We start from the raw sequence: 113,701 nt of genomic DNA, 5'->3' as shown, positions 1-113,701 counted from the left end.
CAATGTATATTGCCCACCCAACACTGCTGACTACCTGGCTGAAGGAGCCCCGGCATGACTGAATCCATACTGGTCACCGGCTCAAGCCGTGGCATCGGCCGCGCCATCGCCCTGCGCCTGGCTCGGGCCGGGTACGACCTGATCCTGCACTGCCGCACGGGCCGCAGCGAAGCCGAAGCGGTACAGGCCGAGATCATTGCGCTGGGTCGCCAGGCCCGCGTCCTGCAATTCGACGTGTCGGACCGTGCCGCCTGTAAGGAAATTCTTGAGCAGGATGTGGAAAACCACGGTGCCTATTACGGCGTGGTGCTCAATGCAGGGCTGACCCGCGATGGTGCTTTTCCGGCGCTCAGCGACGACGACTGGGATCAGGTGTTGCGCACCAACCTGGATGGCTTTTACAACGTGTTGCATCCGCTGACCATGCCGATGATCCGTCGCCGCTCGGCAGGACGCATCGTGTGCATCACCTCGGTGTCCGGCCTGATCGGCAATCGCGGGCAGGTCAATTACAGCGCTTCCAAGGCAGGGTTGATCGGTGCGGCCAAGGCGTTGGCCATCGAACTGGGCAAACGCAAAATCACGGTCAACTGCGTTGCGCCGGGCCTGATCGACACCGCCATGCTCGACGAGAACGTGCCGGTGGATGAGTTGATGAAGATGATCCCGGCCCAGCGCATGGGCACACCTGAAGAAGTGGCGGGTGCGGTGAATTTTCTGATGTCGGCCGAAGCCGCTTACATCACGCGTCAAGTGCTGGCCGTCAATGGAGGCCTGTGTTGATGAAACGCGTGGTGGTCACCGGCATGTCCGGCATTACGTCGATCGGCAGCGACTGGGCAAGCGTCCAGGCGAATTTCACGGCCAATCGCAGCGGTATCCGGCGCATGGACGAATGGAACCGGTTCACGGAACTGAACACTCGGCTGGCCGGACCTATCGATGATTTCGCCGTGCCCGCACACTGGACGCGCAAGCAGTTGCGCAGCATGGGTCGCGTGTCGCGCTTTGCGGTGGGCGCATCGGAGCAGGCGCTGATTGACGCCGGGCTGCTGAACGACCCGATCATTCGCGACGGCCGCATGGGCACGGCTTGCGGTTCGTCCACAGGCAGCACCGACGAGATCAAGGCCTTCGGCGCCATGCTGATCAACTCGGTGGCTGTCGGTCTGAACGCCAACTCCTATGTGCGGATGATGCCGCACACCACGGCTGCCAATATCAGCATTTTTTTCGGTTTGACCGGGCGTCTGATCCCGACCTCGAGCGCCTGCACCAGCGGCAGCCAGGGCATCGGCTACGCCTATGAGGCGATCAAATTCGGGCGCCTGCCGCTGATGCTGGCCGGTGGCGCGGAAGAACTGTGCCCGACCGAAGCGATGGTGTTCGACGCGCTGTATGCCACCAGCCTCAAGAACGATGCACCTCACACCACACCACGCCCTTACGATACCGGCCGCGACGGGCTGGTGATCGGCGAAGGTGGCGGCATGCTGGTGCTGGAGGAACTGGAGCACGCCAAGGCACGGGGCGCGCATATCTACGCAGAGATCGTCGGTTTCGGCAGCAACGCTGACGGTGCGCACAGCACCCGGCCGGAGCAGATCACCATGCGCCGCGCCATGGAGCTGGCGCTGGAAGACGCCAACCTGCCGCCCGAGGCCATCGGCTACGTGAACGGCCACGGCACAGCGACGGAACAGGGCGACATCGCAGAAACGCTGGCCACCAGCAGCCTGTTCGGCTCGCGCATGCCACTCAGCTCGCAGAAAAGTTTCCTCGGCCACACCCTGGGTGCCTGCGGTGCGCTGGAGTCGTGGTTCACCATCGAAATGCTCAACAGTGATCGCTACATCCACACGCTGAACCTTGATGTGATTGATCCAGAATGTGGCGATCTTGACTACATCGTTGGCGAACCCCGACAAATAAGCAACGAATACGTGATGAATAACAACTTCGCGTTCGGCGGCGTCAATACGTCGCTGATCTTCAAGCGCTGGGCGTAATCGCAAGGCTGGAGGATCGTGCCCGCGCGCAGCGATGGGCACGACCGGTGTCGGGGGATGCCTGCTCCGGCGCCCTACCCCTTCGTTGCCAGTTCGAAAAACGCTCTGGCCATGGCTGACTGTTCATCCTTGCGTTTCACCAGCCAGACCGGGCTGGTGGCGCCGGGGTCGAGCAGGTTGCGGTAGACCACGCCATCGATGCGCATCCGGCGATACGGCGCGGGCAGCACCGTGACACCCAGCCCTGCTGCCACAAGACCGATCATGGTCATGGGCTCGCCCGCTTCCTGCGTGATCAACGGGTTGAAACCTGCCGCGCGGGCCAGGCTGAGGATCTGGCCGTAGATCCCGCTGCCGTAGGTCCTTGGAAAGAACACGAATGGCTCGGCCGCCAGCGCCGCCATATAGATCCCGTCTTCGCTGCCTTGCGCCAACGGATGATCGGCCCGCATGATCGCGATCAGGGGTTCGTTCAACAGCTCGAACACCTCCAGAGAATCAGGCAGTTCCAGCGGCCGCATGATGCCCACCTGAATGCTCTTGTCCTCCAGCCCTGCCGCGACCTGCTGGCTGGTCATTTCCGTCAGGTCCAGATGCACCTGCGGGTACGCCTGGCGAAAGGCAAAGATCGCCTCGGGAATATTCGATGTCAGCGGCGCGGAAGACGTGAAGCCGACCTTTAGCTCTCCTAACTGCCCCAGTTGCGCACGCCGGGCCACATCGGCGGCCTTGTCGACCTGCGCCAGCACCAGACGCGCTTCGTCGAGAAACAGTCGGCCGGACTCGCTCAATTCGACACGCCGATTGGTTCGGTCGAACAAACGCGTACCCAGCTCCTGCTCCAACGCCTGAATCTGCTGGCTCAACGGCGGCTGGGAAATGCCCAGCACCTGAGCAGCACGGCCAAAGTGCAGCTCTTCGGCAACGGCGATGAAGTAACGCAGATGGCGCAGTTCCATACGGCCTCAATCAAGTCGTTTTACGTATCAAACAGGTCGAATAATATATTGGATTGAATCATTAGCCAGCTATATGATTTTTTCATTGCCTGCCCGAACCGTGCTCCGAGGTTGACCGTGAACCCTGCCGCCGCTCCATCCGCCATCAAGTCAAACACCGTGTCTGCCGAGGCATCTGTCCCGCTGGGTGACAGCTATATCGAGAAAAACACGCCGCTGTTCAAGCGCACCGCGCTGGCCTTGTTCGCCGGCGGATTTTCGACCTTCACCCTGTTGTACTGTGTGCAACCGATGATGCCGATGCTCTCGCAAGAGTTTTCCATCACCGCAGCCCAGAGCAGCCTGATCCTCTCGGTCGCTACGGCCATGCTCGCCATCGGCCTGTTGATCACCGGTCCGGTTTCCGACCGGCTGGGGCGCAAGTCGGTGATGGTCATGGCGCTGTTCTGCGCCTCGCTGTTCACCATCGCCAGTGCGCTGATGCCGAGTTGGGAAGGCGTGCTCGTCACACGGGCGCTGGTCGGGCTGTCGCTCAGCGGTCTCGCAGCCGTGGCCATGACCTACCTCAGCGAAGAAATACACCCCACGCACCTGGGACTGGCGATGGGGCTTTACATCGGCGGCAGCGCGGTCGGCGGCATGAGCGGGCGGTTGATCGTCGGGGTAATGATCGACTACGTGAGCTGGCATGCCGCGATGCTGGTGGTCGGCGGTCTGGCGCTGATTGCTGCGGCCGTGTTCTGGAGAATCCTGCCCGAATCACGCAACTTCCGCGCCCGCTCGCTGCACCCGCGCAGCCTGCTGGATGGCTTTGTCGTGCAGTTCCGCGACAAGGGCCTGCCACTGCTGTTTCTGACCGGTTTTCTGCTGATGGGCGCGTTCGTCACGTTGTTCAACTACATCGCCTATCGGTTGCTGAGCGAGCCTTACAACCTGAGTCAGGCCGTGGTGGGTGTGTTCTCGGTGGTGTACCTGTCCGGAATCTACAGTTCGGCAAAGATTGGCTCACTGGCTGACCGATTGGGCCGTCGCCGCGTGCTGTGGGCCGTGATCGTCATGATGCTGTTCGGCCTGAGCCTGACCCTGTTCACGCCATTGGCGGTGGTCATCACGGGCGTGCTGATCTTCACCTTCGGCTTCTTCGGCGCGCACTCGGTGGCCAGCAGTTGGGTCGGCCGCAGGGCTACCGTGGCCAGAGGCCAGGCGACCTCGCTCTATTTGTTCTGCTACTACGCAGGCTCGAGCGTAGCCGGTACCGGCGGCGGCGTGTTCTGGCACTACGCGGGCTGGAACGGCATCGGGCTGTTCATTGGCGTATTGCTGCTGATAGCGCTGGGCGTAGCGTGGCGGCTGGCAAAATTGCAGCCGTTGGCGGGCCGGGGTTGAGCGTTGCAAACACCTGCCGTTCAGTGAACTGTGACGCAACCGGGCCAGGTCGAAGACGTGACGGTTGCATCTCACACAGGTGTTGCGTCGATTCAAGGCTTCATTGACTAGCCCAGCAATGCGCTCAGCACCTGCGCAAACGCTTGTGCACTCTGCTCTTCATCAGCATGCCGTCCTTCGCGAATCACCCAGCGTCCGGCAACAGCGACGTCGCGAATCTGCCGATCACCGCCCGCGAACAGCCAGCGGTTCAGAATGGCGTCGCCCGTCGCGGTCGCGATGTACGGGTCTTTACCGTCCAGCACCAGCCAGTCCGCACGCTTGCCGATTTCTAGCGCGCCGATTTCCTGACCCAGCGCCTGGGCGCCCCCCGCGAGCGCGGCGTCCATCAAGGTTCGGCCCACCATCGGCTGATCGCTGCGGTACAAACGGTTACGGCGCTGGTCGCGCAGCCGCTGGCCGTACTCCAGCCAGCGCAGTTCTTCGACGACGCTGAGCGACACATGGCTGTCCGAGCCAATACCCCAGCGTCCGCCCTGGGCGATGTAATCCACAGCGGGGAAAATGCCATCTCCCAGATTCGCCTCGGTGGTCAGGCACAAACCGGCCACCGCGCCGCTGTTCGCCATGAGCGTCACTTCGTCAGGCTCGGCGTGGGTCGCATGCACCAGACACCAGCGGTTATCCACAGGCGTATTTTCATACAGCCACTGCAAAGGTCGCCGACCGCTCCAGCTCAGGCAGTCGTCGACTTCCTTCTGTTGCTCTGCAATGTGGATATGCACCGGGCAATCCGAGTCGCTGGCGGCCAGTACTGCGCTGATCTGCTCAGGCGTCACGGCGCGTAGCGAGTGAAAGCACAGGCCCAGTCGCTGTGCCGTCTGGCTCGCCACGATCGGCTGCAAACGCGCCTGCAGGTCCAGGTAGCTGTCGGTGCTGTGGATAAATCGACGCTGCCCCTCGTTGGGTGCCTGCCCGCCAAAACCTGAATGGCTGTAGAGCACCGGCAGCAAGGTAAGGCCGATACCGGCGGAACTCGCCGCCTGACTGATCTGCAACGCCAGCTCGGCGGGGTCGGCGTAAGGCTTGCCGGTCGCGTCCTGATGCACGTAATGAAATTCAGCGACCGAGGTGTAGCCGCCCTTGAGCATTTCGATATACAGCTGGCGAGCAATAACGCCCAGTTGCTGCGGCGTGATACGCCCGACCAGACGGTACATGAGGTCGCGCCAGGTCCAGAAGCTGTCGTTCGGGTTGCCCGCCACTTCCGCAAGCCCGGCCATGGCACGCTGGAACGCATGCGAGTGCAGGTTCGGCATGCCGGGCAGCATCGGGCCGCTGACCACTTCAGCACCCTGCCGATCGGCATTGATCTGAATCCGCGTCAATATTCCCTCAGGGCTTACTTCCAGACGGACATCGCTGGCCCAGCCGTCAGGGAGTAACGCGCGCTCGGCAAAGAAGGCTGACATTGACTTCATACCCCATCACTGTAATTTGTATATACATATACAGACGTTTGGCAATCCGGTAAACCGTCGGCAAACTTGCCGTACCACCGCTTAATGGTTAGCTTGAGCGCCTGAATCATCTCGACAACAAGGACACACACGTGCCGACGCCGCCCGCCTCTTCATTATTGGCAGCCCAGATGGGCGAAAGTCCCGCACCCTTGTACGCCCGCGTCAAACACATGATCGCCCTGCAGATCCAGAACGGTACCTGGCCGCCTCATCATCGCGTGCCGTCGGAAAGCGAGCTGGTGACGCAACTGGGGTTCAGCCGCATGACCATCAACCGCGCCCTTCGCGAACTGACGGCCGAAGGCCTGCTGGTGCGCATGCAGGGTGTCGGCACTTTCGTAGCCGAACCCAAGAGTCAGTCGGCGCTGTTCGAAGTCCACAATATCGCTGACGAGATCGCCGCACGAGGCCATCGTCATTCCTGCAAGGTCATCGTTCTCAAGGAAGAAGCGGCAGGCTCCGAGCGTGCGCTGGCGCTGGACATGCGCGAGGGCCAGCGGGTGTTCCATTCGCTGATCGTGCACTACGAAAACGACATTGCCGTGCAGATCGAAGACCGTTTCGTGAACGCCTTGGTCGCGCCGGATTACCTCAAGCAGGATTTCACTCAACAGACGCCCTACGCCTATCTGTCGCAAGTTGCGCCATTGACCGAGGGTGAACACGTGGTCGAGGCTATTCTGGCCGAGCCCGACGAGTGCAAGCTGTTGCAGATCGACGCAGGCGAACCCTGCCTGCTGATTCGACGCCGCACCTGGTCGGGCCGCCAGCCGGTGACCGCTGCACGCCTGATCCATCCCGGCTCCCGTCATCGCCTTGAAGGACGTTTCACCAAATGACCCTGACCCGCATCCTGCGCGCCGTCGATTACCCACGCATGCCGTGGAAGAACGGCGGCGGCAGCACCGAAGAAATTGCCCGTGACGCCGGTCAGGATCTGGACGGTTTCGGTTGGCGCCTGTCGATTGCAGACATCGAGAACTCGGGTGGTTTTTCAGTGTTTGCCGGTTATCAGCGGATTATCACGGTTCTGCAGGGCGCGGGCATGACGTTGTCGGTGGATGGCACCACCAGCCGCCCATTGCTGCCCTCCGACCCGTTCGCATTCAGCGGCGACAGTCAGGTCGAGTGCACGCTGCTCGACGGGCCGATCCGGGATTTCAATCTGATCTACGCTGCACATCGGTACAACGCTCGCTTGCAGTGGATCGACGTGCGCCAGCCGCAAAGGCTGTTCAGTTCGGCCAGCACCTTTGTGCTGTTCAGCATGGCCGAGCAGATTGCGCTGAGCGTCAGTGGTCAGCCCTGGGAAATCCTTGGCAAGCACGACTGCGCGCTGGTGGACAATAACGGCGGACTCATGGAGATCGAGCTGCAATCCTCAGGCGCCAGCCGTTGCTGCCTGATTGAGCTGAACGCCCTTGGCAATGAAGGTATGCTGGGCGCCCTATAAGAATCAGCTTCTCGTTCAAGGACGACCATGACTCAATTCCCGACCAAGGAAACACCCCGAGCCGTCGCCATCCTCGCCAGCTTTCTCGCCTCCGAATCGGCAGGCGGCATTGTATTGATGCTCGCAGCGCTGGCGGCTCTGATCGTCGCCAACTCGCCGCTCTCCGCCGGTTACTTTTCGGTTTTGCACAGCGTGTGGCTGGGCCTGTCGGTCGAGCTGTGGATCAACGATGGCCTGATGGCGATCTTCTTTCTGATGGTCGGCCTGGAGATCAAGCGCGAAGTGCTGGCAGGCGGACTCTCGACCTGGGGGCAACGGGCCCTGCCCGGCTTTGCCGCGGCAGGCGGAATGCTGGTGCCGGCGTTGATCTACATCGCCATCAACTGGGGCAACCCGCAAACGATGAGCGGCTGGGCGATTCCTGCGGCCACCGACATCGCTTTCGCTCTGGGTGTGCTGTCGCTGCTGGGCAACCGGGTGCCGACCTCGCTGAAGGTGTTTCTCGCCGCACTGGCCATTCTCGATGACCTGGGCGCGGTCACCATCATTGCGTTCTTCTACAGTTCCGGCCTGAACCTGCCGATGCTGGTCGCCGCTTTCGCCACACTGGCGGTGCTGATCGTGATGAACCGTCTCAAGGTCCGTCGCCTGCTGCCTTACCTGTTGTTGGGCGCGCTGCTGTGGTTCTTCGTGTTGCAGTCAGGCGTCCATGCCACCCTGGCAGGCGTCGCGCTGGCGCTGTGCATTCCAATGGGCAAGCCTGAAGAGGAAGCCCGCTCGCCGTTGCTGTTCCTTGAAGAGAAGATGCATTACTGGGTCGCGTTTGCCGTGGTGCCGATCTTCGGTTTTGCCAACGCGGGGGTTTCGCTGTCCGGTATCTCGATGGAAAACCTCGTCGATCCGGTGCCGCTCGGTGTTGCGCTGGGGCTGTTCGTCGGCAAGCAGATCGGCGTCTTTCTCGCCGCCGTGCTGGCGATTCGTTCAGGGCTCGCGGTGTTGCCGGAAGGCAGCAACTGGGTGCAACTGTATGGCGTGGCGATCCTGTGCGGCATCGGTTTCACCATGAGCCTGTTCATCGGCAATCTGGCGTTCCCGGGTCAGCAACACCTGATCGACGAAGTGAAAGTCGGCGTACTGCTGGGCTCCGGTGTCGCAGCAATCACCGGAATCATCCTGCTGCGCAGCCGCTTCAGCCGGTCCTGAAAAAATATTTTCAAATCACTGCATCCAGATTGTTTCTTCGCGGGTAGTACATACAGCAGCCACTTCGAGTTGCTGAGCGCGGTTAAACCATCTGGAGATTTCTGCATGAACGCAAAACGCTTGCTCTGCCTTGCAGGTAGTACCCTGGCTTTCACTTGCCTGTCGTCCGTCGCCCTGGCCCAGACCGATCTGCCCGAAAGCGTTCGGGTTCCGGCCGGCCACAAGATCAGCATGCAAACCACCGGGGTTGGCGAAATCACCTACGAGTGCCGCGCAAAAGCCAACATGCCCAACGAAATGGAATGGGCGTTCGTCGGTCCCAAGGCCGTGCTCAATGACAAGAGCGGCAAACAGGTCGGCACCTATTACGGTCCACCTGCCACCTGGGAAGCCAAAGACGGCTCGAAAGTGACCGGCACTCAGGTCGCCGTTGCACCTTCGAGCGCAGGCAACCTGCCGTACCAGTTGGTCAAGGCCAACCCGGCAGAAGGCAAAGGCGCCATGACCGGTGTTGCCTACATCCAGCGTACCGCGCTGAAAGGCGGCGTGGCACCGACCACTGCCTGTGCAGCCAGCAACAAAGGCGCCAAGGAAGTGGTCAAGTATCAGGCTGACTACCTGTTCTGGGCTGCCAACTGATACAGCCAGGCAATCGGGCACCGCGCAGTCAGTGAGCTATGCTGCTGCGCGGGTCCTCGTGATATCAACGAGGCATTAGTCCATCGATGGCGGATTACCTTGTCCTCACACGAATCCCTCTTTGATTACGAAGGCACGTTGCACGCCTGCGCTCGCGGTGAGCGACAGGCTCTGCAGCGTCTTTATGAACAGGAAAGCGCTCGGCTGCTCGGCGTGGTCGTGCGACTGGTTCGCGACCGGGCACTGGCCGAGGACATCGTGCATGATGCGTTCCTGAAAATCTGGACCCGTGCGGCCAGTTTCGACGCATCACGCGGTTCGGCACGCGGCTGGATATTCAGCGTGACCCGGCATCTGGCGCTCAACAACCTGCGCAATACGGCGCGGGAAGTCCGGGAGGACGATGACGGCAGCGAAGATCATCATGAGCAGGCGACGCTGGAAGGCTGGCAGGAAACCGGCGATGCCTTCGACTGGCGCGTCAATCCGGGACGCATTACCTCGTGCCTGGAGCAGCTTGAGCCCGTGCGGCGCAACTGTGTGTTTCATGCTTATGTAGACGGTTATTCGCATCAGGAAATCGCGCAGAAAATCGGCGCGCCACTGGGTACGGTCAAAGCCTGGATCAAGCGCAGCCTGACGGCTTTGCGGGAGTGCATGGGATGACCCGACCTTCGGACGAAAACATTCACGAGCTGGCAGGCGAGTACGTACTCGGCACCCTGTCCGCCGAACAAAGGCTCGACGTCCAGCGTCGCCTGCCCCACGAACCGGATCTGCAGGCCGCGATAGACGCCTGGGATCAACGGCTGTTGCCGTTGACCGAACTGGCGGATCCCGTCAAGCCATCACCCGGCCTGTGGGAGCGGATCGAACGCAATCTGGTGGATCGGGCCGCCCCCAGGGCGCAGCCTGAACAGCGCGTGCGCTGGTGGGACAATCTGGCGATCTGGCGCGGGTTGGCCGGTGCGGGCCTTGCCGCCTCGATGGTGCTGGGCATGACGCTGCTGACCCGCGATCCGGCCCCACCTTCCTATCTGGTGGTACTCGTCGGACCTCAGGACAAGTCCCCCGGCTGGGTCGTGCAAGCCAGCAATCGGCAGGAAATTCAGCTTATCCCGCTGGGCGCGTTCGAAGTACCGGCCGACAAGGCGCTGGAGTTCTGGACCAAGGGGGACGACTGGCAAGGTCCGGTATCGCTGGGGCTGGTCAAACCAGGGCAAAGCCTGAACATCCCGCTTGATAAACTGCCGCCGCTGCAGCCCAACCAGTTGTTTGAGCTGACGCTGGAAAAGTCCACCGGTTCGCCAATCGGCAAACCAACCGGACCGATTCAGTTCATAGGGCGGGCCGTGAAAGTCATTTGAGGCTGGTTTTGTCAGACAATCTATTGATAGTTACCAATAATGAAATAGACCCTCTTTCCTGATGCAACAATACAGCGCTGTTACACATCACATGAATATAAACAGCGCTGTGTGACACTCAAAAGACAACACGGCCTTCGGTCGAAAGCAAACCTGACTGAACATCATCTAAACCGTGTATTCCATACACGCCTTGACCACCTGTTCCCTGATCCAGGAGTTGGAAGGGTCTTGATCGGCGCTCTCACTCCAGACCATATCCAGCGTAAATGTCGGCAAGCCTGCCGGAGCATCCGTGGAAAAATGAATATCATTATTAACGATTAATCGCGCCACACGCCTGGGCAGGGTCACCACCACATCGGAACCCGCAATCATGTGCAGGGCAGCGCCGTAGCTGTTGGCCTTGGCCACGATCTGGCGACTGCACCCCTGCTTGCTCAGCCAGCCGTCTACCATGTTGGTTTCAGACGTCCAGGGCGTCGGGTAGACGTGCCTGCGCGCCACAAAGGTTTCAAGTTCAAAGCCTGTTTCGGGCGGTATGAAGTTACGATCCACCACACAGATTAAATCATCGTCCAACAGTATCTGGGATTTCAGTCCGCTGCCCCCACGGTGGTAATTGGGACCGAAACAAATAACCAGATCCAGCGTGCCACCGTTCAACTCTTTAACGGGAATGTCACGGTGGATCTTTTGAACATTCAACGTGACCGGAACATCATGGGTCGAAAACAACTTCAACAAACCCGGCAAAATCAAAAGTTCGAAATACTCGGGCGCACAGATAGTGTAAATCACATCTTTCTGTGGCGGCGACAAGAGTGCAGAGCCGGCATAACAAACGTTGATACTTTCCACGATTTTCAAAACATGGCTGTACATGGTCGTGGCTTTATACGTGGGTCGCATTCCACTGCGCGTGTTGATAAACAACTCGTCTTCAAAGCTGTTACGCAGCTTCTTCAGGCAGTAGCTGACGGTGGATTGGCTAACAAAAAGGGACTCGGAGACCTCGGTGACGCTTGAGCTTTCGTAAACCGAAATGAAAATCAACAAGTCCTGCATATCCAACTTTCTGAGCATATTGCTTTTAAGCATATCCATATATTCCAGAAGTCCAATGTGCTCGTGGAGTACCCAGCTATTTAGATATTAACAGACCGTTTTTGTTTTTTAAATGGTGTGTAGGAATTTTCCCAAATACATTCGCAGCACGTTTCAGGATCATCACGAACAATGGAGATGCCATCATGCTTATACGCGTGACCGACTGTGAATCACCGCTGTGGAAGCAGGCTGTCGAAATAGTTAAGAGTAAATTTCAGTCATCATATAAAGCGAACATAGAACCCAATCCACAGTATTTCGCCCTCACTCAGGACGAAGATGAAAGAATCATGTCATGCGCCGGAATTACCTTTGGCAATCACCGCACACTGTTTTCCGAACAGTACCTGCCCCGCCCCATTCATGAAATTCTGTCCGAGCGTCACGGGCAGCAGATCGAACGTGCCTCGATTGCCGAAATCGGCAGCCTGATCTCGCACCACGTCACGGCCGGCGTGATCATGGTCAACATGATCCCACTGCTGGCCTGGTGCATGGGCGCGCAGTACCTGCTGTGCACCGTGACCCCGCGCGTGCGCGAAATGATGGAAAGCTGCCAGATCGTCTTCGAACCCCTGCTGACCGCCGACCCCACGCGCCTCTCCGAAGACGGTGGCAAGAACTGGGGTTCCTACTACGCAAAGCGTCCGATCACCGGGTTCATCAAGGTCGACCCGCAACGCTCGCGCTTCGCGGCCATGACACTCGGCACGCTGTTCAATCACCTTCCTGTCCAAACGAGGGTGACGCAATGAGCGCGAATCTGATTGCCCAATTGCGCTCCGCACTGCAGGTTCACGGCGAGAAAGTCTGCGCGGTGGACCACGGAGATACCACCAAATCCCTCACTTACCGCGAGCTGCGCCAACAGGCGTTTGCACTGGCTGCTGAATTGCAGCATCGATTCCAACCCAGGGTGCCAAACGATCCGGTGGTGATCGGCATCGTCACGCGCAATACCAGTCAGTGGTTGATCGCCGACCTGGCCTGTCTGTTCGCTGGCATAACTTCTTTGCCGCTGCCTCTGGCATTCAGTCAGGTCCAGGCAGAAAACCTGGCCGCGCACTGTGACGGTTTTCTCGTTGACTCGGCCGGTCAGAAAACGCTCACCGAGCGCTGGCTTCTGGACCTTCCTGCCAGCAAGGTCCGCCATCTGGATTTACCGGCCATTCCTCAGCCACTGGCCCAGACGGCGGTGGAGCACGACTGGATCTGCAAGATCATTCACACCTCAGGCACGACCAGTAACCCCAAAGGCGTCCGGCTGTCCTGCGCCGCGATTGGCCAGGTGCTGAATTCGCTGCGGTTCAGGATGCCGGCCAATGCCCACCTCCGTTACCTGTCGCTGGTGCCTTTGAGCCTGCTGCTGGAACAGGTCACTGCGTCCTATCTGCCGCTTCTGGCAGGCGGCACGATTCACTTTCTGCCGCAGAGCGAGCCGTTGCTGGGCGAGCCGGGCGCATCGCCTGCGCGCCTGACCGATTGGATTCAACGGGTGAAACCCACCGCGCTCACCGTGCCGCCGGTCATGCTCAACGAATTTCTGCGCAGGCTCCAGGGTAACCGAGAAGCTGCCCAAAGCCTGGCCACGTACCTCACAGAACAGGTGCACATCACCTGCGGCGGTGCGGCAGTGGATATCGACATCCTGCGCGCCCTTGAAGCCGAAGGCGTGTCGGTCTTCCAGGGTTACGGGCTGTCTGAAAACGCCTCGGTGGTGAGCGTCAATACTGCCGAACAGCAGCGCCTGGGCAGCGTCGGCAAGCCGCTGCCGCACGTTCAGGTTCGCATCGGCCTCGACAAGACCATCGAAGTCAAAAGCACGTCGCTGTTCAGCGGTTATTCCGGCACGGACCCGAGCGCCTGCGCCATGAGCGCCGATGGCTGGATGGACACCGGCGACCTGGGCGCACTGGACAGCGACGGTTACCTGTATGTCCACGGTCGCAAGAAGAACGTGATCTGCCTGGCCAACGGCCGAAACGTGAGCCCGGAGCAGGTCGAACTGGAATACCGCAAATACGACGGCGTTCGCGATGCGGCGGTCTTTCTGGACGAAGACCATGGCCTGATCGCCCTGCTGTGCGTCGAGTCGCAGCCGGATCGCCACGACCTGGCGCAGTGGTCGACCAAACGTTTCTCCGACGTGGAGCGCCCCAGCAAGCTCTGGCTGCTGGACCTCGCCAATCCCCTGCTTGAACAGCTGTACACCGTGACCGGTCGCCCCAAGCGGGCCGAGATTGCCGAAGCGTTCGCACACCGTTTTTCACCATCCATGCAAAGGACTTCTGCCGATGAACATGCCTGCCTCTCGCTCTGACAACCCCGAATTCGCGGTGATCGAACCCGCGCAATTCGCCACGCTGACAACCCAGGCGCTCTATGAGTTGCTGGGGACCTATGGCGTGGTACTCATGCGTGACTGTATTCATGAAGCCGAAACCTTCAGCCGGTTCGTGAAGAACAACAGTTCGCGTCTGAGCCTGGACCCGGCCCGCACAATGGTCGGCGGCGCCGCGCAATTGGTCGATGCCGGCACCCAGGAAATCGGTCTGCACTGCGAGAACGGCAACTCTCCGTTCTGGCCGGACATCACCTGGTTCTACTGTCAGGAAGCGCCCCGCCAGGGTTCGCAGACCACGCTCTGCGACGGTGAAGCCGTGCTACGCGCATTGTCGGCCGACTGCCGGACCTTCTTCGAGAACAACCCGATTCGCTACAGCCGCACGGTCAGCGCGGACAAATGGCGTCGTCTGGTCTGCCACTACTCGGCCGACAAGAATGATCCGAGCCTCGTCACGCCGGATGACCTGATGCAGATCGTCGGCAACGACCCGCAGACGCGCATCACCTTCAACACCAGCGACGACTCCATTCACTACGCCTTTTCCACTCCGGCCATTCCGGTTTCGCCGATCAGCCAGCGGCCTGCGTTCGCCAACAGCATCCTCGGTCCGTCGTTCAACTACGAGAAGCCGATCATCGACACCGTCTCGGGCGACGCCATTCCCGAGCAGTTTCTGAACGAGATCGAAGAGGTTTCAACCGCCCTGACCTACCCGGTCGGCTGGCGTGACAACGACATGGTGATGATCGATAACCGCCGGGTCATGCACGGACGCCAGGCCATCGTCGACGACCGCCGTCGCATCTTCAACGCCTTGAGCTATCGCTGAGAGCCCCTATGAAAAACACTAATAAAACCATTGTGGCCGGACTCTACGAGACCTACTCGGACGCACAAGGCCAGGAAATCATCGACCTGTCGGGCGGTTTCGGCTTTCAGGTGCCGGAAGTCATCGACGCCGTCAAAGCCCAGGCCGAGATCATGGGCCTGTCCAACCGGGTATTGATGTCCGAACCCTTGATCGCTCTGTGCCGCCGACTCGCCGGGTTGCTGCCGGATCCTCTGGTCAGCTCCTACGTCTGCAGTTCGGGTGACGAAGCCTTCGAAGGCGCGTTGAAACTGTGCAAGGGGCTGAACCCGCGTCGCAACACACTGGTGTTCATCAAGGGCGGCGACTACGGCTCACTGACCTATGGTCGCAGCCTGACTCAGCCTGACCGCTACAGCGAAATCCAGCGACTGCTGGGCTTCAGGCGCGTTGCCGTCAGTCATGCCGACGATCTGGCCAAAATCGACTGGAACGACTGCTTCGCGGTCTGTTACACCAGCGTCATCACCGACGAAAAGGGCGTTCTGCGCCTGATCGAGCAGCCCTTGCTCGACCGTTTGTATGCCGCAGCCGGTGACGCAAAGGCACCGGTCATCGCCATGGACGTAGCCACCTGCCTGGGCAGCCTGGGCACCCTGTTCGGCTTCCAGCAGTACACCAACACTCCGGACATTGCGGTGCTGGGCGGTCCGTTGGGAGGCAGCGCAGTCCCCATCGGCACCTACACCTGCAGCGAAGAAATGGCCTATACGGTCTATGGCCGCAGTACGCCCGCCAAACATGGCAGCACCACGGCCGGCAACCCGATGGCCTGCGTCGCGGCCCTGACCACGCTTGATTACCTGCACACCCATAATTCGCCTCAGCGCTGTACGCACAACGGCCAGTTGCTGGCCAGCGTACTGACAGACCTGGGCGCTACCGCACTGGGCGGCTGGGTCAGCGTACCGTTGCCCGGTCGCAACGAGGCACAACTGCGCGAAGCCCTTTACCAGAACGGTGTGTATGCAAGCCCGGCGCGCGGCAATGCGCTGGTGCTGCGCTGCCCTCTTACCGCCAGATCCCTGCCTGTCGAACGCGCCGGCCAACGTATCAAGGAGACTTTCAGACATGTCCTCAACCATGCCGCGTGAACAACTGCTGGACGACTGCGAACAGTTCTGGAGCGCTTCGGCCGCCAAGCTCTATCGCATCGGCAAGACCTCGGTGGAAAAAAGCACCGACGGCATTTATGTCACAGACCACACCGGCAAGAAATTCATTGACTGCGCGTGCAGCTACGGTGTGTTCATCGTCGGCCATCGCAACCCGACAGTGCGCGAGCGAGTGCAGGCGCAACTGAGCGAGCTGGCGTGGGTGCCGGAAGGTCGTGAACACCCGACGCAGGCCGTATTGTCCGAACGCCTGCGCCACCTGATTCCCGGCGACTGGGGCGAGGTGCGTTACATGGTGTCGGGCGCCGAGGCCATCGAGCAGACCATGCGCTACGTGCTGCAGGTTCAGAAGCATCGGCGCGGCATCGTCGTGATGACCGATTCCTATCACGGCAAAACCCTGGCAGCCATGAGCATTCTGGGCCAGCAGCAACACCACAGCAGCTACGGCACCTATTCGGAAGAAGTCACCTACGTGCCGTATGGCGATTTCGCGGCGCTGCAAAAGGCCGTGGGCGACGGTGTCTGCGCCATCTATGTCGAACCGATTCTGGGCGGCGCGCACTTGCAGGTTCCGCCCGTCGGCTATATGGCCAATATTCGCGCGCTGTGCGATGCGACCCAGACCCTGCTTATCGCCGACGAAATCCAGACCGGGTTCGGACGCTGCGGCAAGTGGTTCGCGGTTCAGTACGATGACGTAGTGCCGGACATCATGATTCTGTCCAAAGGTCTGACGGGCGGCTACACCTCGTTCGCCTGTGCCGTTTACAGCCAGGCCCTGACCAACCGTTTCCCGCTCGACGAAATCGAACCGGACAACCGCACCACTGGCGGCCATCCACTGGCCTGCTCTGCGGCACTGGCCGCCATCGATTACATCCAGCAGCACAATCTGGTGGAGCTATCGCGGATCAACGGCGGCCTGCTGCGCAATGGCCTGCAACGGCTGGCTTCCCGCTTCCCGCAAATCATTGAAGATGTGCCGGGCGTCGGCCTGATGACCGGCCTGCGCCTGCGAGGTTCGGTGTACGAAGCCTTGATGAGCATGGAACTGGGTAAACGTGGCGTACACGCCGGGCACTCGATGAACGAAAAGGCCGCGCATCCGGTGCTCAGGTTTTACCCGCCGCTGAACATCACACCCGAGGCGCTGGACCACGTCCTCAAGATGATCGAGGAATCACTGGAGGTGATTGCCGCCAAGCCGAAGCTGTTCGTGAAAGTGTTTTCGCTGGTGGTGCGCAACATGTACCAGATTCCGAACAAGTGGCTCGGCAGCAAGAAAGGACTCAAGCATGCTTAAACCGGACGAGTTGACGCTCGAAGAAATGGCCAGCCTGATCCGGCGCAGCGTGTTGACCAGCGTTTCGCTGGTCGACTTCTACCTGCGGCGTATCGAGGAACGCAATCCACACATCAACGCAATCATCCTGCAGGAGCAGCGCGAGAGCCTGTTTCAACAGGCCGAGGAGGCTGACGCCCAGGCACGCAAAGGGCAGTTCAGCGGGCCGTTGCATGGCATTCCGATCACCATCAAGGACGTGTGCCACGTAAAGGGCTTTCGCATGTCCCGTGGCGTGGAACAGTGGCGCAACGAACCCAGCGCCGTTGACGCCACCGCCGTGGCCCGCTTGAGAAAAGCCGGAGCGATCATTCTCGGCATCACCAACGTGCCAGAACTGTGCATGGCCTTCGAAACCGAGAACCTGCTGTACGGCCGTACGCTCAACCCGCACGACTCAAGTCGTACCGCAGGCGGCAGCAGTGGCGGTGAAGCGGCGGCCATCGCTGCAGGTCTTTCACCGGCAGGTCTGGCCTCCGACGCCTGCGGCAGCGTGCGTATTCCGGCCCATTTCAACGGTATCTGTGGTCTGAAGCTGACCCAGGGCCGCGTCCCGCTGAGCGGGCAATACCCCAACGAACGCTCGGGCCTGTTCCACATCACTTCGGCCTTCGGCGTCATGGGCCGGTATGTCGACGACCTGCGAGTGCTGGGCAAACTCATCAGCGGTGCCGATCAGAAAGACCCGGACACCGTGGACGTACCCTTTGCACCCGGCAAGCCTTTGCAGGACCTGCGAATCGCGGTATCGGGCAAATCGTCCGTCGCCCGTGTGACCCCGGCCGTCCAGAGTGTGCTGGATGCAGTCGCCATACGCTTGAACGATGTGGTCAGCGCAGTAGAGGACGCACGGCCGCCCCTGCTCGAAGAAGCGTGCGACGTGTTGTGGCGGGTCTTCATCACCGGTGGCGACGGCGGCAAGGGATGGGAAGCGCTGTTCGCTGCCATCGGCAAGCACCAGTTCACCAAAGCAACCGCGCAACTGCTGGAAATGAGCCGTGGCGTCGAGCTGAGCACCGAAGAGCTGAAGCGTGACTGGGTCATGATCGACACATTCCGCCACCAGCTTGCGCGGTTCTTCACCGACTACGACCTGTTCATTTCCCCGGTGTATGGCGATGTCGCGTTTGCCCACGGAGCATCCCTTGAGGACCGGGGCCGCTACGCATTCGTCTTCCCCTTCAGTCTGTCGGGGTCACCGGCGGCGGTTATCAGGTGCGGCCACGATCCGGAAAACGGCATGCCGATCGGCATTCAGATCGTCGCGCCCCACTGGCAGGAAGAACAACTGCTAAGAGTGGCTTCCTACCTTGAGAACGAGTTCGAAGGCTGGCAGCCAGCCTTCGTCGAGGCGGGCTGACGTCAGGCTGTGGCAAGCTTGCGCTGGCGGCTCTTGAGCACCAGCGCAACCATGCCGAGCAGGACCAGCAAAGCGCCAGTAACCCCCATCGATACCGGCTGCTCCCCGAGAAACCAGCGAGACAGGGTGACGAACAGCGTGCTCAGGTAGACGTAGGAAATCACTGTCGAAGACCCGATGACCCCGATGGCGCGGTGCAACAGCCAGAACGTCCCGAGTGTGCCGAACAGCGCCAGGTAAAACAGCCAGAAAACGTCGATCGCCACCAGCTCCGCCCCGGTCCGCCAGCCTCCGGTCACAGCGGCAATCAGCAGCAGAAAGAGTGCGCCAAACAACATGTTCCAGAACGTCATCGCGACCGGGCTGGTGTCGCTCAGCGCCTTGAGCTTATAGCGCTGACTCAGTGGGGAATAAAGCGCCATCGCCAGACAGCCCACACCGTAGACCACCAACGCGTACAGCGAAGGCGTGGCATCCGCATGCGACCCTGCGACGATCAGCAACACAGCGCCCACGGCAGCGGTCAGCATCGGAAATACCCGGCCTTTGAGAATCATCCCGTGCATCAGCGCCACCTCGAAGCACAGCGTCATCAGCGGCACCAGGGTGTAAAGCGTTGCGGTGTGCACCGCCGAGGTGTAGCGCAGGGCTTCGAACAGCGAGCCGAAATAGACCGCCAGCAGCAACCCCAGCACACAGTGACAACGCAGTCGGCTCATGCTCATCGACAGGTTGCCCTTCACCAACAGAATCGGCAGGAACAACAGCGCCGAGAACAGCAGACGCAGCCCGGTCAGCAGCACAGGATCAACCGCCTGGCTCACATAGCCGGCGGCAAAAAACGATGAGGCAATCAAGGCTGCCCAAATAACCATTCCGCCATGGGCGGTTGAAAAACCAGCGTCTTTCATCATGCGCTCCGAAAACAGGATCAATACGCATGATGGGTAAACAGCACGGAGTACGGGTGCTAGTTTTTAAATAAGTACGCCCAGTTATTCACTTACAGTTATTCGTCAGGCGGCCGGGCGGGCGGCATTGCAGGCAATCTCGAACAGACGCCCGACCTCCGCCGATGTGGGCCGGACGCCAAACTGGCCTTGCAGACAGTTGTCGAACGCCGAGCGTGAATCCAGTAACACCGTCTCCTGCGCTTCATTCACGTAACGCAGATTCAACAGACGTCTGCGCCCCCCGCGGGCATAGCGGGTCAACACCAGGTTGTGGCAGAAAATGGAGTCGGGCGAGGTGGCCGAATAGTGGTTGGCCGTGTCGATGTGTTCCTGCCGCGAAGGCTCATCGCCCAGTCGGTATAACTCGTCCCACTGGCCCTGCTCGCTGATCCACAATCCTCGGCCGCTGCCGGATGAACGCACCTGAAACGCCAGCGTGTTCTGCGGCCGCGCGCTGGCGGTGTCCAGCTCGATGGGCCAGAGCAGACCGTTACCAAAACCGGTATCGCACAGCAGCACCCGGCCTGCGACCTGTGTCAGAAGGTAAAGGTGCGAAGGTGGCAGAACACGGTCACCTGTGCGGTAGACCACCCGCGCCAGATAAGGCGTCGCCTCGATACCCTGGCGCTCCAGATGCGCCTTGAAAGCCGAGTTCAGCTCATGGCAATAACCGCCCCGATACCGCGCCAGCGAGCGCAGCAGTGTGTCGGGCGAAAGATCGGGAGGCCCGTTCAGCAAAGCGTTGAGGTTGTTGAAAACGTAGCGTTGCGTCCAGGTGCGATGAAGACCGAACACTTGATACATCTGTGGCGAGTGAGCTTGTGCGGCCATGAACACATCCTTTTGCCAGCGTCTGGCGGTTTCGTTGCGCCGTCTCTGTCACGCAGCCTGATGCCCTCATCAAACTGGGCAGATTAAGCCGCTTCGCCAACCCCTCCACAAACGAAAATCTACCGCTCAGCTATCGAGAAATCAGGTTTAACGGACGCGCCCTCCTGCTGTGCATCATTCTGTTACCTGCCGCCCCAAAACAGCGCAGGAAACGTATCAGGTAACAGATTCAGGACGGGTCAGGAAAACACCCCGTGATCCATGCCTTCTCCAGACTCCCTTTAAACCGGGCATCTGCGCGGCGGCATACGTCGTCATTTCAAGTTGGCCTTCGGATTGCATATGCTTGTATATACGAGTAGAGACAAGTTGGCCGACTGGTTCTGCCAGACGGATGCAGGCGCCCTTCACGGGCTGGTTTGGAATGATCGCCGAGGATTTTTTTGTGACCGAGAATAATCAAGACCTGAAGCAGGACTGGACCCGTCACCGCGAAGGCGAGGTGCGTGCTGCACGTGGTACGCAACTGACGGCAAAAAGCTGGCTGACCGAAGCGCCCTTGCGCATGCTGATGAACAACCTGGACCCGGAAGTGGCCGAAAACCCCAATGAACTGGTGGTGTACGGCGGCATCGGGCGGGCGGCGCGCAACTGGGAGTGCTACGACCAGATCGTCGAGAGCCTCACCCAGCTGAATGACGACGAGACGTTGCTGGTGCAATCCGGCAAGCCGGTCGGCGTGTTCAAGACTCACAGCAACGCCCCGCGCGTGCTGATCGCCAACTCCAACCTGGTGCCGCACTGGGCGAGCTGGGAGCACTTTAACGAACTGGATGCCAAGGGGCTGGCGATGTATGGCCAGATGACCGCTGGCAGCTGGATCTACATCGGCAGCCAGGGCATCGTGCAAGGCACCTACGAAACCTTCGTCGAAGCCGGTCGTCAGCATTACGACGGCAACCTCAAAGGCCGCTGGGTACTGACCGCAGGCCTGGGCGGCATGGGCGGCGCGCAACCGTTGGCCGCGACACTGGCCGGTGCCTGCTCGCTGAACATCGAATGCCAGCAGAGCCGTATCGATTTCCGCATCAAGACTCGCTACGTCGATGAACAGGCCGTCGATCTGGATGACGCGCTGGCCCGCATCGCCAGATACACCGCCGAAGGCAAGGCCATCTCCATCGCCCTGTGCGGCAACGCGGCCGAAATCCTGCCGGAAATGGTGCGCCGTGGCGTGCGCCCGGACATGGTGACCGACCAGACCAGCGCCCACGACCCGCTCAACGGCTACCTGCCAAAAGGCTGGAGCTGGGACGAGTACCGCGCGCGCTCGGTGAGCGAGCCGGCCAATGTGGTCAAGGCCGCCAAGCAATCGATGGCCGAACATGTCGAAGCCATGCTGGCTTTCCAGAAAGCCGGTATTCCGACCTTCGACTACGGCAACAACATCCGCCAGATGGCCAAGGAAGTCGGCGTCAAGGACGCTTTCGATTTCCCCGGCTTCGTTCCGGCCTATATCCGTCCGCTGTTCTGCCGTGGCATCGGCCCGTTCCGCTGGGCCGCGCTGTCGGGTGACCCGCAGGACATCTACAAGACCGACGCCAAGGTCAAGGAACTGATCCCGGACGACGAACACCTGCACAACTGGCTGGACATGGCCCGCGAGCGCATCAGTTTCCAGGGTCTGCCTGCCCGTATCTGCTGGGTCGGTCTGGGCCAGCGCGCCAAGCTCGGCCTGGCGTTCAACGAGATGGTACGCAGCGGCGAGCTGTCGGCACCGGTCGTGATCGGGCGTGACCACCTGGACTCCGGTTCGGTCGCCAGCCCCAACCGCGAAACCGAAGCCATGCGCGACGGCTCCGACGCCGTGTCCGACTGGCCGTTGCTCAACGCCCTGCTCAACACCGCCAGTGGCGCAACCTGGGTGTCTCTGCACCATGGCGGCGGCGTCGGCATGGGGTTCTCGCAGCACTCGGGCATGGTGATCGTCTGCGACGGCACCGACGAAGCCGCTGCGCGAATCGCCCGTGTGCTGCACAACGACCCGGCCACCGGCGTCATGCGCCACGCCGACGCGGGGTATGACATCGCTATCGAATGTGCCAAAGAGCAGGGCTTGAACCTGCCGATGATCGGACGTTAAGGAACCTGTCGGTCATCACCGACAGCCCTCGGGAACGGGCGTGAAAACGCCCGAAGGCCGGATGCCTGTTTTGAAGCTGCCACCATCCCTTTCAGGCGTAGGAGCATCGACAATGAATATGAAAAAGGCCCTGTTGACCACTCTGGTATCCGCTGGCTTGCTCGCCAGCGCCGGAGCGAGTCAGGCCGCCAACTGGTGTGAATCAGGCAAGCCGGTGAAATTCGCGGGCCTGAACTGGGAAAGCGCCATGCTGTTGACCGACATCCTGCAGATTGTGATGGATAAGGGTTACGGCTGCACCGTGGACGCCCTGCCCGGCAACTCCATCGCCATGGAAAACGCCCTGAGCACCAACGACATCCAGATTTTCGCTGAAGAATGGGTAGGTCGCAGCGAAGTGTGGAACAAGGCCGCGGCGGCCGGAAAAGTGGTCGGTGTCGGCGCGCCTATCGTCGGTGCAGTCGAAGGCTGGTACGTGCCGCGTTACGTGATCGAAGGCGATGCCAAGCGCAAGCTGGAAGCCAAGGCGCCGAACCTCAAGTCGATCAGCGATCTGGCGCAGTACTCGGCGGTGTTCAAGGATCAGGAAGAACCCGGCAAGGGCCGTTTCTACAACTGCCCGGCCGGCTGGACCTGCGAACTGGAAAACAGCGAGATGCTCAAGAGCTACGGTCTGGAGAACAAGTACACCAACTTCCGGCCGGGCACCGGCCCGGCGCTGGACGCGGCTATCCTGTCCAGCTACAAGCGTGGCGAACCGATCCTGACGTATTACTGGTCGCCGACGCCGCTGATGGGCCAGGTGGATCTGGTACGCCTGGAAGAAAAAGCCGGGGTGAACAAGACGATCGATATCAAGGTCGGCGTGTCCAAAGTGTTCCATGATGAAGCGCCTGAACTGGTTGCGATGCTGGAGAAGGTCAATCTGCCGATCGACCTGCTCAACCAGAACCTGGGACGCATGGCCAAGGACCGCATCGAATCGCCGAAGCTTGCCCGGATCTTTCTGAAAGAACATCCGGAAGTCTGGCACCAGTGGGTCAGTGAAGACGCCGCGAAAAAGGTGGACGCCTCGCTGTAAACGACTGGGCAGCCGGGCTGAGAGTACCGGTCCGGTTGCCCGTTCGTGAGTCCGATACACCTTACTTGAGAGCCGCTTATGTTCCCTGAAAGCTTCACTTTCTCGATCGCCAACTGGGTCAATGACGGCGTCGACTCGCTGGTGACCCAATACGGCGACGTGTTCCGCCACATCTCAGACACGCTGCTGTGGGCCATCGTCAATCTGGAAGGCCTGCTGCGCATGGCGCCGTGGTGGCTCATGCTGCTCATCGTCGGCGGCATCGCCTGGCACGCCACGCGCAAGGTCGTTACCACGGTGGTGATCGTCGGCCTGCTGTTTCTGGTCGGCGCGGTCGGGTTGTGGGACAAACTGATGCAAACCCTGGCGCTGATGCTGGTCGCCACGATCATTGCCGTACTAATCGGCATTCCGCTGGGCATCCTCTCGGCGCGCAGCAACCGCTTGCGTTCGGTGCTGATGCCACTGCTGGACATCATGCAGACCATGCCCAGCTTCGTTTACCTGATTCCGGTGCTGATGCTGTTCGGTCTGGGCAAGGTTCCGGCGATCTTCGCCACCGTGATCTATGCCGCACCGCCGCTGATTCGCCTGACTGATCTGGGGATCCGTCAGGTCGATGGCGAAGTCATGGAAGCCATCAACGCGTTCGGTGCCAATCGCTGGCAGCAACTGTTCGGCGTGCAACTGCCACTGGCGATGCCCAGCATCATGGCCGGGATCAACCAGACCACCATGATGGCGCTGTCGATGGTGGTGATCGCCTCGATGATCGGCGCTCGCGGGCTGGGCGAGGACGTACTGGTCGGCATCCAGACCCTGAACGTCGGACGCGGACTGGAAGCGGGACTGGCCATCGTCATTCTGGCGGTCGTGATCGACCGCATTACGCAGGCCTACGGCCGCCCACGGCATGAGGCGCAGAAATGATGAGTGCGGAACAGAACAAGATAGTCGTACGCAACGTGTTCAAGATTTTCGGCGGTCGCGAAAAGGAAGCGCTGGCGATGGTCCAGCAGAATCAGAGCAAGGATCAGGTGCTGGCCAAAACCGGCTGCGTCGTCGGCGTGAACGATTTGTCGCTGTCGATTGCCAGTGGCGAGATCTTCGTGATCATGGGCCTGTCCGGCTCGGGCAAATCCACGCTGGTGCGACACTTCAATCGGCTGATCGACCCTACCAGCGGCGAGATTTTGGTCGATGGCGAAGACATCCTGCGCTACGACATGGAAGCACTGCGCCAGTTTCGCCGACACAAGATCAGCATGGTGTTCCAGAGCTTCGGCCTGCTGCCGCACAAGACTGTGCTCGCCAACGTGGCCTACGGTCTGAAAGTGCGCGGTGAGACCAAGGCGCTGTGCGATGAACGCGCGCGTCACTGGATCACCACGGTCGGCCTGAGCGGCTACGAAAACAAGTACCCGCACCAGCTTTCTGGCGGCATGCGCCAGCGTGTCGGGCTGGCGCGTGCATTGGCGGCCGACACCGACATCATCCTGATGGACGAAGCGTTCAGCGCCCTCGACCCGCTGATCCGCGCCGAAATGCAGGACCAGTTGCTGGAACTGCAGGCCACGCTGCACAAGACCATCGTATTCATTACCCACGATCTGGATGAAGCGGTACGCATCGGTAACCGGATCGCAATTCTCAAGGACGGGCGGCTGATTCAGGTCGGCACGCCCAAAGAAATCCTTCACTCGCCCGCCGACGATTACGTGGATCGTTTCGTTCAGCGCCGGGTGGCCACTCTTTAAGGACCGTCGCAGATGTCGCGAGCAGAACAGATCGTCATTGGCGACGCTCCGGCGCGCTGGCAGGACGTGGTGGCCGTCGCCCGGCATGGCGCGCAACTGAGGCTGTCCGACGCCGCATGGGCGAGGATCGACAACGCCCAGGCCATCGTCCGGCAGATCGTGGCCAGCGGCGAGCGCGCCTACGGTGTGAACACCGGCCTGGGTGCGCTGTGCAACGTCTCGCTGGAAGGCGAGCAGCTCAGCCGCCTGTCGCGCAACACCCTGCTCAGCCATGCCTGTGGCGTCGGTGCAGCGCTGACCGACGAACAGACCCGCGCAATCATCTGCGCCGCCCTGCTCAATTATAGTCAGGGCAAATCCGGCATACATCGGCAAGTGGTCGAAGCGTTGCTGGCCCTGCTCAATCGCGGCATCACGCCTCAGGTCCCGGCGCAGGGTTCGGTGGGTTATCTGACCCACATGGCCCACGTCGGCGTCGCCTTGCTGGGCGTCGGTCAGGTCAGCTATCGCGGGCAGATCGTCTCTGCACAGCAGGCGCTGGATGAGGAGGGTCTCAAACCCGTCCTGCTCGGCGCGAAAGACGGATTGTGTCTGGTCAACGGTACGCCTTGCATGACCGGACTGAGCTGTCTGGCCATCGCCGATGCCGAACGCCTGACCCAATGGGCCGACGTAATCGGTGCCATGACCTTCGAAGCCCTGCGCGGTCAACTGGACGCGTTCGATGAAAGCATTCTTGCGCTCAAGCCGCATCCGGGCATGCAGGTCGTCGGCAACAACCTGCGCAGCCTGTTGGCAGGCAGCGAAGTGCTCGCCGGCAGTCAGGGCATTCGGACTCAGGATGCCCTGAGCATTCGTTCGATTCCGCAGGTGCACGGCGCAACCCGCGATCAACTGGCACATGCCATCCGCCAGATCGAGACCGAACTGAATTCGGTCACCGACAACCCGCTGCTGCTCGGCACACCCGACGCCTTCCGCGTGGTGTCCCAAGCCAATCCGCACGGCCAGTCGGTGGCGATGGCGGCGGACCTTTTGTGCATGGCCGTCGCCGAACTGGGCTCGATTGCCGAGCGTCGTCTGGACCGCCTGATCAATCCGATGGTCAGCGGCCTGCCGGCTTTTCTGGTCAGCCAGCCGGGCGTCAATTCGGGAATGATGATCGTCCAGTACGTCGCCGCCTCGCTGTGCGCAGAAAACCGCCAGATGGCGCAACCGGCGGTTGTGGATAACTACGTCACGTCCGGCCTGCAGGAAGATCACTTGAGCCTGGGCACCAGCGCTGCGCTGAAACTGCACAAGGTGCTGGGCAACGCGACGCAAATCCTCGCCATTGAATACCTGCTGGCGGCGCAGGCCTTCGAGTTTCTCAAGGCCCAGCGCTTTGGCGTCGGGACGAACATCGCCTGGCAGCTATTGCGCGAGCGGGTTCCAGCCTACGACGAAGACCGTTGGCTGGCGCCGGACATCGCCAGCAGCGCGGCACTGATCAACGAACAACAGACGCTGGAAAGGGTTTTCCAGCGCTGCCGCGAACACACGGCAATCCAATAAAAAGCGGTCAAGGCCCGGTGTTATCCACGCTGGACCGACGGCGGCGCGTTCAAGAAGCGTGCACGCCCGACATCAATCAAGGAGTAGCTGCATCGTGACCACCCCATCTGCCCACGCCTTCAACCTGATTCCCGGCCAACTGACCCTGGCGCAATTGCGCGCCATTTATCAGCAGCCCGTGACCCTGACACTCGACGCCAGCGCAGACCAGCAGATCGACGACAGCGTGGCGTGCGTCGAGCGCATCCTGGCCGAAAACCGCACGGCGTACGGCATCAACACCGGTTTCGGCCTGCTGGCCTCGACGCGCATTGCCAGTGAAGACCTGGAGAACCTGCAGCGTTCGCTGGTGTTGTCCCATGCCGCCGGTGTCGGTCAGCCGATCAGCGACGAACTGGTGCGGGTGATCATGGTGCTCAAGGTCAACAGCCTGAGCCGGGGCTTTTCGGGGATTCGTCGGGTGGTCATCGACGCGCTGATTGCGTTGATCAATGCCGAGGTTTATCCGCACATTCCGCTCAAGGGTTCGGTGGGCGCCTCCGGCGACCTCGCGCCGCTGGCGCACATGTCGCTGGTGCTGCTGGGTGAAGGCAAGGCGCGCTACAAGGGCGAATGGCTCACTGCAGTCGATGCCCTGAAAGTCGCAGGACTGACGCCGCTGACCCTCGCCGCCAAGGAAGGTCTGGCGCTGCTCAACGGCACGCAGGTCTCGACCGCTTATGCGCTGCGCGGCCTGTTCGAAGGCGAGGACCTGTTCGCCGCCGCACTGACCTGCGGCTCGCTCACGGTCGAAGCGGTGCTGGGGTCGCGCTCGCCGTTCGACGCACGTATTCATGCCGCACGCGGCCAGCGCGGTCAGATCGATTCGGCTGCCTGCTACCGCGACCTGCTGGGGGAAAGCAGTGAAGTGTCCGAGTCGCACCGCAACTGCGACAAGGTTCAGGACCCCTACTCGCTGCGCTGCCAGCCACAAGTCATGGGCGCCTGCCTGACCCAGTTGCGTCAGGCTGCCGAAGTGCTGGAAATCGAAGCCAACGCCGTGTCTGACAACCCGCTGGTGTTCGCCGCCGAAAACGACGTGATCTCCGGCGGCAACTTCCACGCCGAGCCAGTCGCCATGGCAGCGGACAACCTGGCGCTGGCCATTGCCGAAATCGGCTCGCTCAGCGAGCGGCGCATTTCGCTGATGATGGACAAGCACATGTCGCAACTGCCGCCGTTTCTGGTGGCCAATGGCGGGGTCAATTCCGGCTTCATGATCGCCCAGGTCACTGCCGCCGCACTGGCCAGTGAAAACAAGGCGCTGGCCCACCCGCATAGCGTCGACAGCCTGCCGACATCGGCCAATCAGGAAGACCATGTGTCGATGGCGCCAGCCGCCGGCAAGCGGTTATGGGAAATGGCAGAAAACGTTCGCGGGATTCTTGCCGTAGAATGGCTGGCTGCGTGTCAGGGTCTGGACCTGCGCAATGGCCTGAAAACCTCTCCGAAACTGGAGCAGGCCCGAGCCCTGTTGCGCAGCAAGGTCCCGTCCTACGACAAAGACCGCTTTTTCGCACCGGACATTGAAGCTGCCAGCCAGCTGTTGTCCTCAACTTGCCTGAACCCATTGGTTCCTGCACGTCTGCTACCGAGTCTGTGATGCACCGCGAGCCTGGCAGGGCTCGCCATGGTCTGTCGCTGCGGGAAGCCGGATGCAGGCGTTCTCGCAGCTATAGCCATACCAGTAATGAAATGGACCTGAAATGACGTCACGAGATGGTTTGAAACGCGGGTTATCCGCCCGCCACATTCGCTTCATGGCCCTGGGCTCTGCCATCGGCACAGGGTTGTTCTACGGCTCCGCCTCGGCGATTCAACAGGCAGGGCCTGCGGTATTGCTGGCCTACCTGATCGGCGGTGCCGCCGTGTTCATGGTCATGCGTGCGCTGGGCGAAATGGCCGTGCATCACCCGGTGGCCGGTTCGTTCAGCCACTACGCCACGCGCTATCTCGGCCCGCTGGCAGGCTTCGTACTGGGCTGGACCTACGCGTTCGAGATGATCATCGTCTGCCTCGCCGACGTCACCGCGTTCGGGATCTACATGGGCTTCTGGTTCCCGGAAGTGCCGCGCTGGATCTGGGTGCTGGGCATCGTGTTCCTGATTGCCGCGCTGAACCTGTGCAACGTGAAAGTCTTTGGCGAAACCGAGTTCTGGCTGTCGCTGCTCAAGGTCGGCGCGATCATCGCAATGATTCTGGCGGGCTTCGGCATCATGCTGTTCGGCATCGGCAGCTCGACCACGGGCACGGAGATCGGTATCAGTAACCTGTGGGCGCATGGCGGCTTCATGCCCAATGGCGTCGCGGGTCTGATCGCATCGTTTGCCGTGGTGATGTTTGCCTTTGGCGGTATCGAGGTCATCGGTATTACCGCCGGTGAAGCCAAGGATCCGCAACGCTCGCTGCCCAGTGCGATCAACGCCGTGCCGCTGCGCATCCTGTTGTTCTACGTGCTGACGCTGTTCGTGCTGATGTCCATTTATCCGTGGCCGCAGATCGGCACACAGGGCAGCCCGTTCGTGCAGATTTTCGACAATCTGGGCATCGCGTCGGCCGCTACCATTCTCAACATCGTGGTGATTTCCGCCGCCGTGTCGGCCATCAACAGCGACATCTTCGGCGCAGGCCGCATGATGTACGGACTGGCTCGCGACGGTCAGGCGCCAGCCAGCTTTGCACGCCTGTCGCGTCAGGGCGTGCCGTGGATGACCGTGTTGATCATGGGCGTGACGCTGCTGGGCGGCGTGGTGCTCAACTACCTGATCCCCAAAGACGTGTTCCTGCTGATCGCCTCGCTGGCCACCTTCGCCACCGTCTGGGTCTGGCTGATGATCCTGCTGACTCAGGTCGCGATGCGCCGCGCCATGAGCGCTGAAGAAGTCGCCGAGCTGAAATTCCCGGTGCCGTTCTGGCCGTATGCACCTGCCGCCGCCATCGTCTTCATGCTGTTTATCTTCGGCGTGCTGGGCTATTTCCCGGACAACCGCGCCGCGCTGATCGTCGGCGCGGTCTGGATCGTGTTGCTGGTCATCGCCTACCGTCTATGGGTCAAACCCAAATCGCTGACACCTGTCCCCTAGCCTGAGGAGGCCCCGGATGAAAACGCTCTGGAAGAACTGTCACATCGCAACCATGGCACACGGTAACTACTCGATCATCGAGGATGCCGCCATCGTGACTTCCGGAGCGTACATCGAATGGATCGGGCCTCTGGATCAACTGGCAGAACAGGACGCCGAGAGTTGCGTCGATCTGGGCGGGGCGTGGGTCACGCCGGGTCTGATCGACTGTCACACGCACACCGTGTTCGGCGGCAACCGCAGCGGCGAATTCGAGCAGCGGCTGCAAGGTGTGAGCTACGCCGACATCGCAGCCGCTGGCGGCGGCATCGCCAGCACCGTGCGAGCTACACGTGCCGCGAGCGAAGACGAGCTGTACATCAGCGCTGAGCGCCGATTGCGGCATCTGCTCAAGGATGGCGTGACCACCGTCGAGATGAAGTCCGGTTACGGGCTGGATCTGGAGAACGAGCGCAAGTTGTTGCGGGTGATCCGGCGTCTCGGCAACACCCAGCCGGTCACCGTCCGCAGCACCTGTCTGGCCGCGCATGCGCTGCCGCCTGAATACGCCAATCGCGCCGACGATTACATTCATCACATCTGCAACGAAATGCTCCCGGCGCTGGCCGCCGAAGGGCTGGTGGATGCCGTGGACGCGTTCTGTGAATACCTGGCATTTTCCCCGGCGCAGGTCGAGCAGGTGTTCATCACCGCGGGTCAGCTCGGGCTGCCGGTAAAATTGCACGCCGAACAGCTTTCATCGCTGGGCGGTTCAAGTCTGGCCGCGCGTTACAAGGCCCTGTCAGCGGACCATCTTGAGTTCATGACCGAAGACGACGTCATCGCCATGGCGGCGTCGGGCGCCGTCGCAGTCCTGTTGCCGGGCGCCTACTACTTCCTGCGCGAGACGCAACTGCCGCCCATGGATGCGCTGCGCAAACACGGCGTGCCTATCGCGATTTCCACCGACATGAACCCCGGCACCTCACCCGGCCTGTCGCTGCGCCTGATGCTCAACATGGCCTGCACGCTGTTTCGCATGACGCCTGAAGAAGCACTGGCAGGCGTCACGCTCAACGCCGCAAAGGCGCTGGGCATGGGCGACACACACGGTTCGCTGGAAGTCGGCAAGACGGCGGATTTCGTCGCCTGGGACATCGAACGACCGGCTGACCTGGCGTACTGGCTGGGCGGCGATCTGGACAAACGCATCGTGCGTCATGGCATGGAATCACTGGTTTAAAGGAGAAGATTGTGGACAACGTTCTGACATTCACCCGCGGCCGTATTCCGCTGCTGATCAGCATGCCCCACGCGGGCCTCAAGCTCACGCCCGCCGTGGAAGCCGGGCTCGTGGACGAAGCGCTGAGCCTGCCCGACACCGACTGGCACATTCCGCGTCTGTACGACTTCGCTGCAGAACTGGGCGCCAGCACCCTGGCGGCCGAATATTCGCGTTTTGTGATTGACCTGAATCGCCCTGCTGACGACAAACCGATGTATGCCGGTGCGACCACGGGGCTGTTTCCGTCGATCCTGTTCGACGGCGTGCCACTGTTCAAGGAAGGCCTGGCACCGGGAGATGAAGAGCGTGCGCAGTATCTGGAGCAGATCTGGACGCCGTATCACCAGACACTCGAACAGGAACTGCAACGGCTGCGCGACGAGTTCGGCTACGCGCTGCTGTTCGACGCGCACTCGATTCGCGGCCACGTTCCGCACCTGTTCGACGGCCGCCTGCCGGACTTCAACCTCGGCACCTTTAACGGCGCCAGTTGCGATGCGGAACTGGCCAGCAGACTGGAACAGGTCTGCGCGGCAGCCAAGGATTACAGCCATGTGCTGAACGGCCGCTTCAAGGGCGGCCACATCACCCGCCATTACGGCGACCCGGCAAACAACATCCACGCCGTGCAACTGGAACTGGCGCAAAGCACCTACATGGAAGAATTCGCCCCGTTCCATTACCGCCCTGACCTTGCCGAACCGACCCGCAATGTCCTGAAACCGTTGTTGGAAACCTTCATTGCCTGGGGCCAGGAGCGGTTTGGCAGGTGAATACGTCAACACACGATTCCTGTGGACGGCGGCTTGCCGGCGATACGGACGGTCAGACAACCTTTCGCCACCTGACCTGACGCGATCGCCGGCAAGCCGCCTCCCACCCTCCGTCGTCTGCCACACGCAACGGCAGGATCAGCCAGCGCTTACTTCTTGAGCAATCGCAACCCGTTGAACACCACCAGCAAACTGACCCCCATGTCGGCAAACACTGCCATCCACATGGTCGCCAGCCCCGCGAAGGTGATACCGATGAACAGCACTTTGGTGACAATCGCCAGGACGATGTTCTGCTTGAGCACGGTCGAGGTCCGGCGCGACAGGCGAATAAACGCCGGGATCTTGCGCAGATCATCGTCCATCAGCGCGACATCCGCCGTTTCGATCGCCGTATCCGTCCCCGCCGCCGCCATCGCGAAACCGATCTCGGATCGTGCCAGCGCAGGCGCATCGTTGATGCCGTCGCCAACCATCCCGACGCGATGGTTCTGCGCGTACAGCCCTTCAATCGCCGCCAGCTTGTCCGCAGGAAGCAGGTTGCCCTGCGCCTGATCGATGCCCACCTGATCGGCAATCGCCTTGGCCGTGTGCGGGTTGTCGCCCGTCAGCATCAGGGTCTTGATACCCAGTTTATGCAGTTCGGCGATGGCCTGACGGCTGGTTTCCTTGACCGTATCGGCCACGGCAAACAGCGCCAGCGGACCGGTTGAGTCGAGGAGCAGCACCACGCTCTTGCCCTGCATTTCCAGCGCATCCAGACGTGCCTCCAGTTCAGGCGAGCACAGACCCAGTTCCTCCACCAGACGATGATTGCCCAGATGGTACAGGCGGCCATTGATCTCGCCCTTCACGCCGCGCCCGCCCAGCGCTTCGAAGTTCACCACGTCATGCACGGCAGCGCCCGCTTCGGACGCCTTGGCAATGGCTTGAGAAACCGGATGATCGGAGCGACCGGCAAGGCTTGCGGCGATGGCAGGCGCGGTGTCGGCTGCCTCGTTATGCAGCGCAACATAATCGGTTTGCACCGGCTTGCCATGCGTCAAGGTCCCGGTCTTGTCGAGGGCCAGATAATCCAGCTTCTCGCCCATTTCCAGGTACACACCGCCCTTGATCAAAATACCTTTGCGCGCCGCAGCCGCCAGGCCACTGACGATGGTTACAGGCGTGGAGATCACCAGCGCACACGGGCATGCGACGACCAGCAGTACCAGCGCACGGTAGATCCAGTCGAACCACGCGCCGCCAAAGAACAGCGGAGCCACGAGCGCAACCGCCAACGCCACCACAAACACCACCGGCGTGTAGATACGCGAGAAGCTGTCGACGAAGCGCTGAGTCGGGGCGCGCGATCCCTGGGCCGCTTCAACGGCATGGATGATCCGCGCCAATGTCGAATTATTCGCCGCCGCCGTGACGCGATACTCCAGCGAACCCGCCTGATTGATGGTCCCCGCAAACACCTTGTCGCCCACGGCCTTTTCGACCGGCAGGCTTTCCCCGGTGATCGAGGCCTGATCGATAGTCGATTGTCCGGACACGACTTCACCGTCCAGCGCGATACGCTCACCAGGCCTTACCCGCACGATGGCGTCCATTTCAACCTTTTTGGCATCAACTTCCAGCCAAACGCCATCCAACTGGCGAACCGTCGCCAGTTCCGGCGTCAACTGCATCAAACCGCTGATTGCGTTACGCGCACGATCCAGCGACTTGGCTTCAATGAGTTCAGCCACCGTGAACAGGAACATCACCATGGCCGCCTCAGGCCATTGCCCGATCAGCACGGCGCCGGTCACGGCGATGCTCATCAGCGCATTGATGTTCAGATTGAAGTTTTTGAGCGCAATCCAGCCTTTTTTGTAGGTCGTGAGGCCGCAACTGAAGATCGACACCAGCGCCAGCAGCGCAACGACCCAGGTCGGGCCCAGCGAAGCAAAATGCACCACTTCGGCTGCCAGCGCCGCGACGCCGGACAGCGCCAGCGGCCACCAGTGTTTCTTCGGAGCAGGAGCAGCCGCGGCGTCTGAAGTCGCCCCCTCTTCAATCAGGTCGGCCTGCATGCCCAGCGAACCGATGGCCTCGCGAATCGGATCGGTCGACGGCAAGTCATGCCAGACGCCGAGGATGCGATTGATCAGGTTGAATTCCAGTTTCTGCACGCCCGCCAGCTTGCCCAGTTTGTTCTGGATCAGGGTCTGCTCGGTCGGGCAGTCCATCGCTTCGATACGAAAACTGCTCAACCGCGCATCGGCTGACGAGGCGTTATCGAGCGTCACGACGGCGGGCGCTGCCTTGCTGGAGCAGCAAGAATGCGCATGTTCTGCGTGCACGTCTTCGTGCTCGTCATGACCGTGTGTCGGGGTAGCTTTGCTGATCGGGCCCATTTGGCGCGCTCCTGGATTCTGCTTGTTGCCAAGTGAACACCCTGTAGCCACTATAGGGTCAAGCACTAAAAACGAGAGGCAGCCCATGAAGATCGGTGAACTGGCGAAGTTGACGGATACGCAGGTCGAAACTGTCCGTTATTACGAACGTGAAGGTCTGCTGCCCGCCCCCGCGCGCAGCGATGGCAATTACCGTCTGTACACCCAGGCCCACGTCGAGCGGCTGTCGTTCATCCGCAATTGCCGCAGCCTGGACATGACGCTGGAAGAGATTCGCAGCCTGCTGAACCTGCGCGACAGCCCGCAGGATCAATGCGAAAGCGTCAATGCGCTGATCGACGAGCACATCGAACACGTCAACGCCCGGGTCGCCAGCCTGCAGGCGCTGCAGCAACAACTGCTTGATCTGCGCCAACGTTGCGGCAGCGGCGAGGCCGATCACTGCGCGATTCTGGAAAGGCTGGAAGTCACCGGCGCCGTCGCCTCACCCGAAGGCGAGCCCTCGCATGTGGGGCGCAGTCACAGTCATTGAGGCTCAATGCCCGACCGGATCGTGCCGATGCTTCGCGTCATGATCCGGCTGATCACACCGCTTCGAAGCCATCCACATACAGAACCTGATAACGCGCCATGGCGTCGCCAAGCCGTTGCCTCAGGTAGCCATTCGCATGGCCCAACGCATTCAGGATCTGCTCGGACTCGATCAGGTAGGACGCTCGCTTGGCATGCGTCCATTTGGCAGGCGCTGACTGCAGATTGGTGATGCGGTCGCACAGCTTGACCGCCGCCGCTTCACGGGAATGCTCGGCGATACCCTGAAAATAACGCTCCTCGGAAAACGGCACGATCAGGTTCTTGCTCAGGCACGCAACGGTCGATGCGACCTCTGCGCCAAACGCCTCCTGCAACTGCGCCGTCGTCACATCAGTGTCTTCCACTACGTCATGCAACAGCGCAGCAGGCAGCGCAATCTCGAATGCACCCACGGGTTCCTCGCGATGGGCAAAGATCAGCTCATTGGCAACCATCGCCACGTGGGTGGTGTAAGGCAGATCCGAACTGGTCATCGTCTGTCCGACGTGAGCTTGAGACGCGAACAGCCAGGCTTTGTTGTAGAGATGTTGCAGGTCGAGGGTGGGCATCAGGTGGTTCCTATGCTGAGGGGGTCAGATCACCCTGTGGGAGGCGGCTTGCCGGCGATAGTGTCAGGTCAGCCAATGGTGGAGCGTCAGAAAGAGCATCGACGGCAAGCCACCTTTTACAAGGTTTTGCATTCTTCCAACGAGAGCTGTGAGTAATGCCGGACACGGACCGTGAGAAGCGCTACAACGCATCCAACTCAAGCCTTCGGGACGTCCTCAACGCTTTGCTCGGGCTCGGGCTCGGGCTCTTCGGCCGCTGGCGACTCGGGTGTGAGGTCCAGGAGGTCCGGGCCGTCATCTTCGACCCCCTCTCCCTCACTCTCCTCAGGCTCCACCACCAAAGGCGCCAACAGACTCGGATCGGTCACCCCCGTCAGCTTCTTGCGCAGACGCTGCAAATCCCCGACGCTGAGTTTCAACAGCTTCGCCGACTTGGTCTTGAGCAACTGGGTGACGCTTTCTTCCTCGCCCAGCTGAGCCATCTGCCCGGCCAGGTTCATCGCCAGCACCTCGCGCTTGTAGATACCGGTGTTGTACTGATACACCGCCGCGATCAGCTCGCGCAGTTCCAGCGGCAGACGCCAGCGGGTGCGCAGCGCAGAACCGAAGGACGCCGAGTATTGCTCCAGCGCCTGATCAATCGCCTGTTCATTCAGCTCACCGCCCGCCAGCAGCCATTCCTGCAGACAGCCCAGCACCGCCAGATCACCCAGCGATTGCAGCAATCCGGCGCAGAAGCAGCGCTCGACATCCAGCTCGAGCATGCCGCCCAGAATCCGTGCGTAGTCCGCTGTGCGTTGCGACAGGGTCCAGAACTGACTGGCCTTGGCCAGCAACGCGTCGCTGGTCAGCACCGCCATGCGCTTTTTGGCCAGACCCGACGCGATGGTAGCCGTCTGCGGTGCGCCCAGCACCGCCATCGCGCCACCCAGCGTCTGCACAGGCTTTCCCAAATGTTGGGCCGCCGTGTTTGCAGCGGCGATCAACACTGCCGTAATGTGCGGATCGTTGCGCAACTCCTGCTCCAGCAGCGTCGCATCCAGCCCGCTTGATCCCTGGCTCAGTTGAATAGCATTGGGCACATCAACAAACAGCGGCGCGCCATCAGCCACATCGCGACGCTTTTCCAGAAACTTCATCAACGTCAAACCCGGCGTCAGCGCAGGCATGTCGCCCGGTGCAGCCGAACGACGGCCCAGCAGCAACCCTTCCAGACGCTGCTTCAGGCCCACAGTATCCAGGGGTTTGGTCAGATAAGCCGTCGGCGCGAGCGGCAACACCTCGCGCACGCTGGCCGCATCACTGCGGTTGCTGATCAGAATGAACGGGATCGGCGGCTGACGACGCAGGTTGCGAATGCCGCGCAAGAGGCTCAGCCCATCGATGGCGGGCAGCTCACGTGCAGCAATGACCAGGTCCGGCAGGTGTTTTTTCATCCATTCAATGGCTTGCCTGCCGTCGGTGCACATCTCCAGCTCGATATCACCACGCACACTCAGCACCAGCTCGCTGAGAGTTTCGCGAACCCACGGATCGGACTCAGCAATCAATACGCGAGGTACCGCGGGTAAAACTACAGCAGTCATCAGGACTCTCCGACATCGATGCGTTCACCTTAGCCAAAGCCTTCGCCCGGATATAGCCAAAACAGTGAAATACCTTCGTTCAGACCAAAAAAAACCCGTCGAAACGGGCTTTTTTTGTCTGTTTGGTCACAAATCAACCAATCCGTGACCGCACAGCGGATCAGGCGATTTCAGCGAAACATTCTTCGAGAATGGCCAGACCTTTGGTCAGCAGTTCGTCTTCGGCAGTCAGCGGAACCAGCACGCGCAGGACGTTGCCGTAGGTGCCGCACGACAGCAGGATCAGACCCTTGTCACGTGCCTTGGCCACAACCTGAGCCACGGCCGCTGCGTTCGGCTTGTGCGAGTCGCCGTCTTCGAACAGCTCCAGCGCAATCATCGCGCCCAGCGCACGAACTTCGCCGATGACCGGGTGCTTGGCCTGGATGGCTTTCAGGCCAGTGACCAGACGCTCGCCGACCGACTTGCAACGCTCCAGCAGGTTCTCTTCTTCAAAGATATCCAGCACCGCCAGTGCCGCCGCGCACGCCACCGGGCTACCGGCGTAAGTGCCGCCCAGACCGCCCGGCGCGATGGCATCCATGTACTCGGCCTTGCCGCACACGCCCGCCAGCGGGAAGCCGCCTGCGATGGACTTGGCGAAGGTGGTCAGATCGGCCGCAACGCCCATCTGCTCCATGGCGAAGAAGGTGCCGGTACGGCCAGCGCCCGTCTGCACTTCGTCAGCGATCAGCAGAATGCCGTGCTTGTCGCACAGCTCGCGCAGACGCAGCATGAAGGCTTTCGGCGCCACGTAGAAACCACCTTCGCCCTGCACAGGCTCGATGATGATGGCGGCGATGTCTTTCGGCTCGGCGTCGTTCTTGAAGATGCGTTCGATGCTGGCGATGGAATCGTCAACGCTCACGCCATGCAGCTCGCACGGGTACAGCGCACGGAAGATACCGCCGGGCATCAGGCCCATGCCGGCCGAGTACGGCACGACCTTGCCGGTCAGACCCAGGGTCATCATGGTGCGGCCGTGGTAAGCGCCGGTGAAGGCGATCACGCCAGCACGGCCAGTGGCCGCGCGGGCAACCTTGACGGCGTTTTCGACCGCTTCGGAACCGGTCGTCACCAGCAGGGTTTTCTTCTCGAAATCACCCGGCACCTTGGCGTTGATCTTCTCGCACAGCTCGACATACGGCTCGTAAGCCAGCACCTGGAAGCAAGTGTGCGTCAGCTTGGTCAGCTGCTCCTGCACGGCAGCAACGATTTTCGGGTGCAGGTGACCGGTGTTCAGTACCGCAATACCGCCCGCGAAGTCGATGAACTCACGGCCTTCAACGTCGGTAACGGTGGCGTTCCTGGCCGAAGCAGCGAAGATCGGGTGAATCTGACCCACGCCACGCGGGACGGCAGCATGGCGGCGTTGCATCAGGGAGTCGTTTGTCTTGCTCATGTATTCCTCATTCGCCGCTCATCGGTCGGCGTAGCTCAAGGATCAAGCGGGCTGGATCAGTTGCAACAGCATACGATGATCGACTGTCGCAGCCTTCAGGCCACCAATAAGTTTGGGGTGCAGCAAAAGCCGATGACACGTCGCTCTCGCGCGCCATCGGCTGCAATAACTCTGGCCGGACAGTCTGGATCAGACCGACAGGCAGAGGTATTTGATTTCCAGATAATCTTCGATGCCGTACTTGGAGCCTTCACGACCCAGGCCCGAGGACTTGATGCCGCCGAACGGTGCCAGTTCGTTGGAGATCAGGCCGGTGTTGATACCCACCATGCCGTATTCCAGCGCCTCGGCCACGCGGAACACGCGGCTCATGTTCTGAGCATAGAAGTACGACGCCAGACCGAACTCGGTGTCGTTGGCCATTTCGATCACTTCGGCCTCATCCTTGAAGCGGAACAGCGGTGCCAGCGGGCCGAAGGTTTCTTCCTTCGCGACAGCAGCATCTTTCGACACGTTGACCAGAATAGTCGGTTCGAAGAACGAGCCTTCCATGCTGTTGCCACCGGACAACACTTTAGCGCCCTTGCTCACGGCGTCGGCAATGTGTTCCTTGACCTTGGCCACGGCCTTGTCGTCGATCAGCGGACCGGTGGTGATGCCTTCTTCCAGACCGTTACCGATCTTGAGCTTGGCCACGGCAACCTTGAGCTTCTCGGCGAACGCGTCGTACACCGCGTCCTGCACGTAGATACGGTTGGCGCAGACGCAGGTCTGACCGTTGTTGCGGTACTTGGAGATCATCGCGCCTTCAACCGCCTTATCCAGGTCGGCATCGTCAAACACGATGAACGGCGCGTTGCCGCCCAGTTCCAGCGAGACTTTCTTGATGTCCTTGGCGCATTCGGCCATCAGCTGACGACCAATGTCGGTCGAGCCCGTGAAGGACAGCTTGCGCACGATCGGGTTGCCGGTCAGTTCGCTGCCGATATCGCCCGCGCTGCCCGTCACCACACTGAACACGCCCGCCGGAATACCCGCACGCTCGGCCAGTTCAGCCAGCGCCAGTGCAGAGTAAGGCGTCTGCGAAGCAGGCTTGAGCACCATGGTGCAACCCGCCGCCAGCGCAGGACCGGCTTTACGGGTGATCATCGCGGCCGGGAAGTTCCACGGCGTAATCGCAGCGGTCACACCAATTGGCTGCTTGAGCACGATCAGGCGCTTGTCCGGCTGGTGACCGGGAATCACATCGCCGTAGACGCGCTTGGCTTCTTCCGCGAACCACTCAATAAAGGAAGCGGCGTAAGCAATCTCGCCCTTGGCCTCGGCCAGCGGCTTGCCCTGCTCCAGCGTCATCAACAGACCCAGGTCGTCCTGGTTCTCGATCATCAGCTCGAACCAGCGACGCAACTTGTTGCCCCGCTCCTTGGCGGTCAACGCACGCCAGGCGGGCAGCGCCCTGTCAGCCGCCTCGATCGCACGACGCGTCTCGGCCGCGCCCATTTTCGGCACCGTCCCGAGGATCTCGTTGGTGGCAGGGTTATTGACCTTGATCGACTGACCACCGTCCGCATCCAGCCACTGGCCGTTGATGTAGGCTTGCTGGCGGAACAGTTTGGAATCTTTGAGCTGCATGTCGGCCTCCTAAACAGCACCGCACAAGGGCGGAGCGAACACATGAATATCGATGCACCCCCGTTGGAAGTCATCGCCGGGAAAACATTCCATCGGCCTGAGCGATGCGCGGCGCGAGAAAGCGCGAAGACCGAACAAGAACGTTTGAAATCTCAAACGAATCCTAGGGACTGCGGGGGTAAAGGACAATAGCCTGTTCGAAAAAAAGAACGGGGTGTTGAGGTGGGATTGGAGGGTTTGCGTGATTTTCAGGCACGGGACGGGTAAAGCGTGCGAAATCGACAACAGCCGCTCGCCAGCATGGACGCCCGCCCATCAGATGAGTATCATGGCGCCCGCGTTGCACCAGTAGCTCAGCTGGATAGAGTACTGCCCTCCGAAGGCAGGGGTCGTGGGTTCGAATCCCGCCTGGTGCGCCAATGAATTCAAGGCTTTTCAAGGCTTATAGCCTTTGTCCCCCACTCGCCGAAACGTCCGTGACAGCAGGGTGACAGCAAGCAGCGATACTAATGGCCCTCCTAAGGGGAAGGTTGCAGGTTCGAACCCCGCCTGGGACACCATATATTTAGGAGGCTTTGGCCAATGTGGTTGCCGCGCCGTTAGTCCCATGGGTGCATGATGGGTGCAACAGCCTACTTCAAGCCCTCCGATGCCGAGCCACAAGCGACAGAGTGAGCCGGCGCATCTGCCGATGCGATCGCCAAATGAGCGCCAAAGAACATCAGTCCCCAAATTGAGTTTCCTGCGTCGTCGAATACCACTCTGTAGACGAACGTCGATTCATTCAGGTGTTTTGGCTGAGTGCTGTTTAGGGCGGTCTGAATTAGAGCAACCTGGCCGGGATCTTCGATCTGTTCAAAAGCATCTACTGTCACTTTGGCTGCAATTCCCAGCGCCGAACCTCTCTCAACCCAGTAAAGGGCTCTAACGATTCGGGTTATCACCTCCCGGTACTCTTTCCCATTGAAGCGCACGGCCACTGCCGGCCTAAGAATTGGCCCATTGAAGTGATGGAATGTGCGCTGGGCGGACTGAAACACCTTACGGCTCAGTTTTTTATTTGCGGCTAAAGTTTTCTGCATCGATTCGATCACAAGAGACTGGTCTCCTCTGGCTTCGCCAGTGCTCAGGCCTATCATGATCTTCACTATCTCATCCGCTAGAGATCCCCCTTGATTGCATTTCGGGCACGCTGGAACAGTGTGCATATTCCGGGGGTACGGCTTCGTATACAGGCCCTTCGGCGGGATATGGTCGGAAGTGGTGCCGGGCCTAATGCCGCATATCGCGCACAGTTTTTTCATCTTGATCCTAATCAATGATGGCCAAAGTTAGGCCTGCAAGCTGTCCTTGATGCGCAGTACTGTCGTGGTGGAACAGGTGGCGTGCCTCGCTGTTGCACGGATGCCAAGGCCAGCACCTAGCAGCTCCCTCACTCTCTTGTGCAAATCCTCGTCGACGGGACGGCCCTGGTACTTGCCGGCAGCTTTCGCTTTCTCGATACCCTGAGCCTGGCGTTCGCGGCGCTGCTCGTAATCCTTGCGCGCGATCGCAGCCATCATCTCCACCAGCATGGAGTTGATCGCCCCCAACATCCGGCTGGTGAACTCGTCCCCCTTGGCGTCCTGCATTCCCTGGTGGCTCGTTGGCAGATCGAGCGCGACGATTCGCAGGCCCTTGGAGTCGATAGCGGCCTTGAGCTTATGCCAGTCGTCTAAGGGCAAGCGTGAGAGCCTGTCGATGGATTCCACCAGCAGCACGTCACCCTTACGCGCATCTTTGAGCAAGCGTAGCAGCTCGGGGCGATCCGCCGTCGCGCCGCTGGCATTCTCCAAGTACTCGCTGGCAATGACTTTGTTGTGGTCGCCGGCGAACCGCTCGAGCGAGGCGCGAGCCCGGCCGGCGTCTTGCTCATCGGTTGAGGCTCGAAGGTATGCGCGAATGAACATGATGTGCGTCTCGTATCAGTTTAGGTGCACTCTTAGTGATACAAAGAACGAGACAGAACGGGACGAAACGACCCTTTTAAAGCGGACGAACGGTCAAGCCAAAAAGAAGGATTTTGTTGCAGTAAGTCGGAGGCAGGCTAAGTGATACAGGGCTGATATTTCAGCTCAGTGATCCAGCCTCAGATTGAGGTTGAGCCTAACTTCCCCCAGCGGGGAGAGTTGCTTCGCGCCACGAAATGAAGGGGCGCGAAATTGTGGCGCGGATTAGTTGCCGACTGCAACGCAGGATGGCGAGATCACCACAGGGACGAGGCGGCCTGTTCCGACCTGCTGTCAGGCTCGGAAGATACAGCTACTTCCACAGAGAATCGTCCTTGTTTTTTACCATCGTGTAGCTCCGGAAAGCGGCTCTGACTTTAAAACAGACCACAGGCTCGAGATCCCCGATAGCCTCGTAGAGATCGGCCCTGGATATCGCAGCTCCTGATCCGACAATCACTTCCTTTAGAGTCATGTGCTCGCTGAAAGCGCTAAAGTAAAGCCCACTGCTGGGGTCTGGAACGCCCAGCGTTCCGAACGAACGAACCTCACGCTCGTATGACCAATGCTTATACTTCGTGGTCAACAATTCCCTCAGCTGCCTATCAAACCCGTCAATAACGTCCTGAGGTTGGGCTTTGAAATCGATACGCTTCGTGCGGTATATCACATCCTCCAAATACTCCTCTGGCATATCAAATCCCAAGCAAATTCCTCTGTGGCGGTCGGCGTAATGAGCCCACTGTACCGGGCTTGAATAATCCTTACTGAAACAGAGTATCCCTTGTTCTTTCTCAACCGTTTGCTTGAGCTGGTTCAACTGAGATCGTAAGCGCGGATCACTTGTGTCGTGACACATAAGCTCAAATGGGTCATTCAAGTCGTCAAAAGTCGAAACTTTTATCCTGCGCTTTCGGATATTTTCCAAACCGTATTTCGCTTCACAAAAATGGTACACACGGCGTGTTTTCATTCGGCTACCTTCGTCGGTTCGGAGTATGTGAGTAGATTGTTAATGTCGTGCTGATCGATGTGCTCAGTTTTGAGCACATCTCAGTTGCAAAGGATTTTGCACCTGGCCTCCCGGTTCGGTATGGCAGGTATTCCGCCCGCCGGGCTGAATGATTCGTTCGGCCGGTTCTCCACCAATGGTGGGAATTAATCCGCGCCACGAAGTGGTGGTGCGCGAAATTGTGGCGCGAGGCGCTGAGAACGGACTGGTTTGGTGGATACCAATTTGGAATGGCTCTGAGCCGTGGAAACCTCAGTGGAAACCATCGCCTTTTTTCTCGCTCATGACCGGTTCGGTGCGCTTGGCGAGACCTGACTACCTGGTGCGAGCGAAAACTCGACTGCTATACGCGTTGCCAGCTCTCCGCTAGATCCCGCACTGGCGGCACGGCGTACGGTGTACATATCGCCACATTCCTTGGCAGCCTGCTCTAACAACTTGGCGGCCTGAGCAAGATGCCCGCGCTCCTCCGCCTCTTCCACCATCCGACCGAGCGCACGGAGCCGGTACGCCCGGTTCGCCACCGGCACCTCTATCATGGTTTCGCGAAAGCCCGCCCGGGTGTCTTCAAATAGCGTCACCCAGCGCTTGGCCAGGCCTTTGCTGCTGCGCTTGGTCGGGTCGTGAATCTCGACCTGCTGACGGGAGACAGTCACCCCAAAGTTAGTCCTCACGGCCTCGGCGACCTGCGACGGTGAGTCGAAGCAGGCCAGCGCCTGAACGATAAAGGTTTTGATTTCGGGAGTGAGCGTGGCCATAAGGTCTGATCTGTCTAGGGGCTGTCAAGAAATTTACCATTTCCACGCACATTTGAGTTAAACAGATCTAGCGCCGAGCTGAATCAATTATGTTCGTGGGCAGGGAACATCCCCAACCCACATATCGATAGCGGCTTTACCCTAGGACATGGGTAGGTACGTCAGTCCGCCCCTGTGAATTTATAGCGACTCAGATTGTTATATTGATCCTCAAGCGTCATCACAAACTCAAAACCTGTAATAGTTTTTAGCAATTGGCCAATTGATATAATTAGGTTTGCAGGAGCGTCGGAAATTGGATTATTAATTAATTTTTCTAGCACTGAGTACGGATCTACAGTATCAGGCACCACGAGCACTAACGTAAAACTTTCAAACTCTTCTTGAGCAAGCGCTCTCATCGCCTGGTGTATTGCCTTATTGAAAAAAGACAGATTAGCAAGCGCGACCTTTACTTCAAAACCTTTGCGATATAGTCCATCTCCGACTATAAAGTCAGGATATACATTTCTATTATTAAGGGTGTTGCCGTAACGACTTAATAGCCAATCATGCACGCAATCTTCGGCTGCTTTAGCAAAGCTCAAGTGATCAGCTACCCGATCTCTAAGCTTGTTGCTCGACGAAATATCTCGCACTTCATTCAAAGTATCTTCTGAAACGGTAGCTGCAAGATATTTTTTTGCATACTGAAGGAAACCTTCCGGCTTATACATGATAAAGTTATCAATACCGCCAATCCTTGATGCTTCTTCAACCAGCTCCGGCCTTGCACCAATGGTTTTGGGGCCATTAAAGTTTACAATCGACCACCAGTCTTCCTTCCCATCATCGGTTACAAAAATTAGGCTCTTCACCCCTTGTTGCTTGGCATGATCTAATAGCTGTATCCATGCAAAGTAATCGCCATACTTCCTTTTGAATGTAATCCCTGAGTGCATGAATTCATCCGGACCATCTTTATCTTTTCCGTCATCTTCGTACCCTGGGGGGATTTTAAATTTGTATCGTGTATCTGCCTCCCTCATAGCCGAATCCACAGAATTTTGATCTTTAAAAGACTTACCTACTTTACCATCAAATAGTTCTTCGATTCGGAGTTTAAGAGGATCTTGATCCATTGGCTTTTGTTGTGCTCCCTGCTGCTCATCAAGCTGAGCACGGAATTTTTCAACTAATCCGTTGAACTCCTCCAGCAGAACATCTGTATTAATCAATGCATGGCGGTTTTGAAGGCTAAGCTTAGATATCTCCGAGGAAAGCACGGTCTGCGCTTTAGTGAGAACACTACGGATTTCATTAAAGCTGCGTCCTTGCGCTGAAATCACTAACAGTCGATTTCGCTGAAATTCTAATGCTACATGGTGAGGTATCCATATGCGGTCAGAAAGCTTGTTTAGGATTGTTATTAACTCTTCTCGGGTGCCAGGTTGATACCGATAAAGATTGAGAAGTATGTTTGTATCAAAAACAAAGAGCGCTTCGTTCCATGCGGTCGTGTAGTTAACGACATTAGAGTTATCAAATTGTGGAAAGAGTCCTTTCATTTATTCTCCGAACAGATGGTCATGTATGTTTAACGATCGTAGCCGTCAACGGAGATTACTCAACACAGACGGTTCGCGCCATCAAAATGCCATTGCATTACCTGATTTTTTTGACTCAACTTGCGGCGCGTGTGGATTTTGGAGATACGCCCAGCTTCGGGCACATTTCTGCGGTTTCAGCCAAGCAGGTAGGCCTACCCTCCCTATCTTGCCTGCCGTACAGCCCAACACGGCGCGTTGCCCTGACGTTGATGCCCTTAGCTTTCAGGATATCTCCACAGGTGGTGGGTAATCCCCCGCCAAGGATTTACTCCGTTGGTGGATACCTCGGCCCCGGCCTCGATCTGATCCATACCCCAAAGGGGGCTCGGCCCCGCATCCAGATGTGAGCAGTTCTGCTTGCATCTCAACGTGCCAGATCACTTTTACGACCGGCTCGTGAAAGGGCGCGATCCGAAGCCCACGCTGCCCAAGCTAGACACCGGAAAACCTTCCGGCATCTCAAAGTGGGATTTTTCCACTTCGCTCCTGCAGATAGATCGGCTTGGGTTTCAGCCGATCTATCTGCACCCGCACTGGGCAGTGCCCGGCACCGGGCAAGACTGCCTCTAAGCCCGCACAGGAAGATCGGCGAGGATTTTGCCGATGTCTCTAAAGCTTAGGGCATCTCATCCGCAGGGGCCGGTCAGTTTATGCCGCATTGTCGAAGCGCAGCGGCAAGGGATTGATCAAGCGCATATTCGCCGGTGGTGCTCGCTGCTTGATTCAGTCCCACGGTGCGATATATGACGGTGTGGCCCGTCTTCATCTGACTCAGGATCAAGCGCGCCTTCTCGCCCGTGGCCGCTGTGAATGGCGACATCGACCGAGCGGCAGCCTCCATTGCAGATTTGTAAGCATTGGTCACGATCTGCTGCTGTTGAGGGTCTTTCGGCGTGGCAGCTTGCATGGCTTGTAATTGCCCCTCTGGAACATAGTCCAGCGGCGTTTCACATCGTCGAAGCACGGGAAAAGCACAAGGGCATAGAACGCAACGCCCTATGGCTCTCTCAGACGGTGCTTGAAGAGAAATGGAACCAGGCCATCGAGCATTGCCTCTTCTTGGATCGATAACACCATAACGAGCAGCAGGTTGTCATATAGTTTCTCCAGCTTCTTATGTGAGCGCATCAGGCTGTCGCAGGTTCCAGTGCTTAAAGCTACCTCATAACTTTCTATCTGCGCTTAAAATGAATGACGTTAACGGTCAGCGACTCGGTGTATTGAAAGATCATCAGGACTGATCCATAAATCTTCGCGTCTAGATTGTACGCGTCCCAACCACCCTTCTTGCCGAGCACCGGAAGCGTTACTGGCTCCTTTGAGTCTACCGGCGGGCCAAAACGTTCTCTCACCCAACTTTGGTTGATTTGCTTGATCAAGGGTTCAGGCAAGGGGCCTTTATACTCTTTGGTTCCATCTACAGTTTTAAGAAGTGTCACATATACGTGCTGAAGTATCTTCCCTTCAGAAAAGCTCAAACTCAAACCGTTCTCAATGGACAAATATGGCTCATCATCACTTTTAAATAAACGCTGAAGACCCTTTGCAGGAATAGTGCCTTCCGCCAGCAATTGAGAATAGCTCTTGCCGATACCTTTTACGCACTCATCAACTTTATTGGTCATTTGTACCACCCCTGCTCTTTATGCAGATTATGCAGTTCGTCGCGAGCCTTTTCAATATCAACTTCGGCGTAACCCTCTTCGAGCAATCCTCGCTTGATAGCGTCAAAATTACTATCAACTGCTGCTTTCAGATTTGAGGCGTCTAGCCTTTGCTTGGCCTTCACATTTCGCCCTGCATAAGTTTCGCTGTATGTTCTGTGAACCCACTGCGGAATCGCGATACTTGGAGCCTGAGATAGCAGGTATTTAATCTCATCCGGCGTTACGTTATCGAAATTATCAACGATATATGTTCTTAGCGCCGCCTGAGAGGTGACATGGTCAATATCAAGCGTGTCGTTCACGCTTCTACTGCTTAGGTCCTTGTATACTCCAACTTCCAAAGGCTTTACCGCTGGCTTCGCAAAAACAATGTAGATCGGCGGGATGCCCGACTTTGGCGGGAATACCAGGATACAGTCCTGCCAGGTTACATCATTTTCAGCGGGATAAATCTCGATCTGGGTATCAGTATCCTCGGCTATTGGGTGCACCAATACTTTTGAAAGCTCGTCTGACGCACCAGGATACGGTGTTGGGGCAGTAATTACAGGGCCATCATTTGGAGTCCAGATGATGGTGATGCCGCCGACACGAGCTTCGATGTGCTGCTTGTTTGCGCTCCATTGAGCGTTTACAACAGGGACACTCGCCATTCCTGACGACTGGGCGGTGTGAATCCCGTAGACCTGAACTTCTCCCCTTTCGTCTTTTCGGAATTGGAAGCGCACCCTCGTCGCCGCCTCACTCATACCTCTCAGTTGCTCTTCGGTATAGAGACTGCCGTCAGCTATATCCCTAGGCAAGAACGCGAGAACTAACCCAGTAGTGACCGAACCAGCAGTCATAGCACTTCGAAGGGCCCACCTACCAAAACTCTCAATGCTAAGCTGACCAGCGATCCGACCGAGGTACGTTATGCCTCCGGAGCCAGCCTCAACACTTGCCGGAGCACCAACAGCTCCAAGCACCGCAAACTTACCAAAATTATCTGCCGGCTCTTTACGCTTCCCCGCATCTATCGAGCCAGCCGGAACTGTGCAGGACTTCGCGAAAACGCAGAGCTTTGGTGGGGTGTAACCACTTAAATTATTGGTTGGAATGCCTACCGTGAATTCGCTTTTGTAGGAACCATCGCTGATAGCTTGAGCCCAGATATGGGTTGCAGCCTGGGCTTTGGCGGCAAAATCAGGAGCAATGGCGACACTCACATCTTCTGCGGCCGTTGTGCTGGCTTGGGTGGAAATAAGACGGTTGCTACCGAAGGGGCAACCACACTGGACAGCATGTCCATGTGTAGCAATAGCTACGAACTCATCGACGACCGTGGGGTTGCCCTCGGCGATAAACCCCATCGAACTGCATTTTGGGCACCACACGGGGTCACTGATACGTGCCGCTTTTTGATACTCAATGGTAGTGTTGGTGGAGCCCTTGACCACTTTACCTCCAGTGGTTGTGGGATCTCCCTCCCTGATAACAAAAGCCATAACAATCCTTTTATGGTGAAGCAAAGCTCCGATGCTACCAAGTGCGCCGCGCTGAAGATGCAGGAAAAGTCCTAAACAACACTGTAACCGTCGGCGTTTTTCAAGGTAGTTGTCGCGCCACCGTCTTGGTGTGATTGCGAACGGCGGCCTTGGACGATGCGTATGCCGCTGCGCCAGGAATACCAACCAGTCCGGAGCGAGAAGAAATATTGATAATGGAACCAGCCTCGGTGTGGCGCATGGCGCGTATAACGTACTTGCATCCAAGAAACACACCATCCAGATTGGTGCGATGCACGGTCTGCCAGTTCTCCAGACTCGCATGCTCTGGGTCGTGCTGAACGGCACCCGCATTGCTATCGCTTGTAAGCCGCACCTCATTTGGTAGCCGGGTTTTGGACAATCAGGACGAAATCGGTTCGCGCCAGGAAACACCTGACGCCCGCAAATAGGCTGAACTTGTAAACGACTCAATCGATCGTAATAACCACACACGATCATTTATAGGGAAAGATAATGTCCAAGCTTGCAGAGTACCGCCAGTTGGAAAAGCACCTCGCCGAGCAGCTTCAGGCACTGGAAACAATGAAGGGCAATGAGGGGCTCAAGAAAGAAATCGAGTTCGAAACGAAGCTGCGCAAGCTCCTTGAGCACTACGGTTTCAGCCTCAAGCACATCATTAATCTGCTGGGTCCACAGACACCGACTCGTGGTCAAAAGGCAGACAAACCTAAAGGCACACGCAAACCACGCGAGCTCAAGGTCTACAAAAATCCGAAGACAGGTGAAGTGATCGAAACCAAAGGTGGAAATCACAAGGCCTTGAAGGAATGGAAGGCGGAGCACGGTGCGGATGTTGTTGAGGGATGGCTGAAGAAGTAAAGCAGTCTCTCCCGAAAGAGGGCCCAGACGGGCCCTTTTTGATGGGTACGTTTTAAGCTCGACCGTCGCAAACTCGCTGGCCAATTGAATCAACATGGCATTCGAAGCGCCTATGAACCTGCTCCAAGCATTTCTTTCGTGTGCATTGGCGAAAGACTTCGGCGTGACGCACGCCTAATCCCGGATGTGCTTCCTATCCGTTCAATTTGAATAAGCGCGTCATGGTTTTTCCATAAGACGATAGAAAGATGGGTGTGGCTGGCCCCGATACTGGTCTGCTCTCACGATTGTACCTCCGCCATCATGCATACCTGCTGGACCATGACCGTCCGGTGATAGACATCACGTTCAATGACACACCATGTAGCGTCTATTCCAAAGCCAGTCGGCCAGGTCACCACACAATAGGCTTGTCGTCCCAATCCCAAAAGCTCCCACTGTCAGCCGGCCCATGCGCGCCTACCACTTCAATAATGCGCTCTGCCGAGAAAGCCGGTTCGAACAGTTGTCCTTCAGGTACGTTCGCCTGAAATGGTTGCGACAGCTCCGTGTCAGTCGTGCCTGGGTGTATGGCCAGCACGGTCGAGGCGTGGTTCAGGCGTTTCAGTTCGATACTGGCGGTGTGCAGCAACTGGTTGAGTGCCGCTTTGCTGGCTCTGTAGCTGTACCAGCCGCCCAGTCGGTTATCGCCAATGGAACCGACTCTCGCGGAAAGTGCGGCGAAGGTAGAAGGTTGTTTGCGCAATAACGGGAGCAGGTGTTTAAGCAGCAGGATTGGCGCAAAAGTATTGGTTGCGAAGCTCGCTTGCATGCTCGCAAGCGTCAGTTGCGCCAGGCCCTTTTCCGGTTTCGCGCCGTCCTGATGAAGAATGCCAAGCGCACTGATGACGAGGTGCAGATGTTCGCATCCTTCGAGCGTCTGGCTCGCAAGCGCTTCGAGAGCTTGTTCATTGCGCGCGTCGCAGTCGACTCGCCTGAGGCGCTGGCCATACTGCTCTGCAAGCTCTGCCAGCCCTGTAGAGGTGCTGGCTTCTCGCGCAACGGCCCACACCTGAGCGACGTCATCGCGAGCAAGCAAGGCTGCGCACAGTGCCAGACCAATGCCTCGGCTGGCTCCGCATATAAGCACGCTGGCGTCGCTGTTCAGTTCGGGGATCAAACTCATGAGGCACCTTGGGGAGCATGGCTGAAGTAGGTTTATGACTTCGGAATGAGGCGTGACGTTCAGGTGGGCGTTCGCGGACGGCAGTAGAGGGTCAAGGGTTCTGATAGATTGTTGGAAATACCTGTTCGAGAACGGCGATCAATGAGAGTTATTCGGAGCAAAGACTTTACCGCCACTCGAGCCTGGGGGGCTGACGACATAGCCAACATGGGTGGAACCACCGTCCGTCTCCACTGGACCGACCAGCCGTATAAATGGCATATCAACGATGGTGAGGAAGTTTTCGCAGTCCTCGACGGAACGGTGGATATGCATTATCGCGAGTCAGGCATCGAGCGCGTCGTGACATTGGCGGTTGGCGACGTGTTTTTCGCAGGGGCTGGATGTGAACATGTTGCACATCCTCGCGGAGAGGCACGGATTCTGGTTATCGAACGCGAGGGCAGCGTTTGAGTAAAGTCAGAGAGTCCAGACCCAGGACGCGCAGCGACGCGTTCCCAAATAGTATTAGTTTAAATTTCTGTCCAACTGCCAAAGCATCCAATTGAACACCGATACCTTTACAGCGTGTTCGCCATTCAAATTGTTTCCGAGCCGACATAGTTGTTAACGGAGGCAATTCCAGCTTGGCAGTTTTGTTTTTTTGCCTCAGGATTTCCGGCATCCCATCGAGATACGGAATCATCCATACAGCCTTCAAAAAACAATGACTATGGCCTTCTATCCGTTGCGCCATTGCAACGCCTGCAACATGTACTAATAAACCGCATTCATCGCAGACTAAACCATTACACCACCGAACCTGGACTTAACCTCATAAGGAATGACATGGCCTATTGTCACAACTGCGCAAAGGAACTGACTGAGAAGGGGGGATACTTGCCCACATTGCAATGCATCGAGAGATATCATATGGACACCCAGCGCAGTTTCATCCGACGCTCCAGAATCGACATTCTGGTATTTTGAAGTCTTGAGAAAATATGCCGTTTTCAGCGGCAGAGCGCGCAGAAAAGAATTCTGGATGTTTTTTTTGACTAACCTCCTGATCTCCGTGGTCCTCGGTTTTCTCGATGGTCTTTTGGGCACTGAACAGTTGATCTCCACCTTTTATTCCATCGCTGTCTTCCTTCCAGGGCTTGCGGTGGGCGTTCGCAGGCTTCATGACACTGATCGCAGTGGCTGGTGGATGCTGGTACCGATAGTGCCGATCATATTCAGTTGCCTGGAGGGGCATCGCGACGCCAATCGATTCGGCCCCAGCCCCAAATAACAAGCGTTCCCTGAAGGTGTGGTCGCTGACCACACCTTGCCTCGGCACTAGCCCGCGACAATCCTGATCGTCCAGAAATCCGACGCCAGATTGGGGTCCATCAGGTAGCTGTATGGCATGGTGAAGTAGCCATGCATGCCCCATTTGGTGCCCCAGGAGTTGCGCATGATGAAGACCTGTTTTGCATCGTCATAGCCCACTGCGAGCACGCAATGACCGCCCAGCAATTTTTCGTCGGGCGCTGGCATTGGGACAATGCCCGTCTTGGCGACTTCATCGCTTTCGAGGCTTTCATAGACGCCAAAACCTATGACGAAAGGATATCCAGCGGCCAGACACCCTTTCATCTGGTTCAGGTTCTGGGCGACTTTCTGGTAGGAAACCGCCTTGTACCGCTTGGCGTGGGCGTAGCAGGATTTGGTTGGCTTGACGGTAAATTTGGTAATGTCGTACGGCCATTCGGCTTCATCGCAGTCGCCTTGTTCGGCGACGCTTTTGATACCGTGACGGATCATTGCACCGCTGTCCGACTCCACCGTGTGTTCGATAACACGCTCGTTGTAATAAATGAATAAACGGGATGGCGTGAATGCAGGGACAAGCTTCTGCTTCATGCGATCAAACTGAATGGCAGCTGCAATACCATTCGCTGTACAACTGCCCAACTGGCCCTGATCGTAGACATTGGGGCAATGGGGACGCAGATCCACATGACGTGGAAGCGCGGCCAACTGCTCGACGGGCGCAGCGTACAAATGATCTCGATGATCCGGTACGTCACGAATCCAGCCGTATTGTTTTACGGTATACGTCATCGTTTACTTCTCCACGTAAAGGCAAACTGCTTAATTAGCCATCAGGCCTAGCAAAACACTCTTATTGGAAATGGCCATCATTCATGGCTGGCCAATAGCGTATTAATCAGACATCAGTTTTTTACGAGGAGGGATGAAGATTTATTTAGACGGGCTTATCGACAAGCAGCGAGAGCAATATCAAATTGACACATTATAATTGCAATAAAATAGACAAACTGTTTGATGTGTCATGTGCTGCCTGGAATCCTGAAGACTTTGAATTCCTACAGACGTCATGGCGGCCATGTGCAGGCCGCCCTTCGGGTAAGCCGGTTCGTGCTACCGGTTGACCAACCTGCACACAGTCCGCCACCTATCGCTCGGTCACGATAGGGTGGCGCATCTACTCTTGCGTGACGAATTGGAGGCGTTGGAAGCGGTGCGTAATACAGAGCGTGGATTAAGATCTGTAAAGTGACGCGACCTGCCTCCTTGCTGCTGTGCTGGCCCGCAGCAGCAAGAACATTGGGAGGCAGCCAGTCACTGATAAGTGTCCACATCCTCGGCCGGGTAAAACTCGCCCTCTCTCCCCTCCAGCCGCTCACGCACGATCGCCTCGACGCTGGCCACTGCGGCCTGATCGTCAGGGTTGACCAGTTGCAGGCACAGGCGTCGGGCGTTCTGGTCGTGGGTGCCTTCGCTGAGCATGTCGTGGGTGACGATCTGCTCGCCGCGCCACAGGCATAACTGGGTGTGAGTGCCGCCGAGCCAGATCTCGTTGATTGATCCAAGATCGGTGGTCGCCAGTTGGTCCACGGTGATTGTCTTGTCCATTGCGCTGTACCTTCAAGTGAGTCGATACAGGTCAGACGTGCAGGCGGGGCGGGTCGTTCCCGGCATCGGCCGTTCATCTGCGCCAACGGCTGCGTTCGGTCAGGCTGTTGCGATCGCTTCGATCTCGATCAGCATGTTGTCCATCGCCAGGCGGGGCACCGGAATGAGGGTGCAGGCCGGATGGCGCCCTGTACCCCACACCCGGTTCGCCTGCTCGACCCAACTGTGCAGGCGTTGTTCGTTGTGGTCGACAATCAGCAGGGTCAGCTTGAACACCTGAGCCAGGCTTGCGCCCTGGGATTGCAGTGCGGTTTCAACATTGGCGAGGGCCTGGATGGCCTGCTCGGTGAAGTCGGCAGACAACCGTCCTTGCTGATCTTCGCCGCCCTGCCCGGCAACAAACAGCATCCGGGCACCGGCATTGACTGATGCGACGTGGGAATACGCGTTTACTCGAGGGTTGCACAAGCCCTGTGGATTGCAGAGCGTGAACGCGGCGTTTTCGGCGTCGGGGGATATTGGCATAGGGTCAACTCCATGTTGAAGGAGTCGCCAGTGTGAAACCTCTACCTAGGTGGAGGTCAAGGCCCGTGTGAAGCGACGGTGAAGACCGGGCTGCACACATTAGGTTTTAGGCACCAAACGACGCATACCGCAACGGCAGCCCTGTGGTGAATTTGATCTGCTCCATGGCAAAGCTGGAACTGACGTCGGTGATACCGGGAATGCTGATCAGTTGTTTGTACACCGCGTCGTAGCCCGCGATGTCGGTCACGACGATGCGCAGCAGGTAGTCGGTGTCGCCGGCCATGCGGTAGCACTCGACGACTTCGGGCAAGTCGCCGACGGCGTTGTGGAACTGTTCGAGCCAGGCGGCGTTGTGCTGGTTGGTGCGGATGGCGGCGAAGACACTGACGGAGACATTCAGGCGCTGCGGGTTCAGCAGGGCTACGCGGCGGTCGATGATGCCGGTTTCTTCGAGTTTCTGGATGCGTCGCCAGCAGGCGGTGCTGCCCAGGCCAATACGCTCGGCGATGTCTGCGACCGAGCGGGTGCAGTCGGTTTGCAGGCTGTCGAGGATGGCGCGGTCGAACTTGTCCATGGGCGTGTTCCGTGTTTGTGGTTCGGGCTCTGTATCGCACGCGACGCATCCTGAACGGCGCCGTGCAACCGGTACTTATGCAACTATTGGCATAAAACTACCCCCTGCCAATGGAGGTGTAAAATTTTATTCACCAGAACACCCCTGAAGCAGAAATATTTTTCACTGATAGCCAGTCAATCTGCTCAAATATCAAAATTTTTTCGCGTCGGCGTCGGTAATCTTTTCACCATCAACCTTGACCCGATAACCAAGCGAATTGCCCATGACCACGACTGCCCTTTACCTGGATTACGCCGCCACCACGCCTGTCGATGAGCAGGTCATTGAAGCCATGGTTGCCTGTCTGGGGCGCGAAGGGCATTTCGGTAATCCGGCGTCCAGCGGGCATGGTTACGGGCAGGTGGCGCGGCAGGCAGTCGAGCAGGCGCGGCGTCAGGTGGCGGACGCAGTGGGTGCGCCTGCCGAGACGGTGATCTGGACCTCTGGCGCGACCGAGTCCAATAACCTGGCGATCAAGGGCATTGCCCATGACAGTACGGCGCAACGTCGCCATATCATCACCAGCGCTCTGGAGCACAAGGCCGTCATCGATACAGTGAAAACGCTGGAGCGCCAGGGCTTTGCGGTGACCTGGTTGCAGCCGGACGCCAATGGGCTGATCCAGCCACAGGCCGTGCAGGCGGCCTTGCGTGAAGACACGTTGCTGGTGTCGCTGATGCTGGTGAACAACGAGCTGGGCACGCTGACGGATATCGCCAGCATCGGCACGCTGGTGCGCGGACATGGGGCGCTGTTTCACGTCGACGCGGCTCAAGCCGTCGGGAAAGTGAAGGTGGATCTGGCAAGTCTGGCAGTCGACCTGATGTCGTTCTCGGCTCACAAGGCATACGGTCCGAAAGGCATCGGTGCGCTGTACATAGGTCCGCGCGCTCATGCATTGCTGCAGGCGCAGATTCATGGCGGTGGACATGAAGGCGGCTTTCGTTCCGGCACACTGGCGACGCATCAGATCGTCGGTATGGGTGAAGCCTTTGCGCTGGCGATCGACAAGGCTGATGCGGAAAACTGTCGTATCGCGGAGCTGAGCAGTCATCTGCGTGAAGGGCTGTTGGCGCTGCCGGATGTGCAACTCAACGGCTGTCCTGAACAACGCATCCCGCACACCCTGAACCTGTGCATCACGCGAAACGGGTTCACCAGTGCTCAGCTCTCACATGCTCTGGCGCTGTCCTCGACCTCGGCCTGCAACTCGGCGAGCAACGCACCATCACACGTGCTGCTTGCACTGGGGCTCGATACCAACAAGGCGCTGGCCAGCGTACGCGTCAGCCTCGGTCGCTATACCACGCAAGTCGATGTCGAACGCACCATCGAGGTGTTCAGCAAGGCACTCACTGCACCCGCCGCGTTCTGGTAACTCCCGCTTTCAAAGCAACCAGCTCAAGGTCTCTGTAAGGGGCGCTTGAGCTGTACCGCTTCTATCAGCCGGGCAACACACCCCCGCCCTCATCCGCCACGATATCCGGGTCATCCGAATACACTTCCGGCTCGTCATCCTCGTAGGCTTCCTCGTCTTCAGTGCGCTCCAGCATCTCATCTCCCTTCGCAGGGCCTGCTCCCGGCCTGTTGGCGTTCATGTTCAACACCGGATCGGCTTCGCGGTCGTACTGACCCAACTGCGGGCTGGCAGGATCTTCTTTAGGCACTTCGTTCGTCAGGATGAAATCGGTTGTCATGTCGGCCACCTCTTTTGTCTTGCCAAAGAAAGTGGACGTGCCTGAACGCCAAGGGTTCGATCCAGATGACGAGTGCGTCTGGACAGGGCATTTGCTGCCGTTTGTAATCTTCATGATACAAAAAGACACAATTGGCACAGATCTTCCAAGTGGAACGGCCGTGCCATGAACCAGTGGCATGCACTGCACAAAGGAGGTGCCCACACGCACCAATGTGCAGTTTTCGGACGCAGAGTCGTCCATTAACAGTGCAGCGCCAGACCACAAGTCGTGCGCCTTGCCAGGAAAGGAGTCTACCCATGCCACATCCCGTTGATGCCAGACCACTGCAATCTCCATTGCCGCTTGAAAGGGTTGCGCCCGCAATGGGCCCGCCATCTGTTACGGCTTCATGTCTGACTACACCGACATACCCTTCCGACTGATCAAAACACAGGGCATCAGCCTTGATTGAATAATCGAACAACCTTGTCCTGCCTTATTGGCAAGGGCTCGCGGAATGCTGTGTGCTTGTTACTAACTCACTACGGAAACTTCTCACTAACCCGCTTATCGTCCGACAATTTATTTTGATTAACATCATCTAGCCACTACTCAGTCCATTGCTGAGCTTTATATTTAACTCGACCTGCAATCTCTTTACCGCCGGAGCATCTACCGTGAAAACCTGATCAACTAACGCACCAACTTGAACCAAACCTTGCGGTATTGGTGCATGTGATTTTATGACCGAATGGTCATGTATTTTTCAATTCGTCTGACTGCTCAGAGGGGTGTACTACGCCTCTTGAATCAAGACGGGCCCTATTCATTTGAAGGGCACTTCAACTGAAACGGCGTTCAATCGAAAAAAAAGTACAGGAATGCGACATCCACTCTGGAACGCTGCATACAGGCATATCACTGGCCATTTCTGGCACAGCGGTTGCAAAGTGAAATTGTTATCAAGCAACAAGTTTGCTCGTGGTGGATACAACTAATAAGCAAGGATTTGCAATGCCATCGCCCTGATTGAACATGCGCTTTACCGTATTGAGTCTGTGCCTCTTTCAGGCTCGGCGGTGTCGTGCGCCTCAACGAATGTGCAGGTCTCCATCATTCGAACATTCGCCAATGTTTGAACGGACTTTTATTGCCCTTCAACTACCCGAGGGAGCGTTAATGAATGATGCGGTAATCATGAAAGCGGTCCCTGTTCCACCGCCGGAGGAAAGTCCGACGGTGTGGCAGAGTATCCCCTTCAAGGCCAATACTTCGCGACCTGGCGGCCTGAAAAAATCGCACGTCTTCGTGTTGATTGCAGCCTCGGTACTTATTCACGGCGCCGTGTGGTGGTACATGCAGACGGCCGAACCGGAAGTGCCCGAAGTTCCGCCACAAGTTCCGGAAATGACCATTGAGCTGACCAGCCCGACGCCTCCAACCCCGGAGCCACCGCCGCCGCCTGAACCTCCACCTCCGCCGCCTCCCCCGCCGCCACCGCCAGAACCGGAGCAGCCGGTCGAGGACCCGGACGCAGTCGAGCCGCCGCCCAAGCCCATCGAAAAGCCGAAGGTCGAGAAGCCCAAACCGGTCAAGAAACCTGAACCGGTGAAAAAGCCGACGCCGCCTGCGCCGCCCAAACCGGTAGCCGCCCCCGCGCCTCCAGCACCACCGACGCCGGCACCTGCGCCACCCGCTCCGGCAGCGCCAGCAGCGCCTGTGAAGGAAAGCGCGGCGGTCTCCGGGCTCGCCAGCCTGGGCAACCCGCCACCCGAATATCCGGGGCTGGCCTTGCGACGCAGTTGGGAAGGACGCGTGGTGCTGCGCATCAAGGTGCTGCCAAACGGCCGCGCAGGCACGGTCGAGGTGACCAAATCCAGCGGCAAACCGGTTCTCGACGAGGCTGCAGTGGAAGCAGTGCGCAACTGGAAGTTTATTCCGGCCAAGCGCGGCGACACACCGATTGAAGGCTTCGCCACACAGACCATCGATTTCAAGCTGCCGGAATGATCCGGCGTATGACCACTGACAATTCTATTCAAGCTGGTGAGGTGTAAACCATGAACGCATCGCTCTCTTCCATGATCGTCCCCGCCGTGCTCTGGGCGCTGATTCTGTTTTCCGTGCTGAGCTGGGCCTTGTTGCTGATCAAGTCAGCGCAATACGTGAAGCTCAAATCCCAGAACAAACACTTCACCAAAGCTTTCTGGGGCGCGCCGGACCTGCTGACCGCCGCCGAACATGCATCGCAATATCCAGGCTCGCTGGCACGCATCGCCAACAGCGGTTTCGAGGCCATGGCCGTGGACGAGTCACCGCGCACCACGCAACAACTGGCACACACCATCAACCGCTCGGACCGCCTGGAGCGCAACCTGCGCCAGCAGATCCAGAAGGAGCGTCGCTCGCTGGAAAGCGGCCAGGCGATCCTCGCCAGTATCGGCAGCACCGCGCCCTTCATCGGCCTGTTCGGAACGGTCTGGGGCATCATGGAAGCACTGCAAAGCATCGGCCTGACCGGCTCGGCCAGCCTTGAAGCGGTCGCCGGCCCCATCGGTCACGCCCTGGTCGCCACCGGCGTCGGCATCGCGGTCGCTGTGCCTGCGGTACTGATCTACAACTTCTTCCTGCGCCGCCTCAAGCTGGCCGTCGCCGACATGGACGACTTCGCCCACGACTTCGACGCCCTGGCTCAGCGCAGTGCCTTCGCGGTATCCCGTCAATCCATCGCCAGCAAGCAGGGCCACGCCGTGCGGGAGGCAAGCTAATGTCGTTCTCCACTCAAGACAGCGATGAAGTGCTCAGCGAAATGAACGTCACGCCGCTGGTGGACGTGATGCTCGTGCTGCTGGTGGTGTTCATCGTCACCACACCGCTGATGACCAACGCGATCAAGGTCAACCTGCCCAAGACCGACTCGGTTGCCCCGGCCGAGAAAAAGGACCCGGTGGTGGTCAGCGTCGACCAGAGCGGCAAGTTCTTCCTCGCCAAGTCGGAAATCGCCCCCGAGCTGCTGGAGAAAAGCCTGCAGGACGAAAAGGCCAAGGACCCGGACATCCGCGTCCAGTTACAGGCCGACACCGACGTGAACTATGGCCAGGTGGCCAAGGCCATGGCGTCCATCGAACGGTCCGGCATCACGAAGATATCCGTCATGACGGCCAAATGAATTGAGGGTTTCGTCCCGCGAAACCCGCTGACCCGACTCCCGTGTACAGGATCGTCCGTGGGCCGAAAGGCCCCTGGAGGGGAGCGGCTTGCTGGAAAACCAAAGCAGTGGAATGCCCACCCGGCATAACCGGGAAGGGTATAGAGGGCTCACAAGGCCATTTCAATAATGTCTGGACCAGGTCGGAAATAACCATGCTGATGAATCTTCCCGGATACACCCTCAAGCCACTGGCCCTCGCGGTCCGCCGTCATCCTCGCGTGCTGTTGTGCGCCCTGGCCATGGGCATGAGCGGTGCCCAGGCGGCAGACGCTGTCGAGGCGGACACCGCCAGTGAGTCTGTCTCCGCCGCCGCCGTCGTGCCGGCCACGACCCAGTTGCAACGCGTCGAAGTGACTGGCTCGGCGATTCGCCGGGTCGATGCCGAAACCGCCGTGCCGATTACCATCCTGCGCGCCGATGACCTGAAGAAACAGGGTGTGACCACCACTCAGGAAATGGTCCAGCGCATCACCGGCAGCCAGTCGATCAATAACAGCGCAGGCTCGGTCGGCGCCGGGACCGGTGGTGCCTCCTTTGCCGACATGCGCGGGATTGGTCCAAACAAAACGCTGGTTCTGCTCAACGGACGCCGCCTGGCCAACAACGCGATTTCCGGCGTTGGCTCGCCCAATGGCAGCGCCATCGACCTGAACATGATTCCGTTCGCCGCCATCGACCGGGTTGAAGTCCTGCGTGACGGTGCATCGGCCTTGTACGGCACCGACGCCATCGGCGGCGTGATCAACTTCATCACCAAGAAAACCCTCACCGATGGCTCCCTGACGCTGGGCGGCGAAACCCCGACCAACAGCGGCGGCGGTGCCACCAAGGACATGAGCGCCAGCTGGGGCTTCGGTGATCTGGAAGAAGACCGCTTCAACGTGATGGGCGTCTTCAACTACAACAAGCAGCAGAACCTGGACGCCAATGATCGCTCGTTTGCACAGGACTACGTACCTGGCCGCGGACTCAACCAGACGTCAGGCACCGCGTACCCCGGCAACTATTTTCAGGGCGACAACTCTTCCAACCCGCTGGGCACCAACTGCTCCGGGCCTAGCCTGATCGCCCGCAACGGCATCTGCCGGTTCAGCACCCGCGAGTACATCGACCTGATCCCGCAGACCGAAAAGACCTCGTTCTTCGGCAAGGCCACCGGCAAGCTGGCCGACGATCACAACGTCAGCCTCGAATACTTCTGGGCGCGCAACAACAACCACACCGACATCGGCCCGGCACCGCTCACCGGCCTGTCGCTGGATTCGTCATCACCGTTCTACCCTGGCAACGGCATTACCCCGGCACCGACCAATTTCACCATCGACCCGACACAACCCGTCGATACTGCATGGCGCGAAACGGCTGCCGGTCCTCGCGGGCAGAGCGACCAGAACACCAGCCAGCGCTTTCTGCTGAACTTCGACGGTCTGGTGGGCGGCTGGGATTACAACGTCGGTGCGTCGTACAACCAGAATAAGGTGCTGTCCACCCTCACCAACGGTTACATCAGTGACGCGGCAATGATCAATGGCCTGGCCAATGGCGTGATCAACCCGTTCGGGCCACAGACGGCGGCTGGTCAGGCGCTGATCGATGCCAGCGAATACCATGGCCAATATTCCAGTGCCGTGGGCCGTGTGGCCGGTATTGACGGACGCATCAGCCGGGAAATCGGCGACTGGTTCGGCGCAGGCCCGGCCGGTCTGGCGCTTGGCGGCGAATACCGCAAAGAGAAGATGCATCAGCAGTACGAAGCGTTCGTCAATGACGTCAGCAGCCTGGGCGCGGATGCGGCGGGTAGCGTGTCGGGCGAGCGCAGTGTGAAAGCCGAATACGCCGAATTGAGCGTGCCGGTGCTGGACAGCCTCGAACTGAGCGCAGCGGTTCGTCACGACAAGTACAGCGATTTTGGCAGCACCACCAACCCCAAGTACTCGTTCCGTTATCAGCCGGTCAAACAACTGGTGGTCCGCGGTGCCTACAGCGAAGGCTTCCGCGCGCCGTCACTCTATGAGCTGTATGCACCACGCAGCACTACGTTCAGTCAGGGTTATTACAACGACCCTGTGTTGTGCGCGGGCGGCACTGTGCAGCCCGGCGGCAATGCCGGTCGTGACTGTGCGCAGCAGTTCCTCAACAACAGCGGTGGCAATACCGAACTGTCTCCGGAAAAAGCCCGCAACGTCACACTGGGCTTCGTTTACCAGCCGGTCAGCAACCTGTCGATGGGCCTGGATTTCTGGTGGATTCACATCTCCAACCAGATCCAGTCGTTCCCTGAATCGGCGGTCTTCGATGACCCGAGCACCTATGCCGACCGCTATGTGCGCAACGCTGACGGCTCGATCGCCAACATCGTGACCGGCAACGCCAACCTGGGCATCGTCAAGACCAGCGGTGTGGACGTGACCCTCGACTATCGCTTCCCGAACACGCCGTATGGTCAGTTCGGCCTGGGCATGACCGGCACCTACGTCAATCGCTACGACTACCAGAACATCATCGACGGTCCCTACACTGACAAGGTCGGCGACTTCCAGGGCGATGGCGTGATTGCGCGCTGGAAACACGTGCTGGTGGGCTCCTGGTCGCTGGGCAACACCCGCGCATCCATCACCAACCGTTTCACCACTGGCTACAACGATTACGACCGCACCACCAATGCACGGGTCGCCTCGTATGCGCTGTGGGACCTGTCGGTCGGCCATACCTTCGACAAGGTGCTGGACGTCGATGCGGGCCTGCGCAACATGTTTGACCGCAACCCGCCGTTCTCCAACCAGGCCTACAACTTCCAGTCCGGCTATGACCCGCGTTACGCCGATCCGCTGGGACGCACGCTGTTCGCACGCATGACGTATCACTTCTAAGGGTGAAGGCGCGACCCATACACGCTCCGTGGGTCGCGTCCTGTTTGCGAGCTCGCCCCCTCCGGCCACAGGTTTCATCCACCTTCCCCGGCCGGAGGCCTTTTTCGCCGCATGGCGTCATTCGTGCGTACGAGGATAGCCCCATCATGTCGCGTCAAATCCGTTCTCTGCGACGCCTGCTGCTGGGTGTTGCGGTGTTGTGCACCTGCTGGCAGGTTGCGCTGGCCACACCGACGCATGCCTTGACTGTTTATGGCGAGGCGCCCAAATACCCGGCCGGCTTCAAGCACTTCGATTACGTCAATCCGGACGCCCCCAAGGGCGGATCGCTGACCCGGTCAGCCGAAGAAATCGGTCAGTTCAACTACCTCAATCCCTATGTCGATCAAGGCATCGGGGTCGTCCAGGTCGACACTTGGGTCTACTCGCCGCTGGCCTATCGCTCGCTCGACGAGCCTTACACTGTCTACGGGCTGATCGCTGAAAAAATGGAAGTGGACCCGGACGGTCTGTGGGTCCGGTTTTACCTCAACCCCAAGGCGCGCTTCGACGACGGCCAGCCGGTCACAGCCGAAGACGTGCGCTACACCTACGAGTTGATGACCACCAAGGCCAGCTTCAGCTATCGCCCGATGTTCGCCGACGTGAAGGACGTGACCCTCGAAGGGCCGCTGCAGATTCGTTTCGACTTCAAGAACAACCTCAACCGCATGTTGGCCCTCGACATCGCCAGCCTGCACATTTTGCCGAAGCACTGGTGGAAGAGCCGGGACTTCGCCAACGGCGGCGGTTTCGAGCCGCCGCTGGGCAACGGGCCGTACCGGGTCGCCAAGGTCGACGCCGGACGCAGCGTGGTCTTCGAACGGGTCAAGGACTGGTGGGGCAAGGACCTGCCGGTCAGCCGTGGCCTGTACAACTTCGACACCCTGACCGTGAATTTCTACGGCGACACGGAAATCGCCCGGCAACTGCTGCAGGCCGGCGCGTTCGACTACAACCGGGAGTTTTCTTCGGCGGGTTTTACCGTGGGTTACAGCGGCCCGGCCATCGACGACGGGCGGTTGCAGAAGAATATCCTGGCCACCCAGCGCCCCGTAGCCGCGCAGGGTTTTGTGTTCAACCTGGACAACCCGATCTTCAAGGACCGCCGCGTGCGGCAGGCGCTGTCGATGCTGTGGGACTTCGACTGGATCAATCGCCGGGTGATGCGCAATTTCTACCTGCGCCAACAGAGCTACTTTCCAAAAAGCGAAATGGCCGCCACCCAATTACCGGACGAAGCCGAGCTGAAGATTCTTGAACCGTTGCGTGGGCAGGTGCCGGACGAGGTGTTCACTCAGGTCTACCAGCCGCCCAAGACCGATGGCAGCGGCTACATCCGCGACAAGCAGGTGCAGGCGCTCAAGCTGCTGGCCGAAGCGGGATGGCACCCGAAGAACAACAAACTGGTCAACGCCGCAGGCGAGCCGATGGTGTTCAGTTTTCTCGACGGCCAAGGCGGTTTTGATCGCCTGATCCTGCCGTTCAAACGCACGCTGGCACAGATCGGGATCACACTGGATTTCCTGCGCATCGACTCGGCGCAGTACATCAATCGGCTCAACGCAAGGGACTACGACATGATCGTGGTCACCTTTCCCAAAAGCGGCAATCCGCTGATCTCGCCGGGTCGAGACCTGTACAACCTGTACGGCTCGCAAAGCGCCACGGAAGTTGGCAGTTCCAACGCCATGGTGTTGCGCAACCCGGCCGTGGACACGCTGATCGACGGGCTGGTAGCGGCCAACAGCCGCAACGACATGGTGCATTACGCCCGAGCGCTGGATCGCGTGTTGCAGTGGGGTTACTACATGATCCCCAACTACTTCTCCAAGGGCACGCCGCTGGTCTACGCCAACCGATTCGGCAGGCCCGACACCGCGCCCGTCTATGACGTTGGCCTGGAAACCTGGTGGCAGATCAGCCCGACCGCGCTGACCAACGCCCAGGCCGCTGCGCTCGGCAGCAAGACCACCGCTGCAAAGGAGCATTGAGATGCTGGCTTACGTAATCCGACGCCTGCTACTGATCATTCCTACGCTGCTGGCCATTCTGATTGTGAATTTTCTGATCGTGCAGGCCGCCCCCGGCGGGCCGGTGGAACAGGCCATCGCACGCATCCAGGGTTTCAGCCCCAATGGCGTGGGCGGCGGCGGTGGCGAAGTGGCGTCCAGCGGCACCGCCAGCCGCAGCACGCGCGGTCTGGACCCGGCACTGATCGAGTCGATCAAGGAGCATTACGGTTTCGATAAGCCGATGCACGAACGCCTGTGGTTGATGCTCAAGAACTACGCGCAACTGGACTTCGGCAACAGCTTCTTTCGTGGCGCGCCGGTGACCGAGTTGATCGCGCAGAAACTGCCGGTGTCGCTGTCGCTCGGGCTGTGGGCCACCTTGATCACCTACCTGATCTCCATTCCGCTGGGTATCCGCAAGGCAGTACGGCACGGCAGCGCATTCGATGTGTGGAGCAGCACGCTGGTGATCGTCGGCTACGCCACGCCTGCGTTTCTGTTCGCGATTCTGCTGATCGTGGTGTTCGCCGGCGGCAGCTATCTGAGCTGGTTTCCGGCGCAGGGCCTGTTCTCGGAAAACTTCGACAGCCTCGGTACCTGGGGCAAGGTGAAGGACTATCTGTGGCACCTGGTGCTGCCAGTCACGTCGCTGGTGATCGGCGGCTTCGCGACACTGACCATCCTGACCAAGAACAGCTTTCTCAACGAGATCAGCCGCCAGTACGTGGTCACGGCGCGGGCCAAGGGCCTGACGGAACACCGCGTGCTGTACGGCCATGTGTTCCGCAACGCCATGCTGCTGGTGATCGCCGGTATTCCGCAGGCGCTGATCGAGGTGTTCTTCGCCGGTTCGCTGCTGATCGAAACCATTTTCGGCCTCGACGGGCTGGGGCGCATGAGCTACGAGGCGGCGGTGTCGCGGGACTATCCCGTGGTGTTCGGCACGTTGTTTCTGTTCACCCTGTTCGGCCTGCTGATCAAACTGGTGGGCGACCTGTGTTACATGCTGGTCGATCCGCGCATCGATTTTTCCGCGAGGAGCGCCTGATGTTCGAGTTCTCTCCCCAGAGCCAGCGACGCATGGCGCTGTTCAAGGCCAACCGGCGCGGCTGGTGGTCGTTGTGGATCTTCGTCGGACTGATGCTGGTGTGCCTGTGCGGCGAGCTGATCGCCAACGACAAGCCGCTGCTGCTCAGCTACGACAACACGCTGTATTACCCGGCGTTTCACACCTACATGGAAACGGATTTCGGCGGCGAGCTTCCCTTCGAGCCCGATTATTCAAGCGACTATGTGCGCCAGCTGATCGCGGCGAAGAACGGCTGGATGATGTTCGCACCGATCCCGTTCAGTTACGACACCATCAACTACGACCTGGACGCGCCCTCGCCCAGCCCGCCTGACGGCCATAACTGGCTGGGCACCGACGAGCAGGCGCGGGATGTACTGGCGCGGGTGCTGTTCGGGGCGCGGATTTCGATTCTGTTCGCGTTGCTGCTGACCGCGATCAGCACGGTGATCGGAGTCTGTGCCGGAGCGATTCAGGGGTATTACGGCGGCATGACCGACCTGATCGGCCAGCGCATTCAGGAAATCTGGTCGGGCCTGCCGGTGCTGTACTTGCTGATCATTCTGTCGGGCTTCGTGTCGCCGAATTTCTGGTGGCTGCTGGGGATCATGGCGCTGTTCTCATGGCTGTCGCTGGTGGACGTGGTGCGCGCCGAGTTTTTGCGTGGCCGCAATCTGGAATACGTCAAAGCCGCCCGCGCACTGGGTCTGACCGATGCTGCGCTGATGTGGCGACACATTCTGCCCAACGCCATGACCAGCACACTGACTTACCTTCCGTTCATCGTGACAGGCTCCATCGCCACCCTCACCGCGCTGGATTTTCTCGGCTTCGGCATGCCTGCGGGCAGCGCCTCGCTGGGTGAACTGATCGGCGAAGCCAAGCGCAATCTGCAGGCGCCGTGGCTGGGCCTGACGGCCTTCGTCGCACTGGCGCTGATTCTGTCCCTGTTGGTGTTCATCGGCGAAGCCTGCCGTGACGCGTTCGATCCCCGGAGCTGACATGCACGATAACCTGATTGAAATACGCGACCTGCACGTCGCCTTCAACGGCCATGAAGTGGTGCATGGCGTCAGCCTCGACATCCGGCGCGGCGAGTGCCTGGCGCTGGTCGGCGAATCCGGCTCGGGCAAGTCGGTGACCGCGCATTCGATCCTGCGCCTGTTGCCGGGCAAGACGGTCAGCACCCAGGGCTCGATTCGCTATGACGGACTGGATCTGGTCAGCGCCAGCGACAAACAGCTGCGCAGCCTGCGCGGCAATCGGGTGGCGATGATCTTTCAAGAGCCGATGAGCTCGCTGAACCCGCTGCACACGGTCGAGAAACAGATCGGTGAAATCCTCGTCACCCACAAGGGCCTGAAAGGCAAGGCGGCGCGCAATCGCACCCTCGAGCTGCTGGAACTGGTGGGCATCCGGGATCCGCTGTCGCGCCTCAATGCGTATCCGCATCAGCTGTCTGGCGGGCAGCGCCAGCGCATCATGATCGCCATGGCGCTGGCGAACGAGCCTGACCTGTTGATCGCCGACGAACCGACCACGGCGCTGGACGTGACGGTGCAGGTGAAAATCCTCGAACTGCTCAAGTCCCTGCAACAGCGGCTGAACATGTCGCTGTTGCTGATCAGCCATGACCTTAATCTGGTGCGTCGCATTGCGCAGCGGGTCTGCGTGATGCGCGAAGGCGAGATCGTCGAGCAGGCCGACTGCGAGACACTGTTCAATAGCCCGCAGCACCCTTACAGCCAGTTGCTGATCAACGCCGAGCCCGACGGCGAGCCGGTGCCTTCAACGCACAGCAACACGTTGCTGTCGGTGCTGGACCTGAAAGTCTGGTTTCCGTTGGCGAAGTCCTGGTTCAGCCGCGAGCAGCAGTATGTGAAGGCTGTGGATGGCGTGAGTTTCGAACTGCTCAAGGGCAAGACGCTGGGCATCGTCGGCGAATCGGGATCGGGGAAGTCCACGCTGGGCCAGGCCATCCTGCGGCTGGTCGACGCCGAAGGCAGTATCCGTTTCGGCACCAAGGAACTGAGTCTGCACAGCCAGCACCTGATGCGTCCGTTGCGGCGCCAGTTGCAGGTGGTGTTTCAGGACCCGTTCGGCAGCCTGAGTCCGCGCATGACGGTGGCGCAGATCATCGCCGAGGGATTGGTCACTCACAACATCGGCACGCCCAGGGAACGGGAGGAAACGGTGATCAGGGTGCTGGGCGAAGTCGGGCTGGACCCGGCCAGTCGGCATCGTTACCCGCATGAGTTTTCCGGCGGCCAGCGCCAGCGCATTTCCATTGCACGCGCGCTGGTGCTGGAACCGGACCTGATCCTGCTGGACGAGCCGACCTCGGCGCTGGACCGCACCGTGCAGAAACAGATCGTCGCGCTGCTGCGTGATCTGCAGATTCGTCACGGACTGACCTATCTCTTTATCAGCCATGACCTGGCGGTGGTACATGCCCTGGCGCATGACCTGATCGTGATCAAGGACGGCAAGGTGGTCGAACAAGGCCCGTCGCGAGAGATCTTTGCCGCCCCGCAGCAGCCCTACACACAGGAGCTGCTGCGCTCGTCAGGGCTGGTGTTTGGCTGAACGCCAGACCTTCAGGCGGCTGAAACCCGCTTCTGCCCGCAGGGCGTGAGAGTTCTTGCAGTGACGACGGCAGCAATGGGCCGCCTCCCACAACCCGGTGAATTGCGCGTCACTTCACATTGATGGTGATCTTCTTCGACTCGACGCTCGGGTTCAGCGGGATGTGGCTCTTGTCACCGACCAGCAGTTGCAGGGTGTGCTGGCCGGGCGGCAGGTTCACTTCGGTTTCGGTCTGGCCCTTGCCGAAATGACGGATGTTGTCAGTCATAGGCAACGGCGCATCCATCGCGGGCTGGTCTTTCACGTCAATCAGCAGGTGATGGTGCCCGGTTTCTGGAACATCCACACCGGCAGGCGCGACGCCCATGCCTTTGAGGCCGAACTGCACTTTGAAGGGCGAGGTGACGGTCTCACCATCCTTCGGCGAGATGATGTAGACCTCGGCTCCCGCCGCCGATGCAGTGCGCGGGATGTCGGCAGCGCTGACCAGCATCGAAGCGCCCAGCAGAACGCTCGCAACGACAGCCCCAGAAAATAGCGACTTCATGATTTCTCCAGACGTGATCGACGTGATGTCGGGCTGTGCAACGATAGCCCGAGCCACGTGAAAACAGCTGAACGACTTGATGAAACAGTTTTCATGAATCCGGGCGCGGCTGCATTCGGGGCGCGACTACGGAAAAACCTCGTCGCCACGACGCCGGAACCAGCCGGTCAGTGACAGCCTGTCCCGGGTTGCGGGCAGCACTTCATGTGGGATTTCGCCGGAAAGAAACACGACCAGGCAACCGCCCGTAGGCTGCACGTCATACGCAACCTCTCCCTTCAGGTACATGCGCAACTGGCCGCCATGTTCAGGCAGCCAGGCGTTATTGAGGTACAGCACCGCAGACACCATCCGTTTGTCGTCATCGCGGAAACGGTCCACATGACGCAGATAGAAAGCGCCGGGCGGATACTGGGCGAAATGGCTTTCGTAATCCTCAAGCCCCAGAAACAGACCGCGGTTGAGTGCAAGACGCAGACTGTCCATCAGTTCCAGATAGCTGTCGCAGCAGTCTGCCTGACCGGCCTCCAGCCACTGGATGCGGTCGCCGCGAATCCCCTCGCGCACCTCATGCGCAAGCCCCCGGCCTATACCGGCTGGCTCCAGTTCACCTTCGGCAGCACGCTTGCGGCACTCTTGTTCGAGTTCGAGGGTCAGACTGGCGGGCAGGAAAATATTCTGCTGCGACCAGCCGTTTTCGGCCAGGTCGTCGACGATTCGTAGCAGCAGCGGGTGATCGGAGGGTATGCGCATGCGGCGCATCATATCCATAAGCCCTGAAATCCGACAGAGGCGCGTATGTGGTGCGTCATATGCGGTAGATTTCGCTGCGCAAGGGCAGTGATAACTCGACAAGTCCCCGGTAACACCCGGAGAATAGCGACCTGCCGACAGGAGTCCCTAATGCGCCGTTTGTTTGTTTTGTTGTTGATGTTGTGCACTGCGCCTGCCTGGGCGGACAGCTATGACCAGTTGTACAAGGCTGCAGGCTGGCCGGACCAGCGTGCGCACTTCAACGATGCTTTGAAAGCTGCGCAGCAGCGCTACCGGGACAACCTGCCACCTGCGGTTTTTCAGGCGCTGGTCAATAACAGCAATCAACGTTTTGCGCCGCAGGCCATGGATCAGCGTGCCGCACGTCGCCTGCGTGAAAGCCTGAAGGACCCCAATCCCTCGCTGCAATTCTTCCAGTCGCCTCTGGGTCGCAAGATCGTCAATGCCGAACTGACCGCGACCCGCGCCGATCAACTGGCCAAGCACGCCGAAGGGCTGCCACACATCGAAGCCGACGCCACCCGCCAACTGTTGATCGGCCATCTGGCGCAAGCGCTGCCCGCCAAGCAGGCCGGTGCCGAAGTCAGCCTCGCCATCGCCGGTGTGGCCGCCGACAGCTTGAGCCAGATGATTCCTGGCCTGTTGGGCGGCGGTCAGGCGCAAGGCATGCTCGAAGGCCAGCGCGAGCGCCTGATGGCGCAGATCAGTGCCGACCTGAACAACACGTTGCTGTACGTCTATCGCGAGTTGTCCGACCCGGAGCTTGAAGAGTTTTCAACCTTCGCCGAATCGCCGGAAGGTCAGGCGTATTATCAGGCGGCACTCGCCGCGATCCGCGCAGGGCTTGCGGTCGGACAAAGTACGTCGAGTTTGAATCCCGCGCAGTAAGCCTGCGGTCGTTATCAAAGCCTGGCCTGATCACGACTGTGACGCTGGCCGTCGACTGGCCCCCACTCTCCGCAAGCCTTAACGCAGTCGCGCCGCCAGAAAATCGAAGTACCGCGCACGCAGCTCCGGCAGTTCGTTGGCCAGGTGATGGCGAGCGGGGCCGAGCATGAGGATCTGCGGTTCGCTGAATTTGTCCTTCAGAACGTTCAGGTTATGCAGCCAGTCCACCGTCATGTCTGCCTCCCCCTGAATGATCAACGGGCTGCGCTTGCTGCGTGGCGCGCTTTCGATACGCACGATCCATTTCGCCAGCGCACCGACCCAGGCGGTCGGCAGCCGGTTGGGCTGCAACGGGTCGGCCAACAGGAACGGCAGGAAGGCCGGTGCGTTGGAGTTTTCGGTAAAGCGCCGGGCGATGCCGGTCACGAAGGGCTTGAGCAGGTGGTAACTGAGCCGCGACCAGCCCCAGGCACGCGGCCGCACCAGTGGCGACAGGAGAATGACCTGCCCTTGCGCGGGGCTGTCAGTGCCCTGATTGAGCAGATGATCGATTACGATGGCACCGCCGGTGCTCTGGCCGCACAGGTGCCAGGGTTGCGGCAGCCTGAGTGCCTGCGCTTCCAGCAACAGTTGCTGAAGCACGGCCTGATATTCTGCGAAATCGTTGATGCTCGCGCGGCTGCCGCTGGAAAGTCCGTGCCCCGGCAGGTCGCAGGAGATCACCGCAAAACCCTGCCCCAGCGCCCACTCGATCACGTGCCGGTACAGGCCCATATGGTCATAGAAACCGTGGAACAGAAACAGCGTCGCGACGGCGTTTTCAGGCATCCACACCTGCCCGACGATCTCGTATCCCGCGACATCCAGCCGACCCAGCCAGCTGCGAATGACATTCTCCCCGCCCAGCCCGCCAAGGCCATAAAAGCGCTGGTACGCCTGTCCGTCCGGCGAAAGCGGATCGATGATGCCCAGTGGCAACAGGCTGGCGCGCAGATTATCGGGGTCGAACGTAACGGACATGGGTTTTCCAGTTTCGGGCGAGCGCCGCGAGCAGATGATGCAGGGATAGTCTTCTGTCTGCCCAGGCCTGGCAAGCCAGATCGGCTGACACCGTCAAATGTCTTTCACAAAATTCACGCATTGTATCTGCCTGGTATCTTCACTACCCAGCCCTGAGTCAAAACGGTAGCCTTCATCCCCGCAATACGCCACCCATTGAGGACCCGGATGAAACGCAGCCTGATCGTTCTTGCCATCATCATCGCCGTCGTTGCAAGTGGCGCAGGCTGGTATATCCACAGCAAGCAGCCGGTGCGTGACGGCGAAATTGCCCTGAGCCATCTGCAGGCGCCGGTCAGCGTGCGCTACGACGAGCGCGGTGTGCCTCATATACGTGCCGAAAACGAAGCGGACCTTTACCGGACTCTGGGGTATGTACAGGCTCAGGACCGGCTGTTTCAGATGGAGATGATAAGGCGTCTGGCACGTGGCGAGCTGGCCGAGATCCTAGGGCCGAACCTGATCGAGACCGACAAACTGTTCCGCAGCCTGCGCATCCGTGAGCACGCAGCAGCCTATATAGCGCGTCAGGACAGGAACACGCCGATGTGGAAGGCCCTGGAAGCCTACATCGACGGCATTAACCAGTATCAGGACACCCATGCAAGACCGATGGAGTCCGACGCACTGGGCATCCCCAAGCGGCCTTTCAGCGCGGAAGACACCCTCAGTATCGGCGGCTATCTGGCCTACAGCTTTGCCTCGGCACTGCGCACCGAGCCTTTGATGACTTATGTACGCGACCAGCTGGGGTCGCAGTACCTGAAGGTGTTCGATCTGGACTGGCACCCGGACGGCGTACTGGGCCAGAAACCCGCGCTAACCGGTGCGGACTGGAAAGGCCTCGGCGCGCTGGCGAAGCTGAGCAACGAAGCGTTCGAACAGGCCGGTCTGCCGCAGTTCGAAGGCAGCAATGCCTGGGCGATTTCCGGCAGCCGCACGCAAAGCGGTAAACCCATTCTGGCGGGCGACCCGCACATTCGCTTCTCGGTGCCTGCGGCCTGGTACGAAGCGCAACTGTCGGCCCCGGGTTTTGAACTGTACGGGCATTTTCAGCCGCTGAACCCGTTTGCGTTTCTGGGCCACAACATGAACTTCGGCTGGAGCCTGACCATGTTCCAGAACGACGACATGGACTTGATTGCCGAAAAGACCAATCCCGAAAACCCCAATCAGGTCTGGTATCACAATCAGTGGGTCGAGATGACTCGCACCGAGCAGCAGATTGCGGTCAAGGGCGAAGCGCCTGTCACGCTGAGCCTTCTGGAATCGCCTCATGGGCCTATCGTCAACGACGCGATGGGCAAAAATGCAGGAAAAGTGCCCATCGCCATGTGGTGGTCGTTCCTGGTCTCTGAAAACCCGGTGCTGGATGGTTTTTACGAAGCCAACCGAGCCGATACACGCGAAAAGATGCGCAATGCGGCCGCAAAGATCCAGGCGCCCGGCCTGAACATCGTCTGGGCCAACGCCAAGGGTGACATCGGCTGGTGGGCAACGGCGCAATTGCCGATCCGCCCGGAAGGCGTCAACCCGACCTACATCCTTGATGGCAGCACGGCGCAGGCCGACAAGCTGGGTTTCTATCCCTTCAGCGCCAACCCGCAGGAAGAGAATCCGGCACGTGGCTACATCGTGTCTGCCAACTTCCAGCCGCTCTCGCCTACCGGTATGCAGATTCCGGGTTACTACAACCCTCCGGAGCGCGGCCAGCAGCTTGATCGTCAGTTGAGCGACGCTTCGGTCAAGTGGGACCTGGAGGCCAGCAAGCAGCTGCAACTGGGCACACGGACCGACTACGCGCCGAGCATCCTCCGACCGCTGATTCCGGTGCTGCGCAGCGTGGTCAGCGACCCCGAAGAACGGGCACTGGTGGAACGGATGGCCAGCTGGAACGGTGAATATTCGCTGGATTCGGTCGGTGCAACGCTGTTCAACCAGTTCCTGTTCGACATCACCGAAGAAACCTTCCACGACGAACTGGGCGATGACCTGTTCCAGACGCTGTTGACAACACGGTCGCTGGACATGGCCCTGCCGCGCCTGGCCGCCGATGCCGATTCGCCCTGGTGGAACAACCGCAACTCGCCTCACGAGGAAAGCCGCGCCAATACCGTCAAGGTGGCTTGGCGCGCCAGCGTTTCGCACCTCAAATCCCTGTACGGCAACAACCCGGACGAATGGGTCTGGGGCAGAGCGCATACCCTGACCCAAGGCCATCCGCTGGGCTCGCAGAAGCCACTGGATAAAGTCCTGAACGTCGGCCCTTATCCCGCGCCGGGTACGCATGAGGTGCCGAACAACCTGTCATCCAGCATTCGTCCTGCACCCTGGCCCGTGAACTACGGCCCCTCGACCCGCCGCCTGATCGACTTCGCCGCCCCCGCCGACAGCATGGGCATTAACCCCGTCGGTCAGAGCGGCGTGCCGTTCGACAAGCACTACTCGGATCAGGCCAAGGCCTACATCAACGGCGAATACATGAAGCAGCACTTCAGCGAACAGGACGTGGCCGAGCATACCGAAGGGGTGTTAAGGCTTGTGCCGGAGCGGTGACAGAAGACCCTGACCGCGTACATGACGCCGAGCGTCTTCAGAGGCGTTTTCACGCTGAAGCGTGGCGCCGATCATGGTCAACAACATGCGCTGACTGACTGGACGCCAGTTTGTGGGAGGCGGCTTGCCGGCGACTCGGTTTCCCAGGCACTGACCTGTGACTGAAATGATCCCATCGCCGGCAAGCCGCCTCCCATGAGTCCCTTATTGCCGCGAGACAGGGCAGACAGCAGCCTTGCCCATCACGCCGCCGGAGCGCGGCGTGGGTCGGGTTGTTTCCAGGCGTCGGCAGCACTTTCCTCGATGGCTTGCTGGATCGCGCGTTTGCGGTTGTTTTCCGCGCGGCGTGTGAAGAACCAGACCAGAAAGGTCGCCAGCGACACGGCCAGCAGAATCAGGCTCGCCACCGCATTGATCTCGGGCTTGACGCCCAGTCGCACGGCCGAGAACACTTCCATCGGCAGGGTCGTCGAGCCAGGACCGGAGACGAAGCTGGCCAGCACCAGGTCGTCCAGCGACAGCGCAAACGACATCATGCCGCCCGCCGCCAGCGATGGCGCGATCATCGGGATGGTGATCAGGAAGAAGACTTTCCAGGGACGCGCACCCAGATCCATCGCCGCCTCTTCGATCGACAGGTCCAGCTCGCGCAGGCGCGCCGACACCACCACCGCCACGTAGGCCGCACAGAACGTGGTGTGCGCGATCCAGATGGTCACGATGCCGCGTTCCTGCGGCCAGCCGATCAACTGCGCCATCGCCACGAACAGCAGCAACAACGACAGACCGGTGATCACTTCCGGCATCACCAGCGGCGCCGTGACCAGCCCGCCGAAGAAGGTCCGGCCCTTGAAACGTGTGATGCGGGTGAGCACGAACGCTGCCATCGTGCCCAGCGCCACCGCCGCGATGGCGGTGTAGCAGGCGATTTCCAGCGAGCGCATCACCGAGCCCATCAGCTGCGAGTTGTCCAGCAGGCCCACGTACCACTTCACCGACCAGCCGCCCCAGACGGTCACTAGTTGCGAAGCGTTGAACGAGTAGATGACCAGAATGACCATCGGTGCATAGATGAACAGCAGGCCGAGTATCAACACCAGGTTCGAGAATCGAAAGGTCTTCATGCCTTGCCCTCCAGTTCTTTGGCCTGACTGCGGTTGAACAGGATGATCGGCACAATGAGCACCAGCAGCATGATGACCGCCAGCGCCGAAGCCACGGGCCAGTCACGGTTGTTGAAGAATTCCTGCCACAGCACACGGCCGATCATCAGGGTTTCCGGTCCGCCCAGCAGTTCGGGGATCACGAACTCGCCGACTACCGGGATGAAGACCAGCATGCAGCCGGCGATCACGCCGTTCTTGGACAGCGGCACGGTGATTTTCCAGAAACTGTTGAAAGTGCTCGACCCCAGGTCGGACGCGGCTTCCAGCAGGCTGGTGTCGTGCTTCACGAGGTTGGCGTACAGCGGCAGGATCATGAACGGCAGATAGGAATACACCACGCCGATGTACACCGCCAGATTGGTGTTGAGTATCTGCAACGGCTGGTCGATCAGGCCCAGCCACATCAGGAACGCATTGAGCAGGCCGTTGTTGCTGAGAATGCCCATCCAGGCATAGACGCGGATCAGGATCGCGGTCCAGGTCGGCATCATGATCAGCAGTAACAGAACGGTCTGGATGTCCTTGCGCGCATTGGCGATGGCGTAGGCCATCGGGTAGCCGATCAGCAGGCACAGCAGCGTGCTGATGAACGCCATTTTCAGCGAACCCAGGTAGGCCGAAACGTACAGGTCATCGCCGGTCAGCAAGGTGTAATTGGCGAGGTTGAGCACCAACTGCAACTTCTCTTCGGCGTAGCTGAAGATCTCGGTGTACGGCGGGATCGCGACGTCGGCTTCGGCGAAGCTGATCTTGATGACAATCAGAAACGGCAGCGCAAAGAACAGAAACAGCCAGAGGAACGGCACACCGATGACGATCTGTCGGCCGTTGGGCTTGATGCGCTCGAAGGCGCGCTTGATCTTGCGGATTTTCATGAGCGCAGTACCACGCCGCTGTCGTCTTCCCACCACACGTAGACTTCATCGCCCCAGGTCGGACGCGCGCCCTGACGCTCGGCGTTGGCCACAAAGGACTGCACCAGCTTGCCGCCGGGCAATTCAACGTAGAACACCGAATGACCGCCCAGGTAAGCGATGTCGTGGACCTTGCCGCGCGACCAGTTGTACTCGAAGCCCGGCTGCTCGGTGGTGACCAGCAGTTTTTCCGGACGCAGTGCGTAGGTGATGCTCTTGTCTTCCACGGACGTACTCACGCCGTGGCCAACGTAGATATTGCGCTCCAGCTCCGGGCTGCGGATCAGCGCGTGGCCTTCCATGTCCTCGATCACTTCGCCTTCGAACAGGTTGACGCTGCCGATGAATTCACACACCAGACGGCTGGTCGGGGTCTCGTAGATGTCGATCGGGCTGCCGATCTGGGCGATCCAGCCCAGGTGCATGATCGCGATACGCTCGGCCATGGTCATGGCCTCTTCCTGATCGTGGGTCACCATCACGCAGGTCACGCCCACGCGCTCGATGATTTCCACCAGCTCCAGTTGCATCTGCGAACGCAGTTTCTTGTCCAGCGCGCCCATGGGCTCGTCGAGCAGCAGCAGCTTGGGCTTCTTGGCCAGCGAGCGGGCCAGGGCCACACGCTGACGCTGACCACCGGAAAGCTGATGCGGCTTGCGCTTGGCGTACTGGGTCATCTGCACCAGCTTGAGCATTTCGGCCACGCGGGCGTCGATCTCCGACTTGGCCAGTTTGTCCTGCTTGAGGCCGAAGGCGATGTTGTCGGCCACGGTCATGTGCGGAAACAGCGCGTAGGACTGGAACATCATGTTGATCGGACGTTCGTACGGCGGCATGTCGGTGATGTCGACGCCGTCGAGGTAGATACGACCCTCGGTTGGACGTTCGAAGCCTGCCAGCATGCGCAGCAGTGTGGACTTGCCGGAGCCCGATCCGCCGAGCAGGGCGAAGATCTCACCCTTGTTGATTTGCAGGGACACGTCGTCCACAGCAATCGTCTCGTCGAATTTTTTCGTGACGCGATCGATCTTGACCAGCACCTGTTTGGGTTGCTGACCGCCTTCGAGGGCTTTCTTGTAGGCGCCGGAGGCAACTGCCATGGGTGAAACTCCCAACATGATAGGCAGCCCGGCCAAAACGGCCGGGCGCTGGATTGTTATTTGCCCGACTTGACCTTGGTCCAGCTGCGGGTCATCAGACGTTGCACCTTGGGTGGCAACTCGCTGTTCACGAACAGCCGGTCCAGCACTTCCTGAGGCGGGTAAACCGCTTCGTCGGTGCGGATCGCCTGATCCATGAACTCACCCGAGGCCGGGGTGGGATTGGCGTAGCCGACTTCATCGCTGACCTGAGCGATCACCTTGGGGTCGAGCAGGTAGTTGATGAAGGCGCTGGCGGCCTTGACGTTTTTCGAGTCAGCCGGAATCGCCAGCATGTCGAACCACAGGTTGCCGCCCTCTTTCGGGATGCTGTACGCAAGCTTCACGCCTTTGCCTGCTTCTTCGGCGCGGGCCTTGGCCTGGAACACATCGCCCGAGAAACCGGCCGCGACACAGATGTCGCCGTTGGCCAGGTCTGTGATGTATTTGGAGGAATGGAAGTAAGTCACGTAAGGACGAATCGCCATGAGTTTGGCTTCGGCCTTCTTGTAGTCGGCTTCCTTGGTGCTGTTGGGATCAAGCCCGAGGTAGTTGAGCATGGCTGGCAGCATTTCGTCCGCAGAGTCGAGGAACGCTACGCCACAGCTGGACAGCTTTTTGATGTTTTCAGGCTCGAACAGCACCGACCAGGAATCGATCTTGTCGACGCCCAGCGCCGCTTTGACCTTCTCGACGTTGTAACCGATGCCGTTGGTGCCCCACAGGTAAGGCACGGCGTACTGATTGCCGGGATCGTTCTTCTCCAGACGCTTGAGCAGCGCCGGGTCGAGGTTCTTGTAGTTGGGCAGCAGCGACTTGTCGAGTTTCTGGAACGCGCCCGCCTTGATCTGCTTGCCGAGGAAATGGTTGGACGGCACCACCACGTCATAGCCGGTGCGACCGGCCAGCAGCTTGGCTTCCAGGGTTTCGTTGGAGTCGAACACGTCGTACATCGGCTTGATGCCGGTCGCCGCTTCGAAGTCCGCCAGCGTGGTCTTGCCGATGTAATCGGACCAATTATAAATATGCACGGTGGATTCGGCCTGAGCACTGGCTGCCAGTGTCAGCCCGGCAGTCACCAGCAAGGCTTTGGAAAGATTAGAAATAGACACAACATGAATCCTTTTAACAGAGAGGCCTGAAAGCCGGATGGCATCCGGACGACAAAACCGGCGCGCAACTTACCGTCTATGAGTCCAACCAGCAAAGTTTTCGGCAATTTTCCTGTCTGTTGGAAGCTGCGCGCCGAGGGCTACGCAGCTTCCACAGGTTTCATGACAGGCTTATTTACCTGATTTGATCTTGGTCCAGCTGCGGGTCATGATCCGCTGAGTCGCGGCAGGCAGATCTGCGATGGCATACAGTTTGGCCTGTACGTCCGCAGGCGGGTAGACGCCCGGATCGCTGGTGATTGCCTTGTCGACCAGAGGCGTGGCCGCTGCGTTGCCGTTCGGGAAGCGCACCGCGTTGGTGATCTCGGCCATGATTTCCGGCTTCATCAGGAAGGTCATGAACTTGTAGGCGCCTTCGACGTTTTCGGCATCCTTGGGAATGGCGACCATGTCGTAGAAGCTGCCAGCACCTTCCTTCGGAATGTTGTAGGCAACCTTGACCTTGCCGCCCGCTTCTTCAGCACGGGATTTGGCCTGGTAGATATCACCCGAATAGCCCACTGCGACGCAGATGTTGCCGTTGGCCAGGTCCGAGATGTACTTGGACGAGTGGAAGTAGCCGATCGATGGACGGATCTTCATGAACAGCGCTTCGGCTTCAGCCAGTTGCTTCTTGTCCTGCGAGTCGGTCGGGTAACCCAGGTAATGCAGGGCAATCGGCAGCATTTCGGTTGGCGAATCGAGGAAGCTGATGCCGCACGACTTCAGCTTTGCCGCGTTCTCGGGCTTGAACAGCAGGTCCCAGGAATTCACCGGTGCATCGGCGCCCAGCGCAGCCTTGACCTTTTCCGGGTTGATACCAATGCCGATCGAGCCCCACATGTACGGGAAGGCGTGCTTGTTGCCCGGGTCGCTGACCGACACTGCCTTGAGCAGCGATTCGTTCAGGTTCTTCCAGTCAGGCAGCTTGGACTTGTCCAGCTCCTGATAGACGCCAGCCTTGATCTGCTTGGCGAGGAAGTTGTTGGACGGGACAACGATGTCGTAACCGGACTTGCCGGCCAGCAATTTGGCTTCGAGCGTCTCGTTGCTGTCGAAAACGTCGTAGACCACCTTGATGCCCGACTCCTTCTCGAACTTGGCAACGGTGTCCGGCGCGATGTAATCGGACCAGTTATAGACGTGCAGCACTTTGTCATCGGCCTGCGCAGCGGTGGCCACAACGCCCATCATGGACAGGGCGAGAAGGGTCTTGCCAAATTTTTTCATGCGTAGCTCCAATGTTTTTTATCACTGACCGATTAGATTAGCGGCTTGTAGCCATTAGTCTGGCAAGTTCATGGGCAGGCTTTCAAGCCGACACCTGTCGAACACCCTTATTCCACTCAACAAACGCCCATGGCGTGGACCGTCCGCCGCCACGGTTCAGCCCTCCAGTGCCGCCAGGGTCAGGTCCAGGCATTTGCGAGCCTTCTCTACCAGCTCATCAATCTGCTCGAACGTGATCACCAGCGGTGGCGCGATGATCATGGTGTCGCCCACGGCCCGCATGATCAGGCCATTGTCGAAGCAGAAGGTTCGACAGATCATGCCTGCGCCCTTGTCCGTGTATCGCTCGCGCGTCGCTTTGTTCTTCACCAGCTCGATAGCGCCCAGCAGGCCGACGCCACGCACTTCCCCTACCAATGGATGATCACTCAACTCGCGCAGACGCTTTTGCAAATATGGTGCCGTTTCAGACTTGACCCGTTCGACGATCTTTTCTTCGCGCAAAATGCGAATGTTCTCCAGCGCCACGGCAGCGGCCACGGGGTGACCCGAATAGGTGAAACCGTGGTTGAAATCGCCGCCCTCATTGAGTATTGCCACGATTTCATTGCGCACCACCAGACCGCCCATGGGCACGTAGCCTGAGGTCAGCCCCTTGGCGATGGTCATCATGTCCGGCTTGAGGCCGTAGAAATCGCTACCGAACCACTCACTGGTGCGCCCGAAACCACAGATCACTTCGTCGGCGACAAACAGGATGTCGTAGCGCGACAGGATCTCCTTGATCTTCGGCCAGTAAGTGTCAGGTGGCACGATCACGCCACCCGCGCCCTGAATCGGCTCGGCAATGAACGCACCGACGTTATCGACACCCAGCTCCAGAATCTTCTTTTCCAGCTGTTCGGCTGCCCATACGCCGAACTCGTCCGGCGTCATGTCGCCACCCTCGCCAAACCAGTACGGCTGCGGGATATGGGCGATGCCGGGAATCGGCAGATCACCCTGCTCGTGCATGTAGGTCATGCCGCCCAGGCTCGCGCCCGCGACGGTGGAGCCGTGATAACCGTTGATGCGGCTGATAATGGTCTTCTTGTTCGGCTGGCCCTTGAGCGCCCAGTAATGACGAACCATGCGCAGCATGGTGTCATTGCCTTCGGAACCGGAGCCGGTGAAGAACACATGGTTCATGCCTTCAGGCGCAATGTCGGAAATCGCTTTGGCCAGCTCCAGCACCGGCGGGTGGGCGGTCTGGAAAAACAGGTTGTAGTAAGGCAGCTCGCGCATCTGTTTGCTGGCAGCATCGGCCAGTTCCTCGCGGCCATAGCCGATAGCCACGCACCACAGGCCGGACATGCCGTCCAGAATGCGATTGCCTTCGCTGTCCCACAGATAAACGCCGTCAGCGCGGGTAATGATGCGCGGGCCGTTCTCTTTCAGTTGTTTGTAGTCGCTGAACGGTGCCAGGTGATGCTCGCTGCTCAAGGCTTGCCATTCGAGGGTTTGCGGGTTGTGGTTGGCACTCATGCAGCACTTCCTTTTAATCAGGTCAGTAAGCGGGACGTCGCCGTCTCATGCGGCGACGCCCCGCCGGGTCAGACGGCGAACAGCAGGAACTCACGCTCCCAGGAGCTGATCACGCGTTTGAAATTCTCATGCTCGGCACGCTTGACCGCGACGTAGCCAATGATGAATTTCTTGCCCAGGTACTTTTCGATGGTCTTGCTGTTTTCCATCCGCTCCAGCGCATCCTCGATGGTCAGCGGCAGGCGCAGGTTGCGGCGCTCGTAACCGCGCCCCACCACCGGCGCGCTCGGGTTGATACCTTCGACCATGCCGATGAAACCGCACAGCAGGCTGGCGGCAATGGCCAGGTACGGATTGGCGTCAGCGCCCGGCAGGCGGTTTTCCACCCGGCGATTCTGCGGCCCGGCATCCGGCACACGCAGGCCGACAGTACGGTTCTCTTCACCCCATTCCACGTTCACGGGCGCGGAGGTGTCCGGCAGAAAGCGTCGGAACGAGTTAACGTTGGGTGCGAACAGGGGCAGCAGTTCAGGAATGAATTTCTGCAGGCCGCCGACATGGTTGAGGAACAGCTCGCTCATCGTCCCGTCTTCGTTGGAGAAGATGTTCTGGCCGGTCTCGATATCGATGATGCTCTGGTGCAGGTGCATGGCGCTGCCGGGCTCGCCGGTCATGGGCTTGGCCATGAACGTTGCTGCGACGTCATGCTTGAGCGCCGCTTCGCGCATGGTGCGCTTGAACACCAGAATCTGGTCGGCCAGCGACAGTGCGTCGCCATGACGGAAGTTGATCTCCATCTGCGCAGTGCCGTCTTCGTGGATCAGCGTGTCCAGGTCCAGGTTCTGCAGCTCGCACCAGTCGTAGACGTCTTCGAACAGCGGATCGAATTCGTTGGCTGCTTCGATGGAGAATGACTGGCGGCCGGTTTCAGGACGTCCCGAGCGGCCGACCGGAGGCTGCAGCGGATAGTCCGGGTCGTCGCTACGCTTGGTCAGGTAGAACTCCATCTCCGGCGCCACGATAGGCTGCCAGCCTTGGTCAGCATAGAGTTTGAGGACTTTCTTGAGGACGTTGCGCGGCGACAGCTCGATGGGGTTGCCCTGCTTGTCGTAGGTATCGTGAATCACCTGCGCAGTGGGCTCGATGGCCCAAGGCACCAGATACACCGCGTTCTGGTCGGGGCGGCAGATCATGTCGATGTCGGCCGGGTCCAGCAGCTCGTAGTAGATATCGTCTTCTACGTAGTCGCCGGTGACCGTCTGCAACAACACGCTTTCAGGCAGGCGCATGCCTTTTTCAGCGATGAATTTGTTGGTCGGGGAGATCTTGCCGCGGGTGATCCCGGTGAGGTCGGACATCATGCATTCGACTTCGGTGATCTTGTGTTCTTTCAACCAATCGGTGAGCTGGTCGAGGTTGGTACTCATAAATACCTCAGGGTTTTGGTGTCCTGATCGCGATCAGGCGTTTTTTCGACGCATCGGCGTCATGGTGTACAACTCGTTTAAGGAGCCAAGAAGGCGTAAGGTGACACCTGCACGGGCACAATTCCACACAGCCGCCGTCACACTGACGAGGCCGCTATAGTGGTAGTGTCCAGTATTGAGAATGAAACGGGTAACGCGCAATGGCAGTCCGGGTGCCCTCATCATCAGCGATGGCGCACCATGAGCACTGATATCACCGGCATGATGACCGTTCTGCGGATTGGACCTGGTCATGCCGGTCAAGGGAAGGCGCAGCATTGAACCCCCGGTATTATTGCTTTATGGGTTGCGATCGAGCTTAGCCTTGTTCATTTTTTTATACAACAATCCGTTAAAAATAGAAGACAGGCAGTCCTGGCGCATATTCCAAGGCAGCCGAAGGCCCGAAAAAATGCCCCAAATAGCAGCAAAAACGGCTTTTTGGAGCATTTTTAGGGCACATAAAGGCTCTATTGACTTCATCATGGCTTTCGGATTGACTGAGACCCGTAATCATTGATGATTGATATTTTTAACAACAAAGGTGTTGCATCATGTCGGTACCCCCGCGTGCCGTTCAGCTTAATGAAGCGAACGCGTTCCTTAAGGAACATCCTGAGGTTCTGTACGTTGACCTTCTTATTGCAGATATGAATGGTGTGGTGCGTGGCAAACGCATCGAACGCACCAGCCTCCATAAGGTTTACGAGAAAGGCATCAACCTGCCAGCCTCTTTATTTGCTCTGGATATCAATGGCTCTACGGTGGAAAGCACCGGCCTGGGCCTGGACATCGGTGATGCTGACCGAATCTGCTATCCAATCCCCGACACCCTGTGCAACGAGCCGTGGCAAAAGCGCCCTACCGCGCAACTGCTGATGACCATGCACGAACTCGAAGGCGACCCGTTCTTCGCCGACCCGCGTGAGGTGCTGCGCCAGGTCGTCGCCAAGTTCGACGAAATGGGCCTGACCATCTGCGCCGCATTCGAGCTGGAGTTCTACCTGATCGATCAGGAGAACGTGAACGGCCGTCCACAGCCTCCGCGCTCGCCGATCTCCGGCAAACGACCGCATTCGACACAGGTCTACCTGATCGACGACCTCGACGAATACGTCGATTGCCTTCAGGACATTCTGGAAGGTGCGAAAGAGCAGGGCATTCCGGCTGACGCCATCGTCAAGGAAAGCGCCCCGGCCCAGTTCGAAGTGAACCTGCACCACGTGGCCGACGCCATCAAGGCGTGCGACTACGCCGTACTGCTCAAGCGTCTGATCAAGAACATCGCCTACGACCACGAAATGGACACGACCTTCATGGCCAAGCCCTATCCGGGTCAGGCGGGTAATGGTCTGCACGTCCACATCTCGATCCTGGATCGCGATGGCAAGAATATCTTCACCAGCGAGGATCCCGAGCAGAACGCCGCATTACGTCATGCGATCGGCGGTGTGCTCGAGACCCTGCCGGCGCAGATGGCGTTCCTGTGCCCGAACGTCAACTCGTATCGCCGGTTCGGTGCCCAGTTCTACGTGCCCAACTCGCCAACCTGGGGCCTGGACAACCGTACCGTTGCCATTCGGGTTCCCACGGGCACAGCCGATGCCGTGCGTATCGAACACCGCGTGGCCGGTGCCGATGCCAACCCGTACCTGCTCATGGCTTCCGTGCTGGCAGGCGTGCATCACGGCCTCGTCAACAAGATCGAGCCAGGCGCGCCGGTAGAAGGCAACTCCTACGAGCAGCATGAGCAAAGCCTGCCGAACAACCTGCGCGATGCATTGCGTGAGCTGGACGACAGCGCCGTCATGGCCAAGTACATCGACCCGAAATACATCGATATCTTCGTGGCCTGTAAAGAGAGCGAGCTGGAGGAGTTCGAACACTCCATCTCCGACCTTGAGTACAACTGGTATCTGCATACAGTCTGATTGAGGCTGAGCAGTAAAAAACGCCGCAGGCTCTTTGAGCGCTGCGGCGTTTTTCGTGGTGCCTGAAGTTTTTCAGATGCGCCTTACAGCCCGCCGACGTGAAACGCCTTCACTTCCAGGTACTCATCCAGACCATAACTGGAGCCTTCACGGCCGAGACCCGACTGTTTGACGCCGCCGAACGGCGCGACTTCCATCGAAATGATGCCGGTGTTGAGGCCGACCATGCCGAATTCCAGCGCCTCGCCGAAGCGCCATGAGCGACGCAGGTCCTGGGTGAAGTAATACGCGCCCAGGCCGTAAGGCGTGGCGTTGGCCAGTGCCAATGCCTGGGCTTCGTCGGTAAACCGCATCAGCGGTGCGACCGGGCCGAAGGTCTCTTCGTTGGCCAGCAGCATGCCTGCGTGGGTATCGCCCAGCACGGTCGGCTGGACGAACTGGCTGTCGCCGTCCGGTATACCGCCGTACAGCAGTGTTGCCCCCTGGCTCAGGGCGTCGTCGATGTGGCGGGCCACTTTGCTGACGGCCGCCGGGTTGATCAGCGGGCCAATGGTCACGCCGTCTTCCATACCGTTGCCGACCTTGAGCCTGGCGACTTCTTCCACCAGACGTGCGGCGAAACGGTCGTAGATGCCGTCCTGCACCAGAATGCGGTTGGCGCACACGCAGGTCTGTCCGGCGTTGCGAAACTTGCTGAGCATGATGCCGGTAACCGCCTGCTCCAGATCGGCGTCGTCGAACACGATGAACGGGGCATTGCCGCCCAGCTCAAGGCTCAGGCGCTTGATGTGTTCGGCGCTCTGGCGCATCAACAGGCGACCGACCGCAGTCGAGCCGGTGAACGAAATCTTGCGCACCACCGGGTTGCCGGTCAGTTCTTCACCGATGCCGGTTGGCATGCCGGTGATGACGTTGAATACGCCTGCCGGAATGCCCACGCGCTCGGCCAGCACCGCCAGTGCCAGCGCCGACAGTGGCGTGAGGTCCGAGGGTTTGACGATGATCGGGCAGCCCGCCGCCAGGGCTGGCGCGCACTTGCGGGTGATCATTGCGTTGGGGAAATTCCACGGCGTGATGGCGGCGCAAACGCCGACCGGCTGTTTGAGCGTCATCAACCGGCGGTCCGCGCTCGGCGCGGGAATGGTTTCGCCATAAGAGCGGCGCGCTTCTTCGGCGAACCATTTGACGAAGCTGGCGCCATAGCGGATTTCACCGCGGGACTCGTTCAGCGGCTTGCCCTGCTCAAGGGTCATGATCAGCGCCAGGTCTTCGACGTTCTCCAGCATCGCCTGATGCCAGCGCTCCAGCAGACCTGCACGCTCGGCGGCCGGGCGGGCTCGCCAGGCCGGCCATGCGCGCTCGGCGGCTTCGATGGCGCGACGGGTTTCAGCGCCTTGCAGCGCCGGGACCTGTGCGATGACATCGCCGGTAGCCGGGTCGGTAATGTCCAGCGTCGCGCCATCGTCGGCCACGATCCACTGCCCATCGACATAGGCGCGTTCTACCAGCAGGCTGGGGTCTTTCAAATGGTTCTTGAGCATGGTCGGTCGAGTCCTGTTCCGGGATGACTGCCAGTCTAAGCAGCCATCACAGTCCAGGATGCTGAAAGCAGGGAATGCGGGCGGCAAACGATGCTGAATTTCGCGCCCGCACGGCAGCCTCTACTGCTTCAGCGAGCCCAGCAGACTTTGCAGAAAACGCTCGCCGGCGTTCATCTGGCTTTCTTCGATGAACTCGTCAGGCTTGTGCGCTTGCTCGATGGAGCCAGGCCCGCAGACCACCACCGGCACGTTGAGACGCCCGGCGAACAGGCCGCCTTCGGTGCCGTACGAGACTTTGATGTGCCGGGTGCCGGGTTCGGCGAAGGCGTGCAGCATGCGCACGGCTTCAACGCTGGGATGTGTCTCCAGCGCTGGATACTCGTTCATGATTTCGATGTCGATGGCAGCAACGCCGGACAGCTGCCTGGCTTCACGCACCAGCACTTCGGCGCGCTCACGCAACTGCTCCAGCAACTGGTCAGGGTCATCGCCCGGCAGGTTGCGGTATTCGAATTCCAGGGTGCAGAGGTTCGGCACGATGTTCAGCGCCTTGCCGCCATCGATACGGCCGATGTGTACAGTGCTATAGGGAATGTCGTAGCCGTCGTCACGCACGCCCTGTTGCTCGACCTGTTTCTGACTCTTGCGCAGCTCGGCAATGAAGTCGCTGGCCAGGTGAATGGCGTTGACCGCACGCGGCGCCAGCGAGGAATGCGCTTCCTGGCCCCGGCAGTAAGTGCGGTACGAACTCTTGCCTTTGTGACCGACCGCGAACTGCATCAGCGTCGGCTCACCCACTACACACAGAAACGGACGTACAGGCGCCAGATGCAGCACATCCAGCAAACGCCGCACGCCGACACAGCCGATTTCTTCATCGTGGGACAACGCCAGTTGCAGCGGGCGGGTCAGGGTCATGTCGGCGGCATCGAGCATGGCGTCGATGGCCAGCGCGATGAAGCCTTTCATGTCGCAGGTGCCGCGCCCGTAGATGCGCCCGTCACGCAACGTTGCCTGAAACGGCGGTACGGTCCACGCCTGTCCAGCGGCGGGCACGACGTCTGTGTGCCCGGAGAGCAGCACGCCGGGCTGCTCTCGCGGACCGGTGCTGGCAAACAGGTTGGCCTTCTTGCCGGTCTCGTCCCTGACGATCAGTGACTCGATGCCCTTGGTCGCCAACAGGTCGCGAACGTACTCGATCAGCGCCATGTTCGGCTCCGACGACACGGTTTCGAAGGCAATCAGACGTTTAAAGATGTCCAGCGCACGCGGTGTCATGAGGCTTTACTCGCAAGTTCTGAGAAGGCGGCGAAACGGCGGATATCGAACGGACTGATCAGCGTGCTGGTACTGCCAGTGCTGATCAGTTCAGCCATCACATCGCCCACGCCAGGGCCGAGCTGGAAGCCGTGGCCGCAGAAGCCGAACGCGTAGTACAGGCCGTCGACCTTGCCGCTGGGGCCCATGATCGGCAACGAGTCCGGCGTGTAGCTTTCAATGCCGCTCCACACGCGAATGATGTTCAGGTTACCGACGCCGGGCAACAGACGGCGCATCTGCTGCATGTGATTGATGAGGCTGTTCGGGTCGAAGTACGCACGGCGGTTGACCATGTCCGGCCTGGTGCGCACGCCGCCACCGATCACGATATTGCCGCGCGCGATCTGGCGGTAATACACCACCTCGTGGGGGATTTTGGTGAACACGCCAATCACTGTTGGCAGCGCGTAAGGCACTGGCTCGGTGACAGACATTTGCGGGCCGAAGGTTTCCAGCGGCACCGGCTCGCCGAACTGCGACGAGAGCTTCTCGCCCCAGGCACCGGCGGTGATCAATAATTGATCAGCAGTGAAAACTCGACCATCGGTGGTCGTGATCTGGAATTCCTTGCCGACTTTTTCGACGTGCAGCACTTCGGTGCGCTCTTCGATTCGAGCGCCAGCACGTATCGCAGCACGGGCCCAGGCAGGTGCGGCGAGACGCGGGTTGGCGTGGCCGTCATGTGGCGCGTATGAGCCGCCTTTTACGTCCGGCCCCAGAAACGGAAAACGCTCGTGCAGTTCCTTGCCACGATAGACCTTCAGGTCCAGCTCTCGCGCCTGAGGTGCCGCAGCATAGGCGTCGAGCTCTTCGATTTCATCTTCGCGGTAGCAGACCCGCATGTGGCCGCTGGGCAGAAATTCGAGGTCCTCGCCAATCAGCTGTGGCAGTCGCTTCCACAGCGCAAACGAGCGGTTGGCCAACTCCAGTTGATCCAGATGACGACCCTGCCGGCGCACGTTGCCGAAATTGACGCCGCTGGCGTACTGGCCGATCACGTCGCGCTCCAGCAGCGTCACCGACTTGCCGCGCTGGCGCAGAAAGAACGAAGACGCCGCACCCATCACGCCGCCACCGACAATCACTACATCGACCTTGGGCTGCTTCATGACACCACCTCGTCTGTCATCATCGACAACGGTTTGACCGGAGCCTGACCGCGTTGACGACCGACCTGCTCGACCGGTACGCCAGATTCGGCAGCGATCACTTCAGCCCCGGCCTGCGAGCAATAACGCCCTTGGCAGCGCCCCATGCCGACCCGGCTGAAGGCCTTGGCGCGGTTGACTTCGCAGGCGCCCTTCTCATGGACCACGCCGCGCAGTTCGCCCGCGCTGATCATTTCGCAGCGACAGATAATGGCTTCATCAGGCAACGCCTTCGCCTGCGCAGACGGCCACGGAAAGGCTTCCATCAACCCGACACGAAAGCGATCCATGACCTCCAGATGCTGGCGAAGGTTATCCACACGCTGGTTATCCACAGGCTTGCCGAGGTCGGCCAGCACGGTCAGCGCGGCCAGTCGCCCGGCCTGTTCGGCCGCATCGGCACCGCGAATTTTCGCGCCATCGCCTGCGGCATAGACGCCTGAGACCGAGGTGCGTCCGTCGTCATCGACTGCCAGCACCCATTGCCCCGACACTTCGTCGAAACGCAGACCGCAACCGGCGAGATCAGCCAGTTGAGTTTCAGGTCGCAAGTGATAACCCAGCGCCAGTGCATCGCAATCGACGGTCAGAGCCTTGCCATTGGCGAGTCTCACGCGCACGCCGGTAACACCGTCCTTTTCGTCACCCAGAATTTCTTCAGGCGTGATTCCCAGGTGCACCGGCACCTTGGCGCGATACAACTCAGCAAGCAACTTCATGCCGTTGAACAACAGACCCGGACGAGACAGCAGCTTGGGCATCGCGCCGATGCGCTTGCTGAAGGGCGAGGTGTCGAGCACCGCCGCCACGTCGGCACCGGCTTTGACGTATTGGCTGGCGACCAGATACAGCAACGGGCCGCTGCCCATGAACACTACACGGCTGCCGATGGAAACCGACTGCGACTTGAGCGCGATCTGCGAGCCGCCCAGACTATAGGTTCCTGCGAGTTGCCAGCCTTTGATCGGCATCAGGCGGTCGGTAGCTCCTGCGCAGAGAATCAACGCGTCGTACTCCACCACCGAATGCAAACCCTTGCTGACGCAGCAGAGCTGGCCTGCCGTCAGGTTCCAGGCCAGGGTGTCGGGGCGATAATCGATCTGGCTGCGCAAGCGATCGAAGCTTTCGTGCAGGTCGCGCGCCTTGGCCGCTTCAGTGCCGTACAGCGCCGAATAATCACGTTTGAAGCCTTCGGGCTGGCGACGGTAGATCTGCCCGCCGTCGCGGCGGTTCTCATCGATCAGAATCGGTTTGATGCCAGCCGCCAAAAGGGTTTCGGCGCAGCGAGTGCCCGCAGGACCGGCGCCGACGATGGCCACACGCGGGCTGGCGGCGTGACTGATTTTCAGCCGTGGAGAAGTGGCCATTTCGCCTCCGGTTGGGTGGTGACGATATCGAGTCCGTCGCGGACCTCGTTGGAGCAGGCGCGCAGGCGTTCGCCACTGCGGGTCCAGACCCAGCAATCCTGACAGGCGCCCATCAGACAGAAGCCCGCCCGACGCCCCGAGTCGAACTCGGACTGGCGCAAGGCAGTGCCTCCGGTCAGCAGCGCGACCATGAGGGTGTCGCCCTGCAAGGCTTCGACAGGTGCGCCGTCGACGATCAGGTTGACGACCGGCCGATCACGCTCGCCCAATCTTACAAAACGGCCACTCATGCGTAGGCTCCTACGGTGACGGGGTCCAGATCGTTCTGACGTTCCTGCAACTCGCCGCTGTCGCGGTGGCAAAGGATTTCGCTGCCGCCTGCAATGAAGCGACGACCCGGCGCGGTCTTGTTGCACAAGCCCTCGATGCGCACAGGGCAGCGATTGAGGAAGGTGCACAGCTCGGGGGTGTTCGACGGCGCGCTGATGGGTGGCAGCTTGCCACTGGTCACGCCGCAGCCTTCCAGCCAGCCTTGACGCAGCTCCGGCACCGAATGCACCAGCAGGTCGGTGTAGGGATGAAAAGGCGTCTGACTGAAGGCGTCACGGCTGCCCTCTTCGACCTTGTGACCGCTGTACATCACCACGATGTCATCGCACAGTGCGCGCACGGTGGAAATGTCATGGCTGATGAACAGGTAGGAAACGCCCAGCTTGCGCCGCAGGTCGCCAAGCAGTTCGAGAATGCAGGCACCGACCACGGTATCCAGCGCCGAAGTGACTTCGTCGCACAGGATCAGGTCCGGCTTGGCTGCAAGCGCACGGGCCAGGTTGACGCGCTGCTTCTGGCCGCCGGACAGTTCGTTGGGACGCCGGTCGGCCAGTTCGCGTGGCAGACGCACCAGGTCCATCAACTCGTGGATGCGATCACGTAGCGCCTTGCCCTTGAGGTTGAAATACATCTTCAGCGGGCGCGCCAGAATCGCGCTGACGTTGTGCATCGGGTTGAGCGCAGTGTCGGCGTTCTGGAACACCATCTGAATACGACGAAACTGTTCTTTCGTCCGTCCGGCCAGGTCGCCGGACAACGGCGCTCCATCGAACGTCAGGCTGCCTTGTGCAGGATCCAGCAGACCGGCGACCACACGGGCCAGGGTCGACTTGCCCGAGCCCGACTCGCCGATCACACCGATGGCCTGACCACGACGAATGGTCAAATCGATGTCTTCCAGCACACGGATCATCGGCATGCCTTGCAGGTTTTTCTTGCCGTAGCCTGCGGTCAGGCCCTTGATGGTCAGCAGCGTGCTGTCTTTGACCATGTCACTGGCCGGCGACAGTTTCGCGTCGGGACGGGCGGCGGCGAGCAGGCTGCGCGTGTATTCGTCTTCCGGCCCCTTGAGCAACGCCGCCGTGCTGCCCTGTTCGATGATTCTGCCGCCATTGAGCACGACGATCTGGTCGGCCATCTGCGCCACTACCGCAAGGTCATGGGAGACATAGACGGCCGTTGCGCCGCGATCCCGCACCACGCGCTTGAAGGCACGCAGCACGTCGATCTGGGTGGTCACATCCAGCGCAGTGGTCGGCTCGTCGAGGATCACCAGCAGCGGGTCACTGATCAGCGCCATCGCTGCCATGACCCGCTGCAACTGACCGCCCGAGACCTGATGCGGATACCGCTGGCCGATGGTTTCGGGGTTGGGCAATGCCAGGTCGCGAAACAGGTCGACGGCTTTTCGCTGCAGGTCCGAGCGGCTGCCCAGACCATGAATCAATGCGCCTTCGATCACTTGATCGATCAGCTTTTTCGCCGGATTGAAGGCCGCCGCCGCGCTTTGTGCGACGTAGGAAACCCGATTGCCGCGCAAGCCTTGCAACTGGCTTTCCGGCAGGCTGAGCATGTCGTGCTCACCGACCTGAACGACGCCACCGGCCAGCTTGCAACCGCGCCGGGCATAGCCCAGCAGCGCCAGGGCGATGGTGGTCTTGCCTGAACCGGACTCGCCGATCAGCGCCAGCACTTCGCCTTTCTCCAGCGCGAAGCTGACACCCTTGACGATTTCCAGCTCACCCTTGTCGGTGTCCGCCACCACGCGCAGGTCTTGCACCCGAATCAATTGACTCATCTCAGTGCCCTCCCGAGCGTCGGCTACGCCGCGATGACAAGCGGTCGATAAACAGATTCACGCCGATGGTCAGCGAGCCGATCGCCAACGCAGGAATCACGATGGCTGGCGCGCCCTGATTGAGGCCGCCGATGTTTTCGCGCACCAGCGAACCGAGGTCGGCATCCGGCGGTTGAACGCCCAGACCGAGAAAGCTCATGCCGCTGAGCAACAGCACAATGAAGCCGAAGCGCAGGCCCAGATCCGTCAGCACCGGGTTGAGCATGTTCGGCAGAATTTCACGACAGGCAATGTAGAGGCGACCTTCGCCGCGGGTGCGCGCGACCTGGACGTACTCCAGCGCTTCGATGTTCACCGCCATGCTGCGGGCGATGCGGAACGCGCCCGGCGTGTAGCTCAGCACGGCCGTACAGACCAGCAGCACTTCGGAGGAGCCGAACGCAGAGACCATGATCAACGCAAGCATCTTGCTCGGAATCGAGATGAACGCATCCATCAGACGGCTGATGATTTCGTCCAGCCATTTGGGTGCAACCACCGACAGCAGTGCACACATAGTGCCGATGCCGCTGGCGAGCACGGCGGAGATCAACGCCAGACCGACCGTGAAGCGTGCGCCGATCAGCACGCGGCTGAGCATGTCGCGGCCCAGATAATCGGTGCCGAACGGAAAGGCCGCGCTTATGTTTTCGAAGACGTTATCGGACACAACCTCGCCCACAGGATGTGGCGCGAGCCATGGCCCGAACAGCGCGATCATGAGCCAGAAGAAGCAGACCGAAGCGCCCACCAGACCCAGCCAGGCGATCTTGCGAGGCGCACGCGCTTGAACGGCGGGCGTAGATGTCTCAATGATCGGATTCATTGGTTTCTCAGCCTCGGGTTGGAAAGAATTGCACACAGGTCGGCCAGCAGCACCAACCCAAGGTAAGCCGCGCAGAACAGCATGGTGCAGCCCTGGACCAGCGCCATGTCGCGGTTGGTCACCGCATCGACCATCAGGCTGGCAATGCCCGGGTAGTTGAAGATTGTCTCGACGATGACCACGCCGCCCAGCAGATAGGAAAGACTCAAAGCAACGGCGTTGACGATAGGCCCGATGGCGTTGGGCAAGGCATGTCGAAGCACGATACGCACAGGGCTCACGCCCTTGAGCCGAGCCATTTCCACGTAGGGGCTGTCGAGCTGATCGATGACGGCGGCGCGAGTCATGCGCGCCATCTGCGCGACGATCACGCAGCACAGCGTCATGACCGGCAACGCATAGGTGCGGATGAATTGCAGCGGCGTACTGGCGTCACCGCCGTAGGACAGCGCCGACAGCCAGCCCAGTTTTACGGCGAAGATCAGCACCGCCAGCGTGGCGACCAGGAATTCAGGCACCGCCACCAGCGACAGGGTGACAACGTTCAGGGCGCTGTCGATACGTCCGCCCCGGCCCATTGCCGCACCGATGCCCAGCATCAGGGCGACCGGCACCGACACCAGCGCAGTGGTCGCGGCCAGCATCAGGGTGTTGGGGAAACGTCCGGCAATCAGATCGGACACCGGCATCGCGTTGGACACCGACTCACCGAAATTGCCGCCCAGAAGATTCATCAACCACTGCAGATACCGCACCACACCCGGCTGATCGAGCCCCAGTTTTGTACGCAATGCCGCGACCTGTTCAGGTGTCGCGAACTGCCCCAGAGCTTGTTGCGCCGCATCTCCCGGCAGCACCGCCGTAATGGCGAAGACCACCATGGACACGATCAACAGCGTGACGATCGCAGCGCCGAAGCGCTGCAGGATCAACCCGAGTGTGTTGCTATTCATCTGCATCCTCCCGCTCGATTCACAGCCGCTTTCACGCGTCCAGCCAGACCTGCTCACTGAACATGTAGCCCATGAAACCGCCCAGCGGATTGCTGGAATAGCCCTGGATACGTTTGTCCACGCCGTCGATGTTGCTGATGAACACCGGAATCCCGATGCCGCAGTTCTGGCTGACCAGGGTCTGCATGTCGCCATACATTTTGGCGCGCTTGTCGTCGTCGGTTTCACCACGGGCCAGCATCAGCAACTGGTCGAACTGATCGTTCTTCCAGCCCGATTCGTTCCAGGGTGCCGAGGACTGGAAGAACTGCGAGAAGATCACGTCGGCGTTGGGGCGCGGGTTGATGTTGCCGAAGCTTAGCGGGTGCTTCATCCAGTGGTTGGACCAATAACCGTCACTCGGCAGCCGGTTGACGTTGAGTGTCAGCCCGGCCTGTTTCGCCGATTGCTGCAGCAGCACGGCGATATCGACCGATCCTGTGGCCGCAGGTGAGGCGGCCACGGCCATGGTGATCTTTTCCATGCCGGCTTTCTTGAGCAGGAACTTCGCCTTCTCGGGATCATAGGCGCGTTGCGGCAGGTCAGCGTTGAAGTAGCGCGAACCGGGCGCAATCGGATGGTCATTACCGACCCGGGCATAGCCACGGAACACTGCTGATTTGACCTGTTCACGGTCCAGCAGGTACTTCATGGCCTCGGTGAACTCAGGGCTCTTGCCCGGCATCTGGTCCTGACGAATGATCAGGTCGGTGTAGTTGCCGGACGGCGCATCGACCACGCGGTGTTTGGCGCTGGCGGCGATACGGCTGGTAGAACGCGGATTGACCTCGTTGATCATGTGTACGTCGCCGGACAGCAGCGCATTGACCCGCGATGGCTCGTCGGCAATGGCGATGAATTCGATCTCGTCCAGGTACGGCAGGCCCGGTTTCCAGTAGTTGGGGTTACGCACGCTGACCGAACGAACGCCAGGGTTGAACTCCTTGACCTTGAACGGACCGGTGCCGATGCCCTTGCTGAAATCGGTGGTGCCTTCGGGCACGATCAGCAGGTGGGAAACGGCGAGAATCGATGGCAACTCGGCGTTCGGCGAGCTGAGGGTGATCTGTACTTCCAATGGGCCGGTGGCCTTGATCTCGGAGAACTGCGCCATCAGCGGCATCACTTTCGAGCCGGTGGCCGGATCTTTATGGCGCGACAGCGAGAACACCACGTCGCCTGCGGTCAGCGTCTTGCCGTCGTGGAAAGTCACGTCCTTGCGCAGGGTGATGGTCCAGACCGTCGCGTCCTTGTTGTCGATCTTCTCGGCCAGCTCCATGTGCGGAACCAGGTGGCTGTCGAAACGAGTCAGGCCGTTATAGAACATGTAGTGACGCACGTAGTCGGTGGACAGTGCGCCCTTTGCAGGATCAAGCGTGTCGGCTGTAGAGCTGGACATGCCCGCCACACGAATGCGACCGCCCGGCTTGCCTTTGACAGGCGCGGTGTCGTCATCGGCGAAGACCTTTCCGGCGGCGCCGAACAGGCTGGTGGAGCCTGCCGCAACAACCCCGGCAACGCCCAGCATACGCAACGCATCACGACGCGAAAGGCCGCGATTGAGACCCTCGAAAACGCGCAGGCTGTCTTCGCCTGTGATCAGCGGGGAATCGTTTTTCTTGTCAGCCATATCAGTTCTACCTGTCGAAAAAGGGAAATTCCGAGTTGCTCACGGTTGACCGGAGCGTCCTTCAAACACACACGACGACGGTGAAACAAAACACTCAGTGACGACTGTCCTGATAGCGGTAGTAAGCGCCGACCAGAGGCAGAAACCACGGTTTGCCAAAGTGCCCGGGAATGGCTGGCCAGTTCAGGTCTTTCCAGGGATTGGCCTGCGCCTTGCCTTCCATGACGTCGGCCATGACCCGGCCCATGTGCACCGACATCTGCACGCCATGCCCGCTGTAGCCCATCGAGTAAAAGACGCCGTCGTGCTCGCCCGCACGCGGCAAACGATCGGACGTCATGTCCACCAGACCGCCCCAGCAGTAATCGACCTTCACATGCGCCAACTGCGGAAACATCTGAATCATGGCCGCCTGCAGCACCTTGCCGCTCTTGGCATCGGAGCTGCTGTTGGACATGGCGAAGCGGGCACGTCCGCCGAACAGCAAACGGTTATCCGGGGTGAGGCGGAAATAGTTGCCGATCAAGCGACTGGTCACGTACGCACGCTGGTTGGGAAACAACTGATCGATCAAGGCTTGCGGCAGCACCTCGGTGGCGATCACAAAACTGCCGACCGGCACGATGCGGCGGCGATACCAGCCCAGTCCGCCGTGCTGACAGGCACCTGTTGCCAGAAACACCTGCTTCGCCTGAATCGATCCTTTCGAGGTGTTGACCACAAAGCCGTTGCGGTTGGCTTTCCAGTCTCTGACCGTTGTGTCCTGATAAATCCGCGCGCCGTGACGCACGGCCGCATCGGCCAGACCCAGGCCAAAACGACCCACATGGATCTGCACGCCATTACGCTGCAGGAGTCCACCGTGAAACTCGTCCGAGCCGATTTCGGAGCGGATGTCCTGCGCCGACAGCAGCTCGACATCGGCATCGACCTCACGGCGGATCAGCTCGCAGGTGCGTGCCAACCCTTCGTAATGGCCCGACTTGGCGGCCAGCTTCAATTTGCCGTTGCGCTTGATGTCACAGGCAATGTTTTCCTGCTCGATCACGCTGACGACACTTTGTACTGCGCTTTCGTACGCCTTGTAGAATTCGCGGGCCTGAGCTGCACCCAGTGTCGCGCTCAACGACGCGTAATCCTGCGCCACACCCGTGTTGCACTGCCCGCCGTTGCGGCCGGATGCTTCGCCGATCACCCGGCCCGCATCCACCACCACGACGCTGGCACCTTTCAAGGCCAATGCACGCGCTGCCGAGAGCCCGGTGAAACCGCCACCGACCACCACCACGTCAGCCTGCCCCTCCACCGCGCCAGCCTGCGCGCCGGTAAAGTCTGGAGCCGTATCGAGCCAGTAGGACTCACTGCGCATCTTGTTCCCCTTGTCACTCATGGAAGAGCACCTTGAAAAATGCCGTGTCGCGGATCGTTCTGCTTACAGACCGACCAGACCCGCCAGACCGCCGATGTCCGGAATCTGGTGATATTCGAACGAGCTGTGGGCAGGCTGTTCGTGACCGCGAGCCACAAAGGCCTTGTTCTTGATCTTCATATCGTTGGCCGAGAACAGGTCGTAGCGGAAGCTGGAGGACACGTGCAACACGTCTTCCGGACCGCAGCCAAGGTTATCGAGCATGAATTCGAACGCTGCCAGGCGAGGCTTGTAGACCTTGGCCTGATCAGCCGTGAAGACCTTGTAGAATGGTGCGCCGAGCTTTTCGACGTTAGACATGATCTGGCTGTCGCTGGCGTTGGAAAAGATCACCAGCGGAATCTTGTCGGCAATCTTCGACAGACCGGCCGGCACATCGGCGTGCGGACCCCAGGTCGGAACGGCGTCGTAATAGAGCTGGCCTTCGCCGCGGTATTCGACGTTCCAGCGCTTGCAGACACGCGACAGGGACACTTTCAGGATCTCGTCGTAAGGCATCCAGTCACCCATGACCTGATCCAGGCGATACGCCGAGAAATCCTTCACGAACTGATCCATCTGCTCGGCCGGAACACGGTCAGCGAAAAGTTCGCGCGTCATGGTGCCCATGTGAAAGTTGGTCAACGTGCCGTAGCAGTCGAACGTAATGAATTTTGGTCGAAGAAAGCTCATTGTGTGCGGTCCTGAAAGTTCGTTGGGGTCATGGCGTGACGAGCAGTTCCGGCCCTGATGCAAGGGACCGCGTTGCACGTTGCAGCACACCCTCATTACAACACCGTGAAATCAGCAGATGGCGTTAAAAGTGCTGGCTGCTTGATAGAAAGCACCGTTTTGAGGTGCGCGCTCAGCAGACTTTGCGGGGCGCTCCAGCCTTGGGCAAACCCCGGTTTTTGGTGCTTTTTTGACCCTTTTCAGGGCGCTCCGGCTCAAACACGCGGCTTTGCACCGCAGATACTGCGCCTTTGCATCCCTTGTGGCGCAGCACAATGTACTGCGCACGGAACGAGCCGATTCGCGCAGCTATATAAGGCAGGAATGCGCTGGAAAACCTCAAGCATTTGCTGCCGGAGTCTCGGCCGTTTTAAGCAGTAACTGTGGTCAGGCGATCTGCCAATCGTGAAATCTACCGAATGTTCAAACCCCTCTTGTCACCCCGTCGCGCAGGTGGGATACAGCAATCCTGCCGTATCCTTTTATCGCCAGTGCATCCTTCTGGATGGGAGACACACCATGCTCGCCCAGCAACGCCTCGACCTTGAATACCGCCCGATGACTGCCGCCGATGTGGCCAACGCTCACGAGTTGTCCATCGCCCTGAAATGGCCGCACCGTCTTGAAGACTGGGCCATGCTGCAACGCGTTGCCGAGGGCTTCGTCGCGCTGCACAACGGCCGACTGATCGGTAGCGCCTTCGCCTGCCATCAGGGTGAGTTTTCCACCATCGGTCTGGTGATTGTCAGCGACGATTATCAAGGCAAGGGCATCGGTCGCAAGCTGATGGAAATGGCCGTCGGCAGCGTCGCTCCCCGTACAGCAGTGCTCAACGCCACCCTTGAAGGCGCGCCGCTCTACGCAAAGATGGGCTTCGTCAGCTTTGGTGAAGTTCAACAGCGTCAAGGTCAGGCCCAACTGCCCGCGCCGACCGCTCTGAAGGCTGGAGAACACTGCCGCGTCCTGACCGGGACCGACCATGCTCGTGTTCTTGAACTCGCCAATGCGGGCACTGGCATGGATCGCTCGAAGGTGTTGAGCGATGTGCTCGATAACCTCGAACATGCAGTAGGTATCGAGCGCGACAGCCAATTGAAGGCCTTCGCCCTGATGCGTCCGTTCGGTCGCGGCCTGTGCATCGGACCGGTGGTTGCCGAGGACGTGGATCAAGCCAGACATATGATCGAACAGTTGCTGGCCAAGGTGCCTTACGCCTTCGTACGCATCGACATCCCCTCCAATGGCGGGCTGGTGGACTGGCTGGAAGAAGTCGGCCTCAAACGCGTCGATGCCGTGACCTGCATGAGCATGGGCGCGGTGCCACAGCCCAGCCAGGGCGTGCGCCAGTTTGCGTTGATTACCCAGGCGATTGGCTGAGCGCAGCGTTGCGCGACGACGTAGCGCTGCCGCACAGCAAACGCCGGACTGTGGGAGGCGGCTTGCCAGCGATGAAACGATGACGCGATGTTCCTGAAGTACCGCGTCGACCTCATCACGGGCAAGCGCCTCTCCCACATCCGCGAACAGTCCACACACCATTCTCGAGACCAGAACCATGCCTCAACCCACCGTACTTCTGCTGGCCCGCGCCGATCACAGCCATGTCGATACCGAATTCACACCGGGGCCTCTCGACGCCAGCGACCCCTTCGCCAACGAACGCCGTACAGCCTTCATGGATGAGGCAGGCATCGCCGCCGGTGTCGTTCATTCCAGCACCTCAGTGTCGGTCGACGCTTATCCCTATACCGAAATGCTGGTCGTGCATCGCGGTGCCGTCACACTCAAGTCAGGCGCCGACACCATTACGATCAGCACCGGCGAGAGCGCCGTCATCGGCCGGGGCACGCAGGTACGGATCGAAGCACAACCCGACAGCGTCTGGGCATTCTGCGCGGCCACACAGGCCGCCGGACCGGACAAGCCTGGCGTCACGCACCTGGATCGTCTCGCGATGCTCACACCGTCATCCCCACCGGATCCGGCAATCATGATCAGCGCGCTGCCGCAGTGCCGCAGCAACAACATCTTCGAAGACACCGCCAGCACCCTGCGCATCGGTGTCTGGGATTCCACGCCTTACGAGCGTATCTCGCGTCCGCACAGAATCCACGAACTGATGAACCTCATCGAAGGCAGCGTGACACTGGGCATCGAGGGCGGTGAAGCGGTCGTGGTAAAAACCGGCGATACCGTCTTCGTCGCACAAGGTGCGCCGTGCAAGTGGACCAGCACAGGGTATGTCCGCAAGTTCTATGCGGTGACGTGATTCCCAAGTCGCGCCCTTCAACAATGAAGGGCGCAGCTATAACGTTTAAGCGTTGAACGAAGCCCAAAAAAGCAACTTTCGCCAGCACAGTTAACAGTCAAAAAATACGCCACACAAGAATAACCATGTTACTTCGCTGTTTATTTTAGATACCCATTACAACCTGTTGCTTTCTTTCTCGAGAGCTGATTAAAAGTTCTGGCAGTGGACAGCAGCGACGCTATACCTCGCCTGAATCCCGACGCTCAACATCCATTATTAATCGGACGATCCCAATCGGCCTCGGGCACCTGTTGCCGCCGATTGTCTGCCATTGAACACACTGCACATAACATGACGTTAATCGTTTAACTTAAGGACATCACCATGAAAAACAATTACATCGCACTAAGCTTTCTTGCTCTGGCTACTCTGGGCGTAACCGTTGCAGCACAGGCCGGACCACCGGTTACAGTGACGTTCAAGAATCTGGGGACGGTGCGCGCTGAACACCGCCCGATAAACCGCAACGAACTGTCGAGGTGCAATCTGTACCGCTACTTCACGCGCCACTAATCTCTCTACCTGCGCTTGGGCTGCCGAGTTCACGATGAAGTAAAAGAAGACATGCGCGTCGACAATCGACGCGCATGTCGTCTGTCGGCTAAAGCTCACCTGTAAGGTGCCGATAAAGATGAAGCAGATAGCGCCATGGACCGGCTAGTACCGCGAGGACGCGATCGTGATAGACACTCACTCTCCACCAACAGCAATTGTCAGCAGTCTTCAGAAGACTGTCTCTGACATCCCTTCTCCGGCAACCAAAAGTACCAGCCCCCAAGCGTCTGGCGCAGTGAATCGCCCATCGGACGGCGCGACATTTTCCAATCTGGCCAGGCAACTGAATGACAGTGCTGCACGTGCCAATTCTCGTGATGCTCTTCTGGACTCAAAGAAGCTGGGCACGCTTGCCAGATCAGTCATCGACAAGTTGACCGACAGCAGTTACTACACCAACAAGGCAACTCACGATGCCGAGGTTCCCGATACCCAGGATCCGGACCTGCTCGAAAGAGCCAGACAGGCCACACGATTCACCAACGGGCTGGCAAAAAATCCTTTCGCCGGGCTGTCGCAAGACGCGCTCAGACTGATCATCTATGACGAAAGCGGCGACTTCACGCTCAATGAGCGAAAGGCTGCCTATCGTGAAAACTATAAACAGCAGGAGACCTGGAATCGTGAAATGTGCCAACGCTACGTCGACGAATACAACGAAATCGGCAAAAGCACCCAGACCCTGTTCATGATCCTCGAGCATTACAACGCCCTGCCGCCCATAGAAAAGGCGCAATACCCGGCCAACTATGTGGACAACCTGACCTCGGGCGACAGTTCAGTCATGGACATGCTCAACACCCGGAAGGGTCAGCCTTTCAGCCCCAGCACATAAAACCGGCTGTCCACCGCCATGAGCGGAAAGCTTTCAGGCAGGTTTTCCCTGGCTACCTCGCTGAACCCGTGCTTTTCATAGAACCGGTGTGCGGCGAGGAATTTGTCGGTGGTGCCGAGGAATATTTCGCTGACGCCCTTGACCCTGGCGTCTTCGATCAGCCTGTCCAACAGCCTGGCGGCCACCGAGAATTCACGTCCGCGAAACGGCGCGGCGACGAACATCTTTCGCAGCGCCGCCTGCCCTGCACCAATGTCCTTGAGCCCGATGGTTCCGATGACCTGCTCACCATGCGTGGCGACCCAGAAATCTCCGGTGCCACTCTGATAGAAATCGGGAATGCTCTTGAGATCCGGCTGGTCCTCGGCAGTGATGGCGATACCGAACTCTTCGCGCTGAATGGGCAGAATCACATCAACCACGCCCTGCTGGTGATGCGGCTCGAAACGTTGAATCAGGATGTCGGTCGGGGTCAAAACACAGCTCCTTTTCATGATGTGCAACACCCAGGCAGTATCCCGGACAAGCAAACGCCCCGACAAGTCGAGGCGTTTGCTTGAGCATTTCCGAGCGCCGCGCCGAGGCGCGGCGTCGAGAATGTTTAATTACAACTTCGGACCGGCAGCCTTGATGGCGTCGCTCACGTCGAACTTCTTGAAGTTCTCCACGAACAGGCCAGCCAGCGCCTTGGCGGCTTCGTCGTAGGCAGCCTTGTCAGCCCAGGTGTTGCGCGGGTTGAGCAGGTTGGTGTCTACGCCCGGAACCGACTTCGGTACGTCGAGGTTGATGGTGTCCAGGTGCTCGGTTTCGGCACCGATCAGCGCGCCGCTCTGGATCGCTGCAATCACGCCACGAGTGGTCGGGATGTTGAAGCGCTTGCCAACGCCGTAGCCGCCGCCGGTCCAGCCGGTGTTGACCAGATAGACCTTGGAGCCGAAACCGCGGATGCGCTTGATCAGCAGCTCTGCGTATTCGCCAGCCGGACGCGGGAAGAACGGTGCGCCGAAGCAGGTGGAGAAGGTGGACTTGATGCCCGAACCCGAACCCATTTCAGTCGAACCGACCAGTGCGGTGTAGCCCGACAGGAAGTGGTAGGCAGCCTGCTCTTCGCTGAGGATCGACACAGGCGGCAGTACGCCAGTCAGGTCACAGGTCAGGAAGATCACGGCGTTTGGCTCGCCACCGAGGTTTTTCGGCGCACGCTTTTCGATCAGTTCGCGCGGGTAGGCCGCACGGCTGTTCTGGGTCAGGCTGCTGTCGGCGTAGTCGGCTTTCTTGTTGGCGTCGAGGACGACGTTTTCAAGAACAGCGCCGTGCTGGATGGCTTTCCAGATGACAGGCTCGTTCTTCTCGGACAGGTCGATGCACTTGGCATAGCAACCGCCTTCGATGTTGAACACCACGCCTTCGCCCCAGCCGTGTTCGTCGTCACCGATCAGGTAACGGCTTTCGTCAGCCGACAGGGTGGTCTTGCCGGTGCCGGACAGACCGAAGAACAGGGTCACGTCGCCGTCTTCGCCCATGTTGGCCGCGCAGTGCATCGGCAGCACATCGGAGGCCGGCAGCAGGAAGTTCTGCACGGAGAACATCGCTTTCTTCATTTCGCCGGCATAACGCATGCCTGCGATCAGCACCTTGCGGGCTGCGAAGTTGATGATGACAGTACCGTCGGAGTTGGTGCCGTCGCGCTCAGGGTCGCAGACGAACCAGGGGGCGTTCTGGATTTCCCACTCGTCCTTGCCAGCCGGGTTGTACTGTTCAGGGTTGATGAACAGGCAACGACCGAACAGGTTGTGCCAGGCCGTCTCTGTGGTCATCTTGACGGGCAGGTAGTGCGCAGGATCGGAACCTACATGAACGTGGGAAACGAAGCGCTCGCGTTCGGCCAGGTAAGCACCTACACGATTCCACAGAGCGTCGAATTTCTCGGCCGGGAACTTGCGGTTGATCGGGCCCCAGGCGATAGCGTCCTGAGTGCTCGGCTCTTCAACGATGAAACGATCGACCGGCGAGCGGCCAGTACGATGGCCTGTCTGCACAACCAGTGCGCCAGTGTCGGAAAGTTCGCCTTCGTTGCGGGCAAGGGCTTCCTTGACCAGTTCGTCGGTGCTCAGATCGGTGTACACAGCGGTGTTGGTTTGCGTCATGAGGTTCCCCGTCGGCCAGTGGCCGAGTGCTCCAAACGGTTTTGTAGTAAAAAAACTACCACTACTACAGCGTAAAAGTGGGCCGGATTATGCCAGAAAAGCTCAGGAATGGTAGAACCCTCCTGTCAGAACTGGATTACAGGGCCCACGTCGTATTCTGGAGGCTGTTTGCGGTCCGGTTAATGACGCGTGTCAGATGGCGAATCGACACCGCCGCCAGCGAACAGCTGGGCCACGTCAGTGGCATCGAACAGATAGCGCTCGTTGCAGAACTGGCAGTCGATCTCAATGGTGCCGTTGTGCTCCTGCACCAGTTGCTGTGCATCCTCAAGCCCAAGGCTGACCAACGCGTTGGCCGAACGCTCGCGCGAGCAGCTGCAGCGGAAGCAGATAGGCTGGATGTCGAACAGGCGCAGCGGGTCTTCGTGGTACAGGCGATGCAGGATGGTCGCGTTGTCCAGGCTCAGCATTTCTTCGGCAGTCAGGGTGCTGGCCAACGTAATGACGTGTTCCCAACTGGCGTCCCGCTCTTCAGGGTCGGGAATCTGCGCCACCGGCAACTGTTGCAGCAACAGGCCGCGAGCGCGATGGCCGTCAGCCTTGAGCCAGAAGCGTGTGCCCAGCTGCTCCGACATCACGAAGTAGCTGGAAAGGCTCTCGGAGAGATCGACACCGTCCAGGGCAACAATGCCCTGATAACGCTTGCCCTTGCGGGGGTCGATGGTGAGTGTCAGCGAACCATCAGGCATCAGGTCCTGCAACCCGGCATCCGGCGTGATCAAGGCCTCGTCGTAGCGGGCGATGCCACGCAGTTCGCGCTCGCTCGAGCACTCGACCATCAGCAACGGGACCGCGCCACTGGACCTTGCCTGCAGAATCAGCAGACCGTCGAACTTGAGCGTGCCTACCAACAAGGCAGCGGCGGCCATCAGCTCGCCAAGCAGCTCTGCGACCGGCTCGGGGTACGGATGTTTGGCGAGCACTTCGGCATAGCTGCGTTCGAGGGCGACCAGTTCTCCGCGAACGTCGCTTTCGTCAAAGATAAAGCGCTGGGTGAAATCGATGTCCGGGGTATCGTTCATAAAAGAAGGTATCTGAGGTGGGTATCTGTGAGGGCAGTCGACGTGAATGCGCCGGGCAAAGCGCGATGAAACACTCTGCATCGTGCCGTTTGGCCGCCATTTTAGGAGCTATCCGGTAGTCTTCCAAGCCGCACGGCATTTCAGGCCGGCCACGCAGGTGTTCAGCGGCAGAACTCAAACGTCGCGCTGGACGCCACGGAAATCGAAAATCTGACGACGCTGCTTCTTGGTCGGTCGCCCCTCAGTCGTGACGCCCAGGTTGCCCGCCTTGCGTTGCGCGGCCGCATGCTCGCGCCGCGTAATGCTTTCCGGTGTTTCGCGGTAAAGTGTCTGCGCTTCGGGAGCGCCACGACGCACAACGGACAGCGCTTCGACCACGACGGTGCGCTCATCGAAACCCATGCGAATCTGAAACTCGTCGCCCACACGGGGCTCCTTGCCGGGCTTGCAGCGTTCGCCGCGACAGTGCACCTTGCCACTTTCGATGGCGGCCTTGGCCAAGGCGCGGGTCTTAAAAAAACGCGCTGCCCACAGCCATTTGTCCAAACGAACCTTGTCGTCTTCTTCTGGCTTTTGTGCCATATGAATTCCTCATCCTTATAACAGTCAGAACGTTTACCAGGCGTTTTGCAATCAGTGACGGCCCTCAGGCGTTCGCTCATGCAAGACCTCATATCGACACGAACATGAAGTAACCGATCCTTGCCTGTCAAAAACAACCTGCTTCAATTTCACAGCCTTTACCCCGTAGGGAGTGCGACGTGACCGACTTTCCAGCTTCATTGACCGCCCCCAGGAAGGGGTGCGAAGGTTGTACAAACAGTCCGGAACTGAATTTTTCGTTCGACTATGCCTATCAGCCCATTGTAGATCTGCGCGACCACTCCATCTTTGCTCATGAGGCACTGGTGCGTGGCCCCAACGGCGAAGGCGCGCATTCGGTGCTCAGCCAGGTCACGGACCAGAACCGCTATCGCTTCGATCAGGCATGCCGGACCACCGCCATCGCCGGTGCCGCGCGACTGGGCATGAACGAACGACTTTCCATCAACTTTCTGCCCAATGCCGTGTATCGTCCCGAGCTGTGCATCCGCAGCACACTGGAAGCGGCCAAGGCACATAATTTCCCCATTGAGCACCTGATTTTCGAGACAATCGAAACCGAGCATGTGGATGATCGCGGCCACTTGAGCAATATTCTGCGCGAGTACCGTGAGTTCGGATTCATGACCGCCATCGACGATTTCGGCGCTGGCCATTCCGGCCTGTCCCTGCTGGCTGATTTTCAACCCGACCTGATAAAACTCGACATGAATCTGATCCGCGATATCCACCGCGATCGCGCGCGTCAGGCTATTGTTCGTGGGGTTGTCACAATGTGTTCGGAGTTAGGGATTAAAGTCATCGCCGAGGGAATAGAAAGTGTAGAGGAGCGGGACTTCCTCGCGGATTGCGGCATTTTCCTGATGCAGGGTTACTGGTTCGCCAAACCTGCGTTCAAAGCCCTGGCGCGGATCAGCCCCGACGCCTGGCAGAAGTCTTGATACATACGGAATCGCATTGAAAACATTCGACCATCTGACAGTCATCGGCCTGCGCGAGTGGGTGGCGCTTCCCGATTTGGGGGTGGCGGGCCTTCGGGCAAAAATCGATACCGGCGCCAGTACATCGAGCCTGCATGCGACGGAAATAGAACCTTTCGAACGCGATGGCCAGAAATGGGTTCGTTTCAACGCGCATCTGGGTACCGTGGTTCAGTTGCGGCATCGTCGCTGCGAGGCACTGCTGGTTGCCATGAAAACCATCAAAAGCTCCAACGGCCAGGCACAGGTGCGTTACGTCATTCGCACCACGCTGGCCCTGGGTGATCGCATCTGGCCAGTGGAATTTACCCTGGCATGCCGCAAGTCGATGCGTTATCGACTGCTGCTGGGCTCCAACGCTTTGATCGACGGCCAACTGGTCGTCAATCCGGGCATTACTTATGTACAAGACAAGCCGGTGTTCCCGGCCTCTACTTCCTCAGGTGCTGCATGAAGATCGCTGTGCTTTCGCGTAACCCGCGTCTGTATTCCACCCGTCGTCTGGTCGAAGCTGGTATTGAGCGTGGCCACGAGATGGTGGTGATCGATACCCTGCGCGCCTATATGAATATCGCCAGTCATAAGCCGCAGATCCATTATCGCGGCAAACCACTGGAGGGCTTCGATGCGGTGATTCCGCGCATCGGTGCGTCAGTGACGTTCTATGGCTGCGCGGTGTTGCGCCAGTTTGAAATGATGGGTGTGTTTCCGCTCAATGAATCCGTGGCCATTGCCCGCTCACGGGACAAGCTGCGCTCTCTGCAACTGCTCTCGCGGCGCGGGATCGGGCTGCCGGTCACCGGTTTTGCCCACTCCCCGGACGATATTCCCGACCTGATCCAGATGGTCAATGGTGCCCCACTGGTGATCAAGGTGCTGGAAGGTACTCAGGGGATCGGTGTGGTGCTCTGTGAAACCGCGACCGCTGCCGAGTCGGTGATCGAGGCGTTCATGGGCCTCAAGCAGGACATCATGGTTCAGGAGTACATCAAGGAAGCGGGTGGCGCGGACATTCGCTGCTTCGTGGTCGGTGACAAGGTCATCGCCTCCATGAAGCGCCAGGCCAAGCCGGGTGAGTTCCGATCCAATCTGCACCGTGGCGGCAGCGCCAGCCTGATCAAGATCACTCCGGAAGAACGCATGACAGCCCTGCGTGCTGCCAAGGTCATGGGCCTGAGCGTGGCGGGTGTGGATATCCTGCGTTCCAATCACGGCCCGCTTGTGATGGAAGTGAACTCGTCGCCGGGCCTTGAAGGTATCGAGGTGACGACCAGCAAGGACGTCGCCGGGATGATCATCGAGTACCTGGAGAAGAACAGCGGCCCGCACATGACGCGTACCAAAGGGAAAGGCTAGGTAATACGATCGTGCCAATGCATCGCGTTGGCACGATCAACATGGCGCTTTAAACCGCATCCCTCGGCAACATCAGTCCCAACGGCAGACGCACCCGCGCTTCCAGACCGCCTCCCGAACGATTCCTCAACTCCACATTACCGCCGTGCATGGCAGCGATGCGCTTGACGATGGCCAGCCCAAGCCCAGTGCCTTTGCCGCTGCGCGCACGGTCACCGCGTATGAAGGGATTGAAGATGGTGTCCAGCTCAGATGGGTCGATACCGGCACCACGGTCCAGAACGCTCAGCACGACGTAGGGCGCATTCCGGTCGCCCGATACATAGGCCGCCACTTCAATGCCATTGCCCGCATGGTGCCGGGCATTGCCGATCAGGTTGGTTAGCAGTCGCTTCATCGAGACGCGGCGCAGCGGAAACGGGGGAATCGGTTCCAGACACAGGCGGATGGTGTCTTCGGCACTGTTGAACGGCTCGACCACGTCACGCACCAGATCACCCAGGTCGACTTCCTCGATTTCCTCGTCACGACCGTCGCGAATGAAGGCCAGAAACTGGTCGAGAATCGCGTCCATGTCCTCGATGTCGCGAACCATGCCCTCGGTGAATTCGTTGTCGCTCATCAGTTCCAGCGACAGCCGCAGCCGGGTCAGCGGTGTCCGCAGGTCATGGGAGACACCTGCGAGCATCAGTTCACGCTCCTGCCCCGCCTGCTCGACATCCTCGGCCATCTGATTGAAAGCCCGGTACACCTCGGCCATTTCACTCGGCGTGTCACTGATCGGCAACCGCACGCTGCGCCCCTGCCCCAGCTGGCGAGCCGCAAAGACCAATCGTTTGAGGGGTTGATTGAGCTGACGCACGAAAATCCAGGCGGACGCCGTGGACAGCAGGCCAATGGCGAGGAACCAGCCCAGCACGCTCCAGATCTTCTGACCACGCAGCGGATGTGGATACAACGGCACCTTCAGCCAGCCATCACCCAGACTCGGCGCGCGCACCCAGAGCGCGGGGGGTGCATGCACACGCAAACGCACTTCTGTGTCGGCCCCCAGTTCGGCCTGCATCTGTCGCTGGTAAATCTCACTGTACGGCCAGTGCTGCTCGCCTTCCGGTACTCCGCCGCCCACCACTCGAATCAGACCCGCAGCTTCGGCAATCGCCTCCCGGTCGTTTTCATCAGCCGCCCAGTACGCACGCAGTGTCAGGGCGACACCATGGCTGTACTGCCTGTCGACCAGCACATCCTCGTTCATCAGCAGATAGACCAGCGTCAGCGCCTTGGAAAACAGCACGACGATGAGCACCAGCCACAGGGTGCGGGAGAAAAAGCTTTGCGGAAACCAGAGCGGTGTCTTCATAACTGCAGCTACACACTTTGCAGGGCGAGCCTGGGCTCGCAAGTTTGCCGGACGCGGGACAGACCCGAGGTACGAACGCAAAAAACCAGCACGTCGATAATCTATGCAAGATTATCGACGTGGCTGGCAGGATCTTCGGTGTTCTGTTCTGACAAACGAGCTGTCAGCGATTTCCGGCACCATCGGGAACGAACACATAGCCTACGCCCCAGACAGTCTGGATATAACGGGGTTTGGAAGGATCCGGTTCGATCAGACGACGCAGACGGGAAATCTGTACGTCGATGGAGCGTTCCAGCGCATCCCATTCCCGGCCACGGGCCAGGTTCATCAACTTGTCACGGGTCAACGGCTCGCGAGCGTGCATGACCAGTGCCTTGAGGACAGCGAACTCACCGGTCGTCAGCATGTGCACTTCATCACCGCGCTTGAGCTCACGGGTCGCCAGGGACAATACATAGTCACCAAAGCTGACCGACTCGTCTTCACTGCCGGGGGCACCGGGCACGGGTGCAGCCTGACGACGCAGAACCGCCTTGACGCGGGCCATCAGCTCGTCCGGGTTGAACGGCTTGGCAAGGTAATCGTCGGCGCCCAGTTCCAGCCCCTTGATACGGCTCAACTCATCGCCCTTGGCGGTGAGCATGATGATCGGCACCTGATTGTTCGCTGCACGCAAACGACGGCAAGCGGAAAGGCCATCTTCCCCAGGCAGCATCAAGTCCAGAACCACGAGATTGAATACCTCGCGGGACAGCAGTCGGTCCATTTGCTCCACGTTCGCCACGGCGCGGGCACGATAGCCCTTGCTGGTGAAGAAACGTTCCAGGAGGCTGCTCAGCCCGGGATCGTCATCGACGATCAGGATTTTTTCGCCTTCAGCATTTTGTGCGGTGCTGCTCATCGGATGCTCCTTTGATCTCGGGGCGCATTATGGCGTAGCTGCGGTGATGCGCACCGTGTGCATTGTTAGCAGATTTTACTGGGGGCCACACTCAAGCGTGCTCAACAGCAGGCAAAAAGGTCGCGCTCGTCGGCCAATCCCCTAATCCGGCGTCGCCGGGTATAATGCGCCGCCCTCAAAGTCAGGCAACATCAGACTTATGGCAGTTCGCCAGTCGTATAAATAAACCTCGACGCGCCAGGCGCTGGCAAGGCAAACCGTAAAAGCCCAGTTTTTTGCTCACAACTCCAGGTGGTCTTATGGACAGCATCAACAGCCGCATCGCCGAAGAACTCGGCGTACGCCCACAACAGGTCGCAGCGGCCGTAGCACTACTGGATGAAGGCTCGACAGTGCCCTTCATTTCCCGCTACCGCAAGGAAGTGACCGGCAGCCTCGATGACACGCAACTGCGTCATCTGGAAGAGCGCCTGCGCTACCTGCGCGAGCTGGACGACCGGCGTGTCAGCATCCTTGCCAGCATCGAAGAGCAAGGCAAACTGACCCCGGAACTGGCCCGCGATATCAAGCTGGCCGACACAAAAACCCGTCTTGAAGATTTGTACCTGCCGTACAAGCAGAAACGCCGCACCAAGGGCCAGATCGCGCTGGAAGCCGGTCTGGGCGAGCTGGCCGACGGCCTGTTCAACGACCCGAGCCTCACACCGGAAGCAGAAGCCGCTCGCTTCGTCGACGCTGAAAAAGGCGTCGCCGACGTAAAAGCCGCGCTGGAAGGTGCCAAATACATTCTGATGGAGCGCTTCGCCGAAGACGCGTCCCTGCTCGACAAGCTGCGCAGCTTCCTCAAGCAGGAAGCCGTGATCAGCGCGCGCGTTGTACCCGGCAAGGAAGAAGAAGGCGCCAAGTTCCGCGATTATTTCGAACACGACGAACCGCTCAAGAGCATGCCGTCGCACCGCGCCCTGGCGATTTTCCGTGGCCGCAACGAAGGCTTTCTCAGTTCCGCGCTGAAAGTCGGCGAAGAACTCCCCGGCACCATGCACCCGTGCGAGCTGATGATCGGCGAGCGTTTCGGCATCCAGAACCAGAGCCGCCCCGCGGACAAGTGGCTGGCCGAAGTGGTGCGCTGGACCTGGAAGGTCAAGCTCTACAGCCACCTGGAAACCGATCTGCTGGGCGAACTGCGCGACGGTGCAGAGACCGAAGCGATCAATGTGTTCGCGCATAACCTGCACGACCTGCTGCTGGCCGCACCGGCCGGTCAGCGCGCCACGCTGGGCCTTGACCCTGGCCTGCGGACCGGTTGCAAGGTTGCGGTGGTAGACGCCACCGGCAAGCTGCTCGATTACGCCACTGTTTACCCGCACGTCCCCAAGAACCAATGGGACCAGACCATCGCCGTGCTGGCAGCCTTGTGTGCCAAGCATTCGGTCGATCTGATCGCCATCGGCAACGGCACTGCCAGCCGCGAAACCGACAAGCTGGCGGCCGACCTGATCAAGAAATACCCAGGCCTGAAAATGACCAAGGTCATGGTGTCCGAAGCCGGCGCATCCGTTTATTCGGCATCGGAGCTGGCGGCCAAGGAATTCCCGGATCTGGACGTGTCGATTCGTGGCGCAGTGTCCATCGCCCGTCGCCTGCAGGATCCGCTGGCAGAACTGGTGAAGATCGACCCGAAATCCATCGGCGTCGGCCAGTACCAGCATGACGTTTCGCAGCTGAAACTGGCACGCGGTCTGGATGCGGTGGTGGAAGACTGTGTGAACGCTGTGGGCGTGGACGTGAATACCGCGTCCGTCGCTCTGCTGGCGCGTATTTCCGGCCTGAACACGACGCTGGCGCAGAACATCGTTGCTCACCGCGACGAAAACGGCGCGTTCAAAACCCGCGCGGCGCTCAAGAAAGTGGCCCGTCTCGGCGAGAAGACGTTCGAACAGGCCGCAGGCTTCCTGCGTGTCATGAGCGGCGACAACCCGCTGGACTCCTCAGCCGTTCACCCGGAAGCCTACCCGCTGGTGCAGCGCATCGCGGCGGAAACCGACCGTGACATCCGTTCGCTGATCGGCGATGCCAGCTTCCTCAAGCGTCTGGATCCGAAGAAATTCACCGACGAGACCTTCGGTTTACCGACCGTGACCGACATTCTGCAGGAGCTTGAAAAGCCGGGTCGTGACCCACGCCCTGAATTCAAGACTGCCGAGTTCCAGGACGGCGTCGAAGATCTCAAGGACCTGCAACTGGGCATGATCCTCGAAGGCGTGGTCACCAACGTCACCAATTTCGGTGCATTCGTCGACATCGGCGTGCATCAGGACGGTCTGGTGCACATCTCTGCGCTGTCGGAGAAATTCATCAAGGACCCGCGTGAAGCGGTCAAGGCCGGCGACGTGGTGAAAGTGAAGGTCATGGAAGTCGACATCCCGCGCAAACGCGTCGGCCTGTCGATGCGCATGAGCGACACGCCGGGCGAGAAAATCGACGGCGCCCGTGGTGCACGCCCTGGCTCGTCGCCGCGTCAGCAGAACAGCGCACCACGCAAGGAAACCACCACCGCTGCGCCCGCCAACAACGCCATGGCTTCACTGTTCGCCAACGCCAAGCAGTTGAAGAAGCGCTGATGGATATTCCTGAAGACCTGACCCACAGCGCTTTTTTCAAACTGCTGGGCTGTGAGCTGCGGCGTCTGGACGAAGGCGTCGCCGAAGTTGCATTGCCGCTGGAGGCGCATTTGCGCAACCGTGGCAATGTGATGCACGGCGGGGCAATCTTCAGCCTGGTCGATATCAGCATGGGGCTGGCCTGTTCCAGCGCCCACGGCTTTGACCAGCGCAGCGTGACCATCGAATGCAAGATCAACTACGTGCGCGGTGTGTCCGAAGGCGAAGTGCTGTGCATCGCCAAGGTGCTGCATGCCGGACGCCGCACGCTGGTTGTGGAGGCGGAGGTCGTTCAGGGCGACAAACTTGTAGCCAAGGCTCAAGGTACTTTCGCAGTCATCTAGACTTCAATGAACACGGAACGAACGTGATCGTTGAGAACGGAATCTAGCTGTAGGCAACCGATTTGGGTTAATTTCGGCACCATTAGCGTGGTGCCGAGTCCATTTGGTGGTACGACGAAGAGCCGTGATTGCGAACAGGTGTCCAAAGACCCCAACCAGGCGAAAACGCCAGTTCCTTTCTTCACCCTTGTAGACCGTCATGTCCACCCCCATATCGGGGCGACCGATGCGTGAAGGATTCCACCTTGAGCGAACTTTTAAACCGTCGTCTGGCTTTGCTCGGCGAGCGCAACAACCTCTCTCTGCTGGAGCAGTGCCTGCACGGTATCGAGCGTGAATGCCTGCGTGTGACCGAACAGGCACACCTGGCGCAGACGCCTCATCCGACCGCTCTGGGCGCGGCTTTGACCAATGGACTGATCACCACCGACTATTCAGAGTCGCTGCTGGAGTTCATCACCCCGGCGCTCAAAGACCCGGTGCAGACACTCGACAGCCTGGACAAGATCCATCGCTTCGCCTACAGCAAGCTGGACCGCGAGCTGCTGTGGAGCCCGTCCATGCCCTGCCCGCTGCCGGACGAAGAACATATACCGATTGCCTATTACGGCACATCGAATATCGGCAAGCTCAAGTATGTCTACCGCAAGGGCCTGGCACTGCGCTACGGCAA

At 59.5% G+C, this 113,701-nt stretch carries 101 protein-coding genes, 1 tRNA gene and 3 pseudogenes (2 of these 105 running past the window's edge); 53 read left to right on the top strand and 52 right to left on the bottom strand.

Annotated elements, in window-relative coordinates; all coding sequences use genetic code 11:
• The 3 genes in view from JTJ32_RS10960 to JTJ32_RS10950 are tightly spaced (each overlapping or abutting the next) and all read left to right on the top strand, a layout consistent with a single transcriptional unit that may run on beyond the window.
• Positions 1–58 carry the 3' portion of a hotdog family protein gene (locus JTJ32_RS10960; protein ID WP_099228750.1) on the top strand. 398 nt of this gene lie to the left of the window's left edge, so 58 of the gene's 456 nt are visible here — the last part of the coding sequence; its start codon lies off the left edge, out of view; it ends in the stop codon at positions 56–58.
• On the top strand, positions 55–783 hold the full coding sequence (fabG, locus tag JTJ32_RS10955) for a 3-oxoacyl-ACP reductase FabG (RefSeq protein ID WP_184322299.1): 729 nt from the start codon (positions 55–57) through the stop codon (positions 781–783). Before JTJ32_RS10960 ends, fabG begins: the two co-directional genes overlap by 4 nt.
• Positions 783–2,009, top strand: coding sequence for a beta-ketoacyl-ACP synthase (locus JTJ32_RS10950; RefSeq protein ID WP_210042014.1), 1,227 nt, complete (start codon positions 783–785; stop codon positions 2,007–2,009). Before fabG ends, JTJ32_RS10950 begins: the two co-directional genes overlap by 1 nt.
• A 74-nt stretch (positions 2,010–2,083) precedes the next feature.
• Here the strand turns inward: JTJ32_RS10950 and JTJ32_RS10945 are convergent, their stop codons facing one another.
• Positions 2,084–2,968, bottom strand: a complete 885-nt coding sequence (locus tag JTJ32_RS10945) for a LysR family transcriptional regulator (protein WP_210042012.1) — start codon at positions 2,966–2,968, stop codon at positions 2,084–2,086.
• Between the two features lie 117 nt (positions 2,969–3,085).
• Between JTJ32_RS10945 and JTJ32_RS10940 the strand changes: the two genes are divergently transcribed.
• On the top strand, positions 3,086–4,354 hold the full coding sequence (locus tag JTJ32_RS10940) for an MFS transporter (protein ID WP_210042011.1): 1,269 nt from the start codon (positions 3,086–3,088) through the stop codon (positions 4,352–4,354).
• A gap of 107 nt (positions 4,355–4,461) precedes the next feature.
• Here the strand turns inward: JTJ32_RS10940 and JTJ32_RS10935 are convergent, their stop codons facing one another.
• Positions 4,462–5,826: a formimidoylglutamate deiminase gene (locus JTJ32_RS10935; RefSeq protein WP_210042209.1), complete on the bottom strand. Its 1,365-nt coding sequence runs from the start codon at positions 5,824–5,826 to the stop codon at positions 4,462–4,464.
• A gap of 179 nt (positions 5,827–6,005) precedes the next feature.
• Here JTJ32_RS10935 and hutC point away from each other — a divergent pair, with 179 nt between their 5' ends.
• From hutC to JTJ32_RS10905, 6 genes are all read left to right on the top strand, one after another.
• Positions 6,006–6,716 carry a histidine utilization transcriptional repressor HutC gene (hutC, locus tag JTJ32_RS10930; RefSeq protein ID WP_184322514.1) on the top strand — a complete coding sequence of 237 codons (711 nt, stop codon included), beginning with the start codon at positions 6,006–6,008 and terminating at the stop codon, positions 6,714–6,716.
• Positions 6,713–7,330: a HutD/Ves family protein gene (locus tag JTJ32_RS10925; RefSeq protein ID WP_184322303.1), complete on the top strand. Its 618-nt coding sequence runs from the start codon at positions 6,713–6,715 to the stop codon at positions 7,328–7,330. The genes hutC and JTJ32_RS10925 overlap by 4 nt, the downstream gene beginning before the upstream one ends.
• 27 nt (positions 7,331–7,357) lie before the next feature.
• Positions 7,358–8,533: a Na+/H+ antiporter NhaA gene (gene nhaA / locus JTJ32_RS10920; protein ID WP_210042010.1), complete on the top strand. Its 1,176-nt coding sequence runs from the start codon at positions 7,358–7,360 to the stop codon at positions 8,531–8,533.
• A gap of 105 nt (positions 8,534–8,638) precedes the next feature.
• Complete coding sequence (locus JTJ32_RS10915; RefSeq protein ID WP_004880392.1) at positions 8,639–9,172, top strand: DUF3455 domain-containing protein; 534 nt, start codon at positions 8,639–8,641, stop codon at positions 9,170–9,172.
• Between the two features lie 99 nt (positions 9,173–9,271).
• Positions 9,272–9,838 (top strand): sigma-70 family RNA polymerase sigma factor, encoded by a 567-nt coding sequence (locus JTJ32_RS10910; protein ID WP_210042009.1) that lies wholly within the window; start codon positions 9,272–9,274, stop codon positions 9,836–9,838.
• Positions 9,835–10,539 carry an anti-sigma factor gene (locus JTJ32_RS10905; RefSeq protein ID WP_099228759.1) on the top strand — a complete coding sequence of 235 codons (705 nt, stop codon included), beginning with the start codon at positions 9,835–9,837 and terminating at the stop codon, positions 10,537–10,539. Before JTJ32_RS10910 ends, JTJ32_RS10905 begins: the two co-directional genes overlap by 4 nt.
• A gap of 168 nt (positions 10,540–10,707) precedes the next feature.
• Here the strand turns inward: JTJ32_RS10905 and JTJ32_RS10900 are convergent, their stop codons facing one another.
• The gene (locus JTJ32_RS10900; protein WP_210042008.1) at positions 10,708–11,640 is read right to left on the bottom strand and encodes a LysR family transcriptional regulator; all 933 of its coding nucleotides are present in this window, start codon (positions 11,638–11,640) and stop codon (positions 10,708–10,710) included.
• Positions 11,641–11,792: 152 nt separating this feature from the next.
• On the opposite strand from JTJ32_RS10900, the gene JTJ32_RS10895 reads away from it, so the two are divergent.
• From JTJ32_RS10895 to JTJ32_RS10870, 6 genes are read left to right on the top strand one after another with little or no spacing between them, the layout of a single operon-like run.
• The gene (locus tag JTJ32_RS10895) at positions 11,793–12,404 is read left to right on the top strand and encodes a thermostable hemolysin (RefSeq protein WP_236059276.1); all 612 of its coding nucleotides are present in this window, start codon (positions 11,793–11,795) and stop codon (positions 12,402–12,404) included.
• Positions 12,401–13,969 (top strand): AMP-binding protein, encoded by a 1,569-nt coding sequence (locus JTJ32_RS10890; protein WP_210042006.1) that lies wholly within the window; start codon positions 12,401–12,403, stop codon positions 13,967–13,969. Before JTJ32_RS10895 ends, JTJ32_RS10890 begins: the two co-directional genes overlap by 4 nt.
• Entirely contained in the window at positions 13,944–14,825 is an 882-nt protein-coding gene (locus tag JTJ32_RS10885) for a TauD/TfdA family dioxygenase (RefSeq protein ID WP_210042005.1), read from the top strand. Before JTJ32_RS10890 ends, JTJ32_RS10885 begins: the two co-directional genes overlap by 26 nt.
• An 8-nt stretch (positions 14,826–14,833) precedes the next feature.
• Complete coding sequence (locus JTJ32_RS10880; protein WP_099228764.1) at positions 14,834–15,958, top strand: aminotransferase class III-fold pyridoxal phosphate-dependent enzyme; 1,125 nt, start codon at positions 14,834–14,836, stop codon at positions 15,956–15,958.
• A complete protein-coding gene (locus JTJ32_RS10875; RefSeq protein ID WP_210042004.1) occupies positions 15,936–17,285 on the top strand; it encodes an aspartate aminotransferase family protein in 1,350 nt (449 codons plus the stop codon). Before JTJ32_RS10880 ends, JTJ32_RS10875 begins: the two co-directional genes overlap by 23 nt.
• Positions 17,278–18,684: an amidase gene (locus tag JTJ32_RS10870; protein WP_210042003.1), complete on the top strand. Its 1,407-nt coding sequence runs from the start codon at positions 17,278–17,280 to the stop codon at positions 18,682–18,684. Before JTJ32_RS10875 ends, JTJ32_RS10870 begins: the two co-directional genes overlap by 8 nt.
• Before the next feature lie 2 nt (positions 18,685–18,686).
• On the opposite strand, the gene JTJ32_RS10865 is transcribed toward JTJ32_RS10870, so the two are convergent.
• Both JTJ32_RS10865 and JTJ32_RS10860 read right to left on the bottom strand, forming a co-directional pair.
• The gene (locus tag JTJ32_RS10865; protein WP_099228767.1) at positions 18,687–19,595 is read right to left on the bottom strand and encodes a DMT family transporter; all 909 of its coding nucleotides are present in this window, start codon (positions 19,593–19,595) and stop codon (positions 18,687–18,689) included.
• A 105-nt stretch (positions 19,596–19,700) separates the two neighbouring features.
• A complete protein-coding gene (locus JTJ32_RS10860) occupies positions 19,701–20,468 on the bottom strand; it encodes an arylamine N-acetyltransferase family protein (RefSeq protein ID WP_210042002.1) in 768 nt (255 codons plus the stop codon).
• 424 nt (positions 20,469–20,892) lie between these two features.
• Between JTJ32_RS10860 and hutU the strand changes: the two genes are divergently transcribed.
• The 9 genes from hutU to hutG all read left to right on the top strand — a co-directional run bounded on the left by hutU (position 20,893) and on the right by hutG (position 32,162).
• The gene (gene hutU, locus JTJ32_RS10855) at positions 20,893–22,611 is read left to right on the top strand and encodes a urocanate hydratase (protein ID WP_210042001.1); all 1,719 of its coding nucleotides are present in this window, start codon (positions 20,893–20,895) and stop codon (positions 22,609–22,611) included.
• 112 nt (positions 22,612–22,723) lie between these two features.
• Positions 22,724–23,692, top strand: a complete 969-nt coding sequence (locus JTJ32_RS10850) for an ABC transporter substrate-binding protein (protein WP_184322315.1) — start codon at positions 22,724–22,726, stop codon at positions 23,690–23,692.
• A 78-nt stretch (positions 23,693–23,770) separates the two neighbouring features.
• Positions 23,771–24,622 (top strand): ABC transporter permease, encoded by an 852-nt coding sequence (locus JTJ32_RS10845; RefSeq protein ID WP_004880400.1) that lies wholly within the window; start codon positions 23,771–23,773, stop codon positions 24,620–24,622.
• Positions 24,619–25,449, top strand: a complete 831-nt coding sequence (locus tag JTJ32_RS10840) for a quaternary amine ABC transporter ATP-binding protein (protein ID WP_099228770.1) — start codon at positions 24,619–24,621, stop codon at positions 25,447–25,449. The genes JTJ32_RS10845 and JTJ32_RS10840 overlap by 4 nt, the downstream gene beginning before the upstream one ends.
• 12 nt (positions 25,450–25,461) lie before the next feature.
• The gene (locus JTJ32_RS10835) at positions 25,462–27,003 is read left to right on the top strand and encodes an HAL/PAL/TAL family ammonia-lyase (protein WP_210042000.1); all 1,542 of its coding nucleotides are present in this window, start codon (positions 25,462–25,464) and stop codon (positions 27,001–27,003) included.
• 94 nt (positions 27,004–27,097) lie between these two features.
• Positions 27,098–28,645 carry a histidine ammonia-lyase gene (hutH, locus tag JTJ32_RS10830; protein ID WP_099228772.1) on the top strand — a complete coding sequence of 516 codons (1,548 nt, stop codon included), beginning with the start codon at positions 27,098–27,100 and terminating at the stop codon, positions 28,643–28,645.
• A gap of 103 nt (positions 28,646–28,748) precedes the next feature.
• The gene (locus JTJ32_RS10825; RefSeq protein WP_099228773.1) at positions 28,749–30,125 is read left to right on the top strand and encodes an amino acid permease; all 1,377 of its coding nucleotides are present in this window, start codon (positions 28,749–28,751) and stop codon (positions 30,123–30,125) included.
• A 16-nt stretch (positions 30,126–30,141) separates the two neighbouring features.
• Positions 30,142–31,347 carry an imidazolonepropionase gene (gene hutI / locus JTJ32_RS10820; RefSeq protein WP_210041999.1) on the top strand — a complete coding sequence of 402 codons (1,206 nt, stop codon included), beginning with the start codon at positions 30,142–30,144 and terminating at the stop codon, positions 31,345–31,347.
• 11 nt (positions 31,348–31,358) lie between these two features.
• Complete coding sequence (hutG, locus tag JTJ32_RS10815) at positions 31,359–32,162, top strand: N-formylglutamate deformylase (protein WP_210041998.1); 804 nt, start codon at positions 31,359–31,361, stop codon at positions 32,160–32,162.
• Positions 32,163–32,311: 149 nt separating this feature from the next.
• Here the strand turns inward: hutG and JTJ32_RS10810 are convergent, their stop codons facing one another.
• Positions 32,312–34,549 carry a heavy metal translocating P-type ATPase gene (locus tag JTJ32_RS10810; protein WP_210041996.1) on the bottom strand — a complete coding sequence of 746 codons (2,238 nt, stop codon included), beginning with the start codon at positions 34,547–34,549 and terminating at the stop codon, positions 32,312–32,314.
• An 85-nt stretch (positions 34,550–34,634) separates the two neighbouring features.
• Here JTJ32_RS10810 and cadR point away from each other — a divergent pair, with 85 nt between their 5' ends.
• A complete protein-coding gene (gene cadR, locus JTJ32_RS10805; RefSeq protein WP_099228777.1) occupies positions 34,635–35,081 on the top strand; it encodes a Cd(II)/Pb(II)-responsive transcriptional regulator in 447 nt (148 codons plus the stop codon).
• 52 nt (positions 35,082–35,133) lie between these two features.
• Here cadR and JTJ32_RS10800 read toward each other — a convergent pair whose 3' ends face one another.
• The 4 genes from JTJ32_RS10800 to gabD form a co-directional block, all read right to left on the bottom strand.
• Positions 35,134–35,691, bottom strand: coding sequence for an HD domain-containing protein (locus JTJ32_RS10800; protein ID WP_210041994.1), 558 nt, complete (start codon positions 35,689–35,691; stop codon positions 35,134–35,136).
• A 197-nt stretch (positions 35,692–35,888) separates the two neighbouring features.
• Positions 35,889–37,277, bottom strand: a complete 1,389-nt coding sequence (locus JTJ32_RS10795) for an HDOD domain-containing protein (RefSeq protein ID WP_210041993.1) — start codon at positions 37,275–37,277, stop codon at positions 35,889–35,891.
• Between the two features lie 160 nt (positions 37,278–37,437).
• On the bottom strand, positions 37,438–38,718 hold the full coding sequence (gabT, locus tag JTJ32_RS10790) for a 4-aminobutyrate--2-oxoglutarate transaminase (protein ID WP_184322322.1): 1,281 nt from the start codon (positions 38,716–38,718) through the stop codon (positions 37,438–37,440).
• A 189-nt stretch (positions 38,719–38,907) separates the two neighbouring features.
• Positions 38,908–40,350 (bottom strand): NADP-dependent succinate-semialdehyde dehydrogenase, encoded by a 1,443-nt coding sequence (gabD, locus tag JTJ32_RS10785; RefSeq protein WP_210041991.1) that lies wholly within the window; start codon positions 40,348–40,350, stop codon positions 38,908–38,910.
• A 342-nt stretch (positions 40,351–40,692) separates the two neighbouring features.
• On the opposite strand from gabD, the gene JTJ32_RS10780 reads away from it, so the two are divergent.
• Positions 40,693–40,769: transfer RNA gene (locus tag JTJ32_RS10780), tRNA-Arg, on the top strand.
• Positions 40,770–40,982: 213 nt separating this feature from the next.
• On the opposite strand, the gene JTJ32_RS10775 is transcribed toward JTJ32_RS10780, so the two are convergent.
• From JTJ32_RS10775 to JTJ32_RS10750, 6 genes are all read right to left on the bottom strand, one after another.
• Entirely contained in the window at positions 40,983–41,498 is a 516-nt protein-coding gene (locus JTJ32_RS10775; protein ID WP_210041989.1) for a hypothetical protein, read from the bottom strand.
• A gap of 183 nt (positions 41,499–41,681) precedes the next feature.
• Positions 41,682–42,299: a recombinase family protein gene (locus tag JTJ32_RS10770; protein ID WP_210041987.1), complete on the bottom strand. Its 618-nt coding sequence runs from the start codon at positions 42,297–42,299 to the stop codon at positions 41,682–41,684.
• A 352-nt stretch (positions 42,300–42,651) separates the two neighbouring features.
• Positions 42,652–43,311 carry a DUF2971 domain-containing protein gene (locus tag JTJ32_RS10765; RefSeq protein ID WP_210041985.1) on the bottom strand — a complete coding sequence of 220 codons (660 nt, stop codon included), beginning with the start codon at positions 43,309–43,311 and terminating at the stop codon, positions 42,652–42,654.
• Positions 43,312–43,631: 320 nt separating this feature from the next.
• Positions 43,632–44,108, bottom strand: a complete 477-nt coding sequence (locus JTJ32_RS10760) for a DUF2280 domain-containing protein (protein ID WP_210041984.1) — start codon at positions 44,106–44,108, stop codon at positions 43,632–43,634.
• A gap of 161 nt (positions 44,109–44,269) precedes the next feature.
• Positions 44,270–45,655: a PIN-like domain-containing protein gene (locus JTJ32_RS10755; protein ID WP_210041983.1), complete on the bottom strand. Its 1,386-nt coding sequence runs from the start codon at positions 45,653–45,655 to the stop codon at positions 44,270–44,272.
• 685 nt (positions 45,656–46,340) lie between these two features.
• The gene (locus JTJ32_RS10750; RefSeq protein ID WP_236059289.1) at positions 46,341–46,604 is read right to left on the bottom strand and encodes a hypothetical protein; all 264 of its coding nucleotides are present in this window, start codon (positions 46,602–46,604) and stop codon (positions 46,341–46,343) included.
• A 41-nt stretch (positions 46,605–46,645) separates the two neighbouring features.
• Between JTJ32_RS10750 and JTJ32_RS26400 the strand changes: the two are divergent.
• Positions 46,646–46,738, top strand: a pseudogene (locus JTJ32_RS26400) (chromosome segregation protein SMC); the annotation flags it as partial.
• Between the two features lie 131 nt (positions 46,739–46,869).
• On the opposite strand, the gene JTJ32_RS10745 reads toward JTJ32_RS26400, so the two are convergent.
• The 3 genes and pseudogenes from JTJ32_RS10745 to JTJ32_RS10735 all read right to left on the bottom strand — a co-directional run.
• Positions 46,870–47,322 (bottom strand): DUF6392 family protein, encoded by a 453-nt coding sequence (locus tag JTJ32_RS10745; RefSeq protein WP_210041982.1) that lies wholly within the window; start codon positions 47,320–47,322, stop codon positions 46,870–46,872.
• On the bottom strand, positions 47,319–48,851 hold the full coding sequence (locus JTJ32_RS10740) for an S-type pyocin domain-containing protein (RefSeq protein ID WP_210041981.1): 1,533 nt from the start codon (positions 48,849–48,851) through the stop codon (positions 47,319–47,321). Before JTJ32_RS10740 ends, JTJ32_RS10745 begins: the two co-directional genes overlap by 4 nt.
• A gap of 115 nt (positions 48,852–48,966) precedes the next feature.
• Positions 48,967–49,200, bottom strand: a pseudogene (locus JTJ32_RS10735) (SDR family NAD(P)-dependent oxidoreductase); the annotation flags it as partial.
• Positions 49,201–49,367: 167 nt separating this feature from the next.
• Here JTJ32_RS10735 and JTJ32_RS10730 point away from each other — a divergent pair.
• Positions 49,368–49,733 carry a histone-like nucleoid-structuring protein, MvaT/MvaU family gene (locus JTJ32_RS10730; RefSeq protein ID WP_099228791.1) on the top strand — a complete coding sequence of 122 codons (366 nt, stop codon included), beginning with the start codon at positions 49,368–49,370 and terminating at the stop codon, positions 49,731–49,733.
• Between the two features lie 394 nt (positions 49,734–50,127).
• Here the strand turns inward: JTJ32_RS10730 and JTJ32_RS10725 are convergent, their stop codons facing one another.
• The gene (locus tag JTJ32_RS10725; protein WP_210041980.1) at positions 50,128–50,898 is read right to left on the bottom strand and encodes an SDR family NAD(P)-dependent oxidoreductase; all 771 of its coding nucleotides are present in this window, start codon (positions 50,896–50,898) and stop codon (positions 50,128–50,130) included.
• Between the two features lie 141 nt (positions 50,899–51,039).
• Here JTJ32_RS10725 and JTJ32_RS10720 point away from each other — a divergent pair, with 141 nt between their 5' ends.
• Both JTJ32_RS10720 and JTJ32_RS10715 read left to right on the top strand, forming a co-directional pair.
• Positions 51,040–51,351: a cupin domain-containing protein gene (locus JTJ32_RS10720; RefSeq protein WP_184322329.1), complete on the top strand. Its 312-nt coding sequence runs from the start codon at positions 51,040–51,042 to the stop codon at positions 51,349–51,351.
• 571 nt (positions 51,352–51,922) lie between these two features.
• A complete protein-coding gene (locus JTJ32_RS10715) occupies positions 51,923–52,171 on the top strand; it encodes a DUF805 domain-containing protein (RefSeq protein WP_236059259.1) in 249 nt (82 codons plus the stop codon).
• A 47-nt stretch (positions 52,172–52,218) separates the two neighbouring features.
• On the opposite strand, the gene JTJ32_RS10710 is transcribed toward JTJ32_RS10715, so the two are convergent.
• The 4 genes from JTJ32_RS10710 to JTJ32_RS10695 form a co-directional block, all read right to left on the bottom strand.
• Positions 52,219–52,986 (bottom strand): C1 family peptidase, encoded by a 768-nt coding sequence (locus JTJ32_RS10710; protein ID WP_184322331.1) that lies wholly within the window; start codon positions 52,984–52,986, stop codon positions 52,219–52,221.
• 522 nt (positions 52,987–53,508) lie between these two features.
• The gene (locus tag JTJ32_RS10705) at positions 53,509–53,802 is read right to left on the bottom strand and encodes a hypothetical protein (RefSeq protein ID WP_083186151.1); all 294 of its coding nucleotides are present in this window, start codon (positions 53,800–53,802) and stop codon (positions 53,509–53,511) included.
• A gap of 99 nt (positions 53,803–53,901) precedes the next feature.
• Positions 53,902–54,327, bottom strand: a complete 426-nt coding sequence (locus JTJ32_RS10700) for a RidA family protein (RefSeq protein ID WP_210041979.1) — start codon at positions 54,325–54,327, stop codon at positions 53,902–53,904.
• A gap of 106 nt (positions 54,328–54,433) precedes the next feature.
• On the bottom strand, positions 54,434–54,904 hold the full coding sequence (locus JTJ32_RS10695) for an Lrp/AsnC family transcriptional regulator (protein WP_099228797.1): 471 nt from the start codon (positions 54,902–54,904) through the stop codon (positions 54,434–54,436).
• Positions 54,905–55,169: 265 nt separating this feature from the next.
• Between JTJ32_RS10695 and JTJ32_RS10690 the strand changes: the two genes are divergently transcribed.
• A complete protein-coding gene (locus tag JTJ32_RS10690) occupies positions 55,170–56,324 on the top strand; it encodes a cysteine desulfurase family protein (RefSeq protein WP_210041978.1) in 1,155 nt (384 codons plus the stop codon).
• Between the two features lie 64 nt (positions 56,325–56,388).
• Here the strand turns inward: JTJ32_RS10690 and JTJ32_RS10685 are convergent, their stop codons facing one another.
• The gene (locus JTJ32_RS10685; RefSeq protein ID WP_099228914.1) at positions 56,389–56,643 is read right to left on the bottom strand and encodes a hypothetical protein; all 255 of its coding nucleotides are present in this window, start codon (positions 56,641–56,643) and stop codon (positions 56,389–56,391) included.
• A 1,161-nt stretch (positions 56,644–57,804) separates the two neighbouring features.
• Here JTJ32_RS10685 and JTJ32_RS10680 point away from each other — a divergent pair.
• From JTJ32_RS10680 to JTJ32_RS10645, 8 genes are all read left to right on the top strand, one after another.
• Entirely contained in the window at positions 57,805–58,635 is an 831-nt protein-coding gene (locus JTJ32_RS10680) for an energy transducer TonB (RefSeq protein ID WP_184322334.1), read from the top strand.
• A gap of 50 nt (positions 58,636–58,685) precedes the next feature.
• Entirely contained in the window at positions 58,686–59,393 is a 708-nt protein-coding gene (locus tag JTJ32_RS10675) for a MotA/TolQ/ExbB proton channel family protein (RefSeq protein ID WP_099228800.1), read from the top strand.
• Positions 59,393–59,794, top strand: a complete 402-nt coding sequence (locus tag JTJ32_RS10670; protein ID WP_004880470.1) for an ExbD/TolR family protein — start codon at positions 59,393–59,395, stop codon at positions 59,792–59,794. Before JTJ32_RS10675 ends, JTJ32_RS10670 begins: the two co-directional genes overlap by 1 nt.
• 194 nt (positions 59,795–59,988) lie before the next feature.
• Entirely contained in the window at positions 59,989–62,706 is a 2,718-nt protein-coding gene (locus JTJ32_RS10665; protein ID WP_210041976.1) for a TonB-dependent receptor, read from the top strand.
• A gap of 146 nt (positions 62,707–62,852) precedes the next feature.
• Positions 62,853–64,739 (top strand): extracellular solute-binding protein, encoded by a 1,887-nt coding sequence (locus tag JTJ32_RS10660; RefSeq protein ID WP_099228801.1) that lies wholly within the window; start codon positions 62,853–62,855, stop codon positions 64,737–64,739.
• A 1-nt stretch (position 64,740) separates the two neighbouring features.
• Positions 64,741–65,808 (top strand): microcin C ABC transporter permease YejB, encoded by a 1,068-nt coding sequence (locus JTJ32_RS10655; protein WP_099228802.1) that lies wholly within the window; start codon positions 64,741–64,743, stop codon positions 65,806–65,808.
• A complete protein-coding gene (locus JTJ32_RS10650; protein WP_099228803.1) occupies positions 65,808–66,830 on the top strand; it encodes an ABC transporter permease in 1,023 nt (340 codons plus the stop codon). The genes JTJ32_RS10655 and JTJ32_RS10650 overlap by 1 nt, the downstream gene beginning before the upstream one ends.
• Position 66,831: 1 nt before the next feature.
• Positions 66,832–68,415: an ABC transporter ATP-binding protein gene (locus JTJ32_RS10645; RefSeq protein ID WP_210041974.1), complete on the top strand. Its 1,584-nt coding sequence runs from the start codon at positions 66,832–66,834 to the stop codon at positions 68,413–68,415.
• Between the two features lie 109 nt (positions 68,416–68,524).
• Here the strand turns inward: JTJ32_RS10645 and JTJ32_RS10640 are convergent, their stop codons facing one another.
• Both JTJ32_RS10640 and JTJ32_RS10635 read right to left on the bottom strand, forming a co-directional pair.
• Positions 68,525–68,962 carry a DUF4399 domain-containing protein gene (locus JTJ32_RS10640; RefSeq protein WP_210041973.1) on the bottom strand — a complete coding sequence of 146 codons (438 nt, stop codon included), beginning with the start codon at positions 68,960–68,962 and terminating at the stop codon, positions 68,525–68,527.
• Between the two features lie 126 nt (positions 68,963–69,088).
• The gene (locus tag JTJ32_RS10635) at positions 69,089–69,724 is read right to left on the bottom strand and encodes a 2OG-Fe(II) oxygenase (RefSeq protein WP_180274360.1); all 636 of its coding nucleotides are present in this window, start codon (positions 69,722–69,724) and stop codon (positions 69,089–69,091) included.
• Positions 69,725–69,865: 141 nt separating this feature from the next.
• Here JTJ32_RS10635 and JTJ32_RS10630 point away from each other — a divergent pair, with 141 nt between their 5' ends.
• A complete protein-coding gene (locus JTJ32_RS10630; RefSeq protein ID WP_099228807.1) occupies positions 69,866–70,624 on the top strand; it encodes a DUF2059 domain-containing protein in 759 nt (252 codons plus the stop codon).
• Between the two features lie 78 nt (positions 70,625–70,702).
• Here the strand turns inward: JTJ32_RS10630 and JTJ32_RS10625 are convergent, their stop codons facing one another.
• Entirely contained in the window at positions 70,703–71,644 is a 942-nt protein-coding gene (locus JTJ32_RS10625; RefSeq protein WP_210041972.1) for a phospholipase BipL, read from the bottom strand.
• A gap of 207 nt (positions 71,645–71,851) precedes the next feature.
• Between JTJ32_RS10625 and JTJ32_RS10620 the strand changes: the two genes are divergently transcribed.
• Positions 71,852–74,239: a penicillin acylase family protein gene (locus JTJ32_RS10620; RefSeq protein WP_210041971.1), complete on the top strand. Its 2,388-nt coding sequence runs from the start codon at positions 71,852–71,854 to the stop codon at positions 74,237–74,239.
• A gap of 242 nt (positions 74,240–74,481) precedes the next feature.
• On the opposite strand, the gene JTJ32_RS10615 is transcribed toward JTJ32_RS10620, so the two are convergent.
• The 7 genes from JTJ32_RS10615 to JTJ32_RS10585 form a co-directional block, all read right to left on the bottom strand.
• A complete protein-coding gene (locus JTJ32_RS10615) occupies positions 74,482–75,363 on the bottom strand; it encodes an ABC transporter permease subunit (RefSeq protein ID WP_099228811.1) in 882 nt (293 codons plus the stop codon).
• Positions 75,360–76,280 carry an ABC transporter permease subunit gene (locus tag JTJ32_RS10610; protein ID WP_099228812.1) on the bottom strand — a complete coding sequence of 307 codons (921 nt, stop codon included), beginning with the start codon at positions 76,278–76,280 and terminating at the stop codon, positions 75,360–75,362. The genes JTJ32_RS10615 and JTJ32_RS10610 overlap by 4 nt, the downstream gene beginning before the upstream one ends.
• Entirely contained in the window at positions 76,277–77,419 is a 1,143-nt protein-coding gene (gene potA, locus JTJ32_RS10605; protein WP_099228813.1) for a polyamine ABC transporter ATP-binding protein, read from the bottom strand. Before potA ends, JTJ32_RS10610 begins: the two co-directional genes overlap by 4 nt.
• Before the next feature lie 56 nt (positions 77,420–77,475).
• On the bottom strand, positions 77,476–78,570 hold the full coding sequence (locus tag JTJ32_RS10600; protein WP_099228814.1) for a polyamine ABC transporter substrate-binding protein: 1,095 nt from the start codon (positions 78,568–78,570) through the stop codon (positions 77,476–77,478).
• Between the two features lie 171 nt (positions 78,571–78,741).
• Positions 78,742–79,839 (bottom strand): polyamine ABC transporter substrate-binding protein, encoded by a 1,098-nt coding sequence (locus JTJ32_RS10595; protein WP_004880509.1) that lies wholly within the window; start codon positions 79,837–79,839, stop codon positions 78,742–78,744.
• Positions 79,840–79,995: 156 nt separating this feature from the next.
• The gene (locus JTJ32_RS10590) at positions 79,996–81,363 is read right to left on the bottom strand and encodes an aspartate aminotransferase family protein (RefSeq protein ID WP_099228815.1); all 1,368 of its coding nucleotides are present in this window, start codon (positions 81,361–81,363) and stop codon (positions 79,996–79,998) included.
• Positions 81,364–81,431: 68 nt separating this feature from the next.
• Complete coding sequence (locus tag JTJ32_RS10585) at positions 81,432–82,790, bottom strand: glutamine synthetase family protein (protein WP_184322344.1); 1,359 nt, start codon at positions 82,788–82,790, stop codon at positions 81,432–81,434.
• Positions 82,791–83,383: 593 nt separating this feature from the next.
• On the opposite strand from JTJ32_RS10585, the gene JTJ32_RS10580 reads away from it, so the two are divergent.
• Positions 83,384–84,760: a glutamine synthetase family protein gene (locus JTJ32_RS10580; protein ID WP_029243588.1), complete on the top strand. Its 1,377-nt coding sequence runs from the start codon at positions 83,384–83,386 to the stop codon at positions 84,758–84,760.
• 83 nt (positions 84,761–84,843) lie between these two features.
• Here the strand turns inward: JTJ32_RS10580 and JTJ32_RS10575 are convergent, their stop codons facing one another.
• The 11 genes from JTJ32_RS10575 to JTJ32_RS10525 all read right to left on the bottom strand — a co-directional run bounded on the left by JTJ32_RS10575 (position 84,844) and on the right by JTJ32_RS10525 (position 97,852).
• Positions 84,844–86,301 carry an NAD-dependent succinate-semialdehyde dehydrogenase gene (locus tag JTJ32_RS10575; protein ID WP_210041970.1) on the bottom strand — a complete coding sequence of 486 codons (1,458 nt, stop codon included), beginning with the start codon at positions 86,299–86,301 and terminating at the stop codon, positions 84,844–84,846.
• Between the two features lie 120 nt (positions 86,302–86,421).
• The gene (gene argE, locus JTJ32_RS10570; protein WP_210041969.1) at positions 86,422–87,579 is read right to left on the bottom strand and encodes an acetylornithine deacetylase; all 1,158 of its coding nucleotides are present in this window, start codon (positions 87,577–87,579) and stop codon (positions 86,422–86,424) included.
• Positions 87,576–88,730 carry an NAD(P)/FAD-dependent oxidoreductase gene (locus JTJ32_RS10565; protein WP_099228820.1) on the bottom strand — a complete coding sequence of 385 codons (1,155 nt, stop codon included), beginning with the start codon at positions 88,728–88,730 and terminating at the stop codon, positions 87,576–87,578. Before JTJ32_RS10565 ends, argE begins: the two co-directional genes overlap by 4 nt.
• Positions 88,727–90,136, bottom strand: coding sequence for an FAD/NAD(P)-dependent oxidoreductase (locus JTJ32_RS10560; protein ID WP_210041968.1), 1,410 nt, complete (start codon positions 90,134–90,136; stop codon positions 88,727–88,729). The genes JTJ32_RS10565 and JTJ32_RS10560 overlap by 4 nt, the downstream gene beginning before the upstream one ends.
• Positions 90,115–90,426 (bottom strand): (2Fe-2S)-binding protein, encoded by a 312-nt coding sequence (locus JTJ32_RS10555; RefSeq protein ID WP_025996681.1) that lies wholly within the window; start codon positions 90,424–90,426, stop codon positions 90,115–90,117. The genes JTJ32_RS10560 and JTJ32_RS10555 overlap by 22 nt, the downstream gene beginning before the upstream one ends.
• Positions 90,423–92,264, bottom strand: a complete 1,842-nt coding sequence (locus JTJ32_RS10550; RefSeq protein WP_184322350.1) for an ABC transporter ATP-binding protein — start codon at positions 92,262–92,264, stop codon at positions 90,423–90,425. Before JTJ32_RS10550 ends, JTJ32_RS10555 begins: the two co-directional genes overlap by 4 nt.
• A gap of 1 nt (position 92,265) precedes the next feature.
• On the bottom strand, positions 92,266–93,129 hold the full coding sequence (locus JTJ32_RS10545; RefSeq protein WP_099228823.1) for an ABC transporter permease: 864 nt from the start codon (positions 93,127–93,129) through the stop codon (positions 92,266–92,268).
• Positions 93,126–94,082, bottom strand: coding sequence for an ABC transporter permease (locus JTJ32_RS10540; protein ID WP_184322351.1), 957 nt, complete (start codon positions 94,080–94,082; stop codon positions 93,126–93,128). Before JTJ32_RS10540 ends, JTJ32_RS10545 begins: the two co-directional genes overlap by 4 nt.
• Before the next feature lie 31 nt (positions 94,083–94,113).
• Entirely contained in the window at positions 94,114–95,751 is a 1,638-nt protein-coding gene (locus JTJ32_RS10535) for an ABC transporter substrate-binding protein (protein WP_099228825.1), read from the bottom strand.
• Positions 95,752–95,845: 94 nt separating this feature from the next.
• The gene (locus JTJ32_RS10530) at positions 95,846–97,120 is read right to left on the bottom strand and encodes an NAD(P)/FAD-dependent oxidoreductase (RefSeq protein ID WP_210042206.1); all 1,275 of its coding nucleotides are present in this window, start codon (positions 97,118–97,120) and stop codon (positions 95,846–95,848) included.
• 63 nt (positions 97,121–97,183) lie between these two features.
• Entirely contained in the window at positions 97,184–97,852 is a 669-nt protein-coding gene (locus tag JTJ32_RS10525; RefSeq protein WP_099228826.1) for a haloacid dehalogenase type II, read from the bottom strand.
• 558 nt (positions 97,853–98,410) lie between these two features.
• On the opposite strand from JTJ32_RS10525, the gene JTJ32_RS10520 reads away from it, so the two are divergent.
• The 4 genes and pseudogenes from JTJ32_RS10520 to JTJ32_RS10505 all read left to right on the top strand — a co-directional run bounded on the left by JTJ32_RS10520 (position 98,411) and on the right by JTJ32_RS10505 (position 101,592).
• Positions 98,411–99,268 carry a GNAT family N-acetyltransferase gene (locus tag JTJ32_RS10520; protein ID WP_210041966.1) on the top strand — a complete coding sequence of 286 codons (858 nt, stop codon included), beginning with the start codon at positions 98,411–98,413 and terminating at the stop codon, positions 99,266–99,268.
• 178 nt (positions 99,269–99,446) lie between these two features.
• Complete coding sequence (locus JTJ32_RS10515) at positions 99,447–100,160, top strand: cupin domain-containing protein (RefSeq protein WP_210041964.1); 714 nt, start codon at positions 99,447–99,449, stop codon at positions 100,158–100,160.
• A gap of 366 nt (positions 100,161–100,526) precedes the next feature.
• Positions 100,527–100,758 (top strand): annotated as a pseudogene (locus tag JTJ32_RS10510) (hypothetical protein).
• A gap of 123 nt (positions 100,759–100,881) precedes the next feature.
• Positions 100,882–101,592 carry a hypothetical protein gene (locus JTJ32_RS10505; RefSeq protein WP_408004593.1) on the top strand — a complete coding sequence of 237 codons (711 nt, stop codon included), beginning with the start codon at positions 100,882–100,884 and terminating at the stop codon, positions 101,590–101,592.
• Here JTJ32_RS10505 and JTJ32_RS10500 read toward each other — a convergent pair.
• The 4 genes from JTJ32_RS10500 to JTJ32_RS10485 form a co-directional block, all read right to left on the bottom strand.
• Positions 101,568–102,068: a GNAT family N-acetyltransferase gene (locus JTJ32_RS10500; protein WP_210041961.1), complete on the bottom strand. Its 501-nt coding sequence runs from the start codon at positions 102,066–102,068 to the stop codon at positions 101,568–101,570. The genes JTJ32_RS10505 and JTJ32_RS10500 overlap by 25 nt on opposite strands.
• A 129-nt stretch (positions 102,069–102,197) precedes the next feature.
• Positions 102,198–103,739, bottom strand: a complete 1,542-nt coding sequence (locus tag JTJ32_RS10495; RefSeq protein WP_099228829.1) for a phosphoenolpyruvate carboxykinase — start codon at positions 103,737–103,739, stop codon at positions 102,198–102,200.
• A 179-nt stretch (positions 103,740–103,918) separates the two neighbouring features.
• Positions 103,919–104,821: an Hsp33 family molecular chaperone HslO gene (gene hslO / locus JTJ32_RS10490; RefSeq protein WP_184322356.1), complete on the bottom strand. Its 903-nt coding sequence runs from the start codon at positions 104,819–104,821 to the stop codon at positions 103,919–103,921.
• Positions 104,822–104,995: 174 nt separating this feature from the next.
• On the bottom strand, positions 104,996–105,403 hold the full coding sequence (locus JTJ32_RS10485; RefSeq protein ID WP_004880564.1) for an RNA-binding S4 domain-containing protein: 408 nt from the start codon (positions 105,401–105,403) through the stop codon (positions 104,996–104,998).
• A gap of 179 nt (positions 105,404–105,582) precedes the next feature.
• On the opposite strand from JTJ32_RS10485, the gene rimA reads away from it, so the two are divergent.
• Genes rimA through rimK form a run of 3 tightly spaced genes read left to right on the top strand, consistent with a single transcriptional unit; the run spans position 105,583 to position 107,760 of the window.
• Positions 105,583–106,365 carry a S6 modification regulatory phosphodiesterase RimA gene (rimA, locus tag JTJ32_RS10480; RefSeq protein ID WP_099228831.1) on the top strand — a complete coding sequence of 261 codons (783 nt, stop codon included), beginning with the start codon at positions 105,583–105,585 and terminating at the stop codon, positions 106,363–106,365.
• Between the two features lie 16 nt (positions 106,366–106,381).
• Positions 106,382–106,858: a retropepsin-like aspartic endopeptidase RimB gene (rimB, locus tag JTJ32_RS10475; RefSeq protein WP_004880568.1), complete on the top strand. Its 477-nt coding sequence runs from the start codon at positions 106,382–106,384 to the stop codon at positions 106,856–106,858.
• Positions 106,855–107,760 (top strand): 30S ribosomal protein S6--L-glutamate ligase, encoded by a 906-nt coding sequence (rimK, locus tag JTJ32_RS10470; RefSeq protein ID WP_003318100.1) that lies wholly within the window; start codon positions 106,855–106,857, stop codon positions 107,758–107,760. Before rimB ends, rimK begins: the two co-directional genes overlap by 4 nt.
• A 49-nt stretch (positions 107,761–107,809) precedes the next feature.
• On the opposite strand, the gene JTJ32_RS10465 is transcribed toward rimK, so the two are convergent.
• Both JTJ32_RS10465 and ompR read right to left on the bottom strand, forming a co-directional pair.
• On the bottom strand, positions 107,810–109,120 hold the full coding sequence (locus JTJ32_RS10465; RefSeq protein WP_099228832.1) for an ATP-binding protein: 1,311 nt from the start codon (positions 109,118–109,120) through the stop codon (positions 107,810–107,812).
• A 163-nt stretch (positions 109,121–109,283) separates the two neighbouring features.
• The gene (gene ompR / locus JTJ32_RS10460; RefSeq protein ID WP_004880573.1) at positions 109,284–110,024 is read right to left on the bottom strand and encodes an osmolarity response regulator transcription factor OmpR; all 741 of its coding nucleotides are present in this window, start codon (positions 110,022–110,024) and stop codon (positions 109,284–109,286) included.
• 299 nt (positions 110,025–110,323) lie between these two features.
• Here ompR and JTJ32_RS10455 point away from each other — a divergent pair, with 299 nt between their 5' ends.
• From JTJ32_RS10455 to gshA, 3 genes are all read left to right on the top strand, one after another.
• On the top strand, positions 110,324–112,645 hold the full coding sequence (locus JTJ32_RS10455; protein WP_099228833.1) for a Tex family protein: 2,322 nt from the start codon (positions 110,324–110,326) through the stop codon (positions 112,643–112,645).
• Positions 112,645–113,028 (top strand): PaaI family thioesterase, encoded by a 384-nt coding sequence (locus tag JTJ32_RS10450; RefSeq protein ID WP_099228834.1) that lies wholly within the window; start codon positions 112,645–112,647, stop codon positions 113,026–113,028. Before JTJ32_RS10455 ends, JTJ32_RS10450 begins: the two co-directional genes overlap by 1 nt.
• Before the next feature lie 245 nt (positions 113,029–113,273).
• On the top strand, positions 113,274–113,701 hold the start of the coding sequence (gene gshA / locus JTJ32_RS10445) for a glutamate--cysteine ligase (protein ID WP_210041960.1). 1,162 nt of this gene lie beyond the right edge of the window; 428 of the gene's 1,590 nt are visible here — the first part of the coding sequence; its start codon is at positions 113,274–113,276; the stop codon falls past the right edge of the window.

The organism is Pseudomonas alliivorans (assembly GCF_017826695.1).
GTDB lineage: Bacteria > Pseudomonadota > Gammaproteobacteria > Pseudomonadales > Pseudomonadaceae > Aquipseudomonas > Aquipseudomonas alliivorans.
This window is presented reverse-complemented; position numbering and strand designations above follow the sequence as displayed.

What these genes read in the sequence shown, in the direction of transcription:
- fabG (WP_184322299.1), top strand. Translation starts at nt 55, where the DNA reads ATGACTGAATCCATACTGGTCACCGGCTCAAGCCGTGGCATCGGCCGC.
- JTJ32_RS10950 (WP_210042014.1), top strand. Translation starts at nt 783, where the DNA reads ATGAAACGCGTGGTGGTCACCGGCATGTCCGGCATTACGTCGATCGGC.
- JTJ32_RS10945 (WP_210042012.1), bottom strand. Translation starts at nt 2,968, where the DNA reads ATGGAACTGCGCCATCTGCGTTACTTCATCGCCGTTGCCGAAGAGCTG.
- JTJ32_RS10935 (WP_210042209.1), bottom strand. Translation starts at nt 5,826, where the DNA reads ATGTCAGCCTTCTTTGCCGAGCGCGCGTTACTCCCTGACGGCTGGGCC.
- hutC (WP_184322514.1), top strand. Translation starts at nt 6,006, where the DNA reads ATGGGCGAAAGTCCCGCACCCTTGTACGCCCGCGTCAAACACATGATC.
- JTJ32_RS10925 (WP_184322303.1), top strand. Translation starts at nt 6,713, where the DNA reads ATGACCCTGACCCGCATCCTGCGCGCCGTCGATTACCCACGCATGCCG.
- nhaA (WP_210042010.1), top strand. Translation starts at nt 7,358, where the DNA reads ATGACTCAATTCCCGACCAAGGAAACACCCCGAGCCGTCGCCATCCTC.
- JTJ32_RS10915 (WP_004880392.1), top strand. Translation starts at nt 8,639, where the DNA reads ATGAACGCAAAACGCTTGCTCTGCCTTGCAGGTAGTACCCTGGCTTTC.
- JTJ32_RS10905 (WP_099228759.1), top strand. Translation starts at nt 9,835, where the DNA reads ATGACCCGACCTTCGGACGAAAACATTCACGAGCTGGCAGGCGAGTAC.
- JTJ32_RS10900 (WP_210042008.1), bottom strand. Translation starts at nt 11,640, where the DNA reads ATGCTTAAAAGCAATATGCTCAGAAAGTTGGATATGCAGGACTTGTTG.
- JTJ32_RS10895 (WP_236059276.1), top strand. Translation starts at nt 11,793, where the DNA reads ATGCTTATACGCGTGACCGACTGTGAATCACCGCTGTGGAAGCAGGCT.
- JTJ32_RS10890 (WP_210042006.1), top strand. Translation starts at nt 12,401, where the DNA reads ATGAGCGCGAATCTGATTGCCCAATTGCGCTCCGCACTGCAGGTTCAC.
- JTJ32_RS10885 (WP_210042005.1), top strand. Translation starts at nt 13,944, where the DNA reads ATGAACATGCCTGCCTCTCGCTCTGACAACCCCGAATTCGCGGTGATC.
- JTJ32_RS10880 (WP_099228764.1), top strand. Translation starts at nt 14,834, where the DNA reads ATGAAAAACACTAATAAAACCATTGTGGCCGGACTCTACGAGACCTAC.
- JTJ32_RS10875 (WP_210042004.1), top strand. Translation starts at nt 15,936, where the DNA reads ATGTCCTCAACCATGCCGCGTGAACAACTGCTGGACGACTGCGAACAG.
- JTJ32_RS10870 (WP_210042003.1), top strand. Translation starts at nt 17,278, where the DNA reads ATGCTTAAACCGGACGAGTTGACGCTCGAAGAAATGGCCAGCCTGATC.
- JTJ32_RS10865 (WP_099228767.1), bottom strand. Translation starts at nt 19,595, where the DNA reads ATGAAAGACGCTGGTTTTTCAACCGCCCATGGCGGAATGGTTATTTGG.
- JTJ32_RS10860 (WP_210042002.1), bottom strand. Translation starts at nt 20,468, where the DNA reads ATGGCCGCACAAGCTCACTCGCCACAGATGTATCAAGTGTTCGGTCTT.
- hutU (WP_210042001.1), top strand. Translation starts at nt 20,893, where the DNA reads ATGATCGCCGAGGATTTTTTTGTGACCGAGAATAATCAAGACCTGAAG.
- JTJ32_RS10850 (WP_184322315.1), top strand. Translation starts at nt 22,724, where the DNA reads ATGAATATGAAAAAGGCCCTGTTGACCACTCTGGTATCCGCTGGCTTG.
- JTJ32_RS10845 (WP_004880400.1), top strand. Translation starts at nt 23,771, where the DNA reads ATGTTCCCTGAAAGCTTCACTTTCTCGATCGCCAACTGGGTCAATGAC.
- JTJ32_RS10840 (WP_099228770.1), top strand. Translation starts at nt 24,619, where the DNA reads ATGATGAGTGCGGAACAGAACAAGATAGTCGTACGCAACGTGTTCAAG.
- JTJ32_RS10835 (WP_210042000.1), top strand. Translation starts at nt 25,462, where the DNA reads ATGTCGCGAGCAGAACAGATCGTCATTGGCGACGCTCCGGCGCGCTGG.
- JTJ32_RS10825 (WP_099228773.1), top strand. Translation starts at nt 28,749, where the DNA reads ATGACGTCACGAGATGGTTTGAAACGCGGGTTATCCGCCCGCCACATT.
- hutI (WP_210041999.1), top strand. Translation starts at nt 30,142, where the DNA reads ATGAAAACGCTCTGGAAGAACTGTCACATCGCAACCATGGCACACGGT.
- JTJ32_RS10810 (WP_210041996.1), bottom strand. Translation starts at nt 34,549, where the DNA reads ATGGGCCCGATCAGCAAAGCTACCCCGACACACGGTCATGACGAGCAC.
- cadR (WP_099228777.1), top strand. Translation starts at nt 34,635, where the DNA reads ATGAAGATCGGTGAACTGGCGAAGTTGACGGATACGCAGGTCGAAACT.
- JTJ32_RS10800 (WP_210041994.1), bottom strand. Translation starts at nt 35,691, where the DNA reads ATGCCCACCCTCGACCTGCAACATCTCTACAACAAAGCCTGGCTGTTC.
- JTJ32_RS10795 (WP_210041993.1), bottom strand. Translation starts at nt 37,277, where the DNA reads ATGACTGCTGTAGTTTTACCCGCGGTACCTCGCGTATTGATTGCTGAG.
- gabT (WP_184322322.1), bottom strand. Translation starts at nt 38,718, where the DNA reads ATGAGCAAGACAAACGACTCCCTGATGCAACGCCGCCATGCTGCCGTC.
- gabD (WP_210041991.1), bottom strand. Translation starts at nt 40,350, where the DNA reads ATGCAGCTCAAAGATTCCAAACTGTTCCGCCAGCAAGCCTACATCAAC.
- JTJ32_RS10770 (WP_210041987.1), bottom strand. Translation starts at nt 42,299, where the DNA reads ATGTTCATTCGCGCATACCTTCGAGCCTCAACCGATGAGCAAGACGCC.
- JTJ32_RS10765 (WP_210041985.1), bottom strand. Translation starts at nt 43,311, where the DNA reads ATGAAAACACGCCGTGTGTACCATTTTTGTGAAGCGAAATACGGTTTG.
- JTJ32_RS10760 (WP_210041984.1), bottom strand. Translation starts at nt 44,108, where the DNA reads ATGGCCACGCTCACTCCCGAAATCAAAACCTTTATCGTTCAGGCGCTG.
- JTJ32_RS10755 (WP_210041983.1), bottom strand. Translation starts at nt 45,655, where the DNA reads ATGAAAGGACTCTTTCCACAATTTGATAACTCTAATGTCGTTAACTAC.
- JTJ32_RS10750 (WP_236059289.1), bottom strand. Translation starts at nt 46,604, where the DNA reads ATGCAAGCTGCCACGCCGAAAGACCCTCAACAGCAGCAGATCGTGACC.
- JTJ32_RS10745 (WP_210041982.1), bottom strand. Translation starts at nt 47,322, where the DNA reads ATGACCAATAAAGTTGATGAGTGCGTAAAAGGTATCGGCAAGAGCTAT.
- JTJ32_RS10740 (WP_210041981.1), bottom strand. Translation starts at nt 48,851, where the DNA reads ATGGCTTTTGTTATCAGGGAGGGAGATCCCACAACCACTGGAGGTAAA.
- JTJ32_RS10730 (WP_099228791.1), top strand. Translation starts at nt 49,368, where the DNA reads ATGTCCAAGCTTGCAGAGTACCGCCAGTTGGAAAAGCACCTCGCCGAG.
- JTJ32_RS10725 (WP_210041980.1), bottom strand. Translation starts at nt 50,898, where the DNA reads ATGAGTTTGATCCCCGAACTGAACAGCGACGCCAGCGTGCTTATATGC.
- JTJ32_RS10720 (WP_184322329.1), top strand. Translation starts at nt 51,040, where the DNA reads ATGAGAGTTATTCGGAGCAAAGACTTTACCGCCACTCGAGCCTGGGGG.
- JTJ32_RS10715 (WP_236059259.1), top strand. Translation starts at nt 51,923, where the DNA reads ATGTTTTTTTTGACTAACCTCCTGATCTCCGTGGTCCTCGGTTTTCTC.
- JTJ32_RS10710 (WP_184322331.1), bottom strand. Translation starts at nt 52,986, where the DNA reads ATGACGTATACCGTAAAACAATACGGCTGGATTCGTGACGTACCGGAT.
- JTJ32_RS10705 (WP_083186151.1), bottom strand. Translation starts at nt 53,802, where the DNA reads ATGGACAAGACAATCACCGTGGACCAACTGGCGACCACCGATCTTGGA.
- JTJ32_RS10700 (WP_210041979.1), bottom strand. Translation starts at nt 54,327, where the DNA reads ATGCCAATATCCCCCGACGCCGAAAACGCCGCGTTCACGCTCTGCAAT.
- JTJ32_RS10695 (WP_099228797.1), bottom strand. Translation starts at nt 54,904, where the DNA reads ATGGACAAGTTCGACCGCGCCATCCTCGACAGCCTGCAAACCGACTGC.
- JTJ32_RS10690 (WP_210041978.1), top strand. Translation starts at nt 55,170, where the DNA reads ATGACCACGACTGCCCTTTACCTGGATTACGCCGCCACCACGCCTGTC.
- JTJ32_RS10685 (WP_099228914.1), bottom strand. Translation starts at nt 56,643, where the DNA reads ATGACAACCGATTTCATCCTGACGAACGAAGTGCCTAAAGAAGATCCT.
- JTJ32_RS10680 (WP_184322334.1), top strand. Translation starts at nt 57,805, where the DNA reads ATGAATGATGCGGTAATCATGAAAGCGGTCCCTGTTCCACCGCCGGAG.
- JTJ32_RS10675 (WP_099228800.1), top strand. Translation starts at nt 58,686, where the DNA reads ATGAACGCATCGCTCTCTTCCATGATCGTCCCCGCCGTGCTCTGGGCG.
- JTJ32_RS10670 (WP_004880470.1), top strand. Translation starts at nt 59,393, where the DNA reads ATGTCGTTCTCCACTCAAGACAGCGATGAAGTGCTCAGCGAAATGAAC.
- JTJ32_RS10665 (WP_210041976.1), top strand. Translation starts at nt 59,989, where the DNA reads ATGCTGATGAATCTTCCCGGATACACCCTCAAGCCACTGGCCCTCGCG.
- JTJ32_RS10660 (WP_099228801.1), top strand. Translation starts at nt 62,853, where the DNA reads ATGTCGCGTCAAATCCGTTCTCTGCGACGCCTGCTGCTGGGTGTTGCG.
- JTJ32_RS10655 (WP_099228802.1), top strand. Translation starts at nt 64,741, where the DNA reads ATGCTGGCTTACGTAATCCGACGCCTGCTACTGATCATTCCTACGCTG.
- JTJ32_RS10650 (WP_099228803.1), top strand. Translation starts at nt 65,808, where the DNA reads ATGTTCGAGTTCTCTCCCCAGAGCCAGCGACGCATGGCGCTGTTCAAG.
- JTJ32_RS10645 (WP_210041974.1), top strand. Translation starts at nt 66,832, where the DNA reads ATGCACGATAACCTGATTGAAATACGCGACCTGCACGTCGCCTTCAAC.
- JTJ32_RS10640 (WP_210041973.1), bottom strand. Translation starts at nt 68,962, where the DNA reads ATGAAGTCGCTATTTTCTGGGGCTGTCGTTGCGAGCGTTCTGCTGGGC.
- JTJ32_RS10635 (WP_180274360.1), bottom strand. Translation starts at nt 69,724, where the DNA reads ATGCGCCGCATGCGCATACCCTCCGATCACCCGCTGCTGCTACGAATC.
- JTJ32_RS10630 (WP_099228807.1), top strand. Translation starts at nt 69,866, where the DNA reads ATGCGCCGTTTGTTTGTTTTGTTGTTGATGTTGTGCACTGCGCCTGCC.
- JTJ32_RS10625 (WP_210041972.1), bottom strand. Translation starts at nt 71,644, where the DNA reads ATGTCCGTTACGTTCGACCCCGATAATCTGCGCGCCAGCCTGTTGCCA.
- JTJ32_RS10620 (WP_210041971.1), top strand. Translation starts at nt 71,852, where the DNA reads ATGAAACGCAGCCTGATCGTTCTTGCCATCATCATCGCCGTCGTTGCA.
- JTJ32_RS10615 (WP_099228811.1), bottom strand. Translation starts at nt 75,363, where the DNA reads ATGAAGACCTTTCGATTCTCGAACCTGGTGTTGATACTCGGCCTGCTG.
- JTJ32_RS10610 (WP_099228812.1), bottom strand. Translation starts at nt 76,280, where the DNA reads ATGAAAATCCGCAAGATCAAGCGCGCCTTCGAGCGCATCAAGCCCAAC.
- potA (WP_099228813.1), bottom strand. Translation starts at nt 77,419, where the DNA reads ATGGCAGTTGCCTCCGGCGCCTACAAGAAAGCCCTCGAAGGCGGTCAG.
- JTJ32_RS10595 (WP_004880509.1), bottom strand. Translation starts at nt 79,839, where the DNA reads ATGAAAAAATTTGGCAAGACCCTTCTCGCCCTGTCCATGATGGGCGTT.
- JTJ32_RS10590 (WP_099228815.1), bottom strand. Translation starts at nt 81,363, where the DNA reads ATGAGTGCCAACCACAACCCGCAAACCCTCGAATGGCAAGCCTTGAGC.
- JTJ32_RS10585 (WP_184322344.1), bottom strand. Translation starts at nt 82,790, where the DNA reads ATGAGTACCAACCTCGACCAGCTCACCGATTGGTTGAAAGAACACAAG.
- JTJ32_RS10580 (WP_029243588.1), top strand. Translation starts at nt 83,384, where the DNA reads ATGTCGGTACCCCCGCGTGCCGTTCAGCTTAATGAAGCGAACGCGTTC.
- JTJ32_RS10575 (WP_210041970.1), bottom strand. Translation starts at nt 86,301, where the DNA reads ATGCTCAAGAACCATTTGAAAGACCCCAGCCTGCTGGTAGAACGCGCC.
- argE (WP_210041969.1), bottom strand. Translation starts at nt 87,579, where the DNA reads ATGACACCGCGTGCGCTGGACATCTTTAAACGTCTGATTGCCTTCGAA.
- JTJ32_RS10565 (WP_099228820.1), bottom strand. Translation starts at nt 88,730, where the DNA reads ATGAAGCAGCCCAAGGTCGATGTAGTGATTGTCGGTGGCGGCGTGATG.
- JTJ32_RS10560 (WP_210041968.1), bottom strand. Translation starts at nt 90,136, where the DNA reads ATGGCCACTTCTCCACGGCTGAAAATCAGTCACGCCGCCAGCCCGCGT.
- JTJ32_RS10555 (WP_025996681.1), bottom strand. Translation starts at nt 90,426, where the DNA reads ATGAGTGGCCGTTTTGTAAGATTGGGCGAGCGTGATCGGCCGGTCGTC.
- JTJ32_RS10550 (WP_184322350.1), bottom strand. Translation starts at nt 92,264, where the DNA reads ATGAGTCAATTGATTCGGGTGCAAGACCTGCGCGTGGTGGCGGACACC.
- JTJ32_RS10545 (WP_099228823.1), bottom strand. Translation starts at nt 93,129, where the DNA reads ATGAATCCGATCATTGAGACATCTACGCCCGCCGTTCAAGCGCGTGCG.
- JTJ32_RS10540 (WP_184322351.1), bottom strand. Translation starts at nt 94,082, where the DNA reads ATGAATAGCAACACACTCGGGTTGATCCTGCAGCGCTTCGGCGCTGCG.
- JTJ32_RS10535 (WP_099228825.1), bottom strand. Translation starts at nt 95,751, where the DNA reads ATGGCTGACAAGAAAAACGATTCCCCGCTGATCACAGGCGAAGACAGC.
- JTJ32_RS10530 (WP_210042206.1), bottom strand. Translation starts at nt 97,120, where the DNA reads ATGCGCAGTGAGTCCTACTGGCTCGATACGGCTCCAGACTTTACCGGC.
- JTJ32_RS10525 (WP_099228826.1), bottom strand. Translation starts at nt 97,852, where the DNA reads ATGAGCTTTCTTCGACCAAAATTCATTACGTTCGACTGCTACGGCACG.
- JTJ32_RS10520 (WP_210041966.1), top strand. Translation starts at nt 98,411, where the DNA reads ATGCTCGCCCAGCAACGCCTCGACCTTGAATACCGCCCGATGACTGCC.
- JTJ32_RS10515 (WP_210041964.1), top strand. Translation starts at nt 99,447, where the DNA reads ATGCCTCAACCCACCGTACTTCTGCTGGCCCGCGCCGATCACAGCCAT.
- JTJ32_RS10495 (WP_099228829.1), bottom strand. Translation starts at nt 103,739, where the DNA reads ATGACGCAAACCAACACCGCTGTGTACACCGATCTGAGCACCGACGAA.
- hslO (WP_184322356.1), bottom strand. Translation starts at nt 104,821, where the DNA reads ATGAACGATACCCCGGACATCGATTTCACCCAGCGCTTTATCTTTGAC.
- JTJ32_RS10485 (WP_004880564.1), bottom strand. Translation starts at nt 105,403, where the DNA reads ATGGCACAAAAGCCAGAAGAAGACGACAAGGTTCGTTTGGACAAATGG.
- rimK (WP_003318100.1), top strand. Translation starts at nt 106,855, where the DNA reads ATGAAGATCGCTGTGCTTTCGCGTAACCCGCGTCTGTATTCCACCCGT.
- JTJ32_RS10465 (WP_099228832.1), bottom strand. Translation starts at nt 109,120, where the DNA reads ATGAAGACACCGCTCTGGTTTCCGCAAAGCTTTTTCTCCCGCACCCTG.
- ompR (WP_004880573.1), bottom strand. Translation starts at nt 110,024, where the DNA reads ATGAGCAGCACCGCACAAAATGCTGAAGGCGAAAAAATCCTGATCGTC.
- JTJ32_RS10455 (WP_099228833.1), top strand. Translation starts at nt 110,324, where the DNA reads ATGGACAGCATCAACAGCCGCATCGCCGAAGAACTCGGCGTACGCCCA.
- JTJ32_RS10450 (WP_099228834.1), top strand. Translation starts at nt 112,645, where the DNA reads ATGGATATTCCTGAAGACCTGACCCACAGCGCTTTTTTCAAACTGCTG.